We start from the raw sequence: 115,343 nt of genomic DNA, 5'->3' as shown, positions 1-115,343 counted from the left end.
CTCAGCGTGATCGGCGGCGCCGACCCGCAGCAGGCCGCCCAGCGGATGCAGGCCGACCTGGACAGCGGCAAGTTCAACTGACGCCGAGCGCACAGACCTGTGAACCGGGCGCGAAGCGACCGCGCCCGGACCGCGGTCCGATGAAAGGCTACCGATGCGACGCAAGCTGAAGGGCGAGGGGCGGACCGCTCTCCTCTTCCTCTCCCCGCTGTTCCTGGCCTACGCGGTCTACTACGCCTACAGCTGCTGGTTCCTGATCGGAGCCAGCTTCACCAAGGTGTCGATCAACTTCTCCAACGCCGTCGACGTCGGCTGGCGGAACTACCGGTTGCTGCTGGAAGACCACACCTTCCTGACGGCCATCCGCAACAACCTCCTCTTCGCGGCGGGCAGCATCGCAGTCTCGCTCACCCTGGCGTTCGTGATCGCCGTCATGCTGGCTTCCGGCATCGGCGGGCGCCGGCTGTACTACGCCGTCTTCCTCGTGCCGGCCCTGACTCCGATCGCGCTCATCGCGACTGTGTTCGGGCGGATGCTGCAGTACCAGGACGGCGCGCTCAACCAGGCGCTGCGCTCGATCGGCCTCGGCGGGCTGGCCCAGCACTGGCTGACCGAGCCGGGCTGGGCGTTCGCCTCGGTCATCGGGTTGTTCGCCTACCTGATCGGTCTGCCGATCATGTACTACACGGCGGACCTCGCCGCGATGCGCACCGACGTCCTGGAAGCGGCGGTCCTGGACGGCGCCGGACCGCTGCAGATGATGCGCACGGTCATCCACCCGATGATGCGCAGCACCCACATCACCGTGACGCTCGCCCTCCTCCTCGGCTCCTTCCGGGCGTTCGAGCTGGTGCTGCTCTCCACGGGTGGCGGTCCCGACGACACCACCGAGATCGTCGGCACCTACACCTACCGCTATGTCACCTCCGGCGGTTCCACGATCGGCTACGCCTCGGCGGCATCCGGGCTCGTCCTGATCGTGGCGCTGCTCGTGTCAGCGGTGCAGGCCCTGATCATCAGGACGAGGAAGGGGGGCTCCCGATGAGCGCGAACGGTGGCTTCGGGCTGCTCGTCCGCCGGCGCAGGGACCGGTACATCGCGCAGGCGATGCTCGTGGCGACCGCGCTGCTGTGGCTGGTCCCCGCCTGGTCGGCGCTGCGTGAGGCTCTCAAGGTCGGCGGATTCTCGAACTTCACCTCGCTGTTCAGCGATCCGCTGGGCGGCGTCCCGATCTGGCGCACCTACCTCAACAGCCTGCTCAACGGGGTCGTGCACACCGCGGTGGTGCTCTTCGTCTCGCTCCCGGCGGGATACGCCTTCGGCAAGCTGCGCTTCCGCGGCCGTGAGGCGCTGTACTACGGGACCATCCTGTTCCTGGCCATCCCCGGAACCGCGATCCTGGTACCGCTCTACCACGTGACCCAGCAACTGGACCTGTTCGACAGCCACCTGGGGGTCGGTCTGCCGGAGGCGGCGCTCACCGTCCCGTTCGGGGTCCTGCTGATGCGCAACCACGCGGAGAACGTGCCCGACACCCTGCTGGAGGCGGCGATCATGGACCGCGCCGGACACCTGCGGATCTTCACCCGGATCTTCGTCCCCATCGCCCGGCCCGCGATCGTCAACCTGACCGTGCTGTGCTTCATGTGGTCCCTGCAGGACTACCTCTGGCCGAGTGTCCTCAACACCGAGCCCGAAATGACCACCGCCGCCCAGGCCGTCTCCACCTTCCACAACGCCCTGTCGGCCTCCCCGGTCGACTCCGCGCGCTACAGCGCCAGCCTGGTCCTGCTCGCTGTCCCCGCCGTGCTGCTCGTCGTCCTCGGCCAGCGCTTCATCACGAACGGGCTCACCAGCGGCGCGACCAAGGACTGATTCCCGCAAGGCCCCCACGCTCCCACGGACTGGCCGTGGGCACCCCTGAAGATCACCCCCACCCAGGAGTCTTCATGCACCGTAGACGACGGCTGGCAGCCCTGGCCTGCCCGGTCGCTTTGATCATCGGCACGCTCGTCCCGGCGGCCCCGGCCGTGGCGGCCGATTCCTCGATCAGCTCCTCGCTGGTCCAGGTGCAGTTCGACCCGGCCACCGGCCTGCCAGCCCAGTACACCTTCCCCACCTGGTCGAACGCGTGGCTGCGCGGCAATGACATGAGCGGCAGCAGCGCCAACCAGCTGACGGCGGCTTCACGCAACAGCTCCAACAGCGAGTTCTCAGGGGCGAACTCGCTGCGGTTCAACCGCATCGAGACGCCGTCCTCGACCCAGGCGAAGGTCTTCTACGACGCGTACTGGAGCGACGGCGTCACCAGGACGGCGTCCTTGGCGATCCAGTACGACGTCTCCGGGGCCAACGTCGCCATCAGTCTGCAGGACGTCACGGAGACCTCCGGCTACCAGCTGATCTCGGTGAACCTCCCGAGCCTGCTGTCGGTTCGCCAGGAGGACGGCGGTTCGCCGTGGATCCTGGACGCCAACGGCGGCGGCCGGCTCAACCCGCTCGCCAACGCCGGCGTGGGCGACAAGCCCCGACTCGACACGTCCCCCGACGACTCCGCCCTGGGCACGGTCCCCTACTACCCGGTCGACGCCGTGGGCACGACCGGGGCCACGGGCTCACTGGAACTCAAGGGTTACCTGACCCAGACCTTCGCGTCGGTGTACACCAGCGGCTCCAACAAGCACTACACCGCGGGCGTCGGCGCCCAGTACCGCGTGCGCGGAGGATCCGCGACGCCGAACATACCGGTCAACCAGGCGCTGATCGCGCAGCTGACCTTCGCCGGCGACTACGACGCGAGCGGCTCGGTGGACTGGCTGGACCTCGCCAAGACCATGCGGGACCAGGCTCCGCCGATCCCCTCGCACTACTACGACGACAAGTTCGTCTACCAGGTGCTCGGCCAGACGGGCCGCCACGGGGTCACCACCACGTTCGACCAGGCACAGCGGCTCGCCGGGCGGATCTCGAACCTGATCGACGGCAACCCGCAGGTGATGCAGTTCGCCGGAGCCTACGAGGGTGGGCACGACACAGCCGAACCCAACTACACCCAGGTCAACAGCGCCCTCGGTGGCCCGGACGCTCTGAAGGCGCTGCGGGCCAACGCCGCCAACCTGTACGACACCAACGTCACCTTCGACGACAACTACGACGACATGTACAACGACCCGTGGAGCTGCAACGCCCAGGTCGCCAGCGCCTGCTTCAACTCCGCCGACGTCACCCGCACCATCGACAACCAGCTCCAGACCAACCATGCCTGGAACGGCACCGACGGCAGCTACATCGCCGGGATGAAGAAGTACGTCGACAGCGGTCGGGCCCTGGCCCGCGCCGACGGCACCATCACCACCTACGGCCTGCACGACGCCGCGCTCATCGACGCGATGTCGACCTGGGCCCTGCGCAACGACTGGGACCCCTCCCACCCCGCCAGCGCCGTCGACAACATCGTCGGCGGCAAGTTCAAGATCATCGACGAGTACGCCAAGTACGGCGTCGCGGTCAACAGCGAGGCCGCGCGGTACCCGTTCATCGGCAAGCTGACCATGGCCGTCGACGGGCCGGAAGGCGGCGGCTGGGTCGGTCCCCCCAGCACCGAGGTGCCTTTCATGGCCACGGTGCTCCGCCACAGCGTGATCTACGGCGGGAAGGACTACGGCAACCCGAGCATTCCGCGCATGACGCTGGACGTGGACCCCAAGGTCATGCTGGTGAACAACAACCGGTCCGCAGACTGGGTCACCCTCTCGGGGCGCACCGCCGGCGACAAGGACGTCGCGGACGCCTACTACCTGGTCTACCGGCCGTGGATGCTGCTGTCCAAGCTCGACATCGACACCTTCACCCGCAGCGCCGACCGGCAGTCGATCCACCAGACCCTCTCGGACCGCTCCGGCAACACCGCGACGATCGACATCAACTACCAGACCAACACGTTCTCGGCCGTGTACAACGGCAAGCAGATCATGAACGGGTACAGCGCGACGGTGCCGATGGACAGCACCCGGATCGCCTTCTACTCGCAGACCGCCAAGACGCTGACCTACCCGCTGCCGGCCGGTGCCGACCCCGCCAAGGTCCGAGCCTCCGCACTGTACGGCGACCACCGCGGTGACATCACCGCCACCGTCGACACGGGCACGATCAGCGTCAGCGTGCCGGCCGGCGTCCCGGTCATCGTCTACCTCGACCAGCAGACGCCCACGATGGTCAACGACGACTCCGCCGCTGTCAGCTACTCCGGCAGCGGATGGGCCGCCCACACCAACCGGGGCCTCGGTGACCACGGCAACGACGTGCATGCCACCTCGACCAGCGGCGACTCGGCGACCGTGGGCTTCACCGGCACCGGCATCGACCTGCTCACCGAGAAGAACAGCGACGAAGGCACCGCCGACATCTACCTGGACGGCCAGCTCGTCCAGAGCGTCAACGCCAACGCCTCCAGCCGGTCGGCGCAGGTGCCGCTCCACAGCGTCGCCGGGCTCACCTACGGCGCCCACACCTTGAAGGTGGTGAATACCAGCAGTTCGTACCTGCTGATCGACGCCTTCAAGGTCACCAGCAACATCCCGCCCACCCGGACCGTCAACGACAGCAACTCCGGTATCGCCTACAACGGAGCCGGCTGGCAGTACCACCGGTCCCGGACCTTCGGCGACCTGTCCGGTGACGTGCACGCCACGACCGCCAACGGCAGCTCGGCCTCGTTCACGTTCTTCGGTGCGGGCGTCGACGTCCTGTCGGAGAAGAACGCCGACCAGGGTGACATCACCGTCTCCGTCGACGGCGGCGCGCCGCAGACGGTCGGTACCTTCGCAGCGAGCCGATCGGCACAGCAGGCCGTCTTCTCGAGGCGCGGCTTGAGCTCGGGCCCCCACACCGTCACCCTCACCAAGCAGAGCGGCGAGTACATGCTGCTCGACGGCTTCACCACCGTCAACTGACCGCCTCCTGCTGCGCCGGTGCCGTCGGTGGTGCCACCAGTCCAAGGAAGGGATCACCACGTTGAGTGTTCTGAGGTATCGCCGGCCGGCCCGGGAGTGGACCGAGGCCCTGCCGATCGGCAACGGATACCAAGGAGCGATGCTGTTCGGCGGCGTCGACACCGAACGGCTGCAGATCAACGAAGGCACCGCCTGGTCGGGGAGCACAGCGAGCGAGCAGCTGCCGCCGATGGTCACCGCGGAGCAGGCCCGAGCAGCGGTGGACGCCGCACGGGTCGCGCTGCTGGAGGGAGCCTCCGAGGCCGCGGACGCGGCGGTCCGAAGGCTACAACACCGGCACGGCCAGGCCTTCCTGCCGTTCGTCGACCTGTCGCTGCGGGTCTCGCCCGCCGGATCGGACACCTGGCACAGCGAACCCGACTGCTACGAGCGCAGCCTCGATCTCGGCACGGCCACCCACGAAACGCGATGGCAGCGCGACGGGACCGAGGTGCGGCAGACCTCGTTCGCCGGCCATCCCGACCGCGTGCTGGTCCACCGGTTGCGGGCCGGGCGCCCGGTCGACGTAGTGGTCTCGCTCACCTCCCCGCTGCGGACACTGGGCGCCCCGCAGCCGGTCGGCAGCGGGACGCTGGCGATCCTGCTGCAACTTCCCAGCGACGTCCTGCCCGCCCATGACCAGGCGCGGGAGCCGATCTCCTGGGACAGCACACCGGGCGCCGCGCTGCGCGGGGCCGCGAGCGTCGCGCTGCTCCACGACGGCCAGGTGGTCGCGGGCCGGGACGGGACACACGCGACGCTGACCAACGTCACCGCTCTGGACCTGGTCATCGCCACCGCCACCACCTTCCAGCGCATGGGGTGTCCTCCTCACGGCGACGAGCACGACGCCCTGGCCCGCGCGAGCGCGCAGCTGGCCAGCGCGCTGGAGCGCGGCGTACCGGCGATCCGGGGACGCCAACTCGCCGATCATCGTGAGCTGTTCGGGCGCGTCAGCTGGGAGATGGACGCGCCGGAACCGGCCGAGGACTCGACCGGCGAGCGCCTGCTGGCGGCCAACGCCCACCCACGGGGAGCGCTGGCCGCCGACCCGCAGTTCGCGGTCCTGCTCTTCGACTACGGTCGCTACCTGCTGATCTCCTGCTCCCGGCGCGGCGGGACCCCCGCCAACCTGCAGGGCATCTGGAACGACTCGCTGCGTGCCGCCTGGAGTTCCGGCTTCACCACCAACATCAACCTGCAGATGAACTACTGGCCGGCCGAGGTCGCCAACCTCCCCGAGACCGTGCCACCCCTGATCGAGCTGGTCGAGACGCTGAGCCGCAACGGCCGGGAGACCGCTCGCCGGCTGTACGGGGCATCCGGATGGGTGGCCCACCACAACACCGACATCTGGGCCTACACCCAGCCGGTCGGCCAGGGCCGGCACGAACCGAAGTGGGCGTTCTGGCCGTTCGCCGGCCCTTGGCTGGTCCGGCACCTCCACGACCACCTCGCCTTCGGCGCCCGATCGGAGCCCGATCCGGAGCGGTTCGCGCGAAGCACCGTCTGGCCGGTCACCGCCTCGGCCGCGGAGTTCCTGCTCGACTGGCTCGTCGAGCAACCGGACGGCAGCCTCGGCACCGTGCCGTCGACCTCGCCCGAGAACGAATTCCTCCTCCCGGACGGTGGAGCGGCGGCGGTCGCGCGATCATCGACCATGGACCTGAGCCTGACGGCCGAGCTGTTCCAGAGCCTGCTCGACCTCGCCGAACGGCTCGGACAGGCCGACGACCGCCTGGTGGACCGGGCCCGATCCGCACTGGCCCGCATTCCGGCCGTGCGCATCGGCCGGGACGGAGGCATCGCCGAATGGCTCGACGACCTCGTCGCAGTCGATCCCCGGCACCGGCACCAGTCACACCTCTACCGGCTCTTCCCCGGCGCCGGGTTGGACGAGGGCCTGCGCGCGGCGGCCAGTCGCACACTGGACCGGCGCGGAGACGACTCGACCGGCTGGTCGCTGGCCTGGCGGCTCGCCCTGCGGGCGCGGCTGGGGGAGCCGGAGGCCGTCAGCCGCCTACTGGCGCTGCTCTTCCGCGACCTGGAGACCGACCGGGGCCCGTGGTCCGGGGGTCTGTACCCCAACCTGTTCGCCGCCCACCCGCCGTTCCAGATCGACGCCAACCTCGGCTACGTCGCGGCCGTCGCCGAGTGCTTCGTGCAGAGCCACGAAGGCCGCATCACCCTGTTGCCCGCCGTCCCCGCCGAGTTCGGCACCGGCCGGATACGAGGGTTGGTGGCCCGCCCGGGCGTCGAGGTCGACCTGGAGTGGAAGCAGGGCCCGGGCGGCCCCGAACTCCTCGCCGCCCGGCTGCGGGCACTGCACGAGCGGGCCTGTGGGGAGCACACCGTCGTCCACCGGGGGAGGCAGCTGAGCATCCGCCTCGGCCGGGAGTTCACCGAGCTGACCGGAGACCCGCTCGACCGGTAGGCAGCGCTGCCCCACCTGAACTGCGAAGGAGGCCGGGCCGGCCGCGGCGGTGAGGACGGTGCGGTCCCCGCCCGGGCACACGGTCAGCGGCGTGCGCGTCCGATCGTGGCGGCGTCGCCGACCACCACCAGGTCGAAGACACCCGTCACAGAGCCCGCAGAGCGAGCGGCGTGCGACGCCGGCGCTCATCAGAACCTCAGGTTCTCCGTGGCACCCTGAGCGCGTGCGTGTCGTACGGCTCGCACCGGAGGGCGGGCTCCGGCGCGGGGCCCGGCCCACAGGCTGCCGCCGGTGCCGGTGGCAACGCAGCCGACGCCACTGGGCGGACGGCCGTCCCACCGGTACCGGCTCGGACCGGGCGCCCCCTCCTGACCATTCGGACAGTGCGCGGAAGACGGGCAAGACCATGGCGGCGGATCAACGGCAGCAGCTCCAGCGCGGGAACTTCCTCCAGGAGGCCGCGGCACTTCAGCGTGCCAACGCCGGCGGCAGCCGGTACCTGGCACGGATCGCCTTCCCCTCCGCCGAGGACTCGGACGGAGTCCCCCTCGCACTGGTCACCACGGTGAGCCCGAAGGCGGGAGCGCCGGTGCTGCTGCCGACCACGGCGACCCGGCACGACCTTCATGTGGCCCTCGCCCGCGAAGGCGGATGGGCCGTCCCGGACCCGAGGCCGCTGACCCGGTTCCCGGTGACCGGGGAGGCGCCACCACTGCTGGTCTACGCCGACCTGCTCGAAGACATCGGCGACCTCCTGTTCACGCTCACCGGTTACCCCACCGATATCGGCCGTCCGGACGTGGTGGCCCGCCTGGATGCCGTCGGTCTCATCGGTGAGACCACCGCGGTGGTCGAAGTGTCCGCCCTCGGCGCGGTCCACCGGGTCAGCATCCCGCTGGACTCCGGAATCCCGCTGGTGGCCGTGCCGTTGGAGATCGCCGAGCACCTGCTGACGGTTCAGCCGTCCGCCGACGGGGCTCCCGCCGTCGAGTGGGAGTACCCCGTCGGCTGATGCTGACGGGACGAATGTCCCCCCGTTCAGGGCTGCACGACGGCGGCTGCGGCGAGGTCGGGTGGGGGACCGCGTGACGAGCGGTCCCCGGCGCGTCAGCCCGAGAAGTCCTGGGTCATCCAGACCCTTCCGGAGCCGTCCCGGACGATCGAGATGCCCACGTGACGGAACGAGCAGTCGAGGATGTTCCGGCGGTGTCCGTCGTCGGGCGCCTTCTCGGCGAGCATGGCGTCCGTCAGGCCGACGGCCATCCCGCCGATCGTTCCCGGTGTGTTGGCCACCGGTCCGCCGCTGCCGATGTTCTCGCCGGTCGCCGGCCCCCGGGCGCCGAGGTGTGGCTCGCCCGGGCAGGTGTGGTTCAGCCCGCAGCCGGAGAGCATCGCCCGGCTGTGTCCGTCGGCGCTCCGGTTCAGCGCGGTGGTGCGGTGCAGGGCCGGCAGGCCCTGATCGGCGCGTGCCCGGTTGATGACGGCGAGTACCTGTTCCTCGGCATCGGGTGCCCCGGCGGGGCCGCTTGCGGAGGACGCCGCTGAGGGGGTGGGCGTCGACGGAGCGGTCGACGCGGCGGCCGCGGACGCCTTCCGGGAAGGTGGCGCGGACGGGGTCGCCGACGCGGACGGGGTCGCCGACGCGGACGGAGTCGGCGACGTCGCGGGGGAGGGAACGGCGGCTGGTCTCGTGGGTGAGGGGGAGAGCTGCCCGTCGACCGCACCGGCTGCCACGGGGACGGACGGCGTGCCGGCCGGCGGCGTGGCGGTGGCATCCTCTGCCTGCGGGGAAGGAGAAGCGGAAGGGGCCGCTGCGGAGCGCGTCGTCGGATTCCCGGTCTCCGGCTTGAACACGGCCGCCGTGCCGCCTATCGCCGTGACGGCCACGACGGCCGCGGCGACCTTCGTCTTCCAGTGGTCGTGCCGGGCCTTCGGCTTCCGGTGGGAGGCCCGGCTGTGTGCCTGCGGCGGTCCGGCGGGGAAGCAGGGCAGGTTCGACGTCACCCTGCCGACCAGGCCGACGGGCAGGGGAACCAGCGCCAGCCCGGCCAGGAGCCCCTCGACGGGGACCAGGTCACTCGCGGTGTTCAGGCAGCGGTCGCAGCTCTGGGTGTGGCGGGCGATGCGTTTGCGCCAGAGCGGTCCGGGAACGCCGGGCCAGTCGGCCGTGACGGCCGTGAGATCCGGGCAGCGCGGGGTGGCGGCCAGCGCGCGGACGATGCCGCGCGCGGTGTCGAGCTGCTTCTTCATCCGGCCGATCCGCACGGTGACCACGTGCGCGCTCGCACCCGTCGCGGCGACGAGGTCGGCCCGGCTCAACTGGTCCGACTCGACCAGCCACCAGAGCGACAGCAGGTCGCGGTGGTCGTCGTCCAGCCAGGCGGCGGCCCGGGCGGTCTCCTGCCGCTGACCGGTCAGCCGCAGCTTCCAGACCGTCAGCTCGGCGAAGTCGGCGTGGGGATCGGGGAGGGTGTCGAAGACGTCCAGGGGGTGCGGTTCGGTCTGCCGGGGCCGGTGGTGGCTACGGACCTGGTTCATCGTGATGGCCACCAGCCAGGACCGGAAGGCCGCCGGATCGCGCAGGCCGGGAAGGCCGCGGACGACGTGGAGCATGACATCCTGCACTGTGTCGTCGACCTCGGGGTCCTGGGTCAGAGCCCGGCCGACGATGTTGTACACCAGGGGGAGGTAGGCGGCGACGAGCTCTTCGAGGGCCGCCTTGTCACCGTCCCGGGCTGCCGTCACCAGGGTCGCGTCGACATCCGTGACCATCCGATCAGACTCCAGACTTGCGGGTTTTCGTGGGTCTCTCGTACTGGAGACGGGCGGCGACTGCCGAAGTCACACAAACGAGCGCCTCCATCGGTCGAACTGCGGTGCGGTACGCGCAGCCTCCTGCCACGGCCCGACGTTCGAGTGGTGACCCGGCCCAGGACGTCGCTGCGCGGACACGGAAGGTCTCGGGGTCTGACGGTGTGAGGGGCAGGAACGGCAGCCGGACGGATGACAGCCGGCGTGATCGGGATCGGTCGAGCAGAGAGTCGCGGCTCGGCCTCGTCGCGTTTCCTGTCGTCGCCGAGCAGTTACCGAGCTCCGTCCGGTCAACCGGCTGTCCTTCTGGCGCGCAATAGTTAAATTACATTACCGGGCGAGGGCGGACAACGTCTGATGGTGCCGCTCACCTGCGGCCCCTGCCGTGTCAGCGTTCGTCGGAGGGGCCGATCGGCAGGACGGAGGTGGGAGCGGCGAGGGCCAGGGGCCGTCCGGCGCGGGTGAGGTGTCCGGACACCGGGTCGCGGTGGAAGGCGGTGAGTGTGTCGGAGCGCTGGTTGGCGCAGAAGAGGAGGTTCCCACCGGGGCAGAGGGCGATGTCGCGTGGCCAACTACCGCCGCTGGGAACGGCGGAGATCAGTTCCACGGTCGCCCCGTCGTCGTGGACGGCGTGGACGGCGATGCTGTCGTCGCCGCGGTTGGTGGTGTAGAGGAAGCGGCCGTCCTCGGACAGCCTCACCGCGGCGGCGTAGTTGGCGTGCGGGGCGCTCGGGTCCCGACGTGTCCGGGTCTCGGTGGTGGCCTCGATGCGGCCGGAGAGCGGGTCCCAGGCGCAGACGGTGAGTGTGGAGGAGAGCTCGTTGAGCAGGTAGACGTACCGGTTCGAGGAATGGAAGACGAGGTGACGGGGGCCGCGCCCGGGCGGTAGCTGGGCGCTCCGGTGCCCGGTGAGCAGGCCGGTGACGGGGGCGACGACGTAGACGTGGATCCGGTCGGTGCCGAGGTCGGTGCACAGCAGGAAGCGGCCGTCGGGCGAGGGGGCGGCCATGTGGGCGCGGGGCGCCGTGAGACGGCCGTCGGGGGTGGCCCGTCCGGGGTGGCGGATGGCCTGCACCGGCTCCCGGACGGCGATCGGGCCGTCGGCGGCGGTGGGGAGGACGGACAGGACACCGTCACCGTAATGGGCGGCGAAGACGTGCGACCCGCTGGGGTGGACGGCGAGATGGCAGGGGAGTGCACCGCCGCTGGCGGCGGTCGCGAGCGGGACGAGGCTGCCGCTGCGCGGGTCGATCCGGAAGGAGACGACCTGCCCGGCGTCGTGTTCGATGACGGCGTGGAGTATCCCGCGCGCGGGGTCGGCGGCCGTGTAGGACGGGTGGTCGATCGGCAGGACGCGGTGGTGGCGCAGGGCACCGGTGCCGTCGTAGCGAACGGTGTACAGGCCGGCGCCCGGGGTGCCGGCCGGGGCGGAGCTACCGACGGCCAGGTAGCTCCCGGTCGTCTCGGCGGGCCGGTTCGGCACAGCCTGCTCCCCGCTCACCATTCGGCGAACGAGCCGTCGGTGTGGCGCCACACGGGGTTGCGCCAGCGGTGTCCGCCGGCGGCCGCCTCGCGGACGGCCGTCTCGTCGATCTCGATGCCCAGGCCGGGTGCGGTCGGGCGGGAGACGAAGCCGTCGCGCTGGGTGAAGACGGCCGGGTCGAGGAGGTAGTCGAGCGATCCCGCGTCGGCGGTGGTGTAGCCGATGCCGAGATTCTGTTCCTGGATGAGGAAGTTGGGCGTGGCGAAGTCGATCTGGAGGCAGGCCGCCAGCGCGATCGGGCCGAGCGGGCAGTGCGGGGCGATCACGGCGTCGTGCGCCTCGGCCATCGCCGCGATGCGGCGGACCTCGGAGATGCCGCCGGCGTGGCTGAGGTCGGGTTGCAGGACGGCGACACCGGAGGTCAACACCTCGCGGAAGTCCCATCGGGAGTAGAGGCGTTCACCGAGCGCCACCGGGATGGAGGTGCCGGCGGCCACCGCGCCGATCGCGCTGCTGTGCTCCGGGAGCACCGGCTCCTCGACGAAGAGCGGGTAGTACTCCTCCAGGAGCGGCAGCATCCGGCGCGCCATCGCGGTCGAGGCGCGGCCGTGGAAGTCGATGGCCAGGTCGGCGTGGTCGCCGATCGCCTCTCGGACGGCCGCGGTGCGCCGGGCGAGGCGTTTGACGGCGGCGGGGCTGTCCAGCGGGAGCATCCGGTCCGTGCCGTTGAATTTCACGGCGTCGAGGCCGTCGGCCACCGCCGCCCGAGCGGAGGCGGCGAGTTCCGCGGGCTCGTCACCGTGGATCCAGGTGTACATCCGCACTCGGTCGCGGACCGGCCCGCCGAGCAGTTCGTGGACGGGGACGCCCAGGGCCTTGCCCTTGATGTCCCACAGGGCCTGGTCGATGCCGGCGACGGCGCTGCTGAGGACGGGGCCGCCGCGGTAGAAGCCGCCCTTGGTGAGGGTCTGCCAGATGTCCTCGATCCGCCCGGCGTCCATGCCGACGAGCAGGTCGGAGAGCTCGTCGACGGCGGCGGCGACGGTCTGCGCCCGGCCCTCGACAACCGGCTCGCCCCAGCCCACGTGTCCCTCGTCGGTCTCGATCCGCAGGAACAGCCAGCGCGGCCGGACGAGGAAGGTCTCGAGCTTGGCGATCTTCACGGGTCTCCTCGGGTGGGTGGGGTCCTCGCGACCGCGCCCGGAGTCATTGGGTGAGCCGGCGCAGTACGGAGGCCAGGTGGGGCGCTTCCTGGAGGACGAGCGCGGCGCCGCCGCGCGCGCCGGCCTGGGTGGACTCCTCGAAGTCGGCCTGGACCACGTCGGTGGTCGAGTTGACGGCCGGCATGGCGTACCGCCGGATGCCGGTCCGGACGGCGTCGACGACCACCTCGCCGGCGGCCGCGATGGGGCCGCCCACGATGATGCGACCGGGATCGAGGAGGTTGCACAGGTTCGCGAGGGTCCGGCCGACGACGACCATGGCATCGGACAGGACGCCCGCGGCGGCCCGGTCTCCGGACCTGACGGCGGCGACGACATCGGCGATGGTGGCGTCGTCGCCGAGGAGCGGGCGGAGCTGGCCGAGGATGGCGGGGGCGGCGGCCTTCTGGATCAGGCAGCCGCGGTTTCCGCACGGGCAGGGCGGACCGTCGAAGTCGACGGAGACGTGGCCGAGTTCGCCGGCTCCGCCGAGGGCGCCGCGGTGGAGCCTGCCGTCGACGATCAGGGCGGCGCCGATGCCGCTGGTCAGGTTGACGTAGAGCATGCTGGAGGCCCGGCGGCCGGCGCCCCAGAGGTATTCGGCCATGGCCTCCATGCGGGTGTTGTTGTCGACCATGACCGGTTGCCCGAACTGTCGCTCGAACAGGTCCCGGACGTTGAGGCCCGCCCAGGGCTGCCCCGGCAGCGAGGGCCCCACCGCCCCCGTGGCGGTGGTGACTTGTCCGGGCACGCCGATGCCCAGGCCGACCACGTCCTCGTGGCCGAGCCCTTGTGCGGCCAGCGCCCCGTGCAGCAGCTCGGCGGCGGCCCGGACGCGGTCGACGGCCGAGGCGTCGGCGGCGACCGGGACGTCCTGGCTCACCAGTTGGCGGTGCTCCAGGTCGCTGAGGTGCACGGCCACCCGGTCGAGGGTGAAGTCCAGTCCGGCGGCTACGCCCACGTTGCGGCTGATCGCCACCTGTTCCCGCACCCGGCCGTCCAAGCGGTCGGCCGCGGGCACCTCGACCTGAACCAGGACGCCGCGCTCGATCATCTCGTTGACGATCGTGGAGACCGTGGCGCGCGAGACGTCGATCTGACGGGCGATCTCGGCGCGGTGCATGGCGCCGTTCCTCAGCAGGAGCCTCAGGACACGTTCCTGGTTGGTCCGCCGAAGTGACTGAAGGGATCCACCTGTTGCGAGTGACACAGCCGCAGCGTGCCACGGGCCCCAATCTTCGTCAAGACTCCTGCCGAACACATGCCGAGGTTCTGAAGTGTGTTGAGAGTGTTGACACTTGAGGGTGAGTCGCGCCATAACTGTTGGACAGACGAGCGGGAGCTTCCCGGTCCCGTTCACGAAGGTGGGCGCCGATGTTGCCTCGGAATCCCGTGCTTCTTGTCACGGGGGGTCATGGAACCCTCGGGTCGGTCCTGTTGCCGGCGCTGCGCGAATCGTTCTCCCTGAGGGTGGCCGACCGGGTCGGGCCGCGGCGGCCGGGACCGGACGAGATTCTGGTCGGCGACCTGGCCGATCCGGGCTTCGCGGACACGGCCGTCGACGGTGCCGACGCGATCCTGCACCTCGCGGCGGACGCGAGCCCGCGGAGCCCGTGGCCGCGAGTGGCGGCGAACATCGGCATGACCCACAACGTCCTGGCCGCCGCGGCCCGGCACACCGTGCGCCGGATCGTGCTGGCCTCCTCCAATCACGCGGCCGGACTGAATCACCGCCGCGGCACACGTCCCGTCGACCCGGGAGCCGCCGCGGCACCCTGCTGCCCCTACGGCGCCACCAAGCTCGCCGAGGAGGCGCTGGGCGGCCTCCACGCGCTGGACCACGACGCGATCGTCGTCAGCCTGCGCTTCGGCCTGGTCGGTTGGCCGCTCGTGGAGCGCGACTACAACGCGATGTGGCTGTCCGACCGGGACGCCCGAGCACTGGTCCGGGCGGCTCTGCGTGCCTCCGAGTCGGGTGTCCACTTCGGTGTCTCCGGGTACGCGGAGCAGTTCTGGAGCCTGGACAGCGCACGTGCGGACCTTTGCTACGCCCCGGCGGACTGGCTGCCGGCCGATGCCCGCGAGCTGCCCTGGGCCACCGAGGCACCCTGCCGCATGGTCGACCGGGACCGCTGACGTCCGGCACCGCCGACCTCCCGTACCGCCGACCTGCTGCGCCGTTGCAGCTCCTGCACCGCTGATCTCCCGCACCGCGATGTGCCCGAACAAAGGACCTCCCCATGCCCGACCTCACCTCGAAGCTGTCCAGAGCGGGCGCGGCCGTCGCCGCCCTAGCCGCGCTCGCGACCGGGTGCGCGACCACCTCTTCCGGCGGCTCCGGTGGCGAGAGGTCCAAGAGCCTCAGGTACTGGTCGATGTGGACCCAGACCGAGCCGCAGGCCAAGACCCTGCAGAAGTCGATCGACACCTTCACCGCGAAGACCGGCATCCACGTGGACGTGCAGTGGCAGGGCCGCAAGGTCCTCGACAAGGTCGGCCCGGCGCTGCTGGCCGGCGACGCGCCCGACCTCGTCGACCAGGGCTTCGACCGGCTGCTCCCGGCGCTGGCCGCGAACGGCAAGGCCCAGGACCTGACCCCGGTCCTGAGCATGGACACCGGCGAGGGCCGCAAGGTCAGCGATGTCATCCCCGCCAAGTTCCTGGACGTGCTGCCCAAGGGCAAGGACGGCACGCCCTGGATGATCCCCTACGAGTCGGTGTCCGTCTCGCTCTTCTACAACGGCAAGGACCCGCTGGTCGTCCAGCCGCCCAAGACCTGGGACGACCTGCTGGCCATCTGCCAGGCCGCCAAGGCCGCCGGCAAGGCCTGCGTCGGCACCGACGGTGACCAGGGCTGGGCCACCCAGTACTGGTTCGACTACCTGCTCAACCGCAACGGCGGTTCGGTCGCGGCGCTCGCCGCCGACAAGACCGGTGCGGCCTTCAGCGACCCCGCTGTGCTGAAGTCGGCTCAGCAGGTCGCGGAGCTGGTCAAGAACGGCTACCTGGCCAAGGGCTACGACGCGACCAAGTACCCCGAGCAGCAGGGGCACTGGGTCAGCGGCGATTCCGTCTTCTTCCTGATGGGCAGCTGGCTGCCGAGCGAGACGCAGTCCCTCAAGCCGGCGGGCTTCGAGTACAAGTCGGTGGCCTTCCCGACCACCGGCGACCCGAGCAAGAACGCCGTCGACTTCCTGCCCTTCGGTTTCAGTGTCCCCAAGGGCGCCAAGAACGCCGAATCGGCCGAGAAGTTCATCGCCTTCTTCCTGCAGAAGGACCAGCTGGCCGTCGTCTCCACCGATGCCGAGAACATCACCCCTCGCGTTGACATACCGGCCCCCGCCGAGCTCGCCGACGTCGCCCAGCAGCTCAACGGCCAGCCCAGCAGGCTGCCCGACGACAACGCCGACGCCGACTGGCAGGACAAGATCCTGGTCGCCCAGTACAACGACCTGTGGCTCGGTAAGACGGATGCGGCCGGCTTCGCCGCTCACGCCGCCAAGGCCAGCGCGGACTACTGGAAGGCCAAGGGCTGAGCGCGATGACCACCGCTACACAGGCCCACCGCACGCGCGGGCGGCGCGCGGGCCGGCGGCCCGAGGGAAGCCCCATGGAGCGGGCCCAGCGCCGGACGTTCTGGCCCTTCCTCCTGCCCGCCCTGGTCGTCTTCACGCTCTTCTTCGTGGCCCCGATCGTCTTCAGCCTCTGGCTGGGCTTCCAGAGTTGGGACGGAGTCGGCCCTGCGAGCGGGCGCGGGCTGAAGAACTACACCAACCTGCTGCACGACCCGCTGTTCACCACCTCGCTGAGGAACACCGCGCTCATCCTCGTGGTCGGCGGCGCGCTGATCTTCGTGATCAGCTTCGCCATCACCGTGCTGCTGCGCGAGATGCGGGACCAGAAGCTCGTTCGCTACGTCCTGTTCTTCCCCGTGCTGGTCAACCCGCTGGTGTTCGGCGTCATGACCGGACTGCTGTTCCGGCCCACCGGCATCGTCAACGCGCTCCTCGGCGACCTCGGGGTCGGCGACCCGCCGAAGTGGCTGGCCCAGGAGAACCTGATGACGATGATCGTCGCCGTCACCGTGTGGGCCGGCACCGGCTACTACACCACCATCCTGATGTCCGGAGTCGAGCAGATCCCCAGCACCTACTACGAGGCCGCCGAACTCGACGGCGCGGGCGCCTGGGGCCGCTTCCGCCACGTCACCCTGCCACTGTCCTGGGACGTCGTCACGGTCTGCGCCCTGTTGTGGACCATCTCCAGCGTCAAGGTCTTCGAGCTCGTCCTCGTCTTCGGCGGCAGCACCGGCGGCACACCACCCAACAACACCTACACCACCGCGCTGTACGTCTACGAGAGCGCATTCTCCGCCCGCACCACCCGCGACTTCGGGGTCTCCTCCGCAGCCGCCCTGGTCAGCCTGGTCCTCATCGCCGCCGTCGCCGTCCTGTTGCGCCGGATGATGCGCCGCGACGCAATCCAGCTCTCCTAGGGCCCGTCCGGCGGATCTTGCCGGGCCCTAGCCGTACCGCACCCGAAGGAACCACGATGACCGTCACGACACGACCCCCGGACTCCGACCGACGGTCCGGACCCGCCTGGTCGGCGGGCCGCCGCCCGACCCCGGCGCTGCGGCCGCGTCACATCGGCGCTGCCGTGATCCGGGCGCTGTGCGCGGTGAACATCCTGCTGCTGGTATGGATGATCATCACCTCCCTGCGCGACACGAAGGACATCTTCGACCACCCCGTCGGCCTGCCGACCCATCCCGGGTGGGGCAACTACCTCCGGGCTTGGCAGACCGGCGGCTTCGGCGCCGCACTGGTCAACTCCCTGATCGTTTCGGTCGGTTCCGCCGTCATCGCAGTGGCGGTCGCGGCGCCCGCCGCCTACGCGCTGGCTCGCACCAAGCGTCGGGTGGGGAGCCCCGTCACCATGCTGTTCGCCCTCGGCCTCGGCGTCCCCGCCCAGTTGATCATCATCCCGGTGTACGTGGCCTTCGCCAAGACCCAGAACCTCACCCACCTCAAGCTCCTCGACAGCATGCAGGGCCTGATCACCGTCTACGTCGGACTGGCCATGCCCTTCACCGTCTTCCTCCTCACCGGCTACTTCCGCTCCCTGCCGGTCGAGGTCGAGGAGGCCGCCTGCCTGGACGGCGCCGGAGCACTGCGCAGCTTCGTCCAGATCGTGCTGCCCATGGCCCGCACCGGCCTGATCACCGCGTTCACCATGCAGGTGCTCAGCGCCTGGAACGAGACGATGTTCTCGCTGGTGATGCTCACCAGCGACGGGAACAGGACGCTGCCGGTCGCGCTGCTGTCGTTCATCGACCAGCAGCAGTTCCAGGGCACCGACTGGGGCGGCATGTTCGCCGGTGTCGTCATCATCATGTTGCCGGTCCTGATCCTGTTCGTCGTCCTCGGCCAGCGCCTGATCGCCGGCATGACCGCGGGGGTGAGCAAGTGACCACCCGCGCCGCCGACGGCCACAGCCGGCTCACCACCGAGCTGCGGATCCACCGGCTGGTCGCCATCCTCCGTGCGGACAGCGGATCCGGCCTCCGCACGGCGATCGACGCCCTCGTCGACGCCGGCATCCGCTGCCTGGAGGTCACCCTGCCCACCCCCGGCAGCCTGCGGGCCGTCGCCGGCGCCCGAACCCGGTACGGCGACGACATCACCATCGGTGTGGGCACCGTTCTCGACATCGCGGACGCCAACCGCGCGGCCGACGCGGGCGCCCGGTTCGTCGTCAGCCCCAACGTGCAGCCGCAGGTCATCGAGACCGCCCGGGAACTCGGCCTGGGCGCCCTGCCCGGCGTCTTCACCCCCACCGAGGCACTCGACGCCATGGCAGCCGGCGCGACCGCCGCCAAGCTCTTTCCCGCCTCGGCCCTGGGACCGTCGTTCGCCACCGCCCTGCACGCCCCGCTGCCCGAACTGCCGCTGGTGCCGGTCGGGGGCATCGGCCTCACGGACGTCCAGCCGTGGCTCCGGGCCGGTGCGCTCGCCGTCGGTGTCGGTTCCCCCCTGCTGGGCGACGCCCTCGACGGAGGCGACATCGATGCCCTGCGCAGGCGCGCCGCCGAGTTCGTCACGGCCGCACTGGGAGGGGCGGGCCATGGCTGAGCTGGTGACCATCGGGGAGACCATGGCCGCGCTCAGCCCCAACCGCATCGGACCGCTGCGCCACGCCGGCACACTGGAACTGTCCATCGCAGGCGCCGAGTCCACCGTGGCCATCGGGGCCAGCCGGCTCGGCCGCACCGCCGCGTGGGTCGGGCGGCTCGGCGCGGACGAGTTCGGGCAGCTGGTCCGGATGACCCTGCGTGGTGAGGGCGTCGACGTGCATGCCGCCGTGGACCCCGCCGCCCCGACCGGATTGATGATCAAGGAGAGGCGAACCGCCGACCGGCGACGGGTCCACTACTACCGCGCCCACTCGGCCGGATCCCGGCTCGGCCCCGACGACATCCCGCACCGCCTGATCGAGCGGGCGGCCGTGCTGCACACCACGGCGATCACGCTCGCACTGTCCGGCAGCGCCGGCGCTACCGTGCACGACGCCGTCCACCGCGCCCGGGCCGCCGGCGTGACGGTGTCGTTCGACGCCAACCACCGGGCGAAGCTGTGGCAGCTGCCGGAGTACCGACAGGCCGTCACCGTCCTGATGCCCCAGCTGGATCTGCTCTTCGCCAGCCTGGACGAGGCACAGAGCCTACTTCGGACCGACAACACCGATCCGGCCGAGCTCGCGGGCATGTTGCTGGATCGCGGCCCGCGCACCGTCGTCATCACGCTCGGGGCGAGGGGCGCGCTCTCGGCGGGCCCGTCGGGTGTCGTGCGCACCGATGCGGTCCGGGTCAGCGAGACCGATCCGGTCGGCGCCGGGGACTCGTTCGTCGCGGGCTACCTCTGCGCCGTCCTCGCCGGTCGGGACGAGCGCGGCCGCCTCGGTCTGGCCGCCCAGGTGGCCGCGTACTCCGTATCGGCCCAGGGCGATTGGGAGGGGCTGCCCACAGCCGACGAACTGGCCCAGACCCCAGCGGCCACGGACGTCAGCCGCTGACCCAGGACCCCGTCGTCGCGGCACTCCGCCCCGATCGCCGTGAGGACGGGCGCACCACCCGATCGGCTCTCATCCAACCCCCACGTGGAACGAGGTCCCTTCCATGCGTCCGATCAGGCTCGTCCGACTCATCCGCCCAACGGCCGCGCTGGCCGCAGCCGGCTGCGTCGCAGGGCTCACGCTGGCCGTCACCGCCCCCACCGCCGCCGCGGCCACCGGCACCGGCCCGGTCACCGGCCTGGCCGGCAAGTGCCTCACCGACGCCGGCGGGTCCACCGCCGACGGCAACCCGATCACCCTGTCCGGCTGTGACGGCTCAGCCTCGCAGATCTGGAAGCTGGCCACCGACGGCAGCGTCCGGGTCCTCGGCAAGTGCCTCGACGTCACCGGCGCCAACACCGCGCCCGGCACCCCGCTGCAGCTGTACTCCTGCAATGGCACCGGCGCCCAGCGCTGGGGCGTCGCCGTGGACGGCACCCTGGTCAACGCCAAGTCCGGCAACTGCCTGGACGTCGGTGGCGGTTCCGCCGCGGACGGCGCCCGAACCGTCATCGCCACCTGTACCCCGGGCAGCGCGGGCCAGCAGTGGCAGCCGCCCGCGACCGACTGCCCCGCCCCCACAGACCCTGGCCCCCAGCGCTCCACCGCCGGCGTCGCCACCGGCCTCCTGCCGCAGGCCGCCGGCGGCCTCGCCCCGCTCAGCTGGTCCGCCACCGGCCTGCCGGCCGGACTGAGCATCAACTACTCCACCGGCACCATCGTCGGCACCCCCACGGGCAGCGGCTCCTCCACCGTCACCCTCACCGCGACCGACAGCCGGGGCAGCACCGGCAGCACCACCTTCGGCTGGACGGTCAACGCAGCGGACACCGCCGCGAGTTGGTACCTGGACTGCTCCGCAGCCACCAACGGCTCCGGCACCGAGGACGCCCCGTGGAACAGTCTGGGTACGGCGAACGCCCGTACCTTCCAGCCCGGTGACGCGCTGCTGCTCAAGGCCGGAGCCACCTGCAACGGCCAACTCGCCCCCCAGGGCAACGGCAGCGCCACCGCACCGATCACCATCGGCTCCTATGGCGGCAGCGCGCGCCCGACCGTCGCCGGCGGCGGCCTCAGTGGGGCCACCGGTGCGGCCGTCCTGCTGCACAACCAGTCCTACTGGATCGTCCAGGGTCTGGAGGTCACCAACAACGCCGCCACCGAGGCGTGGCGCTCGGGCATCAACGTCGTCGTCGACGACCTCGCCGAACACGACGGCATCACCATCCGCGACAACCTCGTCCACGACGTCATGGGCAGCTCCGACCGGGGCGCCGACCACAAGGGTTTCTACCTCTCCCACGGCGTCGGCGCCGACCTGCCCGTCAACGGCGGCTTCGTCAAGGGCCTGACCATCGCCGACAACTACGTCCGCGACAGCCACGTCAACGGCATCGGCCTCTACGGCAACCAGGACAACGGCGGCGACAACAACAACGCCGTCCACAACCGGTTCGTCCACATCACCGGCAACACCATCGAGCGCAACACCAGCGACGGCATCGTCATCTGCGTCTCCGACTCGCCGCTCGTCGAGTACAACGTCTCCGACCTCGCCGGCACCAACGCCGTCAACCCCCAGAACATCGCCGGCATCTGGGGCTGGGCCGACGACAGCCCCACCTTCCAGCACAACGAGGTGTCCAATCTGGTCGTCCATACCAATGACAGCGAGGCGTGGGACTGCGACGGCTACATGACGGGCGTGTGCAGCTACCAGCACAACTACGACCACAACAACTACGGCGGGATCCTGCTCAACTGCCTGGCCTGCGGCGGCGGCTACAACGCGTCGATCGTGTTCCGGGACAACGTGTCGGTGGACGACTGCCGGATCGTCAGCAACGGTGGCAGCAGCGCCATCAGCTTCCTGTTCGCCAACAACACCATCGACTGCGGCGGCAAGCACTCCGACATCGGACTGCTGGCGGACACCACCGTCGCCAACAACGTCTTCGCGGGTGCGGCAGCCGGCTCCACCCTGCCCACCGGGCCGGCCTACCAGCACAACACCTACACCGGGTTCGCCGCACCCAGCAGCGACCCCGCCCCCTCCACCGTCGACCCCCGGTTCACCGCGCCCGGTAGCGCCGACTACGGCATCAACTCCGTCGGCGGCTACCAACTGGGCGTCGACTCGCCCGCGTACCGGAGCGGCATCGCCCTGAGCGGCGCGAGCGCGACCGACTACTGGGGCAACGCCACCAGCGCCGCCACCCCCAACCGCGGTGCCTACGGCGGCCCCGCCCTCGGAGCCGCCACCTGCACCGACGACAGTTCCGCGGCCATCGGCTACTCCGGCGGCTGGGATTCCTCCGGCAGTGCGGGCTGCGGCAGCGGCCTGGACCACTGGAGCAACTCCACCGGCGCCACGGCCGACTTCACCTTCACCGGCACCGAGTTGACCTACTACGGATCGCAGACCCCCGACAACGGCATCGCCGCCCTGAGCATCGACGGCGCCCCGGCGGTCGACGTCAACCTCTACGCCCCCGTCAAGCGGCTCGGCCTCCCGCTCTACACCAGCCCCGTCCTCGCCGCGGGCACCCACCGGGTGACCGTCACGGTCAGCGGGCGCAAGGACCCGCGGTCCACGGGCGGCTACGTCAGCCTGGATGCCTTCGCCGTGCGGTAAGGCGCGGCCGGGGCTGTCAGCCCGGCTGGGCCACGGCGATCGGCCGCCGTGGCCCAGCCGGGGATTCGGCATGCTTGCTTTCGAGAGGTTCTGTTAATTCCTTGCAGAATGCAGCAATGGAGACAGATCTTGAATGCAAGGAAAGGAGTCGCCGGGCTCGATGCCATGCCGCTCGTCGTGGGTTCTGGGGGGTGGGCCGAGTCCTTCCAGAAGTATTGACAGTACTTCAGGGCAGGTGTTGTATCTGGTATCGCGTTGATTAGTTGAAGCCAAGGCCCTGCCTGCTCGACCGCCCGGGTCTCCCCAGCCCAGCCATCCCCCCACCGAGCTGCCGGCCCGTGGCGACGGCGCGTCTCGACTTCAGCGTCCGCGGTTCGATCTTCCGCATGCCCTGGAGGCTCCCCCATGCGCAGAAGCACCGCTCCTCCCGGACTCGGCCGCGTGGCCGTGGTCCTGACAGCCCTGGCCGGCTCGCTGCTCGCGACCTACTCCGTCGCTCCGACCGCATCGGCGGTCTCGACCGCCTGTCCGTGGGTGGGTTCGAACGATCCGATCCCGCAACGCGTGGACCAGCTACTCTCGCACATGTCGCTCGATCAGAAGATCCAGCTGCTGACCGGGAAGAGTACCTCCTACGCCGGCTTCACGCCCGCGATCGGCTCGCTGTGCATCCCCGTGATGAACCTGGAGGACGGCCCGGCCGGTGTGGCGGACGGCATGGGGAACGTCACCCAACTCCCGGCCCCCGTAGGTGCCGCCGCGACCTGGGACACCGCGGCCGAGCAGGCCTACGGGCAGGTCACCGGTTCGGAGCAGGTCGCCAAGGGCTCGACGGTCGACCTGGGGCCGACGATCAACATCGTGCGGGATCCGCGCTGGGGCCGCGCGTTCGAGTCGATCGGTGAGGATCCGTACCTCAACGGGCAGATGGGGGCGGTGAACATCCGCGGTGTGCAGTCCACCGGGATGATGGCGCAGGTCAAGCATGTCGCGGCGTACAACCAGGAGACCGGCCGCGGAACGACTGCGGACAACGTGATCGCCGGCGACAGGACCCTGCAGGAGATCTACCTGCCGGCCTTCCAGACGGCGATGCAGCAGGCCGCGCCGTCCTCGGCGATGTGCTCCTACAACATGATCAACGGCAGCTACGCCTGTGAGAACAAGCAGATCCTCGACACGGTGCTGCGCAAGCAGTTCGGCTTCACCGGGTTCATCACCTCCGACTGGGGCGCCACCCACTCCACCGTGCCCACGGTGGACGCCACCATGGACCAGGAGATGCCGGGGGACAGCACGGTCTGGGGCAACACCTCCCACTTCTACGGCGCCGCGCTGAAGTCGGCCGTGACGTCGGGTCAGGTGAGCCAGTCGCTGATCGACGCGTCCGCCTCGCGGATCCTCACCCAGATGTTCGGCTTCGGCCTCTTCGACAAGCCGTCAACCGGCTCCGCGACCCAGCCGGCGACCTCGGCCGATCACCGGGCCACTGGCGAGCACATCGCCGAGGAGGGGACGGTGCTGCTGAAGAACTCCGGCAACGTCCTGCCGCTCGGTTCCTCGGACACGTCCATCGCCGTCATCGGCTCGGACGCCTCGACCGGTGCGATGACCGCTGGGGGCGGCAGCGCCGGCGTCGGCTCCAGCGGGCCGGTCACGACTCCGCTGCAGGGGATCGAGGCGGCCGCGCCGACGGGGACCACCGTGGGCTACGACGACGGCAGCAACGCCGCCTCGGCCGCGGTACTCGCGGCCAAGTCCAGCGTCGCGGTGGTCTTCGTCGGCAACCCCGGGGGCGAGACCTGGGACCTGGGCGGCATCGACCTGTCCGGGTCGGACAACGCGTTGATCTCGGCGGTGGCGGCGGCCAACCCGAACACCGTCGTGGTGCTCAACACCGGCTCGGCGGTCACCATGCCGTGGGTCAACTCGGTCAAGGGCGTGCTGGAGGCCTGGTACCCCGGCCAGAGCGACGGCACCGCGATCGCCCACATCCTGTTCGGAACGACGAACCCGTCCGGGCACCTCCCGGTCACGTTCCCGGTCGACCAGTCCCAGCTGCCCGCGCGGACGGCCGCGCAGTGGCCGGGCAGCAGCGGACAGGTGCAGTACTCCGAGGGCGTCGAGGTCGGCTACCGCTGGTACGACAGCAAGGGCATCCAGCCGCTCTTCCCGTTCGGCTACGGCCTGTCGTACACCAGCTTCGCGTTCAGCGACGTGCACGTCAGCGCGCTGCCGCGGGGTGGTGCGGCCACGGTGACCGCGACCGTGACGAACACCGGCAGCCGGCAGGGTGCGGACGTCGCCCAGCTGTACGTGAGCTCCCCGGCCGCGTCGGGGCAGCCGCCGCGCTCGCTGCAGGGCTTCGCCCGGGTGGACCTGCAGCCGGGGCAGAGCCAGCAGGTCACCTTCCCGCTGACCGAGCAGAACCTGCACCACTGGGACGGGACCACCGGTGGTTGGGCCACCAGCACCGGTGACTACACCCTCGCGGTCGGCGACGCCGACTCCGCCCAGGCGCTCACCGCGACCACCACGCTGACCGTCGCCGCGGACCAACTCGGGCAGCCCCTGACCGTCACCGGCCCCGGCCCGCAGGAGGGCCCGGCCGGCACCGCCGTCACCTTCCAGGCGGCGGCGAACGACACCAGCGCCGGCCAGAGCCCGGCCTTCTCCGCCACCGGCCTGCCCACCGGCCTCTCGATCTCGTCCGCCGGCCGGATCACCGGCACCCCCACCACCCCCGGCACCTACACCACCACGCTCACCGCGACCGACGCCAACGGTGCCCAGGACCGGACCACCTTCGTCTGGACCATCGTCCCGTCCTCCGCCGGCATCGCCACCACCCCGATCGTCGGCTACCAGGGCCTGTGCATGGACGTCTCCGGGGCCTCGAACACCGACGGGACAGCAGTCCAGGGCTACACCTGCAACGGCACCAACGCGCAGCAGTGGTACCAGGGTTCGGACGGGACCGTGCAGACCATGGGCAAGTGCCTGGAGGCGACCGGCGGCGGCACCGCGGCCGGTACGCAGGTGGACCTGTCCACCTGCGACGGCGGCCCCGGCCAACAGTGGCAGCAGTACACCGGCTCCGCGCTCCGGAACCCCGCCTCCGGCCGGTGCGTGGACGCCGGGAGCGGCGGCTCCGGCACCCGACTGCGGATCGCCGACTGCACCGGCGCCGCCGACCAGGTCTGGGCCTCGGCCGCGGCCCGCACCGGCACCGTGACCGGCTACGGCTCCCTGTGCCTGGACGTGCGGGGCGCGAACAGCACCGACCGCACCCCGGTGCAGCTCTACGGCTGCACCAGCGGCAACACCGCCCAGCAGTGGACCGTCGGCCCCGACGGGACGGTGCGGGCGCTCGGCAAGTGCCTGGACGTGACGGGCGCCGGCACCGCGAACGGCACCAAGGTCCAGCTCTACACCTGCAACCGCACCGGCGCACAGAACTGGCAGCCCCGCGCCGACGGCAGCCTGGTCAACCCGAACTCCGGCAAGTGCCTCGACGACACCGGCTCCGGCCCCGCCGGTACTCAGCTGGAGCTCTGGGACTGCTGGGGCGGCGCCAACCAGAAGTGGAAGCTGCCCGTCTGATCTGATCCAGCGCCACCGGTCCTCCTGGGGCCGGTCCTCCTGCGGCCGGTCCGGACTCCGAGCCGGCCGGCCCGACCCGCCCGCTTCCCCACCAGCTCTCCTCCCTGGAGCCGTCATGGCGACCCAAAGAGCACACCGCAGCGTCCTGCCCCTGGTGCTCGTCCTCCTGCTCGGCGCACTCACCGGTCTGGCCTGGCCGACCGCGGCGCGAGCCGCCACCACGACCTCGATCACGATCGACGGCACCCAGCCGGGCAGCACCTTCGACGGCGTCGGCGCGATCTCCGGCGGCGGCGGCAACACCCGGCTGCTGATCGACTACCCGGAGCCGCAGCGCAGCCAGCTGCTGGACTACCTCTTCAAACCCGGCTACGGCGCCAGCCTGCAGATCCTCAAGATCGAGATCGGCGGCGACACCAACTCCACCGACGGTGCCGAGGCCAGCCACGAGCACACCGAGGGCGCGGTTGACTGCGACCAGGGCTACGAGTGGTGGCTCGCCGAGCAGGCCAAGGCCCGCAACCCCGACATCAAGCTCTACGGCCTCGCCTGGGGCGCACCCGGCTGGGTCGGCGGCGGCAGCAACACCTTCTACACCACCAAGGCGATCACCTACCTGATGGACTGGATGGGCTGCGCCGCCCAGCACGACCTCGCCATCGACTACCTCGGCGGCTGGAACGAGCGCGGCTACGATGCGAGTTGGTACAAGAACCTGAAATCCACCCTGGTCGCCCGCGGCTACGGGGCCACCAAGGTGGTCGCGTCCGACGACAACTGGTCGGTGGCCGACGCGATGGCCGGCGACCCGGCGTTCAAGAGCGCGGTGGACATCGTCGGCGTCCACTACCCCTGCGGCTACCTCGGCAGCTACACCTCCTGCCCGAGCACCGCGAACGCCCAGGGCCTCGGAAAGCCCCTGTGGGCCAGTGAGAACGGCTCGGAGGACGCCAACGACGGAGCCGGGCCGGTGGCACGGGCGATCAACCGCGACTACATCGACGGCCGGATGACCAGCTACCTCAACTGGCCGGTCATCGCCGCCCTGTACCCGAACCTGTTCTTCTCCACCGACGGCATGTCGATCGCCAACCAGCCCTGGTCCGGCAACTACAGCATCGGCAGGACGACCTGGGTCACCGCGCACACCACGCAGTTCACCCGGCCCGGGTGGCACTACATCGACTCGGCCGACGGGTACCTCGGCGGCGACCGTACCAACGGCAGCTACGTGACGCTGAGGTCGACCGACAGCACCGACTACAGCACGGTGCTCGAGACGATGGACGCCAAGGCCGCGCAGACCGCGAGCCTCACGGTCGCCGGCGGGCTCTCCACCGGCACGGTCCACGTCTGGGCCACCAACGTCAACTCCACCAACCCCGCGGACCACTTCGTGCGCCAGGCCGACATCACTCCGACGGGCGGCCGCTACAGCCTGACCCTGCAGCCGGGCTACGTCTACACCGTGACCACCACCGACACCGTTCCGGGGACCACGGCCGCCCAGGGCAAGGGCACCGCGAACCCGCCGGCCGCGGCACCGCTCGCGCTGCCGTACAGCGACGACTTCAGCGGCCCGACCGACAGCACCTCGCCCAAGTACTTCACCGACATGAACGGCGCCTTCGCCAAGGTCCCCTGCGCCGCGGGCCAACCCGGCACCTGCCTGCAGCAGATGGCCACCAGCACCCCGGTGCGGTGGGACAACGAGCCCTACTATGCCCCCTACACCATCATGGGCGACGGCAGCTGGAGCAACTACACCGTCTCCTCGAAGGTGCTGCTGCAGCAGCAGGGCAGCGTCGAGCTGCTCGGCCGTGTCGGCCAGCAGGGCCGCAACGACAACGGCCTGAACGCCTACCACCTTCGAGTCTCCGACACCGGCGCCTGGTCGATCCAGCGCAGCGACCTCAGCTGGAACTTCACCACCCTCGCCCAGGGCACCGCCGCCGCGCTCGGCACCGGCAACTGGCACACCGTCGCCCTCACCATGCAGGGCGACACCCTCACCGCCGCGATCGACGGCGCGACGGTCGGCTCCATCAGCGACAGCACCTTCTCCAGCGGCCTGGCCGGTCTCGGCGTGGTGGGCTACCAGAGCGACCAGTTCGCGCAGTTCGCCCTGACCCCGGGAACCAACCCCACCGGGTACGGCAGCAACCTCGGCTTCGAGTCCGGCGACTGCACGCACTGGAACTGCTACGGCGGAGCCGCCGTGGTGGCCGGCAACGCGCACTCCGGCAACGACAGCGTCCAGCTGCCGCCGAACTCGGGGGCGAACCAGACCATCACCGGACTGACCCCGAACACCACCTACGACCTGACCGGCTGGGCGAAGAGCGGCACGGCCGGCCAGTGCGTCTACCTCGGCGTCAAGGACTTCGGCGGCACCGAGACCCGCAGCTGCCTCTCCGACACCTCCTACACCCAGTGGGTGGTCCAGTTCACCACCGGCGCGAGCAGCACCAGCGCCACGATCTACGAGTGGAGCCCGCCAGGCAACACCGCCACCGGCTGGGGCGACGACCTGTCCCTCAGCACCCACCCCGTGACCGGCGCACTGGTCCTGGCCGCCTCTAACAGTTGCCTGGACGTGCCGGCCCAGACCAAGACCCCCGGCACCCAGGTCGAGATCTGGACCTGCAACGGCGGCACCAACCAGACCTGGACCCACACCGCTGCCAACACCCTGACGGTCTACTCCGGAACCGATCAGCGGTGCCTCGACGACCTCAAATTCAACCCGGCTCCCGGCGCACCGGTCGGCATCTGGAGCTGCAACAACGGCGCCAACCAGCAGTGGCACCTCAACCCGGACGCCACCGTCACCACACCCGCCGCCCCGGGCCTGTGTCTCGGCGCACCCGCCGGCCAGACCGCCGCCGGCACGTTGCTCAGCCTCCAGGCCTGCAGCGCAGGCTCCACTTCACAGAGGTGGAGCCTGCGCTGACCTGAGCTGGTCGGGCCCGGGCAGCCGGCCCGGGCCCGACCGGCACCAACCCAGGACCTCGGACGTACCTCCACACGCCGGGACCTGGACGGCGGGCCGTGAGGCCGCCAACTCTCCTGGAATCCGCGGCGTGCCGGAGCGGCATGCAGAAAGAGGAACCGATGTCCCGGACCCCATCGGCGAGCCGCTGGCGCTCCCGCATCATTCCTATGATCACCCTCTGCCTGGCAGGCGCGGGCCTGGGGCTGGCGCCGGCCACCACGGCATCGGCGGCGGGCCCGGGTTCGACGGCCTGGAGCGACGGCGGGTTCTCCGTCGACACTCCCGATGTCGTGCGCCGGTCGGACATCGTCCTGGGGGCGGCGAACACCAGCGCGTCCCAGTTCGTGCCGCTGGGCAACGGGACGCTGGGCGCGGCGGTATGGGCGGCCAACGGGTTCACCGCGCAGCTCAACCGGTCCGACACCTTTCCCGCCCGCAAGTCCCCCGGTCAGGTCGTCATCCCCGGGCTGTCGCGGCTGACCGGTGCCGCGGACTTCAGCGGGTATCTCGACGTCTACGACGGGATGCTGCACGAGTCCGGCGGCGGGATGACCCTCACCGCCTACCTGCGGGCCGACACCGCCGAGCTGGTCGTCGACGTCACCGGAGCCGATCCGGACAGCACGCAGACCGCGCAGGTCAAGCTCTGGAGCGGCCGTTCGCCGTCCGCGTCGGCCTCGGGCGGCACGGCGGCGCTGGCCGAGACCTGGGTGGACGACCGGGGCCAGGGTGCGTCCGGTCAGACCTTCGGATCGCTGGCCGGGGCGAGTGCGGGCGGGCGCAACGTGGTGGCCTCGAACCCCGACCCGCTGACCGTGCAGGTGGTCTTCAATCCGAACGCCGACGGCACCTTCCGCGTCGTCGTCGCCGCGCCTTCCTGGACCGGCGGTGATGCGCTCGGCACCGTGAACTCCGTCATCGACGCCGACACCACCCAGCCGAGTTCGGCGCTGAGCGCGGCCCACCTGACGTGGTGGCACGACTACTGGGGCTCGGCCGGTCTCATCAAGATCTCCTCCTCGGACGGTTCCGGCGAGTACGTCGAGAACCTGCGCACCCTCTACCTCTACGACGCCGCTGCCGAGCGCGGCGGGTCGACCCCGGGGTCGCATGCCGGCGTCGCGGACCTGTTCGACTTCGCCGGTGACCGCCAGGACTGGGACCCGGCCGCGTACTGGCTGTGGAACCTGCGGATGCAGGTCCAGGCCAACCTGTCCGCCGGTGAAGCAAGCCTCAACGACCCGTTCCTCGACCTCTACGCGAGCAACGTCGACAACATCTCCGCCTGGACAGCGTCGAAGGTGCCCGGCACGGCAGGGCTCTGTGTCCCGGAGACGATGCGGTTCAACGGCAACGGCTACTACAGCGGTGGCGAGAGCGGCGCGTCCTGCGACGTGGCGATCACGCCGACCTGGAACTCCCTGACCTTCTCCAGCGGCGCCGAAGCCGCCCTGTGGGCATGGCAGGAGTATCTCGCGACCGACAACCTGTCGCTCCTGCAGACCAACTACCCGCTGATCAGCGGTGCCGCGAGGTTCCTGCTCTCGGTCGCGACCAGCGGCTCGGACGGACTGCTGCACACGCAGGCCAACGCCCACGAGACCCAGTGGAACGTCACGGATCCCGTCACGGACATCGCCGCGATGCGGGCTCTGTTCCCGGTCGCGGTGCAGGCCGCGCAGACCCTGGGCACCGACGCCGAGCTGGTCGGCCGGCTGAACGCCGCGATCCCCCGGATTCCGCCGCTGCCCCGCACCGACACCGCCACCCAGTCCCACGTGCTGGCGCCCTCCGCCGACGCCGGCGGCAACGACATGATCGCCCTGTCGGGGCAGCCCACCGCTCCCCGGCACAACGTCGAGAACCTCGGCCTGGAAGCCGTGTGGCCGTACAACCTGATCGGCGACAACTCCCAGGACACCGCGCTGGCCAAGCGCACCTACACCTCACGCAGCTACGTCAACGCCAACGACTGGTCCAACGATTCGCTGCACGCCGCCCGGCTCGGCCTCGCGAGCGAGGTCAAGAACGACCTGCTCGCCGCCACCCGGTCCTTTCAGAAGTTCCCCTCCGGCCTGGCGCTCCTCACCGGCGGCGCTCCCTACGATCAGCAGCCCTACGTCGAGCAGTCCGGCGTCGTCGCCGCCGCCGTGAGCGAGGCACTCGTCCAGGACTATGACGGCCTGCTGCGCATCGCCCCGGCCTGGCCGACGGACTGGACCGGCGAGGGCACGGTCCACGTCCAGCACAACACCAAGGTCGACGTCCAGGTCAGCGGCGGCACACCCACCACCGTCGCCATCGAGGCCGGCGCCGACCGGACCATGCAGGTACGCAGCCCCTGGCCCGGTCAGCCGGTCCAGGTCGTCGACGGTTCGAGCGGCGCGGTCGTCGTCGGGTCCACCACGGCCCAGACGCTCTCGGTTCCGGTCACATCCGGTCACTCCTACCTCGTGGAACAGACGTCCGCCCCCACGACCGGGCTGGCCTTCGCGCAGATCAGTGGAAGCCCCGCGACCGTGGCCACGCACCTCGGCCCCGTCCAGATCGGCCTGGACGGAACGGACGGCGCCGCTGCCGCCCCGGCGAGCAGATTCAGTGCCGTTCACGCGTACCAGAAGTGACGAAGTGTCAGTCGAAGCACCGGAAGTCGTTCCACCGCAGCGGTGGTGGACCGGGGCGAAGTTTCCGCAGTCCTTCACGAGGAAGGTCGCGTTTCAATGGACGATCACGGTTTCCCGGCAGAACACGGACGGTCCCGGCCTGGAGCGCGGCGCCCCAGGCCGACCCGGGGCCGCACAGCCGGCGCCGTACTGTTGGTCGGTTGCCTGATCGGAGGGACGGCGGCGCTGCCGGTTTCCTCCTCCGCGGTGGCGGCGACCACCGTCGGCAGCGCGGACGCTTGGGTGCTGAGCACCACCAACACCTCGTCCAACTACGCTCCGGCCTTCATCGGCAACGGCTACCTCGCCACCCGGGTGCCCGCGGCCGGCGAGGGGTACAGCGGCTCGCCCATCGCCACGCAGTCGGAACTCGCCGGCTTCTACGCCGCGCCGAACGGCCAGTACGAGCGGCGGGCGAGCCTCCCGAGCTGGACCACGCTCGGCTTCGGCCGCGACGACGGCAACGGCGGCGTCTACGGAGTGCGGGGCAGCCGAGCGTGCTCGTTCGGCCAGCTGTGCCTGGCGGAGTATGGGCAGATCTCCGGCGGCGCCTTCGTCGAGACCTCGCACCGTGGTTCGACCGTAGGCGGCTACCTGGCCGGGTTGAACACCAACAACACACCCACGGTCGGCGGCACGGACCGGTTCTCGGTCCAGAACGCCCCGGCGGGAGCCGCGACGCTCGCGGTGCGCTACTCGAACGGGAGCGGCAGCCCGCAGACGATCCACCTCTCGGTGAACGGGGAGTCGCAGCAGCTGACCGTGCCCACCACGGCCGACTGGGACAGCTGGGCGGTTCTGACCGTGCCGGTGACGCTGAGCGCGGGGACGGATGCCGTCGCGATCACCGTCGCCCAGGGGGACACGGCGAAGGTGAACGTCGACTACGTCACGGCCTATCCGACCGGCGCACAGCCCCCGGCCGCCTCCACTTCCACGGGGATCACCAGCAACTACCAGCAGTCGCTGGACCTTCGGGCCGGACTGCTGACCACCTCGTTCGACTGGACCTCGCCCGCAGGCGACACGACCAGCTACAGCTACCAGGTGAACGCCAACCGGGCCGACGCCCACCTGGGCACCGTGACCCTGACGGCCGTGCCGCACTGGAGCGGCACCGCCACCGCCGTGGACGAGTTCGACGGCCAGGGGCTCGGCAACGCGTCCGCCGGCGGTGCGAACGTCGACGGGAGCGGCGCCGCACTCTGGGAGAACGTGGTGTCGGACGGGAACCTGGTGACCGCCGCGCTGGAGTCCGTGCTGCGGGTCGACGATGCCACGGTGCCCACGGCGGCGTTCGGCACCGCTGGTCAGAGCGCGAGCTTCCCGGTCACCGCCGGCCAGAGCTATCAGATCACCAAGTACGTCGGGGTGGCCTCCAGCGTCGACACCGACCGGTCGCTGACTGCGGCGACCCCGCAGCAGGCTGCCGCCGCCGCGGCGTCCACCGCCGCGGCCGGGGGCTATCAGCAGGCTTTGGACGCCAACAACAGCGCCTGGTCGGACCTGTGGCAGTCGGCGATCTCGGTGCCCGGCGACTCCCCGATGACCGCGCGGATTCACGCGGCCATGTTCTACCTGCTGGCCAGCATGCGGTCCGACGTCACGTGGAGCACCAGCCCGGGCGGGCTCTCCTCGGACGGCTACAACGGCCATGTCTTCTGGGACATGGAGACCTGGATGTACCCGGCGCTGCTGCCCCAGTACCCCGAGCTCGCGCAGTCCGCGAACGCCTACCGGCAGAAGCTGCTGCCCGCGGCCGAGGCCAACGCCGCCTCGCTGTCCACCGCGACCCAGCCGATCAAGGGCGCCAAGTACCCCTGGGAGAGCGCCCTGACCGGCAAGGACGCCACCCCACCGTGGTGGAATGGGGTGGAGACCCAGATCCACATCAACTCGGACATTGCGTTGGCACAGTGGCAGTACTACGAGGCGACCGGCGACACCGCGTGGCTGCGGGACAAGGCCTGGCCGGTGCTGAGGGACATCGCCGACTACTGGGCCTCCCGGGCTGTGTCCGACGGCGCCGGAGGGTACGACATCAACGGCGTGATGCCCCCGGACGAGTACGTGAACAACGTCAACAACAGCGCGTACACCAACGCCGGCGCGCAGGGGGCGCTTCGGATCGCGGTCCAGGCCGCCGGCGTCCTGGGGCTCTCCGCCGATCCGGCCTGGAGCACGGTCGCCAGCGGGCTGAGACTCCCGGTGGACACCACCCGCAACATCCACCCGGAGTACCAGGGCTACGACGGCAGGACCGTGAAGCAGGCCGACGTGACGATGCTCCAGTACCCCTGGGCGGTGCCGATGCCGGCCCCGCTGGCGCAGAACGACCTCGACTACTACAGCCGGCGCACCGACCGCCAGGCCCCGGCGATGTCCGACTCGATCGCCACCATCGACGCGGCTGCTCTGGGATCGCCGGGCTGCACGGCCTACAACCATCTGCTCGACAGTTCCGACCCGTTCGTGGGCGCGCCGTTCGAGCAGTTCCACGAGCAGCACTCGGGTGGGACGTTCACGTTCACCACGGCGGAGGGTGGCTACCTGCAGGAGTTCCTCTACGGGTTCACGGGCCTGCGGTGGGGGACCGACGCGGTCACCATCGACCCGTTCCTGCCCTCGCAGTTGCCGGGTGACGACGTGACCGGCGTGAAGTGGCACGGCAGCACGATCGACATCGCGGTCGGTCAGCAGAGCACCACGGTGACGGTGCGGTCCGGATCGTCGCTCGCGGTGCGCGACCGCAGCGGCGCGGTGCACCAGGTCGCCGCCGGCTCCTCGTTGCAGCTGCCGACCCGGCACCCCGCCCCGACCACGGGCCCCACCGACTGCGGCGGCCGGACCCCGTCCGGCCCGATCGCCGGTGCGGCCAGCGCCCGTTGCGTCGACCTCCCGGGCGGCAACAACGCCGACGGGACCCAGGTGCGGCTCTACGACTGCAACACCAGCAGCGCGCAGACCTGGACGCTGCCGGGCGACACCACCGTGCGGGCGGTGGGAAAGTGCCTGGACGTGCGGGGCGGATCCAACACCAACGGGACACCGGTGCAGATCTACCGCTGCAACGGCTCACCCGCCCAGCAATGGACGTACGATCCCGGAACCGGCGCGCTCAAGGCCGTGGGCAAGTGCCTCGACGCCACCGGCGCCGGGACTGCCAGCGGAACACAGCTCGAACTGTGGGACTGCTGGGGCGGAACCAACCAGCGGTGGAACATTCCGTCGGTGGGCTGATCACCTCCTGAACCAGATCGAGGCCTGAGACGCCCATGGCCATACATCGGATGAAGTGGTCAGCACGCGCTCCCCTTGGAGGTCGCCCGAAGACCCAGGTTCGCCGAACTTAACCGCCTGGCAACAGAGTCTTGACGTTGTGGGCCTTGCGCGCCCAGGATTCAGCCACGCGCCACATCCTGTCACACATCGGATGTCTCTCTCAGGTGCAGCTGCAGATGTCACCCCACCCGAAGTCTGGCAACTCCCCAGCGCAAGGAGCCGCAGCATGCCCCACCCCCACCCTCAGCAGTTCGCCCGGCGACGGCGGTCCGGACGCCTGCTCGCCTTGGCCGCCTCGGCCGCCCTCACGGCGGTCGCCCTCGCTCCGGCCCCGTCCACCGCGGCGGCCGCCCCGGCTCCCGCGGATTCGGGGGCGGTGAACCTCTACGTCGCCACCGACGGCAACGACGCCAACGCGGGCACGTCGGAGACGCAGGCGTTCCTGACACCTGCCCGCGCCCAGGCCGCGGCCAGGGCCGCGAGCGCGGCCGGCAGCGCCGTCCACGTCTGGGTTCGTGGCGGCACGTACCACCTGGCGGCCACCCTGACGTTCACGGCGGCCGACTCCGGTAGCGCGTCGGCTCCGGTCACGTACTCCGCCTACCCTGGCGAGAAAGTGGTCCTCAGCGGTGGCCGCGAGGTGCAGTCGGCCTGGTCGACGTACGCGGGAAACACCCTGGTCACCGACGTCGGCACCGGTCTGGACATGGACGGGCTGTTCCTGAACGGGAAGCGGCAGGTCCTCGCCCGCTATCCGAACTTCGACGCCAACGCGGCCGTCCTCGACAGCACCACCACGATGTCCACCGTCGACAGCAGGGCACAGAACTGGCAGAACCCCACCACCGGCTTCATCCGGGCACTGCACAACGGGCACTGGGGAGGCAACGACTACCGGATCACCGGCCGTACGTCCTCCGGGCTCCAGCTGGAGTGGGTGGGCGACAACAACCGCGGAAGCGGCAAGGACGACAACACGGTCGTGGTGGAGAACGTCCTCGAGGAGCTCGACGCTCCGGGTGAGTGGTTCTACGACAAGGCAGCCGGGAAGCTGTACTTCCAGCCGCCCGCCGGAACCGATCTGAACACCGCCGTGGTCGAGACCGCCGAGCTCAACGAGCTGGTGCGGGTCGAGGGCGCGTCCGCCACTCAGCCGGTCCACGACCTCGACTTCGCGGGCTTCACCTACACCGGGACCCACCGCACCCTTTTCAACACGCCCTACGCGGGCCTGCAGCTGGGCGACTGGGCCATCGCCCGGGCCGGCGCGATCCACACCAAGAACACCGAGCGGATCACCGTCTCCGACTCCGCCTTCGACGAGGTGGGCGGCAACGGCGTCTTCCTCGACGGCTACAACAAGGGCGACGTGATCACCCGCAACCGGTTCACCGGGTCGGGCGCCAGCGACGTGCAGGTCGTGGGTTCCCGCAATGCCGTGCGCGATCCCTCCACGTGGTCGTCGATGGTGAACCCGCCCACCGATCTCAGCCCCGGACCCAAGAGCGAGGACTATCCGCGCGACGTCGCGGTCAGCTACAACAGCATGGCCGACATGGGCCGCTTCGAGAAGCAGAGTGCCGGCGTCAACATCTCCATGAGCAGTCGGGTCACCGTCTCCCACAACACGATCCACGGCAGTCCGCGCTCGGGCGTGAACGTCAACGACGGCACGTGGGGCGGCCACCTCATCGAGTACAACGACATCTTCGACTGCGTGAAGGAGACCTCGGACCACGGGCCGATCAACGCCTGGGGCCGCGACCGCTACTGGCCCGTCGCCGGGCCCGACATCAATCCGGACGCCGGTTCCGACGCGTACCAGAAGCGGATCTCCCAGCTCGACGTCGTCGAGCCGATCACCATCAGCAACAACAGGATCTGGCACAACCGTGAGTGGGCCATCGACCTCGACGACGGCTCCACCAACTACGTCCTCAGGAACAACCTGCTGCTGAACGCCGGCATCAAGCTCCGGGACGGCTTCAACCGCACCGTCGCCAACAACATCCTGGTGAACGGAACCATCTACGAGCAGATCACCCACCGCGATGTCGGTGACGTGATCAAGAACAACATCACCCTGTCCGGCAAGCCGTACGAGAACTACCAGAGCGATCCGGTCACCGCGAAGTACACCGTCGACAACAACCTGTTCTGGAACAACGGCCGGCCGGTCACCGGCCTCGACGGGACCTGGGCGTCCAACGGAATGGATGCCCACTCCGCCACCGCCGACCCGCTCTTCACCCACGGCTCGCCCTGGACCGACCCCGCCATGAAGGACTACACCGTCGCCGCGGGCTCCCCGGCCCGGGCGCTCGGCTTCACCGACTTCCCGATGGACCGGTTCGGTACCGGCAACGCCGGCGAGCCCACCCCGCCCGCCGTCACCTGGCCCGGTGCGCCCGTCGTACCGACCATCAAGGACCAGAAGGAGCCCTTCCTGGGCGCCACGGCCAAGGACATCGCCGGCAACGCGGACCAGTCCGCCACCGGCCTCCCGGACCAGAACGGCTTCCTCCTGACCGCCGTGCCCACCGACTCGCCCGCCTACGCCCAGGGCCTGCGCGGCAACGACGTGATCCGCAGGATCAACGGCACCGTGGTCACCGACCGCAACAGCTTCTGGACCGTCTACAACAGGATCGCCCCCGGAAGCACGGCCACCCTCGACGTGTGGCGCAACCAGCAGGGCGGAACCGCCGTGACGGTCACCAAGCCGGTCACCGCCCAGACCTACAACGACACCGCCGGGGTGACCTACTCCGGCACCGGCTGGAGCTGGCACTACGCGGCCATCGGCGGGGCGAACTCCCTGATGGACGACATCTGGGCCACCGACAAGATCGGTGACTCCTTCAGCTACACCTTCAACGGCACCGGTGTCGAGTTCATCACCGAGACCAACACCGACGAGGGCCAGATCGAAATCTCGATCGACGGTGTCGTCCGGAAGACCGTCGATGCCTACAGCGGCAGCCGCAAGTACCAACAGACCGTCTACTCCGTCGGTGGCCTGACCCCGGGCCAGCACACGATCACCGGGGTGATGAAGACCGGCGGCTACATGATCGTCGACGGATTCAGGATCCCCTCGACGCCCCAGACGCTCAATGACAGCGCCCCGGGCCTCACCTCCATCCCCTGATCCACCGGGCACTTCGCCCCGCCGATCCGACGTGTCCACCTCCGCCGCGCTCGCGAACCCGCCGCGTCCCGGGCCGTTGGCGCCGACGGTGCGGTGACGATGAACGCGTGTGCCTCGTGCGCGGGGTGGCGGCGGGATCAGCCGAGGGCTGAGCCCGCCGCGCCCAGGGTGCCGCGCAGCCACTGCTCGACTCCGCCGATGTGGACCGTGGTCCAGGCCTGTGCGAGGTCGGGTCGACGTGCGGCGATGGCGTCGAGGATCGCCCGGTGCTGCTGGCGGGTGCGTTCGACGGCGCCCTCCTCCGTCAGGCCGCGCCAGATCCGGGCCCGCGCGGTCGGCCCGGAGAGGCCGTCGAGCAGTGAGCCGAGCACCGCGTTTCCGGAGCCGGCCGCGAGCCTGCGGTGGAATTCCAGGTCGTTCTCGATCAACTCGTCGAGCGAGGCGTCGTCGCTCAGGCTCGCCAGCACGGCGCCGAGCCCTGCGATGTCCTCGTCCGACATCGCGCGCGCGGCCATGGCCGCGGCCGCCGGTTCCAGGATGCGGCGGACCTCCAGGAACTCCAGCACCGTGTCGTCCTGGTGGAAGTCGACGACGAAGCCCAGGGCGTCGAGGAGCAGATTGGGTGCCAGGCTCGTGACGTACGTGCCGTCGCCCTGGCGGACGTCGAGCACCCTGATCAGCGAGAGCGCCTTGACCGCCTCCCGCAGGGAGTTGCGCGAGAGGCCGAGCCGCTCGGCGAGGTCGGCCTCCTTCGGGAGCCTCGAGCCTGGGCTCAGCTCCCCACTGACGATCATGGATTTGATCTTCTCGATCGCCTCGTCGGTGACTGGCACTGCTAAGCCCCTCCAATGGTCCGATGTCTACAAGAATAGACCCGCCCCGTTCGACGGGGCGGGTCGGTGGCTGCTCACAGGCCGTAGACGCGGATCGCGTTGTCACGGAACACCGCCGGCTTCTCGGCGGCGGTCAGCTCCTCCGTGAGGCGGTCGGCGATCCGCACGACCTCCGAGTAGTCGGCTTCCAGGGTGCACACCGGCCAGTCGGAGCCGAAGAGGAGCCGCTGCGGGCCGAAGGCGTCCAGGGCGGTGTCGGCGTACGGCTTCAGATCCTCGGTCCGCCAGCGCCCCGGGGCTGCTTCGGTGACCAGGCCGGAGAGCTTGCAGACGGTGTTCGGGAGGGCGGCGAGGCGGCGCAGGTCCGCGGCCCACGGGGCGGCCGCGCCGGTGGCGATCGGAGGTTTGCCGAGATGGTCGAGGACGAAGGTCAGACCGGTGAGGCCGGCGGCAGCGAGCGCGGCAGCCGGCAGCTGGTGCGGCTTGAGCACGAGGTCGTAGACGAGGCCGGCGGCGGCGACGGCGAGCAGGCCGCGATGCACGTCCGGGCGGAGCAGCCAGTGGGGGTCGGGCTCCTCCTGGACCTGGTGGCGGATGCCGACCAGCCTGTCGCCGCCCGGGAGTTCACGCAGCGCGGAGATAGCGTCGGCGACGTCCGGGGCGGTGAGGTCGGTCCAGCCGATGACCCCGGCAACCAGGCCGCTGCCGGCGGCGAGGGCGAGCAGTTCGGGGGTCTCCTCGGGGACGCAGACGGTCTGTACGACGACGGTGCCGACCACGCCGGCCGCGCGGGCCTCGGCAGCGAGGTCGTCCGCGGTGAAGGAGCGGGCGAGCGGAGCGAGGGTCTCGCCGGTGATCCAGGGCTGCGGGCGCGCCGCCAGGTCCCAGACGTGGTGGTGCGCGTCGATGATCTGCGGGGACGTCACAGCTGCCACACCACCGGGAGCCCGGCCTCGGCGCCGGTCTGGGAGTAGTCGTGGACGACGTCGAGGAGTTCGGCCATCCTCGCCTGCCAGGCGATGTTGACCGGGAGGTGTTCGAGCTCGGCGAGCAGGCGGGCGTAGTCCTCGCACTCGACGAGGTGGAACAGCTCGCAGCCGCTGCGCCAGATGCTCCAGGACGTGACACCGGCTGCCCGGATAGCCGTGGTGAGCTCGGCCGGAACCTCGTGGTGGGCGGCCTCGTACTCCTCGATCCGGTCCTCGCGGACGCGAGTGTGCAGGGCGATCCTCATGGCTGCTCCGGTGTGGGGAGGTCGACGATGATGACGTCCAGGGTGCGGGGACCGTGGACTCCCTCCACCCGGTCGAGTTCGATGTCGCTGGTGGCGGACGGTCCCGAGATGAACGTCAGGGGGAGGGTCGGGTCCAGACGCGCGAGGGCGTCGGGGACGTCCTCGGCGATCTGCTCGGCGCGGATGACGCACAGGTGGTAGTCCGGGACGAGGCTGAGGGCACGGCGGCCCTGGCCGGGGCCGGTGTCGAGGACGATCGTCCCGGTGACGGCGATCCCGACGGCGGCGAGTGTGATCGCGCCGTCCAGCGCGTCGAGGGCAGGTACGTCGAGCGGTTCCCGGTGCCACTCCCAGCTGCCGCTCGGCAGCAAGTCGATGGGGAAGCCGTCCGGCAGGGCCAGGCGCAGGGCGCCGCGCCGGGTGAGGGCGACGGCGATGGCGCCTGGCAAGCCCGCCTGGTCGGTGCGGGTGACGGTGGCGCGGTAGTCGGCGACCCGCTCGGCGAACATGGCGGCGGTGTCCTGACCGGGCTCGGCGTGGCTGCGACGGTAGTTCCGTGGGACGGGCACGGAGTCCGGCTTCTCGTCGGCCGGGACGTCGGCGAGGGAGGTGCGGATGCGGCCGAGGATGGCATCGCGGCTGCTCATCGGTCACCTTCCTTGTTCTTACGCCACCAGGTGCGGAAGGACTCGGCGGGCGGGGCCGGGGTGTCGCGGGTGTCGGACCAGCCGTGCAGCGGGCCGGGCAGGCGGCGGATGCGGCCGCGCCGGGCGAGCGCGCGGCCGCCGAGCGACCCGGCCTTCTGGGCGGCGGAGAGCAGCAGAGGGGAGTCGAGCACGGAGGCGGCGGCCTTCATCGCCACCGCCTCGGCGGTGGGCAGGCGTTTCCCGGCCTGCATGGCCTCGACGGCTTCGGCCCTCAGGTGGGCCAGCAGCTCAGGGATGTTGATCTTGACCGGGCAGGCGTCGTAGCAGGCCCCGCACAGGGTGGAGGCGAACGGCAGGGAGGCCGCCTGCTCGACTCCGACCAGTTGTGGAGTGAGGACGGCGCCGATCGGTCCGGGGTAGACGGAGCCGTAGGCGTGGCCTCCGGTGCGCTCGAAGACGGGACAGACGTTGAGGCAGGCCGAGCAGCGGATGCAGGCGAGGGCCTGGCGGCCGACGGTGTCGGCGAGGGTGTCGGTGCGGCCGTTGTCGAGCAGCACCAGGTGGAACTCCTGGGGGCCGTCGTCGTCGGTGGTGCCGGTCCAGGTGGAGGTGTAGGGGTTCATCCGCTCGCCGGTGGAGGAGCGGGGCAGCAGTTGGAGGAAGACCTCCAGGTCGGACCAGGTGGGGATGACCTTCTCGATGCCCATGACGGTGATCAGTGTCTCGGGCAGGGTGAGGCACATCCGGCCGTTGCCCTCGGACTCCACGACGACGACCGTACCGGTGTCGGCGACGGCGAAGTTGGCACCGGAGACGGCCACCTTGGCGGTGAGGAACTTGCTCCGCAGGTGCAGGCGGGCGGCCTCGGCGAGTTCACGCGGGTCGTCGCCGAGGTTCTCGGGGGCAGGCCGCCCCCAGTGGCCCATCTCGGCGGTGAACAGGTCGCGGATCTCGGTGCGGTTCCTGTGGATCGCGGGGACGAGGATGTGCGAGGGGCGGTCGTCGCCCAACTGCACGATCAGCTCGGCGAGATCGGTCTCGTACGCTGCTATCCCGGCTTCGGCGAGGTGTTCGTTGAGCCCGATCTCCTGGGTCGCCATGGACTTGACCTTCACCACCTCCCGCTCGCCGGTGGCACGAACGAGTCCGGTGACGATGCGGTTGGCCTCGGCGGCGTCGGCGGCCCAGTGTACGGTGCCGCCCGCCGCCGTGACGGAACGCTCCAACTGCAGGAGGTACCAGTCGAGATGGCGCGAGGTGCGGGTCTTGATCGCGGCGGCCGACGTCCGTAGGTCCTCCCAGTCGTCGAGCTCCGTGGTGACGGTGAGGCGCTTGTCGCGGATGGTGCCGGTGGCCCGCTTCAGGTTGGCGCGCAGCTGGGTGTTCTTGAGCGCGCTGCGGGCCGCGTCGGGGAAGGCGGGGGAGCCGAGCCACACGACGCCGCGGTCGGCGGAGTTGCTCATCGCAGGGTTCCTTCGGTGGTGGCGAGGATCTCGGCCAGGTGCACGGTGCGCACCGGACTGCCTTGGCGGGAGAGCCCGCCGCCGATGTGCATCAGGCAGGAGTTGTCGGCCGCGCACAGGACCTCGGCCCCGGTCTCCAGGACGCCTGCGGCCTTGTCGGCGAGCATGGCGCCGGACGTCTCGGCGTTCTTGACGGCGAAGGTGCCGCCGAAGCCGCAGCAGGAGTCGGCGGCCGGGAGGTCGACCAGGTCGATGTCCCTGACCGCGCGCAGCAGGCGGTCGGGGCGGTCGCCGAGGCGAAGGCCGCGCAGGGAGTGGCAGGTGGGGTGGTAGGCGACGCGGTGCGGGAAGCGGGCGCCGACATCCGTGACGCCGAGCACGTCGGTCAGGAACTCGGTGAACTCGTGGACCCGGGCGCGGCCGACCGACGATCCTTGTTCCGACCTCTCCTGCCGCTGGCGCGGCCGCGTCGGAAGCGTCATGGGCAGCAGCGCTCTTGGCGGTCCGTCAGCCATCGATGAGGTCGAACTCCTCTGCGGGGCCGACGGAGGTGCTGCCGGCGATCAGCGGCGAGGTACCGCCGTTGGGTGCGGTCACGTACCTGCCGTTGGCGTGGGCGCGCAGGCTGACGCTGCCGTCTGGGTTGACGCTCAGATCGAACTCCTCCCAGGCGTTGACGGCGGACCGGTTGGCGACGAGTGCGGCGGCGCCGGCGTTCTCGGCGGTGACGAACTTGCCGTTGGCGTGGGCGCGCAGGCCGACGCTCCCGTCGCCGTTGCCGATCAGGTCGAAGGTCTCCCAGGAGCCGATGGCCGTGCGATTGGCGATCAGCGGCGAGGCGCCCGCGTCGTCCGCCGTCACGATCCGGTTGTCGGCGTGGGCGCGCAGGCTGACCACGCGGTTGCTGACGTCGGCCGCGAAGACGTGCAGCGCGGGCGTCGTGCAGGTCAGCGGGAGCGCGCTCCCGGGGGGCAGGGTGACGGACGAGAGGGTCTTGCCGGAGGCCAGCGGAACGGTCACCGAGAAGATCTTGCTGGTGACGTTCTGACGGGTGCTCCCCGGGCCGTTGCGGTACGCCGAGCTGACTGCCACCGAGGTCCCGGACGGCGGCGTGGCGGCCAGCCAGTCCGGTGCGGTGAGCGTGTAGTCCTGGGTCGTGCCGTCGGTGTAGGTGAGGTGCCCGGTGCCGGTGGCCTGGCCGCAGCCGGCGGCGAGGAGGAAGCCGACGGATCCGGTGCCGCTCAGGTGGAACGTCTGGCCCTGGGCGACGGTGTTCTCGGGGGAGCCGGGGGACACGTCCGGGAAGGTGAACGCCATTCCGGAGGAGGTGATCCGCGCGCCGGGACCGGCTCCGGCGCCGGCCAGGGCGGTGCGGGAGTAGCTGTAGCCCGCGCCGTCGAAGCCGGCGGCCGCGGTGCCGGCGTCGTCGCTGGTACCGACGTTGTCGAACGTGGCCGCGAGTCCGGTGGCCCGCTTGTGGAGACCGACCTCGGCGATGGCGGCGTTGGCGCGGGAGTCGGTGATGCGCAGCCGGACCCGGCTGGTGGTGACCGGGGCGGGGAGGCGGATGAGCTTGCGGTTGCCGACGGTGGTGTCGGCGGCGACCTGGGCCCAGCCGTCGCCGTTCCAGGTGTCGACGGCGAACGACTTGACCCGCATGCCGATGGTGAGGTCCTCCCGCACCGAGACGGTGTCGAAGGTCCGTGCGGAGGGCAGCGTCAGCACCAGGCCGCCGGTGGAGCCGGTGGGCTGCCAGGAGGAGTCCGGGTTTCCGTCGAGCGCCGCTGTCGCGGGGTGCCCTGCGGTGTTCGCCGTGCCGCTGTCGTCGCTCGCGCTCGCGTCGGCGGCCAGACTGGTGGCGAAGGTGCCCGTGAGGTTTGTGTGGAAGGCGTTCAGCGCGTCGACCGCGGACTGGTCGAAGACCCCTTGCCGGTTGGGCGGCACGTCCAGCAGCAGGTTGCAGTTGCGGCCGACCGAGTCGTAGTAGATGTTCTCCAGGTCCGCTTCGGAGCGCCAGGTGTCCCCGGGCTGCCAGAACCAGTTGTGCTTGGCCGACAGCGTCGCGTCGCACTCGGCGGGCGTCCAGCGCAGCAGGTTCCACGCACTGGTCCCGTCGGCCCCGCGTCTGCTCAGGACGGTGTCGCTGCCCAGGTCTGCGGCGCCGTTGCCGTCGGGCACGGCCAGCATGCGGTCGGCGGCGGTCGCCGGATCGCCGGTGTACGGCAGTACCGACCACTCCGACTGCCGGGCGGAGCCGTTCTCGTTGCCGACCCAGCGCGCGTCCGGCCCGCCGTCCTGGAAGATGACCGCGTTCGGCTGCAGGGTGCGGATCATCGTGATCCAGTTGCCGAAGTCGTAGGGCTGCGGCTTCTGGGCCTCGGGCGGCGTGGCGCCGTCCAGCCAGACCTCGTCGAGCTCGCCGTACCTGGTCAGCAGCTCGTAGAGCGTGTTCTCGTAGTAGGTGTTGTAGTCGTCCGAGGTGAAGGCGAACGTGCGCCCCTCGACGACCTCCGACGGATCCGACGGGATGCTGACCGCCTTGGGCGTGCTGCCGTTGCCGTACCGGCCACCGGCGGTGACCGCCTCGTGGATGTCGGCGGGCGACAGGTAGATCCCGGCCTTCAGGCCGGCCTTGTGCGCCGAGTCGGTGAAACTCTTGACGACGTCGCCCTGGCCACCCTGCCAGGAGCTCGACGTCACGCCGAAGTCGGAGGACTTGGAGGGGAACAGCAGGAAGCCGTCGTGGTGCTTGGCGGTGAGGACGGCCTCCTTGAACCCGGCGTTCTTCAGCGTGTTGACCCACTGGTCGGTGTCCAGCCCGGTGGGCTGGAAGACGTTCGGATCCTCGGTGCCGGTGCCCCATTCCCTGCCGGTGTAGGTGTTGACACCGAAGTGGACGAAGGCGGTCTGTTCCATGCGCTGCCAGGCCAGCTGGCGCGCGGACGGGACGACGTTCGAGGCGTTCGCGACGATCGCCCCGCCCGTGTCGTTCGGTGCCACGGCGACGACCGGGGTGGGGGTCGCGGCGTCGGCGGCACCCGCGGACGTCAGAAGCGTTACGGCGCTGAGGGCGATGACGGCTCTCGATCTTGCACGGAGGACACCCATGGACGGCTCCTGCTGATGGGGGTGGGTGGGGAGGTGATGGTGCCTCAACTACTGGTCGGGCTGTGCGGGGGAGGGGGGAGGGAGGGGCCGTCCGCCGGGACGGCCCCTCCGTCGGTAAGGCACACTCGGCCGAACTAGTGGCGACGGTGCCGCACCTGGCGTCGGCGGCGCAGGACGAGCACCGCACCCGCACCGAGGAAAGCGGTACCGATCAGCGTCGGGACCAGGACGCTCCCGCCCGTGGCGGCGAGCTGCGAGCCCTTTTCGGAAGGCGACGCGGAGTGACTTGCCGCCTTGACCGGCGGCTTCGTCGCGTTCAGGACCTCTGGCGCGTCACCGAATTCGGAGCTCTTCGCGCTCGGCGTCGGACGGGGGGTGGTGGTGACCGGGTTGGTCGCGGCATCCGCGCTCCGGCTCGCCCCGGCCGTGGCGGTCGCGGTGGTCGCGGTGGTCGCGGTGGTCGCGGTGGTCGCGGTGCCGGGCTGGGCGCCCTGGTGGGCGAGATCGATGGTGACGTCGATGCCGTCGGGGGTCATCTTGTCGTAGGTCAGCGAGATGTGGTGGGTGAGGTCGGTCATTGGAGCGGTGCCCGTGAAGGAACCGAACATCTTGTTCTTGTCCTCCGTGGTGTTACGGAGGTTGACCGCGGCCGAGTAGTTCCCCTTGTCGACACGGAAGACGAAGACGCCCGGATTCTCGATATCCGTGTCCAGGCTGTTCGGGGCAACGGCGCGGTAGTCGAGGACGAGCCGGTCGCCGTCGGTGCCGAAGGGTATGTCGACGGCCCGGGTGCCACCGGCAGCCGCCGGGGCGTGGAGCGGGGTGAGGTGGACCGTCGTGCTCGTCTTGGGCGAGACGATCCGGTCGGGCGACAACCAGTGCCTGCCGATGAGTTCGGGCGCGGACAGCCCCTTGTGGCTGCCACCCCCACCCATGGGGGTGATGTGGCTGGTCCCGTCGCCGGAGCAGCCGGTGAACTGTCCGACCGGGCACAGCTCGCGCCCTTCGTGGGCGAAGCCCATGTTGTGCCCGAACTCGTGGAGGGCGGCGGTGGTGTCGTCGCCGTTGATCGCCCCCTCCTGGAACCAGGTGGTCGGCCCCGGCTGCGAGCCCAGACCCCACCAACCGCACGCGTTGTCGCCGGGCATGACGATCGACATGTGGTCGTACTTGACGTCGGCCGGCATGGCCTTGGCGGCCAGGTCGGCGATCTTGCCGGGATCGCACTTGGACTTGTCGACGTCGATGTCGAACGGTCCGAAGACGCCGTCGCCCTGCGCGGGCACCACGGCCAGGCGCTGGCCGGAGTTCGCGGCGTAGTACGCGGCGACGGAGTCCTTGGCCTTGAAGAGCTGTTGAACAGCCTTTTCGTGCACCACCTTGGCGTCGGACAGCGAGGCGTTGCGGAAGTTCACCAGGACCACCGCGTGGCGGTCCGTCTTCTCCGGCCCCGGCTCGGCCGCGGCGGGAACGGCGAACGGGGCTCCGACGAGAGCCGTCGCGGCGGTGGCGGCCGCCAGGGCGACCGCCCGGCGGCCGAGTGGCCGCCGACCGGAGCGGGTGGGAAGGAGATCTGTGCGTGCCATGCGCGCATTCCTTAACTCCTTGGGCGCACGACCTCGCGTCGTGCGTCCCGAGGATTGGTTGACAACAGGTCCTCGTGACAGCTACGGCCCGGGGGTCCGGTCGTGCCGTCACACGGAGGCACCGGGGTACCCGCCGCAGCCGCACCCGTGGCGGGTGCAGCGCGTGGGTGGGGCCGGTGATGCTCCTCCGTCCTGGGAGACGGGCAGCGACGGTCCAAGTCACAGAAACTCGCTCGACGGGAATCGAGACCTGTCGTCGGGGTCGAGCAGGGGCACGGTAGGCCACGGCCGGAGGGGTCCGGAGGTGTGTGGCCTCACCAGAACCTCATCTTCCTTCGGACAAGCTGACCGGACATCAGGTCTGCGCCGGCCCCCGCGGGGAGCTCGCAGGATCGGGCGTTCGGGGTGTGACCGTCTACGAGGGGAATTCCCGTGTCATCTCCAATGATTTCCAGGGCCGCCGCCGCACTGCTGGCCGGCATGGCAAACGCAGGTGCCTTCGTCGTCGAGGCCTGGCTGCGCATGACCTCCCGGAGGCAGAGGTCATGAGCAAGCGTGGGGGCGCGGACCAGCGGATCCCCGTACTGTCCGGACGCCACGAACTGACGGTCCACTCCCTGGCGAGGTGCGCGGAGTCCTTCACCGTGAGCTACTCGATCACCGCGACACTGCCCGACGATCTCGGCTCCGTCCCTTCCTCCGCCCGCCCGGCGTTCATGTGGCTGGAGGCCGTCGATGATCTCGGCAACCGCTACGGCGACTTCGGCGGCGCTCGCGGGCTCAGTCCGGACGGTCGTCGGACCGACGGGAGCATCTCGGGACAGCCGGGTCTGCCGCCGGAGGCGGTATCGATGGCCGTGCGCTTCACGTTCATGGTCGGCGCCGATGAAGTCGCGTACGACCTGACGTTCCCGCTCGCGGCAGTGGGCTGAGAGGGGGAGGCGTCGGCAACGCGATCCTCACCGCGCTGTTCGATGTTGCCGATCCGTTATCAAGCTCCGCCCTCCAGGCCATTGCCCTCCCGGTCGTGGAATAGTTAAATTCTATTACTAGGAGGTGAGGGCTGATCGGGGACGGTACACAGCCGCTCATCTCAAGGCGCCCGCCGCCCTCGTCCTGAAGGGGGTGGCGGGTGTCGCCTGCTCGGCGTCGATGTTTCTGAACTCGGCTGTCGAGTGACCGGGTTGGTCCCCAGCTCGTTGGCCGCGAGTGCGCGCCCCCGAGCGTGCGCGCCCCCGAGCGTGTGCGCCTCCGTGGTCCGGGATGAGGGACGCGGACGTTCGCCCCGTCCTCCGAATCGACGACGAGGTCTCGGTTGTCCATTACTCCTTCCGTACTCCAACTGCCGGGCCGGCCTGGCCCGCTACCGTTCGGCGCCCGCGACCGCGCGGTCCACGGCCGTGGGGCTGAGGACGTGTTCGATGACCATGACGGATGCGCCGATGACGCCTGCGCGGTCGCCGAGTTCGCGTCCCCGGATTGCCAGGTGCTGGGTGGCGAGGGGGAGGGATCGGCGGTAGATGACTTCGCGGACACCGGCCAGCAGGTGCTCGCCGGCGTCGGCGAGGTCGCCGCCGATGATGATCACGCCAGGGTTGAAGAAGTTCACCAGGGTCGCCAGGACGTCGCCGATGTCCCGGCCGGCCTGGCGGATCAGCTGGACGGCGGTCGGGTTCCCGGCGCGCACCAGCTTGACCACGTCACGACCGTCGGCGGCGTCCGCGCCCTCGGCCCGCAGTCGGGCGGCGAGGGCCGCGCCACCGGCGACGGCCTCCAGGCAGCCCAGGTTGCCGCAGCGGCAGAACTGGTCGGCAGCGGAAGCCACCCGGATGTGGCCGATGTCGCCGGCGGCTCCCTGTGCCCCTCGGTGGAGGCGGTGCTCGGTGATGATGCCGCTGCCGATCCCAGTGCCGACCTTCACGAAGAGCAGGTGCGCGACCTCGGGGCTGGCCGCCCAGTGCTCCCCGAGCGCCATGATGTTGACGTCGTTGTCGACCAGGACGGGGGCGCCGATTCGCGGGCCGAGCCGGCCGGGTACGTCGAAGCCGTCCCAGCCGGGCATGATCGGCGGGTTGACCGGCCGTCCGGTGGTGTGTTCGACCGGTCCGGGGAGGCCGATGCCGACGCCGCAGACATCGGCGAGGGTGTGCCCGGACTCGGCCAGCAGGCTCGTGAACTCCTCGATCAGCCAACCCAGTACGTGCTCCGGCCCGTCGGTGATCGGCATGTCCTGGCTGCGCTCGGCCAGGACGTGGGTGGTCATGTCGGTGAGCGCGATCCGTGCGTGGGTGGCTCCGAGGTCGGCAGCGAGCACGATCCTCGCTCCGGCGTTGAAGGCGAACGCCACCGCGGGCCGACCGCCCGAGGAGATCGCGTCGTCGGCCGGCACGATCCACTGCTGGTCCAGGAGGGCGTCGAGTCGCTGCGACACGGTGGACCGGGCCAGGCCGGTGAGCTGCATCAACTCGGCGCGGGTGCGGGCCTGGCCGTCGCGCAGGATCGCGAGGAGGGCGCCCGCGCCTGCCGCTTCAGTGGTCAACTTCGCGTCTCCTTCACGTCGCACCTGTCGTCTGTCGGCCGTGTCAGCCGTACTTAATCATAACGGGAACCGCACTTATGCTTGACGTCCGTCATAAGTCGTTCCTACGCTCTGAAACATGCTCGACATACGACGACAGTCGGCGGAAGTCAGAACAGGCATCGTTGGAACTGGCTTCATCGGCCGGATCCATGCCCGGGCCGTCCGACAAGCCGGTGCCCGGCTGGTGGGGATCGCAGGAGTAACCATGGACAGCGCCGTCGACGGTGCCCGAAGCCTCGGTGCGGAGAAGGCCTTCGAGTCGGCAGAGGAACTGATCGAGTCCGGCCTCGTCGACGTCCTGCACGTCTGCACGCCCAACCACCTGCATGCCCCCGTCGCGCTGAAGGCGCTGGACGCCGGCCTGGCCGTGGTCTGCGAGAAGCCACTGGCGACGGACGCGCCGACGGCCGCTCTGATGGCGGCCCGCGCCCGGGACACGGGAACGGTCGCCGCCGTCCCCTTCGTCTACCGCTTCCACCCGATGGTTCGCGAGGCCAGGGCGCTCCTCACCGAGCTCGGCCGGGTCAGCCTTGTCCAGGGCAGCTACTTGCAGGACTGGCTGCTGAAATCGACCGACGACAACTGGCGGGTGGACCCACACCGGGGCGGGCCCGGCCGGACCATCGGCGACATCGGCTCCCACTGGTTCGACCTGGTCGAGTTCGTGACGAGGGACCAGGTCACCAGGGTCTGCGCGCAGACCTCCGTGGTCGTCGCCGACCGGGTGACCACCGGTCCGGTCCTCACCGAGGACCTCGCCACCGTCCAGTTCACCACCGCCTCCGGCGCGCTCGGCTCGGTCGCCGTCAGCCAGGTCGCCCCTGGCCGCAAGAACCGGCTCTTCCTGGAGATCTCCGCCACCGACGGCAGCCTCGCCTTCGACCAGGAGAACCCCGAACACCTGTGGCTCGGCGGACGCACCGGCTCCCGGGCCCTGGTGCGCGACCCCATGACCCTCTCGCCAGCCGCCAAGCCGTACTCCCCGCTCCCGGCCGGCCACCCCCAGGGATTCCACGACTGCTTCGACGCGTTCGTCGCCGACACCTACGCCGCGATCGGGGGCGTGCGACGCGAGGGCCTGCCGACCTTCGAGGACGGAGAGCGTGCCGCCCGCATCACCGACGCCGTCCTGCAGTCCGTCCGCGACGGCGGGTGGGTCGAATGCTGAAGATGACCGGCATCGGTAAGAGCTTCCCCGGCGCCCGGGTGCTGACCGATGTCGACCTGGACGTGGCGGCAGGCGAAGTGCACGCCCTCATCGGGGAGAACGGCGCCGGCAAGTCCACACTCATGAAGATCCTCGCCGGCGTGCACACCCCCGACGAGGGCACGATCGAGCTCGACGGTCGGGCCATGGCCTTCAAACACCCGCTGGACGCCCAGCGCGCCGGCGTCGCGATCATCTACCAGGAGCTCACACTCCTGCCCGAGCGGACCGTTGCCGAGAACGTCTTCCTCGGCCGCGAGCCGGTGCGCCGCGGCCTGGTCGACCGGGCCGCCATGGAGACGACCACCGCCCGCCTGCTGGACGAACTCGGCGAGGACTCCTTAGGCCCGCGAGACCTCGTGCGCCGCCTCTCGGTGGCGCAGCAGCAGGTCGTCGAGATCGTCAAAGCCCTCTCGGTGGACGCCCGGATCGTCGTCATGGACGAGCCCACCGCGGCGCTCGCCGAGCACGAGGTCGAGCTGCTGTACCGCCTGGTCCGCGGGCTGAGCCAGCGCGGCATCGCCGTCCTCTACATCTCTCACCGGCTGCGAGAGATCTTCGAACTCGCCGACCGCGTCACCGTCCTCAAGGACGGTGCCAAGGTCACCACCCGACCGATCTCCGCACTCACCACCGCCGAACTCGTCCGCCTGATGGTCGGTCGCGAACTGACGGACTACTACCCGCCCCGCGCCACCCGCCCCGTCGGAGACGTCCTGCTCTCGGTGTACGGCGGCGGCAACGACAAGCTCGACGGCATCGACCTCGAACTGCGCGGCGGGGAGATCGTGGGCCTCGCCGGACTCCAGGGTGCCGGCCGCACCGAACTGGCCAAGGCCCTGTTCGGCGCCGAGCCGTTCACCCGCGGCGAGATGACCCCGAGCCGCCCCGCGTCGGTCCAGGAGGGCATCGCCGCGGGCATCGGACTGGTCACCGAGGACCGCAAGTCCGAGGGTCTGGTCCTGCACCAGTCGGTGCGCGACAACGCACTCCTGGTCGCGCGCACCGGTCGGGCCGGCAACCGTGCCTCGGTGCTGGACGTGCTGCAGCGCGTACGTCTCGCGCCGCCCAGTCCCGAGAAGGAAGTGCGCCACCTCTCCGGCGGCAACCAGCAGAAGGTGGTCCTCGCCAAGTGGCTGACCGTCGCGCCGAACGTCCTGCTCTTCGACGAGCCCACCCGCGGCGTCGACGTCGGCGCGAAGGCGGCCATCCACGAGCTCGTACGGGAACTCGCCGAGGACGGCATGGCCGTCCTGATGATCTCCTCCGAGCTGCCCGAACTCATCGGCATGAGTGACCGCGTGGTCGTCCTGCGGGAAGGACGGATCGCCGGCCACCTGCCCGCAGGCTCCTCGGAGGAAGCCGTGATGCGCCTGGCGGCCGGGTCATGACCCAGCAGCTCGGAACCCTTCCATCGAAGAGACCCGTGCTGCGGGGACTCGCCGCCGACAGCCCCGCCCGGCCCGTCTTCCTGGCCCTGGGCGTCCTGCTCCTGGTCGGCTGGATCCTCTTCACCATCGACGGCGGTCAGTTCTTCAGCCAGACGAACATCGTCGGCATCCAGCAGCGATCGGCCGCACTCGGCATCGTCGCCGTCGGACAGACCCTGGCGATCCTGGCCGGCTCGCTGGACCTGTCCGTGACCTACCTCATCAGCCTGTGCTCGCTCGTCGCCGCCGAGACCATGGCCGACTACGGCGTGGTCCCGGCGATCGCCGCCGTCCTGGGCGTCAGCGCCCTGACCGGGCTCGTCAACGGACTGGTCATCACCCGGCTCAAGGTCCATGCGTTCATCGCCACCCTCGGCGTCTCGCTCATCATCAAGGGCATCCTGGAGAACCGGTACGCCGGGCCCGCGGGCAGCGTCCCGGAATCCTTCCAGCACCTCGGCTACGACCGGATCGGTCCCGTGCCGGTCTCGGCCCTGCTGTGGCTGGCGATCGCGGCTGCGGCCTGGTTCCTGCTGCGCCGCACCACTCTCGGCTACCGGATCTACGCGGTCGGTGGCGACCCCGAGGTCGCCCGGCTGTCGGGCGTGCGGACCGACCGGGTCATCCTCGCCACCCACGTGCTCTGTTCGCTGGCCGCGGGCGCCGCCGGTCTGCTGCTCGCCGCCCGCCTCGGCGCCGGTGCACCCACCGTCGGCACCGACGGCGGCTACGACCTGGAGTCCATCGCCGCCGTCGTGCTCGGCGGCACCGCTCTCGCCGGCGGGAAGGGCGGGGTCGCGGGCACCGTCGGGGGAGTCGCGCTGCTCGCCGTCCTCGACAGCATCTTCAACCAGCTGGAGATCAACTCCTTCGCCAAGGACGTGGTCCGCGGCGTCGTCCTCGTCGCCGCCCTGGCGATCTACGCCCGGAGGAGGCTCGCCCGATGAGACGCAACCTGCCCATCTTCGGCGTCCTGGCCGTCCTGCTCGTCGCGATCGCCGTCGCCAACCCCTCGTTCTTCGAACCCCAGAGCTTCCTGGCCTTCGTCAAGCGGGCCGCTCCGCTGGCGATCCTCGCCGCCGGCCAGTACTTCGTCATCGTCTCCGGCGAGTTCGACCTGTCCGTCGGCTCGCTCGTCACCGCCGAGGTCGTGATCGCCGCCCGGTTGATCGACGGCGACTCGGGGGCGACCTGGCCGGTGATCGCGCTGCTGCTCGCCATCGGTGCGCTGGTCGGCGCGGTCAACGGACTGGTGACCACGCGGCTGCGGGTGCCGTCGTTCATCGTGACGCTCGGCACGATGCTGATCCTGTCGGGCGCGGTCTTCCTGTGGACGGACGGAGCCCCGCGCGGTGCTCTGCCCCAGGAGTTCCGCCAGTTCGGGCGCGGCAGCCTCGGACCGGTGCCGTGGTCGGTGCTCATCCTCGCCGCAGCGGTGGCCGCCGTGGTCGCCCTGATGCGTGCCGACTTCGGACGCACCCTCGTCGCCACCGGCGACAACCCGCTCGCCGCCGGGCTGTCCGGTGTGCGCGTCCACCGCGTCAAGACGCTGGCGTTCGTCCTCTCCGGACTGTCCGCCGCCGTCTGCGCAATCCTGCTCGGCGGGTTCGCCGGCGTCTCCGCCAAGGTCGGACAGGGCCTGGAGTTCAAGGCGATCACCGCCGTCGTGGTCGGTGGCGTGGTGCTCGGCGGAGGCCGCGGCTCGGTCGTGGCCGCCATTGCCGGCGCCTTCACCCTGCAGTCCCTCTTCACCCTCCTCAACCTGCACGGCATCTCCGGGGCCATGGAGTTCACCGTCCAGGGGCTCATCCTCATCGCCGCGGTCGCCCTCGGGACCGTTCAGCTTCCGCGGCGCGGCAGCCGCTCCACCTCCACCGCGTAAGGGACCACCATGCTCCTCACCCACAGACGTGCTCTCGGCGCCGCCGCATTCGCCGTGCTGCTCCCGCTGACGGCCTGTTCCTCGGACAAGATCGGGAGCGACGGTGCGTCCGCGTCCACCAATGCCCTGAAGAAGACCGGTGACCAGTCGAAGTTCTTCGTCCAGGAGGACTACGACGCCCAGCTCGCGATGCGTACCAAGACGCCGACCGGCCCGGCCGACAAGCCGTGGGAGCAGGCCATCGACCCGCAGCCGGTCGACACCTCGACGTACAGGAAGGCCGGCCCGTACCACCTGTGCTTCTCCAACGCCGCGACCAACAACCCGTGGCGGCAGGTCGGCTGGAAGTCCATGCAGGCCGAGGCCAAGAGCCACCCGGAGATCGCCGACCTCACCGTCCTGGACGCCGAGGGCAAGGACGACAAGCAGATCTCCGACATCGCGGAACTCCAGGCCAAGGGCTGCGACGCACTCATCGTCTCGCCCAACACGACCGCCACCCTCACCCCGGCCGTCAAGGCCGCCTGCGGGAAGGTACCGGTCATCGTCTTCGACCGGGGCGCCCAGACCGACTGCCCGGTCACCTTCATCAAGCCGATCGGCGGCTACGCCTTCGGTGCCGCCGGTGCCGAGTTCCTCACCCAGAAGGTCAAGCCCGGCGGGAAGGTCCTCGCCCTGCGCATCCTGCCCGGCGTGGACGTCCTGGAGACCCGCTGGTCGGCCGCGAAGGTCGCCTTCGACAAGAGCAAGCTGGACGTGGTCGGTGTGGAGTTCACCGACGGCGACGCCGCCAAGACCAAGAGCATCGTCTCGAACTACATCCAGCGCTACGGCAAGATCGACGGCGTCTGGATGGACGCCGGCGCCACCGCCGTCGCCGCCGTCGAGGCGTTCGAGGACGCCGGCCGGCCCGTCCCGCCGATCAACGGCGAGGACCAGCAGGACTTCCTGCAGAAGTGGAAGGACGCGAAGCTGACGGCGGTGGCCCCCACCTACCCGACCTACCAGTGGCGCACCCCGGTGATCGCCGCGCTGAAGATCCTCAACGGGGAGAGCGTGCCGAAGGTCTGGAACCTCCCGCAGCCGACCATCACCCAGGACAGCCTCGTCACCTACCTCAAGCCCGGCATGCCCCCGCTGCACTACGCCCTGTGCGGATGCGAGACGCTGCCCGGCTACCCGCAGGCCTGGGGTGGCAAGTAGATGCGCGAGATCGGTGTCAACACCTGGGTCTGGACCTCTCCGCTGACGGACGAGACGCTGGCCGAACTCGTCCCGCACGTCGCCACCTTGGGATTCGACGTGATCGAACTCCCGGTGGAGCAGCCGGGCCAGTGGGATGCCCACCGCGCCGCCGAGCTGCTCCGCACGTACGGGCTCGGTGCCTCGGTCGTACTCGTCATGCCCCCGGACCGGGAACTCGTCGCCGCCTCACCCGAGACCGTCCACGCCACCCAGGACTACCTGCGGCACTGCGTGGACGTCGCGGGCATCGTCGGCGCTCCGGCGATCAGCGGCCCCGCCTACGCGTCGGTCGGTCGGACCTGGCACCTGGACGCCGACCAACGCCATTCCGTCTACGCCGAGTTGCGGGAGAACCTGAAGCCCGTCGTGGACTACGCGGCCGAGCGCTCGGTGCGGATCGGCGTCGAACCGCTCAACCGCTACGAGACCAGCCTGATCAACACCGTCGATCAGGCACTGGAGGCCCTCCCCGAAGGATGCGGCCTCGCCCTCGACACCTACCACCTCAACATCGAAGAGAGGAGCCCGGCCCAGGCCGTCCGGGCGGCCGGTGAACGGCTCGTCCACCTCCAGGTCTGCGGCACCGACCGCGGCGCCCCGGGCGCCGACCACTTCGACTGGCGAGCCTTCACCGAAGCCGTCGACCTCGTCGGCTACGGCGGCCCGCTGGTCATCGAGTCCTTCACCCCCGACAACACGACGATCGCCACCGCGGCCTCCATCTGGCGTCCCCTGGCCCCCAGCCCGGACGCCCTCGCCGCGGACGGCCTGGAGTTCCTGCGCACCCTCTGAGCACTGACCAACCCCCACGTTCCTCCACCCACCACTGGAGAACCACAGTGCAACGATCGAGACTGAAGCGCGGCCTTGCCGCGCTCGGCGCGTCCGTCCTCGGAGTCGCGCTCCTGCAGATGCCGACCGCCCACGCGGCGGAGCCGGCGTTCAAGGTGCTGCTGTTCACCAAGACCGCCCCCGGCTCCTACCGGCACGACTCCATCGACGCCGGTGTCCGCATGTTCCAGCAGCTCGGCGCCGACAACAACTTCCAGGTCGACCGGAGCGAGGACGCCACCGTCTTCAACACGGCGAACCTCGACAACTACAGCGCAGTCGTCATGTTCCAGACCTCCGGCATGGTCTGGGACACCGACGACGAGCGCCAGGCCGTCCAGGACTACGTGCACAGCGGCCACGGCATCGTCGCGGTCCACAACACCACGGACATGAAGATCCAGGGGCAGTTCCCCTGGTGGGACCAGGCCCTGATGGGCGGCGCCCACATGACCGAGCACTCCGCCGGCGTCCTGAACGGCGCCGCCAAGGTCGCGGACAAGGTCCACCCGTCCACCAAGGGGCTGCCGGACCGCTGGACGCGCGCCGAGGAGTGGTACAACTTCGACAAGGACCAGCGCGGCGACGTGCACGTCCTGGTCACCGCGGACGAGACGACCTACGACGCCGGCCCCAAGAAGATGGGCCCCGACCACCCGATCTCCTGGTGCCGCAACGCCGAGGGCGGCAAAGTCTGGGCCACCGCCATGGGCCACGAGGCGTCCGCCTACTCCGAGCCACTGTTCAAGCAGCACCTGCTGGGCGGCATCAAGTGGGCCGCGGGCGCCGCGACCGGCGACTGCAGCGGCACCGTCACCAAGAACTTCCAGAAGGTCACCCTCGACGGTCATGCGGTCCAGCCGATGCAACTGGACGTCGCGCCGAACGGCGACGTCTTCTACGCCTCCCGCTCCGGCGAGCTGAACGTCATCCAGACCCGTGACGGCGTGCCGGAGACCCACCTCTCGGGCAAGCTGGACGTCTACGACGGCGGTGAGGCCGGCCTGGTCGGCGTGGCGCTCGACCCGGACTTCGCCACCAACCGGTGGATCTACCTCTACCACTCGCCGCACAGCCCCCAGGTGAACCGGCTCTCCCGCTTCACCGTCAACGCGGACGGCACGCTGGACCTCGGCAGCGAGAAGCAACTCCTCGACGTGCCGGTCGGCCGTGACAACGAGCCCGGCCACACCGGCGGCAACGTCGTCTTCGGCCCCGGCGGAAACCTGTACCTGTCGACCGGCGACGACACCAACCCGTTCGAGTCCGACCTCTACACCCCGATCGACGAGCGGCCGGGCCGGGAGAGGTTCGACGCGCAGCGCTCCGCCGCCAACACCAACGACCTGCGCGGCAAGATCCTGCGCATCCACCCCGAGGCCGACGGCAGCTACACGATTCCTTCGGGCAACCTGTTCGCGCCCGGCACCGCGAAGACCCGGCCCGAGATCTACGTGATGGGTCTGCGCAACGCGTTCCGATTCTCGGTGGACAAGGAGACCGGGTGGCTCTCGGTCGGCGAGTACGGGCCCGATGCGTGGGTGCCGGACCCGAACCGCGGTCCCGAGGGGCACGTCATGTGGGACCTGATCAAGGAGCCCGGCAACTACGGTTGGCCGTACTGCGCGGGCAACAACTACCCGTACAACAAGTACGACTTCGCCACCGGTACCTCGGGCCCGAAGTTCGACTGCGCGAAGCCGGTCAACAACTCGCCCAACAACACCGGGCTGACCGACCTGCCGCCGGCCAAGCCCGGGACGGTCTGGTACACCTACAACCCCTCCAAGGAGTTCCCGGAGATCGACAACGGGCAGGGCGCGGCCCCGATGGGCGGCCCGTTCTACCACTACGACCCGGCGAACCCCTCGGACCGCAAGTTCCCCGAGTACTACGACGAGACGCCGTTCTTCTACGAGTGGAGCCGCAACTTCGTCAAGGAGATGAAGCTCGACTCCGCCGGCGACCTCCTGAAGATCAACTCCTTCGCCGCGGACACCAAGCCGCACGGGATGATCGACATGAAGTTCGGCCCGGACGGCGCGATGTACATCGCCGAGTGGGGCAACGGATTCGGCCACAACAACGACGACGCGGGCATCTACCGGATCGACCACGTCTCCGGCAAGCGGGCACCGCAGGCGAAGGCGAGCGCCACCCCCGACTCCGGGCAGCCGCCGCTGGCCGTCGCGTTCTCCTCGGCGGGATCCGTCGACCCCGACGGCGAACCGCTCGGCTACCTGTGGGACTTCGGCGACGGCTCGACGTCCACCGACGCGAATCCCACGCACACGTACACCGCCAAGGGCACCTTCAAGGCCCGGCTGACGGTCACCAACGCGAGCGGTACGTCGGCCGCGGTCAGTGTGCCCGTCTCCGTCGGCGTGAGCCGTCCGACGGTCAGCTTCACCGACCCGCCGGACGGCGGCTTCTTCGCCTGGGGTGACAGCATCGGCTACACGGTCAAGGTGACCGACCCCGACGGAGGCCCCGTCGACTGCTCCAAGGTGAAGGTGTCCCCGGCGCTCGGCCACGACCACAGCCACACCCACGAGACCGCCCAGTACACCGGCTGCTCCGGAACGTTCACGACCAACCCGACCGGACACGGCGAGTTCGCCGACATCTATGTCGTCCTCACCGCCGACTACATCAGCTCGAACGGACTCTCCGGCACCACCAGCATCACGCTGCAGCCGAAACGCAAGCAGGCCGTGCACTACTCCGGCCACTCCGGTACCGAGATCGTTCCGGCGGCCGGGGCCGAGGGCGGCAGGGTCGTCGGCAAGATCAACAACGGCGACTGGATATCGTTCGAGCCGACGAACCTGACCGGGATCGACACCGTGTCCGCACGGGTGTCCTCGCCGGCCGACGGCTGCACGATTGAACTCCACGCCGATGAGCCGGGCGGGCGGCTCGTCTCCACGATCCCGGTCCCGGCGACCGGCGGGTGGGACAGCTTCGCGGCCACGGTGCCCGTCAAGGTTGCCGACCCCGGCGGCACCCACACCCTGTACGCGGTGTTCCGGACCACGGGGGCGTCCTCGTTCGACGTGAACTCCTTCACCTTCGGTGGTAAGGGCGTCGCCGTGGCCGGGCCACAGGCCGGCGGCACCCACGCCGTGACGAACGCGGGCAGTGGCAAGGCCGTCGACGTGAAGTACCGGTCCACGGCGGACGGCGCGCCGGTCATCCAGTACACGCCCAACGGCGGCACCAACCAGCAGTGGAAGCTGAACGACGCCGGGAACGGCGCGTTCACACTGGTGGCCGCGGTCACCGGAAAGTGCCTGGAGGTGCCGGCTGACAAGGCCGCGCTGGATGGTGCTCCGCTCCAGCAGTGGGGGTGCCGGGGCAGCGACAACCAGAAGTGGAAGGCGGAGTCCGTCGGCCCGGACGTCTACCGGCTGCTGTCGGCGGGCGGCAAGTGCCTGGACGTGCCAGGAAACTCCGGCGCGAACGAGGTCCAGCTAGACCAGTACGCCTGCAACGGCACCCCTGCCCAGCAGTGGAAGTTCGCCAAGCTCAGCTGACGAGACCCCCGGCGCCCACCGACCGTGGGCGCCGGGCCCTCTCCCGGATCCGCTCCCGAGGAGTCCGCATGTTCCGCCTCAGAACGCTCCTGCCCGCGCTGTGCCTGGGCGTCGCGCTCACCCTCACCGCCCCCTCGGGCTCGTCCGCGGCGGAAGCCGCCCGACCCGCCTTCAAGGTGCTCGTCTTCTCCAAGACCAGCGGCTGGCGGCACGACTCGATCCCCGTCGCCGTCCAGGCCCTCAAGGACCTGGGCGCGGCGAACGGTTTCACGGTCGACGCCACCGAGGACGACACCGTGTTCACCCCGGCGAACCTCGCCAACTACCAGGCCGTCGTCTTCGCCCTGACCACGGGTGACGTCCTCAATGCCACCGAGAAAGCCGCCTTCGAGGGCTACATTCGCGCCGGCGGCGGCTACGCGGGCATCCACTCGGCCTCCGACACCGAGTACACCTGGCCCTTCTACGGCCAGGTCGTCGGCGCCTACTTCAAGAGCCATCCCGAGCAGCAGCAGGCCCGGGTGGCCATCGAGGACCGGGCCAACCCCAGCACCGCCCACCTGCCCTCCACCTGGAGCAGATGGGACGAGTGGTACAACTTCCGCACGAACCCCAGGGGCTCCGTCCACGTCCTCGCCTCCCTCGACGAGTCCAGCTACGACCCGGGCTCCGACCGGATGGGCGATCACCCGATCACCTGGTGCGCGCAGGTCCAGGGCGGCCGGTCCTGGTACACCGGGATGGGCCACACCGACGAGTCCTACGCCGACCCTGCCTTCCGTGCCATGCTCCTCGGCGGGATCCGCCTGGCGGCGGGCGTCGACCAGGCCGACTGCAGTCCGACGGGGCCGGTGGGCGCCGGTACGTTCACGGTGACGAATGCGGCCAGCGGTGAGGCCGTTGACGCGACGTCCGCATCGGTGGAGGATGGCGCCGCGGTCGTCCAGAACGCGCCGAACGGCAGCGCCTCTCAGCGGTGGCAGCTGAGCGATGCCGGGAACGGCGCATTCACGCTGACGGCGGCCGGCGGCAAGTGCCTCGATGTGCCGGGTGACAAGGTCGTCACGGACGGCGCTCTTCTCCAGCAGTGGTCCTGCTGGGGTGGCGACAACCAGAGCTGGAGGGTGGAGCCCTCCGGCTCGGGCACGTACCGGCTCGTGTCGGTGGCCGGCGGCAAGTGCCTGGACGTGCCGGGCGCCACCACCGCGGACGGGGTCCAGCTGGACCAGGCCGCCTGCGACAACTCCACCGGCCAGCAGTGGAAGCTCACCCGGGTCCACTGACCTCGCCCAGCCCCCGGCGCCCGACCGCCCCCCGGCGGGCGCCGGGCCCACCCCTCCACGCACCCTCAGCACAGCGGAAGTGGATCCCCGATGACACGCCCGATCACCCTCTTCACCGGACAATGGACGGACCTCCCGTTCGAGGAGGTCTGCCGGCTCGCCGCCCGCTGGGGCTACGACGGCCTCGAAATCGCCTGCGGCGGTGACCACTTCGAGGTCGACCGCGCTCTCGCCGATCCCGCGTACGTGCGCGCCAAGTGGGACGTGCTCAAGCAGCACGGTCTCGGCGTCTGGGCGATCTCCAACCACCTGGTCGGCCAGGCCGTCTGCGACCACCCGATCGACGAGCGGCATCGTGCGATCCTGCCCGCGCGGCTGTGGGACGCCGACCCGGAACAGGTCCGCCGGAACGCCGCACGGGAGATGGCGGACACCGCCAGGGCCGCCGGGCTGCTCGGCGTCAACACGGTCGTCGGGTTCACCGGCTCCTCGATCTGGCACACCGTGGCGATGTTCCCGCCCGTCACCTTCGCCATGATGGACGCGGGCTACCGCGACTTCGCCGACCGATGGAACCCCATCCTCGACGTCTTCGAGGAACAGGGTGTCCGCTTCGCACTGGAGGTCCACCCCAGCGAGATCGCCTACGACTACTGGACCACCCACCGCGCCCTCGAAGCCATCGGGCACCGGCCCTCGTTCGGGCTGAACTGGGATCCGTCGCACATGATCTGGCAGGACCTCGATCCCGCCGGCTTCATCCTGGAGTTCGCCGAGCGGATCTACCACGTCGACTGCAAGGACACCCGGGTGCGCGTCGGCGACGGCCGCCGCGGCCGGCTCTCCTCGCACCTGCCCTGGGGCGACCCGCGCCGTGGCTGGGACTTCGTGACCACCGGCCGCGGCGACGTCCGCTGGGAGGACTGCTTCCGCGCGCTGAACACGATCGACTACGGCGGCCCGGTCTCCATCGAATGGGAGGACGCCGGCATGGACCGCCAGGACGGGGCCGCCGAAGCCGTCGCCTTCATCCGCCGCCTCACCGCCATCAGGCCTCCGGCCGCCGCCTTCGACGCCGTGTTCACCTCGACCGCCGGTATGGAGGGATGAGATGAAGTACACCCCTGGGCGGGGAGCCGGGCCGGTCGGCGTCTGGTTCATCGGGGCGCGGGGCTCGGTGGCCACGACCGCGATCGTCGGCGCCGCCGCCGTCGGCGCGGGCCTGGTGCCGCCGACCGGGATGGTGAGCGAACTCCCCGAGTTCGCCGGCGCAGGTCTGGCCCCGGTCGGCCGGCTGGTTTTCGGAGGCCACGACGTGGTCCCTACCCCCCTGCCCAAGCGGGCCGATCAGCTCGCCGACGGGGGAGTGTTCTCCCGGGCGCTGCTGAGCCCCGTGGCGCGCGTGCTCCGGATCGCCGACCAGGAAGTCCGGGTGGGGACCGCCCGGGTGTCGGGCGACGAGCCCCAGGCGACCGTAGCGGCCGCACTGGCCCAGGACATGGTGTCCTTCCGGGAACGGAACCGGCTCAGCCAGGTCGTGGTCGTCAACCTCTCCTCGACGGAACCACCGGTACCTCTTCGTCGCGCGTATCACAGTGCCGCAGCGCTGGAACAGGCCCTGGCCACCGTCCCCGACGTCCTGCCACCGAGCTCGCTGTACGCCTACGCGGCGCTGAAGGCCGACTGCGGCTACGTGGACTTCACCCCGTCCCCGGGCATCCGGATCCCGGCGCTGCGCCAGCTCGCCCACCGGCGGCGGCTGCCCTACGCGGGCAGCGACGGCAAGACGGGGGAGACCCTGGTGCGCGGCGCCCTCGGCCCGATGTTCGCCCACCGGGCGCTGCGGGTGCGGTCCTGGTCGGGCACGAACCTGCTGGGCGGGGGAGACGGCGCCACCCTGGCGGAACCGGAAGCGGCCGCCAGCAAGGACGCGTCCAAGCGCAGTGGTCTGACCGCCATGCTGGGAGACCGGATCGAGGGCCGGACCCACATCGACTACGTGCCCAGCATGGGTGAGCAGAAGACGGCCTGGGACCACATCGGCTTCGAGGGCTTCCTCGGCACCCCGATGACGATGCAGTTCACCTGGCAGGGTGTCGACTCGGCACTGGCCGCGCCGCTCGTCCTGGACCTGGCCCGGTTCCTCGCGCGAGCCCGGGAACTGGGCTCCACCGGACCGCAGGAACAGCTCGCCTTCTTCTTCAAGGACCCCGTCAGGGCCGAGAGGACGGACGGCGACCACCGGCTCGTCACACAGTTCGAGACGCTGTGCGCCTGGTACCGGGGCGGCCGGTCGTGACCGGCCTGCGCGTGCTGGCGGAGCTGGTCCGGGCCCCGGCGGCGCTGACCGTCCTGGGCGACACCCTCACGGGCGGCGCCGCCGCGGGCCGGAACCACGGCCTGCGGACGGTGCGACTCGCGGCGGCGTCCACGTGCCTCTACTGGGCCGGCATGGCGCTGAACGACTACGCCGACCGCCACGTCGACGCCGGGGAACGGCCCGACCGCCCAGTCCCGTCCGGCCGGATCGGCGCCCGGACCGCGCTCGCCACCGCCTCCGTCCTCACCGGGGCGGGCCTGGCTCTGGCCGCCGACCGCAGCACCCTGCCGATCGCCGTGCCCCTCGCGGCCACCGTCTGGGCCTACGACCTGCATCTGAAGAACACCCCCTTCGGACCGGCCGCGATGGCCACGGCCCGGGGGCTCGACGTGCTCATGGGGGCGGGGACGGCGCGCTGGCGGCACGCCGTCCCCCCGGCGGCCGTCATCGCCGGCCACACGTACGCGGTCACGATGGTGAGCCGCCGGGAGGCGTACGGTGCGACCGCCTCCCTCCCCGCCGGGGCGCTGGCCGCCACCACGGCCCTGGGCCTGGGCGCCGCCGGTCTGTGCTCGCCCGGCGCGGCCCCCGCACACCGGGCGACGTCCACGGTCCTGCTCGGCGGCTATCTGCTGGCGGCCGGTGCCTCGCAGCTGGCCGCCACCGTCCGCCCCGACGCCGCGCACCTGAGGCGGGCGGTCGGTGCCGGGATCCACGCCATGATCCCGCTGCAGGCGGCACTGATCGCGCGCACCGGATCCGTGCGCGCCGCACTCTCGCTGCTGGCCGCCTACCCGTTGGCCAGAGGCCTGTCCAGGAAGGTCTCCCCGACATGACCGTGCTGCGGTTCGGCTACGGCACCAACGGTCTGGCCGACCACCGGCTGGACGAGGCGTTGGAGCTGGTCGCGGGTCTGGGCTACACGGGAGTCGCCCTCACCCTGGACCACGGCCACCTCGACCCGTACGGGCCCGACCTGGACCGGCAGCTGAAGCGCGTCCGGAGGAGGGCCACGGCGCTCGGGCTGGGCGTCGTGGTGGAGACCGGAGCCCGTTTCCTGCTCGACCCCTGGCGCAAGCACACGCCCACCCTGCTGGACGCGGATCCGGCCGGCCGGACCCGGAGGCTGGACCTGCTGCAGCGGGGCCTGCGAATCGCGGCCGAGCTGGAAGCCGAGGCGCTCTCCTTCTGGAGCGGCACCCCGGAAGCCGGGATGAGCCACGAGCACGCCTACCAGTTCCTCCTCGACGGCTGCGCGACCCTGGTGGAGGGCGCGTGGGACCTCGGAGTCCGGCTGGGCTTCGAGCCCGAGCCCGGAATGCTGGTGTCCGACCTGGCCGGATACGAGCGTCTCCGCGGAGCCCTCGACTGCCCCGAGGTCTTCGGCCTCACCCTCGACATCGGACACTGCCAGTGCCTGGAACCCCTCACACCGGCCGAGTGTGTGCGACGGGCGGCCCCATGGCTCGTCAACGTCCAGATCGAGGACATGCGCCGGGGCGTCCACGAACACCTGGAGTTCGGCGACGGAGAGATCGACTTCCCACCCGTGCTGGCCGCCCTGTCCGAGGTCGGCTACCGCGGGCTCGTCGCCGTCGAGCTGCCGCGGCACGGGCACAGCGGCCCACGGACCGCCCTGCGCTCGCTGACCGCCCTGCGCGCCGCGTCCGCGGACCCGTGGACCGTCGACGCGATCCAGCAGGTGCGCTCCGACCCCGCCGCGCTGGCCAAGCTGTTCCCGATCGCCGCGCGCAGCACCGGCGGAGAGCAGGGCGAGGCGGTCCGCAGTCAGCTGGTGCTGGCACGCCCGACGGCAGGCGCCGAACTGGCGACGACCCTCGACGAGCTGTACCGGGACGGGGACACCACCGAACGCCTTGCGGTCCTGCGCACCCTCCCGCTGCTCGACCAGACCGGCCGCATCGGCCCGGACGCGCTCCCGCTGACCGCCGACGCGCTGCGCACCAACGACGTCCGCCTCGTCACGGCGGCCATGGGCCCGTACGCCGCTCGGTACCTCGACCAGAGCGCATGGCGCCAGGGCGTGCTCAAGTGCGTCTTCATGGGCATCCCCCTCGACACCGTGGCGGGACTCGCTCGCCGAACCGACCCCGAACTCCTCCGCATGTTCCGGGCCTTCGCCGCCGAACGCGCCGCAGCCGGTCGGCCCGTCCCCCACGACCTGCGGACGCTGCTCGACCTCCACCCCACGGGAGAACGCCATGCACATCTTTGACCCCCACATCCACATGACCTCGCGCACCACCGACGACTACCGTGCGATGCGGGCCGCCGGCGTCCGCGCGCTCGTCGAACCCTCCTTCTGGCTCGGCCAGCCGCGCACCTCGCCCGCCAGCTTCCGCGACTACTTTGACGCCCTGGTCGGCTGGGAGCCCTACCGCGCCGCCCAGTACGGCATCCAGCACTTCTGCACCATCGCGCTCAACCCCAAGGAGGCCAACGACCCTCGCTGCACACCGGTCCTCGACGATCTGCCCCGCTATCTGCTCAAGGACCGCGTCGTCGCCGTCGGCGAGATCGGCCTCGACTCGATGACCGACGCCGAGGAACACGCCTTCACCACGCAGCTCGCCCTCGCCCGCGAGCACGCCCTTCCCGCCCTGGTCCACACCCCTCACCGGGACAAGGCCGTCGGCACCGTCCGCACGCTCGAACTCGTCCGCGCCGACGGCATCGAACCCACCATGGTGGCCATCGACCACCTCAACGAAGTCACCGCACCGCTGGTCGCCGACTCCGGCTGCTGGATGGGCTTCTCCATCTATCCCGACACCAAGATGGACCCGGACCGCATGGTGCGCATCCTCCAAGAACACGGCACCGACCGCATCCTGGTCAACTCGGCCGCCGACTGGGGCCACAGCGACCCGCTGCTCACCCGTGCCACCGCGAACGCCATGCTTGCGGCCGGCTTCGTCGAGGACGACGTCGAACGAGTGCTGTGGCGCAACCCGGTCGAGTTCTACGGACAGAGCGGCCGCCTCGACCTCGACCTCGACCCCGATCGGCCGGCGGACGACGAGGTCTTCGCCGGGAACTCCGTGCGCAGGGGCGGCAGCTGATGCGACTGCACCACCGGAGCGGCGACATCGTGCACCTCGGCTACTGCACCAACGTCCACCCGGCCGAGGACCTGGAAGGCATCCTCGGACAGCTCGACACCTTCGCCGTCCCGGTGCGCGAGCGCCTCGGAGCGCCCACCCTCGGCATCGGGCTCTGGCTCGCCCACCGCGTGGCCTCCGAGCTTGCCTCCGACCCGCGCGCCGTCCGGCGGCTGCGCGCCGAACTCTCCGCCCGCGGGCTGGAAGTCGTGACGCTCAACGGGTTCCCCTACCAGGGGTTCCACCAACCGGTGGTCAAGCACGCGGTGTACCGACCCGACTGGTCCTCGCCCCACCGCCTGCACTACACCTGGGACCTGGCCCGGGTACTGGCGCTGCTCCTGCCGGACGATGTGGTCGAGGGCACCATCTCGACCCTCCCGTTCGGCTGGAGCGACGGTTGGACCCCGGAGCACCACGCCCTGGCGCACCGCCACCTCGACCTCCTCGGCCAGGAGCTCACCGACATCTTCCTGGAGACCGGACGCACCATCCGGATCGCCTTCGAGCCGGAACCCGGATGCCTGATCGAGACGACCGGCCAGGCCGTCCACCACCTCTCCTGCTTCGACCCGGACTACTTCGGCCTCTGCCTCGACATCTGCCACCTGGCGGTCGCCTTCGAGGACCCGGAGACGGCCGTGGCCGAGCTGGACCGGGCAGGCATCGGCGTGCTGAAGGCACAGGTCTCCTGCGCCCTCCACGCGGGCACACCGACCGACCCCGCCACCCGCAGTGCCCTGGCGGCGTTCGACGAGCCGAGGTTCCTGCACCAGACCCGGCAGGCCGGCCGGGCGGGGGCCGGGGCGGACGACCTGTCGGACGCGCTCGCCGGGGCCACGGCACTGAGCGGCGAGCGTCCGTGGCGCACGCACTTCCACATCCCGGTGCACGCGGACCCCGCACCCCCGCTGGCCACCACCCGCCCGGTGCTCCAGCGGGCGCTCGCAGCCATGCTCGCCGGCGAGCGGGCCCGGACCCGTCACCTCGACGTCGAGACCTACACCTGGTCCGTGCTCCCCGAACCCCCGCGGACCAGTGCCGATCTCGTCGAAGGGATCGCCGCCGAACTCGACTGGACCCGCCGGGAACTGGCCCGGCTCGGTCTGACCGCATCCCCGTCGATGCAGAGCAGGAGGACGTGATGAGCGTCGTGGTCCTGGACGTCGTCGGGCTCACCCCGCGCGCGCTCGCCGACATGCCGCGTCTGCGGGCCGTCGCCGAGAGCGGATTCAGCGCGGAGCTGGACACCGTGCTGCCGGCGGTCACGTGTTCGGTCCAGTCCACCTTCCTGACCGGGGAGCTGCCCGCCGGGCACGGCATCGTCGGTAACGGCTGGTACGACCGTGACATGGGCGAGATCGCGTTCTGGCGACAACACAACCGGCTCGTCCAGGGGGAGAAGGTCTGGCAGGCGGCCCGGCGCACCAACCCCGGCCTGAAGGTGGCCAACATCTGCTGGTGGTACGCCATGGGTGCCGACGTGGACATCACCGTCACCCCACGACCGGTCTACCACTACGACGGCCGCAAGTCCCCGGACTGCTACACCGTTCCGGCGTCGCTGCGCGAGACGCTCACCGCTGAACTCGGCCGCTTCCCGCTGTTCGACTACTGGGGGCCCAAGGCCGGCATCGCCTCGTCCCGATGGATCATCGAGGCCGCCCGGCGGATCATCGACCGGGACGACCCGGATCTGACGCTCGTCTACGTGCCCCACTTCGACTACGACCTCCAGCGCCACGGCCCGAACTCGCCGCAGGCCCGGACCGCTGCGCGTGAACTCGACGCCCTCCTCGGCCCGTTCCTCGAACGGCTCCGCGCCCGAGGAGCCACGGTCGTCGCGCTCAGCGAGTACGGCATCACCGAGGTACGGCGCCCCGTCGACGTCAACCGGGTGCTACGCCGGGAGGGCCTGCTGAACGTCCACACCCAGCAGGGCATGGAGTACCTCGACCCGTGGACGTCCCGCGCCTTCGCCACGCCCGACCACCAGGTGGCGCACGTGTACGTGGCCGATCCCGCCGATCTGGAGCGGGTGCGAGGGCTGCTGCTGAAGACCGACGGCGTGGACCAGGTCCTGGACCGGGGCGGCCAAGCGGAGTTCGGCCTCGACCACGCCCGCGGCGGTGAACTCCTCGCGATCGCCTCCGCCGACAGCTGGTTCACCTACTACTACTGGCTGGACGACGACCGCGCCCCGGACTTCGCTCACGGCGTGGAGATCCACCGCAAGCCGGGTTACGACCCGGCCGAGCTCTTCTTCGACCCCGGCGATCCCCTGGTCATGGCGCGCGCCGCGATGTCGCTGGCCAAGCTGCGGCTCGGCATCCGCAGTACCATATCGGTGGTGCCCATCGACCCGTCCTGCGTCCGCGGTAGCCACGGCCGCCTCCCGGACGACCCGCAGGACGCCCCAGTCCTGCTGTGCTCCAACCGCGAGCACGCCCGCGACCGCTTCCACGCCACCGACGTGAAGCAGTTCCTGCTCTCGTGCCTGGCGGTCGACCACTGAGGACCCGCGCAGGCGCAGCCGAGCAGCGCGCCCGTCTTGGCCTCGGCCATGGCCAGGCACGCTTCCGGGCTCGCCTCCTCCAGGCTCTCGAACGCGAGGTCGGCGTGCTGGCCTTCGCACAGCTCGGCGACGCACGCGGCTCTTCTCACCCGGGCCAGGCTCGCCGAGAAGCATCTGCGCCTCGGTCATCTGGCCGCGGCCGTCCACCGCTGGGCGATCTTCCTGGACGGCGCCCCGGATCGGGAAGCCAGGCGCATCGGCTTGGCGCTCCGGTCCATGCTCCAGCACCTCCGCCCCCACCGGCGCTACGGCCCCGCGGCTGCCCTGCAACTCCCGGGAAGGGAAGGCCCGGTGTGTGCCGTGGGCTCGTTGTGCGGAACGAGCGGCATACACCGGGCCGGTTGGTGGGTCAGGCCATCCGCCGTCGGATGCCGACCAGGGAGGAGCCGCGTCTGACACGCTCTCTCCGCAGATGGGTGCTGCGGGTTACCGCGGCGCCGCCCCGCTACTTCGTAACGAAGATTAACTATCGCTGGGCGTGAGGGCAACCACTTTCTCTGCGTGATCAAGATGCCCCGATCGTGACCCGTGTCGCGAACGTGGCGGAACGGAGGTGGAAGACGAGGTGGCGGGGTCGCGGGCAGGGACGGTTCATCAGATCCTCAGGATTCCCGTGGCACTGTGAGTGACTGGCCGGGGTGCGGTGGCAAGCCCCTGGCGACATCCAAGGGCAAGGAGCGGCGCGTGCCATCGCCTGTAGTGCTGGGCTTCGACATCAGCGGGACCCGGATCGCTGTCGCCGCAACCGACACGGGCGGCGTCAGGCTCGGGTCGGACATCGTGCCGACGCACACTGAGCGGAGCCCCGCAAGCTGCCTGGCCCGGGCCGTGGGGGCCACGAGGGTCCTCCTGGAGCGGGTGGCGCCGGGCAGAGCGACGATCGGCGTCGGAGTCTCGATGCTCGGCGTCCCGGGGGATCGCGGGGGCATGCTCTCACCGACCGATCAAGGCTGGAGCGGCTCGGCCGTGGGCCGCGAGCTCACGTCTGCGTTCGGGGGCGCCCGGGTCCGGGTCGCCACCGACGTCATGGCCGCCGCCCGGGTCGAGGCCGAGTACGGTTCCCTGGCCGGCGCCGACCCGGCGATCTACCTGAACCTGGGCACCGGCCTGGCCGTCGCCATCGTGGTCGGTGGCGAGGTCATCATCGGCCGCAACAACACCGCCGGTGGGATCGGCCACAACCTGCGCCACATCGCCGATGTCGGGCAGCCGGCCGACGACCGGATCCTGCTCGAGGAGGTCGTCAGCGGCGAGGCACTCCTGAAACACGCCCTCACGGTGGTTCCAGGCCTGGACAGCGCGCCTCACGTCCTCACCGACGCTGCCCGAAACCCACAATTGGCCGTTCTTCTGGAGGAGTTCACCGCCGAGCTGGCTTTCCACCTCACGAACCTGGCCATTGCGGTCGACCCGGAGCGCATCGCCGTCGGCGGCAGCATGGCGCGGGCCTGGGACGTCCTGTACCCGCCGCTGAACAGGGCTCTCGTTGCCGCCGTGCCCCACCCGCCGGACCTCGTCCCGGCCGACTTCCCCCTCAACACACCATTCCTGGGTGCCCTGGCGCTCGGGCAGGCGGCGGCGCGCGACGCGCTGGCGGATGCCGCACACGCGTGAGGCGGCATCGCGCCGATCGCAGACCGCGGGGACGCAGCACCGGCCCAGGGGGACAAGCCGTGCGGGCGTGGCGTCGACAACGGAGCCACCTCGGGCGTCCAGGCACTGGCCCAGCGCGCGCACGGTGGTGTCGTCCGGCAGCGTCCCCGGACGGAGGCCGCCGTAACGGCGCTCTCCACTCGTGCGCAGTCCGGCACTGCCGGTGCCGATCGCGGCGAACGGAGCGGTGGGCACGGTGGCGCCGTCGACCCGCCGCACCGAGTTCGGTGCGGCGGTCACCGCCATCCCGTCCGACACGACGTTCCCCGGCAGTGTGGCGTTCGCCCCGTCGAGGGTCGCGCCGTCGGTGCCACCGAAGTCGACGCCGATGACGGTGTGGTCGAGGCTGCTGTCGACGGCAGCCGGTGCGGCGTCGTGGTGTGCGTGGGAGAGCATCGGAGTGTCTGTCGGCATCGGAGCGTTTCTCGTGTGCGGGGCCCGGTCGCCGGCTGGAGCCGTCCGGTCGGCCCCCGCCGCCGGAAAGCGGAGGGAAACACTGGCCCGTTCGGTCGGCTGCTGTAAAGTTAAAGTCCTTTATTCTCGCAGGTCGAGACCGGCACGCATCACGATCGGGAGACTCCTCAGTGGCTCGGCCCTGGAGGCGCGGGCGTTGCGGCTCCGCCGCGGTCATCGGGGCGTCGGCAGGCAGTCGAGTTCGGGGGCGCGCCGGCCTCGCAGAGGTAGCCGCGGTCGGCGCTGTCGGTGCTGAGGTAGCGGCCGGAACAGTGCTCGGTACCGTGCGCGGCGCAGAATGCGAGCGCCTCGTAACCGCCTGTGAAGTCGCCGGGGGCGCGGACGATCCACTGCCCTGGGGTCAACGAGGCCCATTTGTCGCCGTCGAGGAGGGTGGCACCGGGCACCTGCTGCTGGATCGCGGTGAGCTCCTCGTCCCGTTCGTCGGCGTCCGTCGTGTGCGGGATTTCGGTCAACTGGGCGATCCAGCCACCCGCCTGACCTGCGACGAAGGAAGGGCCGGTGTCGGCGGCGCGGTTCCCGCTGCCCAACAGGGTGAACGTGGTGGCCGCGACCACCGCGGTGCCCGCGACGATGGCGAGTATGAGCAGCAGACGGCGGCGCTCGTGGCGGGACGTGGGAGCGCTGCGGGCGGGGGAACGGTCGGCGGGGAGATGCCCGACGGACCGCGCCATCAAGGTTGGCGTCTGCACCAGCGTGGGTGTGTTCAGGGGTGTCCGGGCGGGCGCGCGAGGGAGTACGACCGTGTTCGCCTCGCTCTGAGTTGCCTTCCTCCCGGGTTCGGCGGCAGCGCCGAGCAGCGCGGCGAGCCTGGCCGGGGAAGGACGCTCCTCCGGCTGCCGCGAGAGCAGGGCATCGATCACCGCTGAGAGTGGGCCGGCCTTCGACGGCGAAGGGACCGGCTGCTCGCAGACCGCCAACAGCGTCTGCCACACCGTGTCGTGCTTCAAGGGATGCTCGCCCTCGACGCACACGTAGAGCAGCATGCCGAGCGACCACAGGTCGGACGCGGGGCCGACCAAGCCGTCATTGATGCGTTCGGGCGCCATGTACTCGGGTGAGCCGATGATGTCGCCGGGTTCGGTGAGGGTGTGCGAATCCGTGAGAGAGGCTATGCCGAAGTCGGTCAGCACGGCGGAGCCGTCCGGGCGGATCAGCACGTTCCCCGGCTTGACGTCCCGGTGCAGGACACCGGCCGCGTGGGCGGATTGCAGGGCGGCGAGCACGTCCAGACCGATGCGCGCGGCCCGGGTGGGGGTGAGCGGTCCGTCCCGAAGGACCTCGTGCAGGGATCGGCCCTCGACTGCTTCCATCACCACCCAGAGGTGGGGCGGCTGGTCGAGGACCTCGTGGACGGCGACGACGTTCGCGTGATCGATCCTGGCAAGGGCCCGCGCCTCCCGCAGGACCCGATGCCTCATGGCGGCGGATCGGCGCGCGTCGTCGGTGGCCGAGCGAATCTCCTTCAGCGCGACCTCGCGTTCCAGAACGAGGTCACGCGCCAGCCACACCGTACCCATGGCGCCGGCGCCGAGTCGTGCCAGCAGCTCGAAGCGCTCAGCCACGATGTCGCCGATAGAGTATTCGCGTATCGGGGTCATGAAACCTGTTTCCTCGCCGTGTGCCTTTCCCGACGGGAGATCCGGCGGCGCACGGTTCGTGCTCGTTGGGTGCTGATTCGGGGACCGGAGCAGTCTGGCTGAGGGAACCTGAGGATTCGGTGAGCCTCCTCCCGTCGCGGGCGGGGTGGGAGCGTCAGCGCTTCTGGACGGGGACACGCAGGAGGAACCTGGTCCCGCCCCGGCTGCTGGTGGCGACGGTGAGCGAACCACCGTGGGCGTGGGCGACCCAGGCGGCGATCGACAGGCCGAGGCCGCTGGAGCCCTTTCCGCTGCGGAACCGCTCGAAGAGGGACTCGGCCTGCTCGGGGGGAATTCCGGGACCGGCGTCGTCCACCGCGACGGTGCCGTCCGACGCGACGGTGATCTCGATGTCGGCCGGTTGTCCCGGGGCGTGGCCGTGGGCGAGCGCGTTGCCCAGGAGGTTGGCGACGGCGCGGCGCAGCAGCCCGGCGTCGGCGAGCACGACCACCGCCTCGGTCCGGACGGTCACCCGGTGCCCGTCCGTCGGGGTGTCGGCGACGACGGTGTCGACGAGCTGGTCGAGCCGCAGCGGCTCCCGGTCCAGCCGAACGGCACCGGCCCGCAGCCGGGCGCGGGTCAGCAGGTCGTCGACCAGCTCGCTCATCCGGGTGGACTGGCGCAGCGTGCGGCGCATGACCTCGGTGCTGTCGGCCTCCCCGCGCAGCCCTGTCTCGGCGAGCACGCGCAACGAGGCGACGGGGGTGCGCAGATCGTGCGCGGCGTCCGCGAAGAACGCCTCCTGCTGGTCGAGTGCCGCGAGCGCCGGCCGCACGGCCCGTCCGGCGAGCCAGTGGCTTGCCGCGGCCGAGGCGGCCACCAGGACCGCGCAGGCGATGCTGAGGAGCAGGGCCAGCCGTTCGTGGTCGTCCAAGTTGCCCGAGATGTCGATCGCGGCGACCGCGACGGCACCGGAGCCGTCGGTGCCCGAAACGGCGAGAGGTTGGGCGTACAGGCGAAGGCGGTGGCCGTTCGCTGTGGTCGTGGTGCTCACGGCGGCGTCCTTCTCGCGTCCGGCCTCGGCGGCGACGGCCCGCAGGGCTGTGGCGGGGACGACCAGGCAGGGCCGGTGCGGAGCGGCGACCGGGGAGACCTGGTCGCCGGAGCCTGCGAACAGGGTCACCGGGGGGCAGTCGTACTCGCCTTCCTTCGGGTCGGGGTATTCGAGGTCGCCATCCTCGTCGTAGTGCAGGTTTGCGGCGAACTCGCTCGTCCGGAGCCGGAGTTCGGTTTCGACCTGGGCGCGCCAGGACGTGTTGTCCCCCTGCACGGCGATGATCGCCATCCCGACCAGACCGAGAGCACTGACGAGGCCGAAGAGCATGGCGATGCGGCGCCGTAGTCGCCGGATCCGGCCCTTCGGTGTCGGCGGGGTGCGTCGGCGCGGGCGGCGGATCCGGTCGACCGGGGCCGGACGTCTCACGCCTGCGACTCCAAGCGGTAGCCGATCCCGCGCACGGTGTGGATCAGCGGCGGATCACCCAGCTTGCGGCGGAGCTGGGAGACCAGGACCTCGACCACGTTCGAGTTGGGCTCGGTCTGCTCGTCCCAGCAGCGTTCGATGAGTTCGGCGCGGCGGACCGCCTCGCCGGGCCGGGCGGCGAGCGTCTCCAGGAGGGCGAACTCCTTGATCGTGAGGGTCAGGCGGACACCGTCGCGGTACACCGTGCGGCTGGCCGTGTCGATCTCCAGGCCGCCGCAGCGGACCACCGGCGGGCGTGTGACGGCGGTGCGTCGGCACAGGTTGCGGACCCGGGCCACCAGTTCCGGCACGGCGAAGGGTTTGACCAGATAGTCGTCGCCGCCGGTGGTGAAGCCCTCGACCCGGTCGGCGACGGTGTCGCGTGCGGTGAGGAACAGCACAGGCAGGGTCCGGCCTTCCGACCTCATTCGGCGCACGTAGTCCGCGGAATCACCGGCAGGCAGCATCCGGTCGAACACGACACAGTCGTAGGCGGTGATGAACAACGCCTCGTCGGCCTCGGGGAGGTCGGCAGCCTCATCCACCGCCAGGCCGTTGCCGCGCAGCGCGGCCGTTACCGCGAACCGCAGGTCCTCGTCATCCTCGACCACCAGTACTCGCATATCGGCCAGGATAGTGACGCCCGATGGCGGAGTCGCGGGCATGCGATTACCGGCGCTGCCGATGACGGGCGGCGTGCCTTCGGCGGACGCGCGCCGCGCGGGCGGACGTGCCGGAGTCGGCCGCTTCTGCGAGGTGGCGCCATGGAGGCCTGTGATCTGAGTGCTCCCTCACTGTTCGACGGGACTCCGGGAGTCAGACGTTTCGACCTCTGCCGAAGAGGGCCGTGCACCTCCCCCGTGCCCGGGGGGATTCGACACCTGGGAGGTGCACAGCCGGTCGCCGGTTCGCGGCCGCCGCCACGGCAACGGACCGGCGTTGTCGACGGCTGCCTCCTCCCTCCAAGGGAACCGGGAAGGGGGCACCGCCGACGTGGAGGATCATCGCAGCGGGAACCTGAGGATTCGATGAGCTTCGGTACGGCCTCCGGTCGCCGATTCGATCGTTGCCACCCGGTTGGGGTGACTTTCCCCGGCAGCGGCGAGCTGCGATCCGGTGGTGCCCCATCACCCCGGCCTGTCGGCAGACCGCCTTCGGGGAATCCGCGCTCGGGCTCACCATCGTCCTGACCGCGGCCCCCGCTGCCAGGAGCGTCGCCAGCACGACCGCCAGCAAGCAGGCCCGTTGGAGAAGTGATCCGGCGTGCGCTGGTAGCCGGTGCCAGTGCTGGACGACCTGCCGCCGGGCGGCGACCAAGGCGAGTACGCAGTGCTTCCGTACCGCCCGGACCCGGTAGGACTTCACGGGCCGAGTGCTCAGAAGGCGGGCCTTCCGGTCGTTCCGTATGGACTCCTGCATGGCTCTGCTCCGTCCTGCGTCCACCGTCGGTGCGTGGCGACAGCCTGGCTGGGAGCGGCTGAGGATTTGGTGAACGTCGACCGGGCCGGACGGTCACTGTCACGGTCGTGATGTCGATGTGGCACTCGGCGGGCGGGCCGAGCGGGTTCAGGACCGTACGGGCTCGCGTGGCTGTGGCACCGTGGGGTCACCCCGTGGTGCGGCACGAGAGCCTCGCATGTGTGAAATTGATCGAAGATGCGTAATAGTTGCGAGACCCTGCTCGTAAATGATTCCTTGAGTCATAGATACTGCACATCTGATCAGCATGCTTCACCGTGCCCAGGAGGCCGTCATGAGTCATGTCCAGCAGGAGATCGCCAGCCAGCCCGAGTGCTGGCGTCGGGCGTCGGAGGCCGGTGTCGCCGGACTGCCCCGGGCCGGAGAGCGCGTGGCGGTGATCGGCTGCGGTACCTCGCTCTACGTTGCCCAGGCCTACGCCTCGCTGCGTGAGACGGCCGGGCTGGGGGAGACCGATGCCTTCGCGGCTTCCGAGTACCCCGCCGCCCGCCGTTACGACCGGCTCCTCGCGATCACCCGCTCCGGCACCACCACCGAGGTGCTCGACGCCCTCACCCGCGCCCAAGACCTGCCGACCGTCGCCATCACGGGTGACCTCGCCACCCCGGTCAGCGCCGTCGCGCAGTCCGTGGTGGACCTGGAGTTCGCGGACGAGAAGTCGGTGGTGCAGACCCGGTTCGCCACCACGGTGCTCGCCCTCCTCCGCAGCCACCTCGGCCTCGCCCCCGCCGACCTGTCGGCGCAGGCGCAGCGGGCACTGACCGAGCCGCTGCCCGAGGGCGCCACCGAGGTCAAGCAGATCACCTTCCTCGGGGCCGGCTGGACAATCGGCCTTGCGAACGAGGCCGCGCTCAAGCTTCGTGAAGCATCGGGCAGTTGGGCCGAGGCCTACCCGGCGATGGAATACCGGCACGGCCCGATCAGCATCACCGGGCCGGAGAGCCTGGTCTGGTTCTTCGGCGATCCCCCGGCCGGACTGGTGGACGAGGTGCTCGCGACCGGGGCTCGGGTGTCGGCCACCTCCCTGGACCCGATGGCCGATCTGATCCGTGCGCAGCGCCTCGCCGTCGAACGTGCCGAACTGGACGGCCTGGACCCCGACCGGCCGCGCAACCTCACCCGCTCGATCGTGCTGGACCAGACGTGACTGAAGCGAGCGGCGGCAGAGCCGCGGTGATCACGGTCGAGGTCGGGGGAACGTACATCACCTGCGGCGTGACGGCGGAGGACGGCTCGCAGCGGCACACCGAGCGCCGGCCGACCAGGGCCGGCCGCGGCCCGGACGCGGTGCTGGAGACCGTCCTCGACTGCGCCGCCGACCTCGCCGAACGGTTCCGACCGGCCGCTGCCGGAATCACCGTCCCGGGCGTCGTCGACGAGAGGGCGGGCATGGCGGTGTTCGCCGAAGACCTCGGCTGGTACCAAGTCCCCGTCCGACAGAGGGTCTCCGAGCACCTGGGCATCCCGGTCGCTGTCGGCCACGACGTCCGAGCGGCCGGCCTCGCGGAGGCCCGGGCCGGTGCAGGCGGCGGCTGTCGCTACTTCCTGTACGTCGCGACCGGCACCGGAATCGCCGCCACCATGATGCTGGGCGGGCAGGCGCTGACCCGAAGCGGCGGCGGAGCCGGCGAACTCGGCCACATCGTTCTCCGCCCGGGCGGCGAAACCTGTCCGTGCGGCGGCCGTGGCTGCCTGGAGGCTTACGCCTCGGCCACCGGGATCGCCCGTCGCTACACGAACGCCACCGGCGAGAGCGGCATCACCGCCATGGCCGTGCAGGAGCGGGCCGCCGGCGGAGACCAGGTGGCGGCCGAGATCTGGCGCGAGGCCATCGAGACCTTCGCCGACGTCCTGGCCATCGTCGTCGGTCTGCTCGACCCCGAGCGGGTGGTGATCGGCGGACCACCCGCCCTGGCCGGCGAACACCACGTCGCCCTGCTGCGGGCAGCGGTGGCCGAGCGTCTGCGTCACCGGGCGGGCCCCGCGATCATCCCCGCCGAACTCGGTGGCGACGCCGGCCGTCGCGGAGCGGCGATGCTCGCCCAGGACCTACTGCGGCGGGAGGCGCTGTCGTGATCCTGTGTCCCACCCGCACCCACGGTGTGCCGGCCGTGGTGTATGCGGACGGACCGGCCCTGCACGCGGCGCTGACCGAGAGGCCGGCGCTGGTCAAGCCCAACGCGGACGAACTCGCGGCCGTGACGGGGGCTGCGGGATCCCGTCCTCGCCGCCCACACCCTGCGCACCGGGCGCGCGACGGCGGTGGTCGCCTCGGTAGGGCCCGACGGCCTCGTCGTCGTCGAGCCGATCGTCCGGCCGGACGTCCGCTCGGCGAGCTACTAGCCGGTCGGTCCGGCGACGGCGACGGGCTCACCGGCAGTGGCTCCAGTCCGTCACAGGCCGTTCACGATGCGCCACGCGACGCGCTTGCGGCCGGTGCGCCCGGCGGACAGGTGGAGTGCGTCCTCGACCAGTCTGACCTGTCCGCGAACGGCCTTCGCCCAGGCCTGCTCGCGGATGTACGCCTCGATGGTCTCGGTGTCGTCGGCGCGCCGCGGCGCTCCGAGTAGGGCCGTTCGCAGGGCCTTCAGGCCCGCCTGCATGACGAGGATCTCGGCATCCAGGTGGAGCCGGACCATGCAGGCCAGTTCCAGCGGATTGCGGTGGAACACCTGCTCGTGACGCCATCGCGCCGGAGCCAGGTCGAACAGCCAGTCTGTTGCGGACCGTTCGAACTCCGCCGATCCGGGCCGATGGACCGAACCGGGCCATCGAATCGACGACGGACGCACCGGTCTGGGCGCGGGATCTGCACCGGAAGCCGGGATGTTGGTCATGGTTCATCACCCTGATTCCATGGAACATGGAGCCCCGACCCGCTCGGCGGCGCCGACCCTGGTAGCGGACGCGAGCAGGAGGACTGCCGATCGTTCGCACATCTTCGGGTACCGCGTGGCCGGAACACTTCGGGTGCGACGAGTCTCAGGCGCGCGACCGGCCCTGTCAAGGCTGCCCACGGGCGCCGGCGGAAGCCGTCTCGGGGCCCTCGCCCAGCACGGCGACTCATCCGTGCCTGACGGGCTTCCTCGGTCTCCTCTGGCCGGCCATCGTCCGGCCCGGCGGATGGGCGCGGGGTTGGAACGGGGTAGCGGCCCCGCTCCGGCCCATGGCCCGGCTCAGTCGAGGCCGAGTACCGCGAGGGCGGTGGTCCAGTCGGTGGCGATGGCGTGCTGAGCGGGGTCCAGGTCCACCCGGTGGTTGCAGACCGCGCGGTAGAGCTTGTACTCGACCTTGTCCTTGTCGGCGGCGGTGAGGCCGTCGGGGCCGGTGGCGTAGCGCGGCTGGGGCCAGAGGTTGTGGGGGTCGGTCGGGTGGCCGCCGAGGGAGAGCGGGATGTGGTGGTCCTCCTCGTAGTCCGCGGTGTCGGTGTCCTCGTAGCCGTATTCGCCGATCTGCTGGACCTTCAGGCGGTTGGTGTAGCTCGTGGGCGGGCGGATCGACTTGCTGTAGCCGGGGACGCAGATGGTGTCGTCGATGGTGTCCTGGCTGACGTCCGGGTTGGTGACGCCCGGGGTGCAGGACGGGTCGGGCAGCGGGAGGAACGCCTGCGAACACGTCGCGGCGAGGGCGGTGTGGGTGGCCGGGGCGGCGTGGGCGGTGCCGCCGGCCGCGAGCGCGGCGACAGCGAGCGCGAGGGCGGCCGCCGAGGCGGCGAGACGCTGGGGGTGAGGCATGGGCAAGGGCTCCCTGATGCTGGCTCGGTCCGGATCGCCGAGCGATGCCTTCATGACATCATCGATGAATCTATGCGAGTAGAGCGACCACGGTGAACAACGGGCGAAGCGTCAAGTCCGGTCGGTCGACGGATCTTTGCTTGACGTGCTCGCGGTGCGTGGCCTCCGCCTCGGACATCGACGATCCATCGAAGGCGGTGGCGTGATGTTCATCAAGACCTCAGGTCCTTCACGGAATCCATGAGCGATCGTCAGAGTGGCAAAGGCGGCAACTCGTGCTCCATCCAGGATTTCTGACGTTTCGTCATATCGCATATCCCTGGTAGTTCACGCCGGTCTTCGCCGCTACGCTCACTTCGACCAACGAGAGCAGTGTGGTGGGGACGCGGACGAACGGGATTCTTGACCTGGCCGCCGAGTCCGGAGAAGAACGCGACGATGCCGTTGGCCGCGCCGAGCAGCAGGGCGGCGCCCGCGCTCACGAGCACGCCCTTCTTGCCGTTGGTTGGCCTCCGCCTGGTGCCCGCCCGAGTAGTGGCCCCAGGCCCGCACCCCGGCGCTGACGGCCAGGGCTCCGACGACCGCGATGATGCCGAAGAGGTTCAGCGAGCCCATGACCTGCTTGAGGACCGAAAGGCCGGGCAGGCCGCCCTCGTTCGGGGTGATGCCCGGGTCGTAGGCGAGCTGGACGACCGTGTCCGCGAGATACATGGCGGGTGCCGCCCAGGTATCCGGTGAGGTCGACCAGGCCGGACGGCTCAGCGACCTTGGCGCCGGTACGAAGGGCGCCGTCCTGTTCCAGCGCGGGGTGTCAGACCTGGCCCGGTAGGGCCCGGATGGCCTTGCGGACCTGTTCGGTGACGGCGTGCCCGACGGAGAAGGTCGTCTGGATCCCGCGCTGTCGCAGGGCACGCAGGTGGGCCAGGAAGGCTTTCGCGCTGCCCGCGCTGTCGGCGCGGATGAGGACCGGGGTGCCGTGTCGGTGGGCGTCGGGAATCTGCGCGAGGGCTTGATCGAGGACGGTGATGTGGTCGGCTCCGGCGTTGCCCGGTCGCAGTGGTAGCCGAAGCCGCGTTCGTAGGTGGCGGCGGACTGTTCCTTCTCGGAGTGGCAGGTGACCAGGGCTGCGTCGATGTCCAGGACCAGGCCCGGTAGTTCACGTCCTGCGGCGTGTGATGCGGGCATGGGGTGTCCGGTCTCGTCCGCTTGCGGCCAGGCGACCTCGTGGGTCCTGGCCCTGGCTGCCCGCAGTGCGTTCAGGGCTGCGGTGTCGATGCCGGCCAGCACTCGCCAGGCGGTCGGAGTGGGGGCGAAGGGGCCGAACACGTCGCGCTGGTCGCGCAGCACGGCCAGGTCCCGGATCGCCTCGCCTCCGTCGGCGAGCATCACCGCCAGGTCCATCGCGACGGGGCCGGGATCGTGCCCGGTCCCGCGAGGCCGCATCCGGTGCAGAGCGCGCTGAAGGCGCTGGTCAGCGAGGTGGCGTCGGCCAGATCCGCCAGCAGACGCGAGCCGGCGTGGTTGACCACCCCGTGCCCGTCGGCGCTGGTGACGAGCTTGGGGCGTGACCGGGTGGCCTGCACGCAGAAAGTGCCTTCCTGCTGGTACGACTGGGACCTTAGACAAGCCTCATCGTTGCAGCTCGGAAGGCACTTTCGCTTTTTCGATCATGATCCGGACACCACCCCGGACGAAACGCGCAGGCTAGGGCAGGGCCCATTTCTGGGTGGTGCCGCCGTTACAGTCTCAGATGGCCATTTTGGTGCCGTTGGTTGTGCCTGCGGCGTTGGCTCACTTGCCGGCCACGCCAGGAGCGATCGGGCCGGTGTGCGGGCCGCTGCCCGGGCAGGAGGCGTCGTCGGGGGCGGAATACTGGTGGGCACCGATGTCGGGGGCGCAGACGGTGGGGACGTGGTTGCGCCAATAGTCGCGGCCGCCGTTGTCGGTGATGACGAGGCCGGCGCCGATGGCGGGGGAGCCGGCAGTGAGTTGGTATCCGGCCACGGTGCCGAGGCCGGTGCCGCCGCTGCCGGGCGATGCCAGCTGCGGGTTCGCGATGATCTGCCCGGGCGGTACGTTGCTCGTGTTACTACCGCTCAAGATGTTGTTACTGAAGCGAACGTTGTCGGAATCGTATCCGCCATTGCCGTTGTTGATGATGATGTTGTTGGCCACCGTGACGTGGCTTTCGGGGGTCGCCGACAGGACCTTGGCGCTGGAGCCTGAGGGCACGTAGATGGTGTTGTTGTAGAACCAGCCGGCGTTTGCACCGTATCCGCGCAACACCTGGCTCACCTTGGTGTTCGCGTCGGAGTTTCCATCGTTCTGGCTGACGTTGTAGCGGAAGATGGCGTTGGTCGTGGCGCTGGTGGCGGCGCCGGTTTCGCTGCAGCGGCCGCAGAACATCGCCATGCCCCCGGCGTTGTCGTGGCTGTAGTTGTACTGGTACAAGGTGCCATCGGTGCCGTAGTCGGCGTCCCAGGCCATACCGTCGCCGTTGTCCCCCAGCTTGTGGGTCTTGTAGGCCTCGTTGTACTGGAAGGTGACGTGATCGGCGTTCCACACCCACATCGCGGCGGTGTCCTTCAACGGGCGTGTGGAGGTGTCGTAGCTGACGTTGTACTGGGCCCGCCCGTTCTCAGTGTGCTGCATGACGATGCCGTCGCCGCCGATGTCGTGCACGGTGTTGTTCTGCACGACGAACCCGGTCCACGGGTAATAGTTGTATACCTGGTTCGCGCAGACGTCTTCCCAGCCCATCGACGCCCGGCACTTCCAGGTGGTGGACATGTTGATACCGGAGCCGACGGTGTAGATGTTGTTCCCGTCGACGACGACGTCGTTGAACTTGGTCTTGACCGAGTCGCCCAGCACTTCGAACAGGATGCCGTAGCTGGCTCCCAGAGCCTCGCCGCCGCCACTGTTGACGTCGTGCACGGTCAGGTTGGTCAGCCGGTAGTGGTTCCCGATGCCGTAGTCCTTCAGGACAATGCGGACTCCGTGGCGACCCTCGACACTGGCGTCATGGTTCGTGACCTCCAGATTCCGGATCTCCCAGTACTGCTGATTGAACAGCACGACCCCGTCCTCTGCGCCGCCGCCGGCGATCACCGGCTTGGCACCGGTCCCGTAGGCGTCGACGACGATCGGCGCTCCGGAAGCGCCGGACCCCTGGGGCGCAAGCGTGCCGGCGCAGCTGGTGCCGCGGGCGAACAGGATCTGGTCGCCGGGGCCGAATGCCGTGGCGTTCACCGAGTCGAGCGTGTTCCACGGACTGGTCTGGGAGCCATTGCCGTTGTCGGACCGCGAACAGTCCACGTAGTACGCCGAGTTCGCAGCCGGCGCCGGATCCGCGGCCCCCGCCGGGGCTGCCGCTGCCAGGGGCAGGTACCCGACGGCGATGGCCACGGCGACGGCGAGCCTCATCGGGAGTCTGCGCCATCGGGCACCGGTTGGATGTTGGTGTGACACGTGCTGCTCCTTTCAGCAGGGGTACAGCGAGGCCACGCCCGCGCGGGCGAGGTGGCCGGGTGGATGATGTGCCGCCGGACGTGCGGCGGAATGATCGGTCGACCGGCCTGGGGTGGGCCCCGTCGGCGAGAAGGCAGGCGACGGCTGGTCAGCCGGGGAGTCTGCCGGTGATGATCTGTGCGACCTGCACGGTGGGAACGTAGGTACTCCAGCGCTTGATCACGGCTCCGGTCGCATCGAGAAGGACCACGGCCGGGGTGCCGGTCACGTCGTCCCGCTGGGCGAGCGTTCGCTCGGGATCGACCGTCAGCCGAATGTCTCCGAGCTGCCGGTCGTAGGAGGTGTTGGCGAGGCGCCGTTGCTTGCCCCGCTCCCATCGGCGATCCGGGTCGTCGGACTCTTGCCGCCGTATCGGGTTTGCAGCTTGGTGAGGTCGACGGCTTGGCCGCGCCAGGTCGTGGCGGCGGTGTCCGGCCGCGTGGCCGGGAACGCCATCCGCTGCAGGCTGCCGGTAGTCGGGCCGCGATCCGGCACATCGGCTCGCGACGGGCGCCGCTGCGGGGGTCCGGACTGGCAACCACCGGGTTCGAACACGCCGTCGCCATCGCTGTGGCCCCCGACGCGACGGCCCGTCTCATCGGAGTACCGGTCTACGGATGACAAAGCGTTGATGCGGCCCGTGCCACTCCTCCACCGGTCTGCGGCGCCTTGCTTCCAGGCACCGCGCCGACATCATGGATGGATGTCTTGTGCGCGGTACGGTCTCAAAACGTGGATCGATCCACAGCGGTCGACGTAACCGGGATGCTAGGCCGAGGTTCTCGGACACGTCAACGGTTCGACGACGGGGACTGCTGTTTCAGCCATCGGCCCATCATCCGGTGACGACCGCCATCGCCGTGTACCGGCAAGGCGCGACAGGTGTGGGGCTCCATTGCGTTGAGCCCGTGGCGATGCCTACGCTGACGCCAGCTTTGTGGCCGCACAAGGACGTGCTGTCGGACATCGCGACCACCGCCGACAACATGACCGCCCGCGATGACATCCCCGCGCCCGCGGAACTCGCCGCGGTCCAGAAGATCCTCCAGGCCAAACCCACCGCCCCGTGCTCGACAACGCGTCCAGCGACTACGGCGACGAGGTCCTCAGCCCCGCCGTCCTCGACGATCCTCGCGGTCGTGGTCGCCGGCTACATGCCGACCGGACGGCGCCCCGGCACCACCAACGCCCTCACCATGAGCCTCGCGATGGGACCGGGCGTCCCCGCACAGGTACTCCTGATCCCACTGTTCGTCGGCGTGTCCAAGGTGAACCTGGGCAACGACCTCGACGGGCTCGTCCTCATCCACGCCGACCTGGCCCTGCCCTTCACCGTCCACCTGCTCACCGTGTTCTTCACCGGGATCCCCCACGTCCTCGAAGAAGCCACCGCCATCGACGGGAGCCGGCGGCGTGCGCACCTTCGTCTCGATCGTGCTGCCCGTCATCCGCGGCGGGCCCATCACCGCCTTCCTCACCGTCATCGCCCCGCTCGTCGCCCTGCTTCTCCTGGCTCGGCACCCGGATCATCCAGCGCAAGACCGTCGGCATCGGCAAATGGTCCCGATCCGCCGTACCAGTCCCGCCACTGATGAGGAGGTCCCTTCCTTGAGCACGATGCAGGCCGGTATGTCGCGTGATGCCGGCGGGCTGCCGGTCCGCTGTCTTCTTGTTCTGTCGATGTTCCTCACGCTCGCCGGCTGTGCCTCCGATCCGCCGCACGACAAGCCCGACGACGACCAGGTTCCACACGGGAGGCCGGTCTTGCTGGCCTTTCTCGACCCGATGACAGGCCAGTCACGCAGCCAGGTCACGGTGCTGCGCAGCATGGGCACCCAGTTCGGCGAGCGCGTGGCCGTGGCGATCGTGGACGTCACCGGCAAAGCCGACCCCAATCTTCGCCACGACTGGAACCTCGACTCGGCGCGAGTCACCGTCCTGGTACCGAAACATCCGGCCGATATGGCCCGCTCCTACAACGCGTCCACGCCGCCCACCACCTTGCTGATCGCCGCGGACGGTCGTGTGCTGCACCGCTGGTCCGCCACTGTCGCCCACGCCCAGGACATCGCCCCGTTCCTGCAGTCCCTCTCCAACCCCACTCCGCTGAAATCGAAATGAATCGAAAGTCGTCGACCGTCGGCCTGTCTGGGTGGACTATCCGCAGAAGGAGCTGATCGCCCGGCTCCTGGTGGACACATGCGAGGTCTGCGGAGCCACCGGTGATGTCCAGGTGCATCACGTTCGGACTCTCGCCGATCTCGCCCGTGCCGGATGGCCGCCGTCCGACTGGGCGCGCGTCATGCTCAACCGGCGGCGCAAGACCCTTGTGGCCTGCACCGCTTGCCATGACCGCATCCACGAAGCACCCATGGCCAGATCGCACACGCTGTAGTCACTGGAGAGCCGGATGACCGGGAAACCGTCGTGTCCGGTTCGGCGGGAGGCCGCGCGGAAGAGGACCTGCCACGAGCAGGCACCTCGCCGCGCGGCCGACCCAACCGCATGGCCCCACCAGTTCAAGCGCCTCCGCACCCGCTACGAGCGCCGAGCCAACCTCCACCAAGGACTCCGCGAACTCGCCGCCAGCACCATGTGCCTCCGCCGACTCCAGAGATCATTCTGAATGATCAGTAAGGGACGGCTCGGCTACTCATCGAAATCTCATGCGCGCGGTGCGACGATCGAGGCACGTCAACTGGTGAAGAGGAGAAGCGAGTTGTCCCGACATGTTGCGCGTCCGGCGCTGATTGCCACAGCCATGGCCGCCGTCCTCGTCCTCACCGCGCCTTCGGCACTGGCAGCCGCAACGGCCGACCCGGCTCCGGGGGACGACAGCGCGGTCTCGGTCTCGGTCTCGGTCTTCGGCGACGGCACACTGACGGAGGGCCAGGAACTCACTGTTGCGGACCTGACCAACAGTCACGCGGTCAATGCGGACCTGGTCCGGGCGTACGCCCAGGGCGCCCCGCCGGCGGAGCCCGAGCCGCCGATCGAGGACCCGGCGCCGCAGCCGGACCCCGAGGACGGAGCGGCCGTGGTCGCGGGGACGGCAACGGCAGCGGTTCAGGCGGCCGGTGACCCCCGTTACGCCCTGGTCGCCAGCTGGACCTCCAGCGATCATCGCACCGTCAACCTCCGCAAGGGGAACGGCAGCGGCTGGGGGTACGACAAGATCGTGCGGAAGCACAACCTCAACGTCGCCGCGATCCGGGCGACCACCCGCTATCCGGCGCCCGGGTTCCCGGTCAAGCAGGCCGAACCAGACAGCTGGAACTACGTCACCAAGGTGAACCACGTGCGGTGCTCCGGCTGGTTCCTTTGGCGCACCTGCAAGGTGGTCGAGAGCCGGGACGTGCAGGTGACGGTGAACTACGGAAACGTGAAGGGCGTGATCACCGCGTACTGCCTCGGGATTGACGGCCGTTGCCCGGACTGGGTGAAGAACGCGGCCAACAGTTGACCCGCGGTGCCGCCCTGGCCGCACGATGGCCGGGGCGGCACCGCGGTCTCCCAGCCACCCGTGTGTTTCAGAATCGAGGCGGACTCTTGGTGTCACACGAGCAGCACCTGCGGCGCGGCTACTTCCTGCGCGAGGCCGGCGCACTCCAGCGGACCAACGCCGACGGCCCCCGACGCCTCGCGCATATCGCCTTCCCCACACCGGACGGTGCCGAAGTCACCACAGGCGGCCGTACCGTGGCCTTGCCCACCACCAGCACGCGAGACGAACTACACGCCGCCCTGGGGCCCGGCGCAGGCTGGGCGCCGCCCGCACCGGAGGCGCTGACCGCGCCGCCCGCCACTGCGCCACCGCTGCTGGTCTACGCCGACCTGCTGACCGACCTGGGCGAGCACCTCTTCCTCCTCTCCAACCACCCCGCCGACGTCGGCCGCCCCGACCTGGCCGAAGCCCGCCTCGAAGACGTCCGCCTAACCGTTGACACCACCGCCGAGGTCGAACTGACGGTCCGTGGGGTAACCCACCGGGTGCGCGTCGCCCTCGACTCTGGCGTGCCCCTGGACGTGGTCCCGCTCCTCATCGCGGAGCACCTGCTGGCGGACGAGAGCGCCACGGAATGGCAGCTCCCCCCGTTAGTCTCCGTGTTTCGGTTCGCGTCGGCTGATCTGGGGTGATCCCTGCGTCGGAGGTTGCGGGGCTGCCGTCGGATGTTGGGCATGCCGATGGCCCGGCGCGATGGCCGGGTGCTCTTTGGTCCTCGGGTCGTGGTGGTCAGGGGTTGCTTCGGCTGTCAGGTGGCCGGTCGGGGGCAGTGCCACCAGGCGGCTGAACGCCGCGGTCAGTTCGTGGCGCCAGGGCCAGGTGGGGGCGATCCGCAGGCGTAGGCGGCGGGCTTCGCGCGTGATCCGGGCGGCAACGTGCAGGAGGCGGTAGCGGAGCTTCTTGGGCTCGGCGGTGGCCAACTCGGCGTCCGGCAAAAGGGTTCGTGCCCAGGCCAGCGGGTCGATCGCGGTCAGGGGCAGTTCCTGAATCTCCGCCAGGCCGACGTCATCCCAGCGTTGCCGGGCATGCGCCCGTCACCGATGCGCGGCTCGGCCAAGCGGCCTGAGATCCCTGAAACTCGCCTGCACGCGCCTGAGGGTGAACAGCGGTCATGACCCAGAACGCCTCGACGACCTTGTGGTCGAACGTCCCCATGCGGCGGTTGCCGAAGGCGGGGAGGAGGTGGTTCCTCAGGAGGGAATCGAGGTTCCGCAGCGAAGTGGGGCTCAGGTCGCGCTGGCCTTTGAGCCACTCGGCGACATAGTCGGAGAAGTGCATCACCCCGTACTTCTGGATGCGCTCGGCCTTGCGCTGGCTCTGCGGGGAGTTCTTCCGCGCGTGGTAGACCTCGGCGAGGCGGGTCTTGGCCTTGTCCTGAGTGGCGAAGCCGGACTCCTCCGTCTGGCGCCCGGCCGCGTTGCGGTACCTGATCTTGTACTCGTGCGGGCACTTGCTCCATCGGGACTCGAGGTGCTCGCACGCCGCCCGTATCCGCAGGTCCCGCGCCTCGGGGCCGGTCCGCGCGCTGTGGCACGATGCCCGCAGGCCGGTCAGCAGGGACGGCCCGCGCCACGCCGCAGGCATCGAGCGGCGGGCGGCGCCCGTGCACGCAGAGAGGGACCCGCCATGTCCGAGACCATCCCCAGCCCCGCCCGGCCCGCCGGGGAGCTCGTCTTCCGCCCCGCCACCCTCGCCGACGTACCGGCCCTGGTCGAGCTGGTCGAGTCCGCCTACCGCGGCGACGCCAGCCGGGCCGGCTGGACCACCGAGGCGGACCTGCTGGAGGGGCGGCGCACCGACGTCGAGGGCGTCGCCGAGGTCATCGGCCGCGCCGACGGGGTCCTGCTGGTGGCCGAGCGCGACGGCGAGCTGGTCGCCTGCTGCCAGCTCGAGCACCGCGGGGACCGCGCCTACTTCGGCATGTTCTCGGTGCGCCCCGGGCTGCAGGGCGGCGGACTCGGCCGGGCGGTGCTCGCCGAGGCCGAGCGGCTGGCCGGCCGGGAGTGGGGCGTCGACGAGCTGGAGATGACCGTGATCGAGCAGCGCTCCGACCTGATCGCCTGGTACGAGCGGCGCGGCTTCCGCCGGACCGGGGTCTACACCCCGTTCCCGTACGGCGACGAGCGCTTCGGCGTCCCGCTGCGCCCCGACCTGCGGTTCGAGAAGCTGACGAAGGTGCTGAAGGAGGCGTGATCGACGGGGTGCGGGCGGGCGGGCGGTGCTCGGGGCCGGATCCATGATCGCTTGACGGTCCGTCGGTACGTGATAGCACGTCAAGTCACTGACCAGGGCCGATGCGGAGATGTCACACCTCGTTCATGATTGGTCTAGGCCAATGTGAGAGGCTGAGGGCGAACGGCCACGTTCCGTCCCATGCCCAGGGGGGCCATTTCCGCATGCCCGTACTCCATGGCACCGCCATGCCCGCACCCGACACCGGTTCGCGCCGGATGCCCGAGGACCCGGTCCTCCGCCTCCCCAGCCCGCCCGACGACGAGGAGCTCTACTGGTACTTCGGCCCGCAGCGCCGCTGGGTGCTGCTCTGCGCCACCCTCTCCTACGCGGGAGCCACCGCCACCCTCGGCCTGTTCGCCCTCAGCCGGCCGCTGCTCTGGCCCTTCCTCGTGCTCACCGTGCTCAACGCGGCCACCTGGCTGCTCTCGCTCACCGACGGCCAGCGCGCCCGCCGCTTCACCCGCGACTCGCACGACCTGCTGATGCGCGCCTGGCGGCCCGCCCGCCACCCGAGCGTCGACCTGCTGCTGCCGACCGCCGGCGAACCGCTGGCCGTCCTGGAGAACGCCTACCGCCACACGGCCGCCGTCCGGTGGCCCGGCGAGCTGACCGTCCTGGTCCTCGACGACGCCGCCCGCCCCGAGGTGCGCGAACTCGCCGAGTCCTACGGCTTCCAGTACCGCGCCCGCCCCGACCGCGGCCGGTTCAAGAAGGCCGGCAACCTCAACCACGGCCTGGCCGAGGGCAGCGGCGAGGTCATCGCCGTCCTCGACGCCGACTTCTGCCCCCGCCCCGACTTCCTGCACCACCTGGTGCCCTACCTCGACAACCCCGAGGTCGGCATCGTGCAGAGCCCGCAGTGCTTCGACACGGACGCCGACATGTCCTGGCTCGAACGCGCCGCGGGAGCCACCCAGGAGATCTTCTACCGCTGGATCCAGCCCTCCCGGGACGCGCAGGACGGCACCGTCTGCTGCGGCACCAACGCCCTCTACCGCCGCGCCGCACTCATGCGCGTCGGCGGCTTCGCCGAGATCGACCACAGCGAGGACCTCTACACCGGCCTCTCGCTCGCCCGCGCCGGGTGGACCACCCGGTACGTGCCCGCCCTGGTCGCCAAGGGCATGTCGCCCACCGGCCTGCCCGCGTTCATCAGCCAGCAGTACCGCTGGTGCCTCGGCTCCCTGGCGCTCGTCCGCGACCCGGACTTCCGCCGCGGATCGGGAAGGCCTGACCGGCGGACCCTGTCCCGCTCCGCCCGACTCTGCTTCTGGAACGGCATCCTCGGCTACGTCACCAGTGCGGTGAACGTCTTCGCCGTCCCGCTGCCCGCCCTGATCATGCTGTTCTTCGCCCCCGGCGAGATCGAGCCCTGGCAGGTGCTGCCGTTCCTGCCGCCGATCTGGGTCTCGCTCGTCCTGCTGCCCGCGATGTCGCGCACCCGCTGGCGCTTCGAGGTCACCCGGGTCCAACTCCTCGGCGGGCTCTGCCACGTGGTCGCCATCGCGCACGCGCTGCGCCGCCGCAGTGCCGACTGGGTGCCCACCGGCGCCGTGTCGGGCGGCAGTTCGCTCGCCCGGACGGTCGCCCGGATCGGGGTCGGCTGGCTGGGGTTCGTCGTCCTCGCGGGCGTCGCCGGACTCGTCCGCGCCATCGCGCTGTACGGCTGGCGGCCGTACTGGGCGCTCACCGCGCTGCTCGCGCTCACCGCGTACACCATGATCCCGCTGGTCCGGTCGCTCTGGCCGCTCCTGCGCGGCGGCAACGGAGCCGCCGTGGGCGAGGTCGCCCCGCCCGTACGACGCCGGTCCGACCTGGGCTTCGGCCGCGCGGAGGCCGTCGCCGTCACCGCCGTGCTGCTGCTCTGCGGTCTGCTGGCGTCCGGCTGGGCCGATCCGCTGATCTTCTGAACCCTAGTTCCCAGATGGTGAGTTGGCGGATCGTCAACTCAGCTGGATCCTCCCTCGTTTCCTTGCGCGTCGCCCCACCGGCGCGGACTCCGCCGCCCGGCCGCCCCATCGGCCCGGCGGCCCCGACCACCGCTGCCAGCCCCTGCAAGGAGCACCGCCGTGTCAACGGCCGTACCACCATCGTCGTCGCCGTCCTCATCCGCCGCCTCATCCGCCGCCTCTTCTGTCGCCTCCGCCGACCGCTCCGCTCCGTCCGAACTGCTGCCCGGTGTCGTCCGGGTGGACCGGCAGGCCGCGCCCGAGCGGCGCCCCGCCGCGGACGCCGTCGCGCCGTCGCAGGCCGGCCGTCGCTCCGCCTTCCGTCCCGACATCGAAGGACTGCGCGGCGTCGCCGTCCTCGCCGTCCTCGCCTACCACGCCGCCGTTCCCGGCCTCGCCGGCGGCTACGTCGGCGTCGACGTCTTCTTCGTCATCTCCGGATTCCTCATCACCGGCCTGCTGCTCGGCCGCCCGATCGGCCTGTGGGACTTCGCCGCCCGCCGGGCCCGCCGCATCCTGCCCGCCGCCGCCACCGTCCTGGTCGCCACCGCGGCCGCCGGCGGCGCGCTGCTCGACCCGCTGCGCGGCACCGACCTCGCCCGCGACCTGATCGCCGCCGCCGGGCAGTTCGCGAACTGGCGCTTCGTCGGCCAGCAGACCGACTACCTGGCCGCCGGACGCGACCCGAGCCCGCTCCAGCACTTCTGGTCGCTCGGCGTGGAGAACCAGTTCTACCTGCTCTGGGGCGTCCTGCTGCTCGGCCTCGCCCGCTACCTGCACGGCCGCCGCCGCACCATCGCGATCACGGTCGCCACCACGGCCGTCGGCGCGGTCTCGCTCCTGCTGTGCGTCCGGTGGACGGCGACCTCGGCGCCGCTCGCCTACTTCTCCACCGCCAGCCGGCTCTGGGAGTTCGCGGCCGGCGCGTGCGCGGCGCTGCTGGGCGGCGCCCTGGCCGGCCGCGATCTGGCCGGCCGCGATCTGGCCGGCCGCGCACCGGGCGCCCGCGAGCGGGGGCGCGGGACGGCCTGGACGCTGCGGGCGCTCGGCTGGGGCGGCGCCGCGGCCGTCCTCGGATCGGTCCTGTCCTACGACCGCGACACCCCCTTTCCCGGCACCGCCGCGCTGCTGCCCGTCCTCGGCACCGCCGCCGTCCTGCTCGCCGGGCCCGCCCACCGCGCGCTCGGCGCCACCGACGTCGGACGCCTCCTCGCCACCCGTCCGCTGCGCGCCGCCGGGCGCCTCTCGTACGCCTGGTACCTCTGGCACTGGCCGGTGCTGACCATCGCCCAGGCCCGGTACGGCGCCCTGCCCTGGACCACCCTGGCCGCGCTCGCCGCCGCCAGCGCGCTGCCCGCCTGGCTCACCATGCGGCTCGTCGAGCAGCCGCTGCGGTACGGCAGCAGCCCGGCGCCGCGCCGGGGCCTCGCGGTCGGCGCCAGCGCCCTCGTCATTCCGCTGATCGCGGCTCTCACCCTCGGCGGCGGCACCGTCCGGGCCCTCGGTGGCACCGCCGACGCACCCGTCGCCGCTCCGGCCGGTGCCCCGTCCGGCCCCGCGCTGCTCGCCCCCGGTGCCCGGGTGCTCGGTCTGACCCCCTCGCTGGCCCGCGCCCGGGAGGACTTCCCGCCCGGCAAGGGCTGCGAGATCGCGCTCAACGCCGACAGCAGTCCGCGCTGCCTGTTCGGCGCCGAGGACAGCCCCGACCGGATCGTGCTGATCGGCGACTCGCACGCCGGCCAGTGGATATCGGCCGCACTCGCGATGGCCGAGCAACGGCACTGGGCCCTGGAGGTCCTGGTCAAGCCCGGCTGCCCGCTCGCCACCCTGACCGTGCGCAACAACGTCCTCGGTCGCACCTTCGAGGAGTGCGACCGCTGGCGCGAGAACTCGCTGACCCGGCTCACCTCCGGGCCCAGGCCGCGCCTCGTCCTGATGGCCGGGCTCAACCGCTACGGCAGCCAGGAGGAACGCGTCCAGGGCTGGACCCGCACCCTCGACCGCCTCGCCGCGCTCGGGTCCCCGCTCGCCTACCTCGGCGACACCCCGATGCCCGGCAAGGACATCCCGACCTGCCTCGCCGCCTCCGACGGTCGCTCGGACGCCTGCTTCTTCCCGCGCGACACCGCCTTCGAACCGGACCCGATGCTCGACGGCGGCCTCGCCGCGCGCTACGGCGTCCGCACCCTCGATCTCGGCCCGCTGCTGTGCCCGGGCAGCGGTCCGGACTGCCCGGCGGTGCTGGAGGGCGTGGTGCTGTACCGCGACACCGGCCACATCACCGACACCCTGGCCCGGGTGCTGGCGCGGCGCCTGGACAAGGGGCTCCTGGAGGCGGCCGGGTAGGGCCGGCCCGCTGTCTCGGCCGCCGTCCCGCCGCTCCGCCGCCTCGTCGGTCCGGGGTGGCGGAGCGGCGGTCGGGGCGGCCGTCTCAGCCGTAGATGCTGCGGCAGAGGCGGGCCTGCTCCGAGCCCGCGGGCCAGCGGCCGATGCGTTCGGCCTGGTCGCAGATGCCGCCCGGGCCGAGGCTCGCGCCGGGCGCCTGGGCAGCTGGGGCGGCGCCGGGCGTGGCCGGGGCGGGGGTGCCCCGGGTCGACGGGGTGGGGTGCGGGGTGTGGCCGGGCTTCGCGCGCGGGGGCGCCGCGTGCTGCGCGTCGGCCGACTCGTCCTCGCCCGGCGCGGTGGCCGGTGCGGCCGGGGCCGGTCCGGCGCCCTCCGGGGTGGGTGGCGGCAGCGGGGACGGCGCGGGAGTGGTGGCCGGCGGGGAGAACGCGGGCCGTCCCGCCGGGTCGGAGGGCGAGTCGGAGGCGGAGGGCGAGGTGTGCGGCAGCGTCACCACGTCCAGCTCGTCGCCCGACCCCGGCCCGCACGTCGCCAGGACCGCGGCGACTACGGCGACCGTCCCGACGGCTGCGGCGGCCCACACCTTCCGGGACCGCCGTCGGACCGGCGCCGGCGCCGGAACAGGGGCCGGCGGGTGACCGGCTGGTACCGGGGGTGGCTGCCACGCGTCCTGCGGCCACTGCCATTGTCCTCCGGTGGGCTGCCCAGTCATGTTCCCGTCCTTCCAGCGCCGAACCCCCGCCGAATCCCCCGCCGTACCTTTACCTGTGCTCAACGAGCGCGCCGACTCCGGGACATGACCCGGAAGAGGGTTCTGGACGGGCGCCGATTGCCACCGCGCCACATGCTTGGGGGCATGGAGACCAACAGCACGTCCAAGCCCCTGGTCGAGGTGGCCGACTTCCGGACCGACAGCCGCTACCGCCTGGTCCACTTCGAGGGCCACGGCTGGGAGCCGCTCGCCCCCGAGGAGTTCGAGCCCCGGATCCACCAGCTCTTTCCCGACCTCGACCCGCGCGATCCGATCCGCGTCCATTGGGCCGACCGCCCCTGGGAGTGGCCCGCCTGGCACCCCGGTGAGGCGTGAGTCGCCGTTCGTTACGCTGTCCGGGTGAGTGTGGATCATTTCTGGCGCCGCCTGCCCGGTCCGGCCGTCGACACCTGCTCGCCGAAGGAACTCGGCGAGCTCGTGCCCGACCGGCAGGACGTCCGGTACGACCAGCTGGCCGCCGCAGGCCTCCTGCTCGGCGTGCGGAGCACCGCCCGGCTGATGGAACTCGCGCTCACCGAGAACGGCCTGCACCCCGACCCGGCCGCGCGGCTGCCCGTGTACGGCGGCGAGCGCCGCGAGCCCGACGCCGCGCAGACCGACCCGCTGGTGCTGCGCCCCGAGCAGGTCGCGGCCGCCTTCACCTTCCTGCGCGACTCGGCGCTCGGTGAACTCGTCCGCCAGCAGGACACCGTGCTGGCCCGTACGGTCGCGCACCTCGGGTACTCGACGCCGTGGTCCGAGTCCTGGGCGGCGCGGGTGGTCGCCGACCTGCGGGAGCTGCGCGACTTCTTCGGCGACGCGGCCGCGGCCGGTGACGCGGTGGTCGTCCGGGAGGCGGAGTGAACGCGGGGGCGGAGGGGCTGCGAGGGGTGGAAGGTCTGCGAGGCGTGGAAGGGTTGCGCGGGGTGGAAGGGGCGGAAGGGTTGAACGGGCTTTCGAGCACGGCCGGTTACAGCGAGGCGGCGGAGGAGCTCGCCGCCCAGTACGAGAGCGTGACGTTCGCCGAGGTCCACGGGGACCTGCTGCACTGCTACCCCGGGCCGCCCGCCGCCGTCCTCGACGTGGGCGCCGGCACCGGGCGGGACGCGGCCGCGCTCGCCGCCCTCGGCCACCCGGTCGTGGCCGCCGAGCCGACCGCCGAACTCCGTGCCGTCGGCGAGCGGTTGCACGCCGGCTCCGGCGTCCGGTGGGTCGCCGACGCACTGCCGGGGCTGCCGCAGCTGAGCGCCGGGGCCGAACGCTTCGACCTCGTCCTGGTGACGGCGGTCTGGATGCATCTCGCCCCCGCCGAGCAGCCGTTGGCGATGGACGCCATCGGCTGGCTGCTCGCCCCGGGCGGCCGCCTCGCCCTGACACTGCGCCACGGCCCCGTCCCGCCGGGCCGCCGGATGTTCGACATCCGGCCCGAGGAGACCGTCGCGCTCGCCGCCGCCCGGGGCCTGCACCTGCTCCACCGCACCGCGCGCGCCGACCTCCACGGCCGCGCCGACGTCCACTGGACGGGCCTGGTCCTCGAGCGCGCTCCGTGCTGATCGGCGGAGCAGGTCGAGCAGATCGAGTGGTTGTCGGCGGTGGACCGGCCGGTGATCACGGTCCTGCGCCACTCCCGTGGCGGCCCGCGCCGACAAGCGGGGCGCAGCGCGTCGACTACCGGTCGTCCGACCACCCCGCGGTGGTCCGGGCCCGCTCCTCCCACTGCCGCACGCCCGGGCCGCTCGGATCCCGGCGGCGGCAGAAATCCTCCAGCCAAGCGCATGTGGCGAGCATGGAGCGGCGGCGCTCCGGCCAGGGCGGGACCGGTCGGTCGTAGGCGCGGAACAGGTGGTCGAGGGCGTCCAGGTGGTCGGGGTGGTGCATGCGTACGATCCACTCGCACCAGGCGAGGTCCTCCACCGGGTCGCCGAGGTGGGCGAACTCCCAGTCCAGGACGGCCGTGATCTCGAAGGTGACCGGGTCGAGCAGGAGGTTGTTGGGGCCGAAGTCGCCGTGCACCAGCACCGCACCGGCCGTGGCCGGTCCGTTGGCGAGCACGCCCGGGTCGAGCTCCTGCAGTCGGCGCAGGACCCGTCCGCAGGTGGCGAGCACCTGGGGCCCGTGCCCGGCGTCCAGCAAGTCCTGGGCGGCTACCCCGGGTAGGTGCCCGAGGGTGAGTTCATCCCCCTGCGCGGCGAGCACCGGCGGCACCGGCAGCACGCCCTGAAGGTGCGCCAGCAGTTGCCGCTCGCGCGCCAGCCGGGCCTCCCGGCCCGGGCCGTGGTAGCGCTTCACCACGACACTGCCGTCGCCCGTGGTGTGGTTGGTGTAGCCGTGCCGCATGGGATGCATGCGCTGATCATCGTTGAGCCGGGGCGGGTGGAGCCAGCGAATACCCGGCGCGCTTGGGTCAGTTCACGTCGACGTGGTCGAAGAGTTCGAGCATCTGCGTGAGGACGTGCACGCAGGCGGTCAGGTCGGCGTCGGTCAGGTCGCCGCCGACCTGGCGGAGCAGATCGTGCTCGCGATCGGTCGCCGCGGTGACGACGGCCCGGCCGTGGTCGGTCAGCCGGATCAGCGAGGACCTCTGGTGGGCGGGGTTCGGGGTGATCTCGACCAGCTCCAGGGCCGCCGCGTCGTTGACCATGCGCTGTACGAACTGCCGGCTCAGCGCCTGGGCGCGGCCCATCTGCGGGACGGTCATCGGCCCGTGCTCCACGAGCAGGAGCAGCACGGCGCGCACACCGACGGACAGCCCCTCGACGGGCGCCGCCAGCTCCACCTTGCGGAGCACGCGCCGGTAGAGCGGGCCGACCAGGTCGAACACCTCCATCAGCCGGCGGGCGAGGACGTCGGGCGGGAGCGGTGCGTCAGTATCGGTCACTCGCCCATCATGACACCCTGGTTGCCAATTCCCGAAGAGGATGGCAACTTGGTTGTCATGACTGACACCTCTGACGCCTTCTCCTTCGAATTCGACGATGGTCGCAGCCACCTGGTCTACCGTGACGCCGGGTCCGGACAGCCGCTGGTCCTGCTGCACGGTGGCTTCGTGGACCACCGCATGTGGGACGACCAGATCGCCGTCCTCACGCGGGACTACCGGGTGATCGCGCCGGACGCCCGGGGCCACGGCGGGTCCTCCAACGCGACCGGGCCGTTCCGGCACACCGACGACCTTGCCGCTCTGCTGCGCCACCTCGACACCGGCCCCGCGCTCGTCGTCGGGCTGTCGATGGGCGGTGCCATCGCCGTCGACACCGCGCTCGAACACCCGGACCTGGTCAGGGCGTTGGTCACCAGCGGGGTCGGCACCAGCGAGCCGGTGTTCCAGGACCCGTGGATCGGCGAGATCCGGGACGAGGAGATGCGTACGCTGGCCGCGGGCGACATCGACGGCTGGATCGCGGCGTTCACCCGGCTCTCGACCGGCCCGAGCCGCACCCTCGACGAGATCGACCCGGACGTCGTGCGCAGGCTGCGGGAGATGACCCGGCGGACCATCGCCAAGCACACCCCCGACGAACCCGATCACCAGGTGCCCGTCACCGACACCTGGGAGCGGGCGGCGAAGATCACGGTCCCGGTGCTGGCCATCAATGGCGGCCTCGACTCGGAGGACCACATCGGCGCGGCCGAACGGCTGGTGGGCATCGTCGCCGACGGCCGGGCGACGACGGTCGAGGGCACCGGGCACTACCCCAACATGGAACGGCCGGAGGTCTTCAACGGGATCCTCGGGGACTTCCTCCGGACCGTGTCGGCCGCCCGGGCGGACTGACCTGGCGTCAGTTCGGAGCGGGCCCGGTGGGCGGTGGCCGGTGGTCCCCGGCCATCGGCCACCGCTCCCGGGGGCGGCGCACGGGAAGTCGGCCTGCTCGACTTCCTGTGCGGGGGCTCACCGGGGTGGGGCGCCGAAGTCCTCGGTGACCAGCCGGGCGGCCCAGTGCCGGAGGGCCGGGATGAGGGGCGGGTGGGTGAGGCCGGCGGCGGTGGCGAGGCGGTCGGCGGAGGCGGTGTCGTAACGGTCCTCGGAGAGGAACGTGAGGGTCTCCGGGTCGGCGCCGGTGAGGGCGCGGGGGAGCCGGCGGACCAGGCCGACGGGGATCAGGCCGCGGGGCGGGCGAACGCCGAGGTGGGCGGCGAGCAGGGCGATCAGGTCGGCGAGGACCGGGGTGGACGGGTCCAGAACGGTGTGAGCCTGGACGGGCGCCCGGTCGTGCTCGGGGACGGCGGCGAGGAACCGGGTCAGGTGGTCGACGGTGACGACGGGCAGGAAGGCGCGGCGGGTGCCCGGCAGCAGGGGGAGGCGGCCGCGGTGGAGTTGGCGGACGAGCTGGGCCAGGCCGAGGTACTGGCCGGCCTCGCCGGTCCGCGAGTGGCCGATCACGCTGCTGGGGTTGACGGTGGTGAGCGGGACCCCGAGGCGGGGTGCGGTGACGCGGACGGCGGCGTCGCCGAGCTGCTTGGACGCCTCGTACGCGCCGAGGCGTGCGTAGAGGGCTGTGGTGGCGCGGGGGTCGAACGGGTACTGCGGCCGCGGGTCGCGGCCGACGCGGTAGCCGGAGAGGTGCACCAGGCGGCGCAGCCGGGGCCGGGTGGCGGACCACCGCAGGGCGTGCAGGGCGCCGTGGACGTTGGCGGGTTCGGCCTGGGCGGGGGTGAGGCCGAACCGGTAGCGGGCCGCGAGGTTGTGGACGTCGCGGACCTCGGCGAGCCGGGCGTCGTCCTCGGGGGAGAAGCCGAGGCCGGGGCGGGTGAGGTCGGCGGCGACGGTGGTGAGCGCGGTGTCGTCGGCCCCGTGGGCGCGCAGCCAGTGGCGGAGGTCGGTGTCGCGGCCGGTGTCTCGACCGGTGCCGCGGACGGCGGCGGCCACGGGCTCGCCGCGGGTGAGGAGTTCGAGGACGAGCCAGCGGCCGAGGAAGCCGGTGGCGCCGAGGACGAGGGTGCTGGGCGGTGGCGCGAGGGCCGGCATGCGGCGCTCCTTAATCTGTAGACCGGTCTGCATATTTTTTGGGCGCAAGGACGCCCCTGGGAGTGAGGGGAGAGGGCCGAGCCGCGCACCGGACGGCGGCGGCTCCACCTCGTCAGGACCCGCGCGGTGCGACGGCCTACGCGGTGCGGGCGGCGGCCGGCTTCGTGCCCAGCAGGTGGCGGACGGCGTGCTGGGCGTGGTCCAGCGGCTCGCGGCTGCGCCGGACCGACGCGAGCAGGACCGCGCCCTCCATCAGGGCGAGCGCCTGTCCGGCGGCCGTCGCGGCCTCGGCCGGCCGGAAGCCCTCGGTCTCCAGCCGGTCGGCCAGCACGCGCTGCCAGCTCTCGTACACCTCCGCGCAGACGGCGCGCAGCGGCTCGTTGGTGCCGGCCACCTCCAGGGCGACGGTCGCGATCGGGCAACCCTTGGTGTAGTCGGACCGCGCCAGCCGCTCGGCGAACACCTCGGTGAGCCGCTCGGTGAGCGCTCCGCTGTCGGCGCCCTCGGCGGCCAGCGAGGCGAGCAGGTCCCCGACCTCCTGGCCGGCCTGGGTGAGGGCGGCGGCGACCAGCTGGTCCTTGCCCTCGGGGAAGTGGAAGTAGAGCGAGCCGCGCGGTGCGCCGGCCTCGGCCACGATCTGGTTGAGGCCGGTCCCGAAGTAGCCCTGCGCCTCGATCAGCGTCCGGGTGCCGGCGATCAGCCGGGCCCGGGTCTCCTCACCCTTGACTCCCATGCGGAAACAATAGACCGGTCTGCATATTCCTGTCGACGGGACGTAGCGTCGGCGTCGGTCTCAGCACCTCAGCTCGGGCGGGAAGCCGGTCCAGCGCAGTTCGTCGGGCAGGTGGCGCATGTCGTTGTGGAGCATGACGGCCGACGGCCGACCGGGCGCGTAGCGGATGACGGTCAGTGCCGCGTTGCCGGAGTTCAGGCCGAGCCAGCGCCAGGACGGGGCGTCCAGCGCGTGCCGGACCAGCCAGCCGATCAGGAAGGCGTGCGTGACGACCAGTTCGTGCCGGTCCTCGCCGCCCGGCACCGGCCCGGTGAACCGCCGGACGGCCCGACGCGCCAGCTCCGCGCCGCGGGTGCGTTCCTCCGCCGTGGGCTGCGCGAGGAAGTCCAGCAGGTAGTCGGCGCTGTCGGCGGGCAGTTCGTGCCGCTCCGGGACGTACGGGAGGTAGTCGCCGGCCTCCTCGCAGACCGTCGGGCTCACGTGGTCCGGCTGCCCACTGGCCGCCCGCCCGGCGGTCAGTTGCTCGGCGATCAGCCGCGCGCTCTGCGCGGCCCGGGGCAGCGGCCCGTGGTGCACCGCCGAGATCGGGCGGTCCGCCAGCCGCCGTCCGAGCAGGACGGCCTGCCGGCGCCCGTCGGCCGTGAGCCCGCTGCCGTCGGGGGCGGCCTCGCCGTGGCGGGTCAGGTAGAGGTAGCGGGTGGCGGACTCGGCCATGCTCCGGGACTCCTTCGTTCGGGTCTTCGTGCCCACGGGCCCACGGGCCCACGGGCCCACGGGCCCACGGGCCCCCGTGCTCTGGGTGGCGATCACGGGCTCGTCCCGGAGCGACGCCGTCGCGGCCCGGCCCGGTTCCGGATCAGCCCGCGTGGGCCTCGTCCAGCTGCGCCAGCTCCTCCGGTGCGAGGTGCAGCGCCCCGGCGGCGATGTTGTCCTCCAGGTGCGCCAGGTCGCCGGTGCCGGGGATGGCCAGGACGTGCGGGCCCCGGTGCAGGGTCCAGGCCAGCCGGACCTGGGCCGGGCTGACCCCGCGCGCCTGCGCCACCGCCCGGACCTGGGCGGGCTCGGTCTCGCCCGTGCCGGACTCCCGTCCGGCCCCGGCGATCGCGTAGAACGGGACGAAGGCGATGCCCTGTTCGCCGCAGAGCCGCAGGAGGGCGTCCTGCTCCGGCGAGGCGCCGATGCCGTACGGGTTCTGCACGCAGCGGACGGGGGCGATGGCCTGCGCCTCGGCGAGCTGGTGCGGGTGGATGTTGGAGACGCCGAGCTCGCGGATCAGCCCGGCCTGGCGCAACTCGGCCAGGGCGCCGAAGCGTTCGGCGATCGAGTCGGTGCCGACGATCCGCAGGTTCACCAGGTCGAGGTGATCGCGGCCGAGTTGGCGCAGGTTCTCCTCGACCTGGCCGCGCAGCTGCTCCGGGGTGCGGGCGTGCTCCACCCACGCACCGTCGAGCCCCCGGCCGGGGCCGACCTTGGTGGCGATCACCAGGTCGTCGGCGTACGGCGCGAGTGCCCGGTTGATCAGCTCGTTGGCGGAGCGCAGCGGGGAGAAGTAGAAGGCGGCGGTGTCGATGTGGTTGACGCCCAGCTCGACGGCGCGCCGCAGGACGCGGACGGCCTGCTCGCGGTCGCGCGGCACGGCGTGCGGGACGAGCGCCCGGCCGGTCTGCGGCAGGCGCATCGCGCCGAAGCCGATCCGGTGGACGGCGCGGTCACCGAGCGTCCAACTGCCGGAGGCGGCGGCGGTGACGGGGGAGGAGGCGTGTTCGGACGGGGCGGTGGTGTGGGAGGTCATGCCCGTCATGATCGCCACTGCACTACCCTGACCGCCAACGATTCGGACATGTGTGAATCCACGGGGGCGGAGTTGGCGGCGGAGCTGCTGTTCACGGCGGGCGACCTGGCGCGGATGCGCTTCGCGGTCTCGCCGATGTGGGAGGTGGGCCCGAGCCTGCGCCTGTTGCATTCGGGGCTCGCGCACGCCGTCCACCAGCCCTGGGTGGAACAGGTCCGGCCCCGGCTGGCCGCCGCCGGGCCGGCCCACGGCTGGCTGGCCGAACTCGTCCCACCCGCCGGCTACGTGCCCGACTTCGTCAACCCCGCCCCGGCCGGGTCCGCGCCCACCCTGGCGGGCGAACTGGCCGCGATCCGGGCCACCCCGGCCGAGCGGGTGCGCCGCGACCTCGACCGGATGCGGGACGGCCAGGGCCGGCTCGGCCCCCGGCTGCGCGCCCTGTACGCCGACCCGGCGGCCGGCCTGGCCCGGCTTACCGAGGCGATCGAGGCGTACTGGGATCTCGCGCTCGCGCCGTACTGGGCGCGGATCCGCGCCGTCCTGGACGCGGACGTGCTGCACCGGGCCCGTCAGGTCGCCGAGCACGGCGCGGCCCGGGCCCTGAACGACCTGCACGCCGAACTGTGCTGGACGGAGGACACCCTGCGGCTGCGCCGCCGGTCGCGCCCGCTGTCGCGCCGGGCGGCGGGGGCGGGCCTGCTGCTCATCCCGTCCGCCTTCACCGGCCCGGCGCTGTTCAGCCGGCTCGCCCCGCCGGACCCGCCGCAACTCGCCTACCCCGCCCGGGGGATCGGCACCCTCTGGGCCACCGGCGCCGCCCCGGCCACCGGCACGGCCGCGCTCGCCACGGTCCTCGGCCGCTCCCGGACCCTGCTGCTGACCGAGCTCGCCGCCCCGGCCTCCACCACCGAACTCGCCCACCGCACCGGGCTGTCGCCCTCGGCGGTCTCCCAGTACCTGACGGCGCTGCGGGACGCCCGGCTGGTCAGCGCCCACCGTGCCGGGCGCTCGGTGCTCTACGCCCGGACGGCCTCGGCGGAGGCCCTGCTGGCGCCGCTGATGCGGGCCTGACCGCCCACGGGGGTGCCCACGCGGCCTGGCTGCAGTCGGGCGCCGCTCGGTAGGCTGCCCGGCATGGACCGGGAGGGCATCGTCGAGGAGCCGCGGGGCTCGCTCACCGCGCTCGACGGTCGTCTCCTGCTCGACCCGGGCACCCGGATCGCCACCGTGGACGGCCGCGAGGTCCAACTCACCCGCCAGGACGCCCGGGTGCTGCGCGCCCTGATCGAGCTGGGCGAGGGGGTGCACGACCCGCTGGACATCATCGAGCGGGTCTGGGGCTGCTGGCCGGACCCGCGCGAGTTGCGGGTGCCGATGGCCGTCCTGACTTTCAAGCTCGGCGAGCCGTCGTGGATCCGACGGACCGAGGACGGCTACGGCCTGCGCGCCCCGGAGCGCCCGTAGGGCTGGTCTGACGATTCCCGCTGTCATTCCGCGGCAGTGACGACTGTCACGCCCGGTTCATGATCGTCCGCACTGGCGCGGGATCCGGCCGGATCGGGATGATGAGCCAGGTCAACGGGGCGGGGAGCCCCGGGCATGTGCGAACGGGGGATCGGCGATGTCGCCGCATGAGATCGGGTTGTACGCGAGCGCGGCCGCAGTGGTCGGCTCGGGGCTGCGGTTGCTGGTGCTGGCCGTCGGACCGGCCGGCGGCTCCGCAGCCGCCGGCCGGCCGGGGGAGGTGCTGGCCGTCGTCCGCGCCGCCCTGGCACGGCGGCCCTGGGCCACGGTCACGCTGTTCGCCGTGATGGCGGTGATGGCCGTCCTGCAGTACGCGGTGCCCGCCGTGGTCGACGATCTGATGCGGCAGCCGGGTGCGCTGTCCGACGGGCAGTGGTGGCGGGCCGGTACCGCGCTGCTGGTGCAGTCCTCGGGCCTCGTGCAGATCGCGATGAACCTGCCGGCCCTGCTCGTGGTCGGTGCCGTCGCCGAGTCGGTCCTCGGGTGGTGGCGGACCCTGGCGGTCTTCCTCGTCAGCGGCGTCCTCGCGCATGTGGTGAGCCTGGCCGGCTGGTCGCCGCGCGGCGGCGGCGACTCCGTGGCGGTCTGCGGTCTGCTCGGCGCCCTGGCCGTCACCTGCCTGCTGCGCGGGGACCTCCGAGGCCCCGCGTTCAGGGCCAACTGGTTCGTGCTGCTCGTCCCGGCGGCCGCTCTGCTGCTGTGCGCGATGGAGAACAACCACGGCGCCGGCCTGTTGGCGGGCTGCCTGCTCGGCCTGGCGCTTGCCCCGGGGACCTTCGGGACGAGGACCGGCCGCCCGCGGCCCGTCACGCCCTGACCGTTCGTCTCCCGGCTGCCGGGCGTCGAGGGGGGTCTGCGAGAGTGCGGGTATGACACTTCGGACACTTCGCTGCGCCGTCCTCGACGACTTCCAGGGCGTCGCCACCAGCATCGTCGACTGGTCCCCGGTCGCCGACCGGGTGGCGGTGACGGCCTTCCGCGACCACCTCGACTCGGAGGACGAACTCGCCGCCGCGCTGGTCGACTTCGACATCGTGGTGACCCTGCGCGAGCGGGTGCCGTTCCCGGCCTCGTTGTTCGCCCGGCTGCCGAGGCTCCGGCTGCTGGTCGCCTCCGGCATGCGGAACTCGGTGATCGACTACGCGGCCGCCGAGGCGCACGGCGTGACCGTCTGCGGGACGGCCAGCTCCGCCACCCCGCCGGTCGAGCTGACCTGGGCGCTGCTGCTCGGCCTGGCCCGCGGCATCGTGCCGGAGAGCACGGCGGTGCGCGAGGGCGGCCCCTGGCAGAGCACCGTCGGCGCCGATCTGCACGGCCGGGTGCTCGGGCTGCTGGGACTGGGGAAGATCGGCAGCCTGGTCGCCCGGGTCGGACTGGCCTTCGGCATGGACGTGGTGGCCTGGAGCCGGAACCTCACGGACGAGCGGGCCGCCGAGGTCGGCGTGCGTCGGGCGGCCACCAAGGAGGAACTGCTGAGCGGCAGCGACTTCGTCTCGATCCACCTCGCGCTGGGCGAGCGCACCCGGGGACTGCTCGGCCCGGCCGAACTCGCCCTGATGAAGCCCGAGGCCTACCTGGTGAACACCTCCCGGGCGGCGATCGTCGACCAGGACGCGCTGCTGGCCGCGCTCACCGCAGGCCGGATCGCGGGCGCCGCCGTGGACGTCTTCGACGTCGAGCCGCTGCCCGCCGACCACCCGCTGCGCACCGCGCCCCGGCTGCTGGCCACTCCGCACCTGGGGTACGTGTCGCGGGACAACTACCGCCGCTACTACGGCGAGGCGGTGGAGGACATCGCGGCCTTCCTGGCCGGCGAGCCGATCCGCCGGCTGGGCTGACACCCGTGGCGGCGTCCGCCCGCCGTGCGTGCCCCGGCCGCATACTGGCCGCGTGACGAGCGCAGACGGTGGACGGGGTACGGGTCGGCGCGGTGTGCTGAGGGCGGGTGCGGCCGCGCTGCTGCTGGGTGCGGCGGGTTGTGCGGGCGGCGCCGGGAAGCCGGTGGCGTCGGCGAGTTCGGGCACCCGGCAGACCCCGACGGGGACGTCCGGGGAGACGCCACCGCCGACGCCGACGGCATCCCCCTTGCCGCAGCCCCCGCTCTGGCGGCCCGGCCCGTCCGAGGTGCAGCCCGACGTCAAGCGCCGCGCCGTCGAGCTGGTCGCCGCGCTCGGCGCCTGGCCGCCCGGCGGGCAGGGCGCGGAGGCGGCCCGGGCCAGGGTGGCGGCGCTCGGCCTGCCGCCCGCGCTGGCGGACCGGGCCGGGCCGCTGGCCCCGGCGGTGTCCGAGGCGAGCCTGGAGGTGATCGACGCCCAGTACGGCGGGATCCTCGCGGACTCGGCGAGCGTGCTGGTGGTCTGCCGGCAGTGGACCCGCGGGTCCGACGGCTCGATCGCGGAGGGCGGCACGACGGTGGACGTCCGGCTGAGCCGGGCCGAGCCGCGCTGGACCGTCACCGGCCTGAACCCGGGAGACCCGGGGCCGGCCGCCGCCACGCCCTCCCCGTGGGTGGCGCAGGTGCTGGCCCAGCCGAGGATCGAGCTGCCGCCCGAGGCGGCCGCCGACCTGCGCAGCGGCAGCGTGCACGACAGCGTGTTGCAGGCGATGCTCCGGCTGGCCGGCCCGTACACGCTCTCGGTGAGCGTGGTGCGGACCGGCCATCCGTTGGACGTCTTCGGCACGACCCGGCCCAGCGACCATCCGCGGGGCCGGGCCTTCGACGTCTGGCGGATCGACGGCCGGGCGGTGGTGGACCCGGCGACGCCCCGGCCGTTGGTCGAGTCCTTCATGCGGGACGCGGCCGCCGCCGGTTCGTACAACGTGGGCGGGCCGGTGGCGATCCCGGGCGTCGGCAATCAGTTCTTCACCGACGACACCCACCACGACCACGTCCACATCGGGTTCACCGCCTGACGGTGCGTCAGTTGACGTTGACGCCGCTCCAGGCCGCCGCGACGGCCTTGTACTCGGTGCTGTTGAGGCCGTAGAGGTCCTTGGCGGCACTGAGGGAGGCGGTGCGGGCGCCCTTGTAGTTCGTGGTGGAGGTCATGTAGACGGTCAGCGCGCGGTACCAGATCTTGGCGATCTTCTGGTTGCCGATGCCGGTCACCGTGGAGTTGTTGCAGGTGGGGCTGTTGTAGGTGTAGCCGTTGATGGTCTTGCTGCCGCTGCCCTCGCTGGCCAGGTAGAACCAGTGGTTGCCGACGCCCGAGGAGTTGTGCACGTCGAGCTTGCCGACCGAGCTGCTCCAGCAGTCCGCCGACCGGCCGTCCAGGGAGGGCTTGTCGAAGCGGCGCAGCCACGGCGGGGTGGACTGGTCGCTGAAGAGGTAGTCGCCGGTGTCGACCGGGTTGTTGGCGTACCACTCGACCATGGTGCCGAAGATGTCGCTGGTGGACTCGTTGAGGCCGCCGGACTCGCCGCTGTAGCGCAGGTTGGCGGTGGCGCTGGTGACGCCGTGGGTCATCTCGTGGCCCATGGTGTCGAGGTCGACCTGCTCCGGGTCGGTGTTGCCGTCGCCGTCGCCGGTCATCATGCAGAAGCAGCTGTCCGACCACTGGGCGTTGTCCCAGTTGGTGCCGACGTGGACGAAGACGGTGGCGCCCTTGCCGTCGTTCTTGATGCCGTTCCGGCCGAAGGTGTTCTTGTAGTAGTCGAACGTCCAGGCGGTGTTGGCGTGGGCGTCGACGGCGGCGGTGGAGCGGTCGGTGGAGAACTTCTTCCCGTCGCCCCAGACGTTGGTGGCGCTGGTGAACGGGGTGCCGGAGGTCGCCTTGAGCGCGCTCGCCGCGACGTTGTTGGCGTCCTTGGTGACGTGGCCGCGGACCGGGTCCTTGAGGGTGTAGCCGCCGTTCTGGGCGGTGGTGTCGATCGTGATGTCGCCGGTGTACTCGGAGTGGCCGGTGCCGGCGGCCTGGTGCTCGGCGTCGTAGGTCTCGATCTGCTCGCCGGTGGTGGCGTCCGTGACGACCACCTTGCCGGCCGGCTGGCCGTGCTCGCCGCTTCCCTCGACGGTCGTCCGCCAGGCGAGCCGGGGCGTGCCGTCGGCGGCCCAGACGACCAGCTCGGGCGTGCTGGTGGCGTCCTGGACGCCCGGCGCGGCCGCGATCGCGTTGGCGGCGCCGGCCTGCGCGGGCACCTTCGGGACGGTGGACGCGACGGCGGCGTCGTGGGCGGCCGCGCGGGAGGAGTCCTTGAGCCGGCCGCGGGCGTCCTGGTGGACGACCAGGTCGCCGCCGACCACCGGGAGGCCCTGGTAGGTGCGGTCGAAGCGGACGTGCTGGGTGCCGTCGGCGTCGAGGACGACGTCCTTGACCACGAGGTCCTGGCCGGCGCCGAAGCCGAACACCCCGGCGTTGCGGGTGACGTTGGCGCGGGCCTGGGCTATCGCGGCCTCGCGCGTGCCGGTGGCGGCGGAGGCCGTACCGGTGGGGACGACGACGCTGACGAGCGCGGCGACGACCGCGATGGCTCCGACCGCGAGGGGGCGGCGGGAGGAGGAGGTGGGGCTCACTCTGACTCCAGTCGGGGTAGCTGCAGGGAAAAGAGCTGGGACTGAGATTGATGGCGATCAGTCAGGTGGAGCTAGAGGAAAGGTCATATCTTTGCCAAGTTGTGTCCTGTTCAAATCAAAAATGATCAGAAACTGGCAACCCGTCATGCTCCGACGCTTCCGGCCCGCCTCTCCGCCGGTTTCCCCGCTCGCTTCCCCGTCCGTCGGCATCGGTTCTCCCCCCGACCCCGCTGACGCCTCCGATCGTCCCCTCAACTCCCGCCGCACAGCAGGGTGCTGGGCAGTCCACTCCTCGGACGGCCCGGCCCGGTGCGGAGCGGTGGTTGTACTCTGCACGCGGACGGTCGGCGCCGGCCCGTCCGGTACGGCGCCACGCCCTGCACCCTGTCCGGCGCCCCATTCCGGAGGTCCGCCCCCATGAGCTCGTCCGTCCCGTCCTTCGACGGCCCGCTGCTGCGCACCCAGGGCGTCGACGTCGTGCGCGACGGCCGCCACCTGCTGCGCGGGATCACCCTCGCCATCGAGCCGGGCGAGCACTGGGCGCTGCTCGGACCCAACGGGGCGGGCAAGTCCACCCTGCTCGCCCTGCTGGGCGCGGTCTCCCACCCCACCCGGGGCGAGGTGGACGTGCTCGGCCGCCGGCTCGGCCGGGTGGACATCCGCGAGCTGCGCGCCCACCTCGGGCACGTCAACCCCCGGCACCCGCTGCGCTCGCCGCTGACGGTGCGCGAGGTGGTGCTGACGGGGCACACCAACACCATCGAGCCGGAGCTGCACCGCAAGCCCGGCCCCGAGGTGCTGGATCGGGCGGAGCAGCTGATCGAGACGCTCGGCATGACCGCGATCGCCGAGTCCCCGTGGACCACCCTGTCGCAGGGCGAGCGCGGCCGGGCCCTGATCGCCCGCGCGCTGATGCCGAGCCCCCGGCTGCTGCTGCTCGACGAGCCCGCGACCGGGCTGGACCTGACGGCCCGCGAGCTGCTGCTGGACAGCCTGGACCTGCTGCGCCACCAGCATCCGGAGCTGGCCAGCGTGCTGGTCACCCATCACCTGGAGGAGCTGCCGGAGAGCACCACCCACGCCCTGCTGCTGCGGGACGGCGGGTGCGTGGCGGCCGGGCCGGTGGCCGAGGTGATGACCACCGAGCTGATCAGCGTGACCTTCGGCCACCCGATCCGGATCAGCCGCCACGAGGGCCGGTGGACGGCCCGCGCGGCCGCCCGTCGGGCGCCCGGGCGCTGACGGGCCCCGATCGGGCCGGCGGTCTCCAGGGGCCGCTGCGGCCGGGCGGTTCGCTTCCGGTTGGGGGGCGGGTGTAGACGTAAAAGACTTTTTACGTAAGGTATGCCTTAGCTAAGGCGGGGTCGTCGTTCGTCTCCCCACCGGCGCTCAGTCCTGCCCTGGCACTCCCATGCCCTTTTCCGTTGGAGCCCGCATGTCCGCCCGCCGCCGTTCCACCGCAGCCGCGCTGCTCACCCTCGCCGTGGCGACCGCCACCCTGGCCGGCTGCGCGGAGAAGAAGGACGACAAGGCGGGCGGCTCGGACGCGGTCAAGATCAACGCCACCGACACCGCCTGCGAGGTCTCCAAGACCAGCTTCCCGGCCGGCCACGTCGTCCTGGACATCGGCAACAAGGGCTCGAAGACCACCGAGGTCTACGTCTACGCCGCCGGCGACAAGATCGTCACCGAGCGCGAGAACATCGGACCCGGCACCAAGGCCACCATCAACGCCGAGATCAAGGCCGGTTCGTACGAGATCGCCTGCAAGCCCGGCATGGTCGGCGACGGCATCCGCCAGAAGATCACCGTGACCGGCGAGGGCGGCAGCTCCGCCGCCGCCGACCCGCGCCTGGCCGCCGCCGTCGACGCGTACCGCACGTACGCCCAGCAGCAGGCCGACGCCACCATCCCGGCCGTCGAGGCCTTCGCCGCCGCGATCAAGGCCGGCGACGTGGAGAAGGCCAAGTCGCTGTACGCGCCGTCGCGCACCGGCTGGGAGCGCACCGAGCCGGTCGCCGAGAGCTTCGGCGACGTCGACCCCAAGACCGACACCCGCGAGGACAAGCTGGAGGCCGGCCAGCAGTGGACCGGCTGGCACAAGCTGGAGAAGTCGCTCTGGGCCGACGCCAAGATCGGTGACGACGAGAAGAAGCTCGCCGACCAGCTGGTCAACGACCTCAAGGACTGGCAGAAGAAGATCCCCGAGGCCGAGATCACCGCGACCAGCATGGCCAACGGCGCCAAGGAACTGCTGGACGAGGTCGCCACCAACAAGATCACCGGCGAGGAGGACCGCTACAGCCACACCGACCTGGCCGACTTCCAGGCCAACGTCGAGGGTGCGCAGAAGGCCTACGAGCTGCTGAAGCCGGTCGCCGCCGAGAAGGACCCGGAGCTGGCCAGGACGCTGGACTCCGAGTTCACCGCCATCCAGGCCCTGCTCGCCAAGTACAAGCAGGCCGACGGCACCTTCACCTCCTACGACAAGGTCACCGAGGCCGAGCGCAAGACCTTCTCCGACGCCGTCAACTCGCTGGGCGAGCCGCTGTCGAAGCTGGCCGCCGCCGTCGTCGTCAAGTAGCGCCCCAGGGCCGGACAGGCCCTGGTTCCACCCCGAGCACCATCCCCACCCCACCGACGCCGTGGCGGCCCGAAGCGGCCGCCACGGCATCGGCGAGTCAGCACAGAGAAGGATCCGCCGCCGATGGACGCCGAGAACGCCCAGGCCGTCGAGAACGCCCAGGCCGTCGACACCGCGCAGCAGCCCGGGACGCCGAGTGCGTCCGGGGGCGCCGTCAGCCGACGGGCCGTGATCGGCTGGGCCGGCGCGGGCGTCGCGCTCGGCGCCGCCGTCGTCGGCTCGGTCGCCGCGGCCACCCGGCAGGACGACGCCGACCCGGTACCGGCCGCCCAGACCGGCGCGGACGTGCCCTTCTACGGCGAGAACCAGTCCGGCATAGCCACCCCGGTCCAGGACCGCCTGCACTTCGCCGCCTTCGACGTCTCCGAGAACGCCACCCGCGAGTCGCTGGTCAAGATGCTCAAGGAGTGGACCAAGGCCGCCGCCGCGATGACCGGCGGCCGCGAGGTCGGCACCGGCGCCGCCAACGGCCTGCCCGAGGCGCCGCCGGACGACACCGGCGAGGCCCTCGGCCTGCCCGCCTCCCGGCTCACGCTCACCATCGGCTTCGGCCCCACCCTGTTCGAGAAGGCCGGCCCGGACGGTCAGCCCGTCGACCGCTTCGGCCTCCGGGCCAAGCGCCCCGAGGCCCTGATCGACCTGCCGAACTTCAAGGGCGACAAGCTCGACCCGCTGCGCAGCGGCGGCGACATCTGCGTCCAGGCCTGCGCCGACGACCCGCAGGTCGCCGTGCACGCGATCCGCAACCTGGCCCGGATCGGCATGGGCACCGTCAACATCCGCTGGTCCCAGCTCGGCTTCGGCAAGACCTCCTCCACCACCCCGGACGCCCAGACCCCGCGCAACCTGATGGGTTTCAAGGACGGCACCCACAACATCGCGGGCACCGACGCCGCCGGGCTGGCCGAGCACGTCTGGGCCGCCCCCGGCGACGGCCCCGAGTGGATGACCGGCGGCTCCTACCTGGTCGCCCGGCGGATCCGGATGCACGTCGAGACCTGGGACCGCGCCTCGCTCAAGGACCAGGAGGACACCTTCGGCCGCACCAAGGGCGAGGGCGCCCCGTACGGCAAGGCCAAGGAGCACGACGCGCCGGACCTCAAGGCGATGCCCGCCGACTCGCACGTCGCCCTGGCCCACCCGGACGCCAACAACGGCCTGATGATCCTGCGCCGCGGCTTCTCCTTCACCGACGGCACCGACGGTCTCGGCCGCCTGGACGCCGGCCTGTTCTTCCTCGCCTACCAGCGGGACACCCGCAAGGCCTTCGTGCCGCTCCAGCAGCGGCTCGCGGCCAGCGACAAGCTCAACGAGTACATCCAGCACGTCGGCTCCGCCCACTTCGCCTGTCCGGCGGGCGTCCGCAAGCCGGGGGAGTGGTGGGGCCAGGCCCTGTTCGGCTGACGCCCCGACCGCATTTCCCCCCGTACCACCTCGACCCCCCAGGAGCCCGCGTGTTCGGCAACTACCTGATCGGCCTGCGCGAAGGCCTCGAAGCCAGCCTGGTCGTCTGCATCCTGATCGCCTACCTGGTCAAGACCGGCCGCACGGACAAGCTGCCGCCGGTCTGGATCGGCGTCGCCTCGGCCGTCGTGCTCAGCATGGTCTTCGGCGCCGTGCTCCAGTTCGGCTCCTCGCAGCTCACCTTCGAGGCCCAGGAGGCGCTGGGCGGCTCGCTGTCGATCATCTCGGTCGGGCTGGTCACCTGGATGGTGTTCTGGATGCGCCGCACCGCCCGGCACCTGAAGACCGAGCTGCACGGCAAGCTGGACGCGGCCATCGCCATGGGCACCACGGCCCTGGTGGTCACCGCCTTCCTGGCGGTCGGCCGCGAGGGCCTGGAGACCGCGCTGTTCATCTGGTCGGCGGTGCAGGCCACCAACGACGGCTACAACCCGCTGATCGGCGCCGCGCTCGGCCTGCTCACCTCGGTGGTGCTCGGCTGGCTGTTCTACCGCGGCGCGCTGAAGATCAACCTGGCCAAGTTCTTCACCTGGACCGGCGCGATGCTGGTGGTCGTCGCGGCCGGCGTGCTCGCCTACGGCGTGCACGACCTGCAGGAGGCCGGCTGGCTGCCCGGGCTGCACAGCGTGGCCTTCGACATCAGCAGCACCATCCCCAAGGACAGCTGGTACGGCACCCTGCTCAAGGGAGTGTTCAACTTCCAGCCGGACCCGACCGTGCTGCAGCTGGTGGTCTGGCTGCTCTACCTGCTGCCGACCCTCGCCGTCTTCTTCGGCCTGCTCGGCCGCAAGGTGAAGCCCCTCGCGCCCAAGCCGGCCGCCTGACCGGCCCGTTCGGCCTCCGCACCGCCCCGCCCGGCACCCGCCGGACGGGGCGGTGTCGTATGCGGACGCATCCTTGCACGCACCACCGACGGTCCGTCCCGCAGCGGGACCGGACACGCGCGGGGCCCCGGACGATCGCCGATCGTCCGGGGCCCCAGGCGTATTCCGGGTGGGACTACTCGCTCTTGATCGCGCCCAGGATGTCCATCCGGGCGGCCCGGTGGGCCGGCCAGAGGGCGGCCAGCAGGCCGATCACCGCGGCCGCGACCAGGAAGCCGACGATCTGCAGCGGCGGCACCACGGTGGTCATGTTCTTGAACGAGTCCGCGATCGCGTGGTTGCCCGCCCAGGCCACCAGGACCCCGAGCCCGACCCCGACCACGCCGCCGAACAGCGCGATCAGCAGCGACTCCAGCCGGACCATCCGGCGGATGCCGACCCGGTCCAGGCCGATCGCCCGCAGCATGCCGATCTCCCGGCGCCGCTCGAACACCGACATCGCCATGGTGTTGACCACACCGAGCACCGCGACCACCACGGACATGCCGAGCAGCCCGTACATGACGTTCAGGACGTCGGTGACCATCCGGCGGGTCTCCGCCTTGATGTCCTTCTCGCCCTTGACCGCGATCAGCGGGTTGCCGCCGGTCGCGTCGCGCAGCGCCTGCTTCAGCTTCTCGTCCGCGCCGTTGGCGCCCTTCACCAGGACCTTCTGCAGGCCGGAGCCGGGCAGCGCGTGCGGGCCGACCACGGCGTCCGGGGCGACGATGCCCGCCAGCGCGGTGTTGGCCTCCAGCACGGCGCCGATGGTGAGCGAGCCCTTGGTGTCGTCCGGGTAGGTGACGGCGAGGGTGTCGCCGACCTGGTAGCCGTTGCGCTCGGCGGTGCCCGAACTCACCATCAGCCGGCCCTGCCTGAGGGCGTCCGCGGAACCGTCCTTGACCTTGATGGTGGCCAGCTGGTCGATGGCCGCGGCGTCGACCGCCGTCAGCCACTCGTGGTCGGAGCCGTCCGGGCCGGTCGCCACCGGTACGCTGCGCATCACGCTCGTCGCGCTGACGCCGGGCGCCTTGGCGAGCTGGCCGGCGACCTCGGGGGAGAGCATCGAGAAGTTCTGCATGGCGACCGTGTAGTCGGCCTTGAGGTCGCTCGTGGTCGCCTCGTCGACGGCCTTGTTCACCGAGGCGCCGACCACGGTCAGCGCGGTGATCAGGGTGACGCCGATGGTCAGCGCCGAGGCGGTGGCCGCCGTCCGGCGCGGGTTGCGGATTGCGTTCTCCTGGGCCAGCTTGCCGGGCGTGCCGTACAGCCGGCGGAGCAGCGGGGCGAACACGGCGATCAGCGGCCGGGACAGCAGCGGGGTGAGCACGAACACGCCGATCATCAGCGCGCCCGCGCCGAGGCCGACCAGCTTGGCCTCCTTGCCGCCCGCACCCGCCGCCAGCGCGCCCGCGCCGGCCAGGCCGAACAGCAGGCCGATCGTGTTGCGGACCAGCAGGCTCTTCTGGGTGGCGGGCTGCTCGGTGGAGCTCATCGCGGCCACCGGGGCGATCCGGGAGGCCTTGCGGGCGGGCAGCCAGGCGGCCAGCACCGTCACCAGCACGCCGACCAGGAGCGAGGCGATGATCGTGGAGGGGCTGATCACCAGCGGGCCGTCCGGCAGGTTGGCGTCCATCGGGCCGTTCAACAGCGACTGCAGCCCGGCCGCGATGCCGATGCCGGCGAGCAGACCGGCCACCGAGGCGGTCAGGCCGAGCAGCAGTGCCTCGATCAGCACCGAGCGGGTGATCTGCTTGCGGCTGGCGCCGACGGCGCGCAGCAGGGCGAGTTCCTTGGTGCGCTGGGCGACCAGCATGGTGAAGGTGTTGGCGATGATGAAGATCCCGACGAACAGCGCGATCGCGGCGAAGCCCAGCAGCACCGTGCTCATGACCTTGGTGCCCTCGGCGATCATCCTGTCCTGCTCGGCGGCGAGCTCGCGGCCGGTCCTGGCCTCGATGTCACCGCCCTGCGGGAGGGCCTGCCGGACGGCGGCGAGCAGGGCGGTGTCGTCGGCGCCCGGCTTGCCCTTGACGTCCAGCTCGGCGAAGCGGCCCGGGCTCAGGTAGAGCTGCTGGGCGGTGGCGGTGTCGAAGGCCGCGAGCGAACCGCCGGAGATCACGCGCGGGTCGTTGGTGTGCAGGGTACCGGTGAGCTTGAGCTCCATCACCGGGCCGTTGACGGCCACCCGGACGGTGTCGCCGACCCGGAAGCCGCCCTTCTCGGCGGTCTTGGCGTCCAGCGCCACCTCGCCCGAGGCGCGCGGGCCGCGCCCCTCGACCAGCGGGTAGCGCGCGTCGGTGCCGTCGGAGCCCGGCACGTAGTTGGTGCCGGTGGTGGAGAAGCCGTCGCCGATCAGCGCGCCCTTCTTGTCGGCGATGCCGGCGAAGCCGCTGACCACGCCGCGTGCCTCGGCGGCGCCGGGCAGCGCCGCGACCGTCTTGCGGGTCTCCTCGGTCAGGGCCGGGCCGGCGGCGGTCCTGCCGCCGTGGTCGTAGCCCCGGCTGACGGCGTTGCGGTCGCTGACCGTGACGGCGATGTCGGTGTAGCTCTTGGAGTTCTGGGACCTGAGCGCGTTGCCGAAGGTGTCGGTGTAGACCATGGTCCCGGCGACGAAGGCGGTGCCGAGCATGACGGCGAGTGCCGTCATCAGCAGGCGGCCCTTGTGGGCCAGCACGTTGCGCAGTGCGGTGCGATACATGGGGTGTCCTGGGGTGGCGTAGGGGCGGCGGCTGGGCTGGCGGGCCCTGGCTGGTCGTGGCTCTAGCTGGTGCGGCCCTTGGCGTCGAAGCGGCGCATGCGGTCCAGGACGGTGTCGGCGGTGGGGTGGTGGAGTTCGTCGACGATGCGGCCGTCGGCG

87 protein-coding genes and 8 pseudogenes (1 of these 95 running past the window's edge) are annotated in these 115,343 nt (G+C 71.2%); 61 read left to right on the top strand and 34 right to left on the bottom strand.

All coding sequences use genetic code 11. From position 1 onward, the window contains the following. From ACIO5E_RS22480 to ACIO5E_RS22455, 6 genes are all read left to right on the top strand, one after another. On the top strand, positions 1 to 81 hold the final stretch of the coding sequence (locus tag ACIO5E_RS22480) for an ABC transporter substrate-binding protein (protein WP_400670552.1). It extends 1,248 nt beyond the left edge of the window; 81 of the gene's 1,329 nt are visible here — the last part of the coding sequence; the start codon falls outside the window, past its left edge; it ends in the stop codon at positions 79 to 81. Between the two features lie 73 nt (positions 82 to 154). After that, the gene (locus tag ACIO5E_RS22475) at positions 155 to 1,045 is read left to right on the top strand and encodes a carbohydrate ABC transporter permease (RefSeq protein ID WP_400670549.1); all 891 of its coding nucleotides are present in this window, start codon (positions 155 to 157) and stop codon (positions 1,043 to 1,045) included. Further along, entirely contained in the window at positions 1,042 to 1,875 is an 834-nt protein-coding gene (locus ACIO5E_RS22470) for a carbohydrate ABC transporter permease (RefSeq protein ID WP_400670546.1), read from the top strand. The genes ACIO5E_RS22475 and ACIO5E_RS22470 overlap by 4 nt, the downstream gene beginning before the upstream one ends. A 74-nt stretch (positions 1,876 to 1,949) precedes the next feature. Continuing rightward, positions 1,950 to 4,952, top strand: a complete 3,003-nt coding sequence (locus ACIO5E_RS22465; protein WP_400670544.1) for a DUF5696 domain-containing protein — start codon at positions 1,950 to 1,952, stop codon at positions 4,950 to 4,952. Positions 4,953 to 5,013: 61 nt separating this feature from the next. After that, positions 5,014 to 7,425 (top strand): glycosyl hydrolase family 95 catalytic domain-containing protein, encoded by a 2,412-nt coding sequence (locus ACIO5E_RS22460; RefSeq protein WP_400670541.1) that lies wholly within the window; start codon positions 5,014 to 5,016, stop codon positions 7,423 to 7,425. A 406-nt stretch (positions 7,426 to 7,831) separates the two neighbouring features. Next, positions 7,832 to 8,437 carry a hypothetical protein gene (locus tag ACIO5E_RS22455; RefSeq protein WP_400670539.1) on the top strand — a complete coding sequence of 202 codons (606 nt, stop codon included), beginning with the start codon at positions 7,832 to 7,834 and terminating at the stop codon, positions 8,435 to 8,437. A 95-nt stretch (positions 8,438 to 8,532) separates the two neighbouring features. Here ACIO5E_RS22455 and ACIO5E_RS22450 read toward each other — a convergent pair whose 3' ends face one another. The 4 genes and pseudogenes from ACIO5E_RS22450 to ACIO5E_RS22435 all read right to left on the bottom strand — a co-directional run bounded on the left by ACIO5E_RS22450 (position 8,533) and on the right by ACIO5E_RS22435 (position 14,239). Continuing rightward, on the bottom strand, positions 8,533 to 10,197 hold the full coding sequence (locus tag ACIO5E_RS22450; RefSeq protein ID WP_400670536.1) for a sigma-70 family RNA polymerase sigma factor: 1,665 nt from the start codon (positions 10,195 to 10,197) through the stop codon (positions 8,533 to 8,535). Positions 10,198 to 10,624: 427 nt separating this feature from the next. Continuing rightward, entirely contained in the window at positions 10,625 to 11,719 is a 1,095-nt protein-coding gene (locus tag ACIO5E_RS22445; RefSeq protein WP_400670533.1) for a lactonase family protein, read from the bottom strand. A gap of 14 nt (positions 11,720 to 11,733) precedes the next feature. Beyond that, positions 11,734 to 12,891 (bottom strand): annotated as a pseudogene (gene dgoD / locus ACIO5E_RS22440) (galactonate dehydratase); the annotation flags it as partial. A gap of 34 nt (positions 12,892 to 12,925) precedes the next feature. Next, positions 12,926 to 14,239: an ROK family protein gene (locus tag ACIO5E_RS22435; protein WP_400670530.1), complete on the bottom strand. Its 1,314-nt coding sequence runs from the start codon at positions 14,237 to 14,239 to the stop codon at positions 12,926 to 12,928. A 56-nt stretch (positions 14,240 to 14,295) separates the two neighbouring features. Here ACIO5E_RS22435 and ACIO5E_RS22430 point away from each other — a divergent pair, with 56 nt between their 5' ends. The 12 genes from ACIO5E_RS22430 (at position 14,296) to ACIO5E_RS22375 (ending at position 38,363) form a co-directional block, all read left to right on the top strand. Then, positions 14,296 to 15,057 (top strand): NAD-dependent epimerase/dehydratase family protein, encoded by a 762-nt coding sequence (locus tag ACIO5E_RS22430; protein ID WP_400670527.1) that lies wholly within the window; start codon positions 14,296 to 14,298, stop codon positions 15,055 to 15,057. Positions 15,058 to 15,161: 104 nt separating this feature from the next. Continuing rightward, a complete protein-coding gene (locus ACIO5E_RS22425; RefSeq protein WP_400670524.1) occupies positions 15,162 to 16,457 on the top strand; it encodes an extracellular solute-binding protein in 1,296 nt (431 codons plus the stop codon). Between the two features lie 74 nt (positions 16,458 to 16,531). Further along, on the top strand, positions 16,532 to 17,416 hold the full coding sequence (locus ACIO5E_RS22420) for a carbohydrate ABC transporter permease (protein ID WP_400670521.1): 885 nt from the start codon (positions 16,532 to 16,534) through the stop codon (positions 17,414 to 17,416). Positions 17,417 to 17,472: 56 nt separating this feature from the next. Beyond that, the gene (locus ACIO5E_RS22415; protein ID WP_400670518.1) at positions 17,473 to 18,393 is read left to right on the top strand and encodes a carbohydrate ABC transporter permease; all 921 of its coding nucleotides are present in this window, start codon (positions 17,473 to 17,475) and stop codon (positions 18,391 to 18,393) included. Then, entirely contained in the window at positions 18,390 to 19,055 is a 666-nt protein-coding gene (locus tag ACIO5E_RS22410) for a bifunctional 4-hydroxy-2-oxoglutarate aldolase/2-dehydro-3-deoxy-phosphogluconate aldolase (protein WP_400670515.1), read from the top strand. Before ACIO5E_RS22415 ends, ACIO5E_RS22410 begins: the two co-directional genes overlap by 4 nt. Further along, entirely contained in the window at positions 19,048 to 19,995 is a 948-nt protein-coding gene (locus ACIO5E_RS22405) for a sugar kinase (RefSeq protein ID WP_400670512.1), read from the top strand. The genes ACIO5E_RS22410 and ACIO5E_RS22405 overlap by 8 nt, the downstream gene beginning before the upstream one ends. Before the next feature lie 103 nt (positions 19,996 to 20,098). Next, positions 20,099 to 22,669, top strand: a complete 2,571-nt coding sequence (locus tag ACIO5E_RS22400; protein ID WP_400670509.1) for a ricin-type beta-trefoil lectin domain protein — start codon at positions 20,099 to 20,101, stop codon at positions 22,667 to 22,669. 405 nt (positions 22,670 to 23,074) lie between these two features. Further along, the gene (locus ACIO5E_RS22395; RefSeq protein WP_400670506.1) at positions 23,075 to 26,272 is read left to right on the top strand and encodes a glycoside hydrolase family 3 C-terminal domain-containing protein; all 3,198 of its coding nucleotides are present in this window, start codon (positions 23,075 to 23,077) and stop codon (positions 26,270 to 26,272) included. Between the two features lie 115 nt (positions 26,273 to 26,387). After that, positions 26,388 to 29,225, top strand: a complete 2,838-nt coding sequence (locus ACIO5E_RS22390) for a ricin-type beta-trefoil lectin domain protein (protein ID WP_400670503.1) — start codon at positions 26,388 to 26,390, stop codon at positions 29,223 to 29,225. Positions 29,226 to 29,434: 209 nt separating this feature from the next. Further along, positions 29,435 to 31,891, top strand: coding sequence for a glycosyl hydrolase family 95 catalytic domain-containing protein (locus tag ACIO5E_RS22385; protein WP_400670501.1), 2,457 nt, complete (start codon positions 29,435 to 29,437; stop codon positions 31,889 to 31,891). Between the two features lie 246 nt (positions 31,892 to 32,137). Then, positions 32,138 to 35,170, top strand: coding sequence for a ricin-type beta-trefoil lectin domain protein (locus tag ACIO5E_RS22380; RefSeq protein WP_400670499.1), 3,033 nt, complete (start codon positions 32,138 to 32,140; stop codon positions 35,168 to 35,170). A gap of 268 nt (positions 35,171 to 35,438) precedes the next feature. After that, complete coding sequence (locus tag ACIO5E_RS22375; protein WP_400670497.1) at positions 35,439 to 38,363, top strand: right-handed parallel beta-helix repeat-containing protein; 2,925 nt, start codon at positions 35,439 to 35,441, stop codon at positions 38,361 to 38,363. A 137-nt stretch (positions 38,364 to 38,500) separates the two neighbouring features. On the opposite strand, the gene ACIO5E_RS22370 is transcribed toward ACIO5E_RS22375, so the two are convergent. The 8 genes and pseudogenes from ACIO5E_RS22370 to ACIO5E_RS22335 all read right to left on the bottom strand — a co-directional run bounded on the left by ACIO5E_RS22370 (position 38,501) and on the right by ACIO5E_RS22335 (position 47,234). Continuing rightward, positions 38,501 to 39,196 (bottom strand): FadR/GntR family transcriptional regulator, encoded by a 696-nt coding sequence (locus tag ACIO5E_RS22370; RefSeq protein ID WP_400670495.1) that lies wholly within the window; start codon positions 39,194 to 39,196, stop codon positions 38,501 to 38,503. 74 nt (positions 39,197 to 39,270) lie between these two features. Continuing rightward, a complete protein-coding gene (locus tag ACIO5E_RS22365; RefSeq protein ID WP_400670493.1) occupies positions 39,271 to 40,122 on the bottom strand; it encodes an amidohydrolase family protein in 852 nt (283 codons plus the stop codon). Further along, complete coding sequence (locus ACIO5E_RS22360; RefSeq protein ID WP_400670491.1) at positions 40,119 to 40,430, bottom strand: L-rhamnose mutarotase; 312 nt, start codon at positions 40,428 to 40,430, stop codon at positions 40,119 to 40,121. The genes ACIO5E_RS22365 and ACIO5E_RS22360 overlap by 4 nt, the downstream gene beginning before the upstream one ends. Next, on the bottom strand, positions 40,427 to 41,077 hold the full coding sequence (locus ACIO5E_RS22355) for a lactate utilization protein C (RefSeq protein ID WP_400670489.1): 651 nt from the start codon (positions 41,075 to 41,077) through the stop codon (positions 40,427 to 40,429). The genes ACIO5E_RS22360 and ACIO5E_RS22355 overlap by 4 nt, the downstream gene beginning before the upstream one ends. After that, positions 41,074 to 42,540, bottom strand: a complete 1,467-nt coding sequence (locus ACIO5E_RS22350; protein ID WP_400670487.1) for a LutB/LldF family L-lactate oxidation iron-sulfur protein — start codon at positions 42,538 to 42,540, stop codon at positions 41,074 to 41,076. The genes ACIO5E_RS22355 and ACIO5E_RS22350 overlap by 4 nt, the downstream gene beginning before the upstream one ends. Then, positions 42,537 to 42,944: pseudogene (locus tag ACIO5E_RS22345) on the bottom strand (heterodisulfide reductase-related iron-sulfur binding cluster); the annotation flags it as partial. The pseudogene ACIO5E_RS22345 and the gene ACIO5E_RS22350, both read right to left, overlap by 4 nt. A gap of 103 nt (positions 42,945 to 43,047) precedes the next feature. Next, positions 43,048 to 45,540: an alpha-L-fucosidase gene (locus tag ACIO5E_RS22340; protein WP_400670486.1), complete on the bottom strand. Its 2,493-nt coding sequence runs from the start codon at positions 45,538 to 45,540 to the stop codon at positions 43,048 to 43,050. 242 nt (positions 45,541 to 45,782) lie between these two features. Beyond that, entirely contained in the window at positions 45,783 to 47,234 is a 1,452-nt protein-coding gene (locus ACIO5E_RS22335) for an LPXTG cell wall anchor domain-containing protein (protein ID WP_400670483.1), read from the bottom strand. Between the two features lie 644 nt (positions 47,235 to 47,878). Between ACIO5E_RS22335 and ACIO5E_RS22330 the strand changes: the two genes are divergently transcribed. Further along, entirely contained in the window at positions 47,879 to 48,166 is a 288-nt protein-coding gene (locus ACIO5E_RS22330; protein ID WP_400670481.1) for a hypothetical protein, read from the top strand. A gap of 431 nt (positions 48,167 to 48,597) precedes the next feature. Here the strand turns inward: ACIO5E_RS22330 and ACIO5E_RS22325 are convergent, their stop codons facing one another. Continuing rightward, on the bottom strand, positions 48,598 to 49,773 hold the full coding sequence (locus ACIO5E_RS22325) for an ROK family protein (RefSeq protein ID WP_400670479.1): 1,176 nt from the start codon (positions 49,771 to 49,773) through the stop codon (positions 48,598 to 48,600). Positions 49,774 to 49,891: 118 nt separating this feature from the next. Between ACIO5E_RS22325 and ACIO5E_RS22320 the strand changes: the two genes are divergently transcribed. From ACIO5E_RS22320 to ACIO5E_RS22240, 17 genes and pseudogenes are all read left to right on the top strand, one after another. After that, positions 49,892 to 50,983 (top strand): Gfo/Idh/MocA family protein, encoded by a 1,092-nt coding sequence (locus ACIO5E_RS22320; protein ID WP_400670477.1) that lies wholly within the window; start codon positions 49,892 to 49,894, stop codon positions 50,981 to 50,983. Continuing rightward, entirely contained in the window at positions 50,977 to 52,413 is a 1,437-nt protein-coding gene (locus ACIO5E_RS22315) for a sugar ABC transporter ATP-binding protein (RefSeq protein ID WP_400670475.1), read from the top strand. The genes ACIO5E_RS22320 and ACIO5E_RS22315 overlap by 7 nt, the downstream gene beginning before the upstream one ends. Beyond that, entirely contained in the window at positions 52,410 to 53,399 is a 990-nt protein-coding gene (locus ACIO5E_RS22310) for an ABC transporter permease (protein WP_400670473.1), read from the top strand. Before ACIO5E_RS22315 ends, ACIO5E_RS22310 begins: the two co-directional genes overlap by 4 nt. Then, positions 53,396 to 54,334 (top strand): ABC transporter permease, encoded by a 939-nt coding sequence (locus tag ACIO5E_RS22305; protein ID WP_400670471.1) that lies wholly within the window; start codon positions 53,396 to 53,398, stop codon positions 54,332 to 54,334. Before ACIO5E_RS22310 ends, ACIO5E_RS22305 begins: the two co-directional genes overlap by 4 nt. Positions 54,335 to 54,343: 9 nt before the next feature. Continuing rightward, entirely contained in the window at positions 54,344 to 55,537 is a 1,194-nt protein-coding gene (locus ACIO5E_RS22300; protein ID WP_400670468.1) for a substrate-binding domain-containing protein, read from the top strand. Further along, a complete protein-coding gene (locus ACIO5E_RS22295) occupies positions 55,538 to 56,371 on the top strand; it encodes a sugar phosphate isomerase/epimerase family protein (RefSeq protein WP_400670467.1) in 834 nt (277 codons plus the stop codon). A 119-nt stretch (positions 56,372 to 56,490) separates the two neighbouring features. Continuing rightward, a complete protein-coding gene (locus ACIO5E_RS22290; RefSeq protein WP_400671043.1) occupies positions 56,491 to 59,946 on the top strand; it encodes a ThuA domain-containing protein in 3,456 nt (1,151 codons plus the stop codon). A gap of 68 nt (positions 59,947 to 60,014) precedes the next feature. Beyond that, positions 60,015 to 61,229 carry a ThuA domain-containing protein gene (locus ACIO5E_RS22285; RefSeq protein ID WP_400670465.1) on the top strand — a complete coding sequence of 405 codons (1,215 nt, stop codon included), beginning with the start codon at positions 60,015 to 60,017 and terminating at the stop codon, positions 61,227 to 61,229. 90 nt (positions 61,230 to 61,319) lie between these two features. After that, complete coding sequence (locus ACIO5E_RS22280) at positions 61,320 to 62,339, top strand: sugar phosphate isomerase/epimerase family protein (protein ID WP_400670463.1); 1,020 nt, start codon at positions 61,320 to 61,322, stop codon at positions 62,337 to 62,339. Between the two features lies 1 nt (position 62,340). After that, entirely contained in the window at positions 62,341 to 63,528 is a 1,188-nt protein-coding gene (locus tag ACIO5E_RS22275) for an inositol-3-phosphate synthase (protein ID WP_400670461.1), read from the top strand. Beyond that, entirely contained in the window at positions 63,525 to 64,385 is an 861-nt protein-coding gene (locus tag ACIO5E_RS22270) for an SCO3242 family prenyltransferase (RefSeq protein ID WP_400670459.1), read from the top strand. Before ACIO5E_RS22275 ends, ACIO5E_RS22270 begins: the two co-directional genes overlap by 4 nt. Further along, positions 64,382 to 65,221, top strand: a pseudogene (locus tag ACIO5E_RS22265) (sugar phosphate isomerase/epimerase family protein); the annotation flags it as partial. The gene ACIO5E_RS22270 and the pseudogene ACIO5E_RS22265, both read left to right, overlap by 4 nt. 30 nt (positions 65,222 to 65,251) lie before the next feature. After that, a complete protein-coding gene (locus ACIO5E_RS22260) occupies positions 65,252 to 65,785 on the top strand; it encodes an EboA domain-containing protein (RefSeq protein ID WP_400671040.1) in 534 nt (177 codons plus the stop codon). Next, a complete protein-coding gene (locus ACIO5E_RS22255; protein WP_400670457.1) occupies positions 65,772 to 66,632 on the top strand; it encodes a TatD family hydrolase in 861 nt (286 codons plus the stop codon). Before ACIO5E_RS22260 ends, ACIO5E_RS22255 begins: the two co-directional genes overlap by 14 nt. Next, complete coding sequence (eboE, locus tag ACIO5E_RS22250; protein WP_400670455.1) at positions 66,632 to 67,816, top strand: metabolite traffic protein EboE; 1,185 nt, start codon at positions 66,632 to 66,634, stop codon at positions 67,814 to 67,816. The genes ACIO5E_RS22255 and eboE overlap by 1 nt, the downstream gene beginning before the upstream one ends. After that, positions 67,816 to 69,186: an alkaline phosphatase family protein gene (locus ACIO5E_RS22245; protein ID WP_400670453.1), complete on the top strand. Its 1,371-nt coding sequence runs from the start codon at positions 67,816 to 67,818 to the stop codon at positions 69,184 to 69,186. Before eboE ends, ACIO5E_RS22245 begins: the two co-directional genes overlap by 1 nt. Positions 69,187 to 69,774: 588 nt before the next feature. After that, positions 69,775 to 70,860 (top strand): ROK family protein, encoded by a 1,086-nt coding sequence (locus ACIO5E_RS22240; RefSeq protein WP_400670451.1) that lies wholly within the window; start codon positions 69,775 to 69,777, stop codon positions 70,858 to 70,860. A gap of 620 nt (positions 70,861 to 71,480) precedes the next feature. On the opposite strand, the gene ACIO5E_RS22235 is transcribed toward ACIO5E_RS22240, so the two are convergent. The 3 genes from ACIO5E_RS22235 to ACIO5E_RS22225 form a co-directional block, all read right to left on the bottom strand. Then, positions 71,481 to 72,974 carry a serine/threonine-protein kinase gene (locus ACIO5E_RS22235; protein ID WP_400670450.1) on the bottom strand — a complete coding sequence of 498 codons (1,494 nt, stop codon included), beginning with the start codon at positions 72,972 to 72,974 and terminating at the stop codon, positions 71,481 to 71,483. A gap of 154 nt (positions 72,975 to 73,128) precedes the next feature. Beyond that, positions 73,129 to 74,436 (bottom strand): sensor histidine kinase, encoded by a 1,308-nt coding sequence (locus tag ACIO5E_RS22230; RefSeq protein ID WP_400670448.1) that lies wholly within the window; start codon positions 74,434 to 74,436, stop codon positions 73,129 to 73,131. Further along, positions 74,433 to 75,098 (bottom strand): response regulator transcription factor, encoded by a 666-nt coding sequence (locus ACIO5E_RS22225; RefSeq protein ID WP_400670445.1) that lies wholly within the window; start codon positions 75,096 to 75,098, stop codon positions 74,433 to 74,435. The genes ACIO5E_RS22230 and ACIO5E_RS22225 overlap by 4 nt, the downstream gene beginning before the upstream one ends. A 1,130-nt stretch (positions 75,099 to 76,228) precedes the next feature. Here ACIO5E_RS22225 and ACIO5E_RS22220 point away from each other — a divergent pair. After that, a complete protein-coding gene (locus ACIO5E_RS22220) occupies positions 76,229 to 77,101 on the top strand; it encodes an SIS domain-containing protein (RefSeq protein ID WP_400670443.1) in 873 nt (290 codons plus the stop codon). Further along, positions 77,098 to 78,030 carry an ROK family protein gene (locus ACIO5E_RS22215; RefSeq protein ID WP_400670441.1) on the top strand — a complete coding sequence of 311 codons (933 nt, stop codon included), beginning with the start codon at positions 77,098 to 77,100 and terminating at the stop codon, positions 78,028 to 78,030. Before ACIO5E_RS22220 ends, ACIO5E_RS22215 begins: the two co-directional genes overlap by 4 nt. A gap of 317 nt (positions 78,031 to 78,347) precedes the next feature. Here the strand turns inward: ACIO5E_RS22215 and ACIO5E_RS22210 are convergent, their stop codons facing one another. The 4 genes and pseudogenes from ACIO5E_RS22210 to ACIO5E_RS22195 form a co-directional block, all read right to left on the bottom strand. Further along, entirely contained in the window at positions 78,348 to 78,791 is a 444-nt protein-coding gene (locus tag ACIO5E_RS22210) for a hypothetical protein (protein WP_400670439.1), read from the bottom strand. Positions 78,792 to 79,130: 339 nt separating this feature from the next. Continuing rightward, positions 79,131 to 79,688, bottom strand: coding sequence for a hypothetical protein (locus ACIO5E_RS22205; protein WP_400670437.1), 558 nt, complete (start codon positions 79,686 to 79,688; stop codon positions 79,131 to 79,133). A gap of 304 nt (positions 79,689 to 79,992) precedes the next feature. Beyond that, on the bottom strand, positions 79,993 to 80,052 hold the full coding sequence (locus ACIO5E_RS22200) for a hypothetical protein (RefSeq protein WP_400671038.1): 60 nt from the start codon (positions 80,050 to 80,052) through the stop codon (positions 79,993 to 79,995). A 40-nt stretch (positions 80,053 to 80,092) separates the two neighbouring features. Then, positions 80,093 to 80,399 (bottom strand): annotated as a pseudogene (locus ACIO5E_RS22195) (DUF6112 family protein); the annotation flags it as partial. On the opposite strand from ACIO5E_RS22195, the gene ACIO5E_RS22190 reads away from it, so the two are divergent. Then, complete coding sequence (locus ACIO5E_RS22190; protein WP_400671069.1) at positions 80,383 to 80,517, top strand: hypothetical protein; 135 nt, start codon at positions 80,383 to 80,385, stop codon at positions 80,515 to 80,517. The pseudogene ACIO5E_RS22195 and the gene ACIO5E_RS22190 overlap by 17 nt on opposite strands. Here ACIO5E_RS22190 and ACIO5E_RS22185 read toward each other — a convergent pair. Further along, positions 80,503 to 81,271, bottom strand: a pseudogene (locus tag ACIO5E_RS22185) (transposase); the annotation flags it as partial. The gene ACIO5E_RS22190 and the pseudogene ACIO5E_RS22185 overlap by 15 nt on opposite strands. A 208-nt stretch (positions 81,272 to 81,479) precedes the next feature. Next, positions 81,480 to 83,114: a hypothetical protein gene (locus tag ACIO5E_RS22180; protein ID WP_400670434.1), complete on the bottom strand. Its 1,635-nt coding sequence runs from the start codon at positions 83,112 to 83,114 to the stop codon at positions 81,480 to 81,482. Positions 83,115 to 84,040: 926 nt separating this feature from the next. Between ACIO5E_RS22180 and ACIO5E_RS22175 the strand changes: the two genes are divergently transcribed. The 6 genes and pseudogenes from ACIO5E_RS22175 (at position 84,041) to ACIO5E_RS22150 (ending at position 87,335) form a co-directional block, all read left to right on the top strand. Further along, positions 84,041 to 84,790: a hypothetical protein gene (locus tag ACIO5E_RS22175; protein WP_400670432.1), complete on the top strand. Its 750-nt coding sequence runs from the start codon at positions 84,041 to 84,043 to the stop codon at positions 84,788 to 84,790. Between the two features lie 16 nt (positions 84,791 to 84,806). Continuing rightward, a complete protein-coding gene (locus ACIO5E_RS22170; protein ID WP_400670430.1) occupies positions 84,807 to 85,319 on the top strand; it encodes a hypothetical protein in 513 nt (170 codons plus the stop codon). A gap of 31 nt (positions 85,320 to 85,350) precedes the next feature. After that, positions 85,351 to 85,593, top strand: a complete 243-nt coding sequence (locus ACIO5E_RS22165) for a hypothetical protein (protein ID WP_400670428.1) — start codon at positions 85,351 to 85,353, stop codon at positions 85,591 to 85,593. A 108-nt stretch (positions 85,594 to 85,701) separates the two neighbouring features. Beyond that, positions 85,702 to 85,824 (top strand): annotated as a pseudogene (locus ACIO5E_RS22160) (IS5/IS1182 family transposase); the annotation flags it as partial. Continuing rightward, complete coding sequence (locus ACIO5E_RS22155) at positions 85,825 to 86,661, top strand: hypothetical protein (protein WP_400670425.1); 837 nt, start codon at positions 85,825 to 85,827, stop codon at positions 86,659 to 86,661. Positions 86,662 to 86,750: 89 nt separating this feature from the next. Continuing rightward, positions 86,751 to 87,335, top strand: coding sequence for a hypothetical protein (locus ACIO5E_RS22150; protein ID WP_400670423.1), 585 nt, complete (start codon positions 86,751 to 86,753; stop codon positions 87,333 to 87,335). A gap of 123 nt (positions 87,336 to 87,458) precedes the next feature. On the opposite strand, the pseudogene ACIO5E_RS22145 reads toward ACIO5E_RS22150, so the two are convergent. Then, positions 87,459 to 87,686, bottom strand: a pseudogene (locus tag ACIO5E_RS22145) (transposase); the annotation flags it as partial. Between the two features lie 22 nt (positions 87,687 to 87,708). Further along, a complete protein-coding gene (locus ACIO5E_RS22140) occupies positions 87,709 to 88,287 on the bottom strand; it encodes a hypothetical protein (RefSeq protein ID WP_400670421.1) in 579 nt (192 codons plus the stop codon). A 42-nt stretch (positions 88,288 to 88,329) separates the two neighbouring features. Here ACIO5E_RS22140 and ACIO5E_RS22135 point away from each other — a divergent pair, with 42 nt between their 5' ends. The 3 genes from ACIO5E_RS22135 (at position 88,330) to ACIO5E_RS22125 (ending at position 93,233) form a co-directional block, all read left to right on the top strand. Next, positions 88,330 to 88,896 carry a GNAT family N-acetyltransferase gene (locus tag ACIO5E_RS22135; protein WP_400670419.1) on the top strand — a complete coding sequence of 189 codons (567 nt, stop codon included), beginning with the start codon at positions 88,330 to 88,332 and terminating at the stop codon, positions 88,894 to 88,896. Positions 88,897 to 89,099: 203 nt separating this feature from the next. Beyond that, complete coding sequence (locus tag ACIO5E_RS22130) at positions 89,100 to 90,848, top strand: glycosyltransferase family 2 protein (protein ID WP_400670416.1); 1,749 nt, start codon at positions 89,100 to 89,102, stop codon at positions 90,846 to 90,848. A 159-nt stretch (positions 90,849 to 91,007) separates the two neighbouring features. Then, positions 91,008 to 93,233, top strand: a complete 2,226-nt coding sequence (locus ACIO5E_RS22125) for an acyltransferase family protein (RefSeq protein ID WP_400670414.1) — start codon at positions 91,008 to 91,010, stop codon at positions 93,231 to 93,233. Between the two features lie 85 nt (positions 93,234 to 93,318). Here ACIO5E_RS22125 and ACIO5E_RS22120 read toward each other — a convergent pair whose 3' ends face one another. Then, positions 93,319 to 93,813 (bottom strand): hypothetical protein, encoded by a 495-nt coding sequence (locus ACIO5E_RS22120; protein ID WP_400670412.1) that lies wholly within the window; start codon positions 93,811 to 93,813, stop codon positions 93,319 to 93,321. Positions 93,814 to 94,086: 273 nt separating this feature from the next. On the opposite strand from ACIO5E_RS22120, the gene ACIO5E_RS22115 reads away from it, so the two are divergent. From ACIO5E_RS22115 to ACIO5E_RS22105, 3 genes are all read left to right on the top strand, one after another. Continuing rightward, a complete protein-coding gene (locus ACIO5E_RS22115; protein WP_280683386.1) occupies positions 94,087 to 94,317 on the top strand; it encodes a hypothetical protein in 231 nt (76 codons plus the stop codon). 24 nt (positions 94,318 to 94,341) lie between these two features. Next, positions 94,342 to 94,845 carry a hypothetical protein gene (locus ACIO5E_RS22110; protein ID WP_400670409.1) on the top strand — a complete coding sequence of 168 codons (504 nt, stop codon included), beginning with the start codon at positions 94,342 to 94,344 and terminating at the stop codon, positions 94,843 to 94,845. Positions 94,846 to 94,925: 80 nt separating this feature from the next. Next, positions 94,926 to 95,534, top strand: a complete 609-nt coding sequence (locus tag ACIO5E_RS22105) for a class I SAM-dependent methyltransferase (RefSeq protein WP_400670408.1) — start codon at positions 94,926 to 94,928, stop codon at positions 95,532 to 95,534. Between the two features lie 115 nt (positions 95,535 to 95,649). Here ACIO5E_RS22105 and ACIO5E_RS22100 read toward each other — a convergent pair whose 3' ends face one another. Both ACIO5E_RS22100 and ACIO5E_RS22095 read right to left on the bottom strand, forming a co-directional pair. Next, a complete protein-coding gene (locus ACIO5E_RS22100) occupies positions 95,650 to 96,327 on the bottom strand; it encodes a phosphotransferase family protein (protein ID WP_400670405.1) in 678 nt (225 codons plus the stop codon). Positions 96,328 to 96,385: 58 nt separating this feature from the next. Beyond that, positions 96,386 to 96,859: a MarR family winged helix-turn-helix transcriptional regulator gene (locus ACIO5E_RS22095; protein WP_400670403.1), complete on the bottom strand. Its 474-nt coding sequence runs from the start codon at positions 96,857 to 96,859 to the stop codon at positions 96,386 to 96,388. 57 nt (positions 96,860 to 96,916) lie between these two features. Here ACIO5E_RS22095 and ACIO5E_RS22090 point away from each other — a divergent pair, with 57 nt between their 5' ends. Further along, positions 96,917 to 97,756 carry an alpha/beta fold hydrolase gene (locus ACIO5E_RS22090; RefSeq protein ID WP_400670401.1) on the top strand — a complete coding sequence of 280 codons (840 nt, stop codon included), beginning with the start codon at positions 96,917 to 96,919 and terminating at the stop codon, positions 97,754 to 97,756. Between the two features lie 117 nt (positions 97,757 to 97,873). Here the strand turns inward: ACIO5E_RS22090 and ACIO5E_RS22085 are convergent, their stop codons facing one another. The 4 genes from ACIO5E_RS22085 to ACIO5E_RS22070 form a co-directional block, all read right to left on the bottom strand. Then, complete coding sequence (locus ACIO5E_RS22085; protein WP_400670399.1) at positions 97,874 to 98,950, bottom strand: SDR family oxidoreductase; 1,077 nt, start codon at positions 98,948 to 98,950, stop codon at positions 97,874 to 97,876. 136 nt (positions 98,951 to 99,086) lie between these two features. Beyond that, a complete protein-coding gene (locus tag ACIO5E_RS22080) occupies positions 99,087 to 99,683 on the bottom strand; it encodes a TetR/AcrR family transcriptional regulator (protein WP_400670396.1) in 597 nt (198 codons plus the stop codon). Positions 99,684 to 99,743: 60 nt separating this feature from the next. After that, positions 99,744 to 100,397: a histidine phosphatase family protein gene (locus ACIO5E_RS22075; protein WP_400670394.1), complete on the bottom strand. Its 654-nt coding sequence runs from the start codon at positions 100,395 to 100,397 to the stop codon at positions 99,744 to 99,746. 142 nt (positions 100,398 to 100,539) lie between these two features. Continuing rightward, complete coding sequence (locus tag ACIO5E_RS22070; RefSeq protein WP_400670393.1) at positions 100,540 to 101,475, bottom strand: aldo/keto reductase; 936 nt, start codon at positions 101,473 to 101,475, stop codon at positions 100,540 to 100,542. A gap of 48 nt (positions 101,476 to 101,523) precedes the next feature. On the opposite strand from ACIO5E_RS22070, the gene ACIO5E_RS22065 reads away from it, so the two are divergent. The 5 genes from ACIO5E_RS22065 to ACIO5E_RS22045 all read left to right on the top strand — a co-directional run bounded on the left by ACIO5E_RS22065 (position 101,524) and on the right by ACIO5E_RS22045 (position 105,912). Further along, positions 101,524 to 102,546 carry a DUF5937 family protein gene (locus ACIO5E_RS22065; RefSeq protein ID WP_400670390.1) on the top strand — a complete coding sequence of 341 codons (1,023 nt, stop codon included), beginning with the start codon at positions 101,524 to 101,526 and terminating at the stop codon, positions 102,544 to 102,546. A 63-nt stretch (positions 102,547 to 102,609) separates the two neighbouring features. Next, complete coding sequence (locus tag ACIO5E_RS22060) at positions 102,610 to 102,939, top strand: hypothetical protein (protein WP_400670388.1); 330 nt, start codon at positions 102,610 to 102,612, stop codon at positions 102,937 to 102,939. Between the two features lie 157 nt (positions 102,940 to 103,096). After that, positions 103,097 to 103,816, top strand: coding sequence for a rhomboid family intramembrane serine protease (locus ACIO5E_RS22055; RefSeq protein ID WP_400670385.1), 720 nt, complete (start codon positions 103,097 to 103,099; stop codon positions 103,814 to 103,816). A 52-nt stretch (positions 103,817 to 103,868) separates the two neighbouring features. Continuing rightward, on the top strand, positions 103,869 to 104,837 hold the full coding sequence (locus ACIO5E_RS22050) for a D-2-hydroxyacid dehydrogenase family protein (protein ID WP_400670383.1): 969 nt from the start codon (positions 103,869 to 103,871) through the stop codon (positions 104,835 to 104,837). 52 nt (positions 104,838 to 104,889) lie between these two features. Next, the gene (locus ACIO5E_RS22045) at positions 104,890 to 105,912 is read left to right on the top strand and encodes a hypothetical protein (protein ID WP_400670380.1); all 1,023 of its coding nucleotides are present in this window, start codon (positions 104,890 to 104,892) and stop codon (positions 105,910 to 105,912) included. 7 nt (positions 105,913 to 105,919) lie between these two features. Here the strand turns inward: ACIO5E_RS22045 and ACIO5E_RS22040 are convergent, their stop codons facing one another. Beyond that, a complete protein-coding gene (locus ACIO5E_RS22040; RefSeq protein WP_400670377.1) occupies positions 105,920 to 107,512 on the bottom strand; it encodes a M4 family metallopeptidase in 1,593 nt (530 codons plus the stop codon). A 417-nt stretch (positions 107,513 to 107,929) separates the two neighbouring features. Here ACIO5E_RS22040 and ACIO5E_RS22035 point away from each other — a divergent pair, with 417 nt between their 5' ends. The 4 genes from ACIO5E_RS22035 to efeU all read left to right on the top strand — a co-directional run bounded on the left by ACIO5E_RS22035 (position 107,930) and on the right by efeU (position 112,444). Then, positions 107,930 to 108,754, top strand: a complete 825-nt coding sequence (locus ACIO5E_RS22035) for an ABC transporter ATP-binding protein (protein ID WP_400670375.1) — start codon at positions 107,930 to 107,932, stop codon at positions 108,752 to 108,754. A gap of 193 nt (positions 108,755 to 108,947) precedes the next feature. Then, entirely contained in the window at positions 108,948 to 110,096 is a 1,149-nt protein-coding gene (gene efeO, locus ACIO5E_RS22030) for an iron uptake system protein EfeO (RefSeq protein WP_400670373.1), read from the top strand. A gap of 123 nt (positions 110,097 to 110,219) precedes the next feature. Then, entirely contained in the window at positions 110,220 to 111,560 is a 1,341-nt protein-coding gene (efeB, locus tag ACIO5E_RS22025) for an iron uptake transporter deferrochelatase/peroxidase subunit (protein WP_400670371.1), read from the top strand. Positions 111,561 to 111,610: 50 nt separating this feature from the next. Further along, entirely contained in the window at positions 111,611 to 112,444 is an 834-nt protein-coding gene (gene efeU / locus ACIO5E_RS22020; protein WP_400670368.1) for an iron uptake transporter permease EfeU, read from the top strand. Positions 112,445 to 112,619: 175 nt separating this feature from the next. On the opposite strand, the gene ACIO5E_RS22015 is transcribed toward efeU, so the two are convergent. Together ACIO5E_RS22015 and ACIO5E_RS22010 are read right to left on the bottom strand one after the other, a co-directional pair. Next, a complete protein-coding gene (locus tag ACIO5E_RS22015; RefSeq protein ID WP_400670365.1) occupies positions 112,620 to 115,184 on the bottom strand; it encodes an ABC transporter permease in 2,565 nt (854 codons plus the stop codon). Between the two features lie 62 nt (positions 115,185 to 115,246). Then, positions 115,247 to 115,343: pseudogene (locus tag ACIO5E_RS22010) on the bottom strand (ABC transporter ATP-binding protein); the annotation flags it as partial.

The organism is Kitasatospora sp. NPDC087314, from assembly GCF_044744365.1.
Classification (GTDB): Bacteria; Actinomycetota; Actinomycetes; order Streptomycetales; family Streptomycetaceae; genus Kitasatospora.
This window is presented reverse-complemented; position numbering and strand designations above follow the sequence as displayed.

Bases quoted from the DNA above. Each gene is read 5' to 3' on its own strand.
- ACIO5E_RS22415 (WP_400670518.1), top strand. From the start codon at position 17,473: ATGACCGTCACGACACGACCCCCGGACTCCGACCGACGGTCCGGACCC.
- ACIO5E_RS22355 (WP_400670489.1), bottom strand. From the start codon at position 41,077: ATGAGCAGCCGCGATGCCATCCTCGGCCGCATCCGCACCTCCCTCGCC.
- efeB (WP_400670371.1), top strand. From the start codon at position 110,220: ATGGACGCCGAGAACGCCCAGGCCGTCGAGAACGCCCAGGCCGTCGAC.
- ACIO5E_RS22075 (WP_400670394.1), bottom strand. From the start codon at position 100,397: ATGGCCGAGTCCGCCACCCGCTACCTCTACCTGACCCGCCACGGCGAG.
- ACIO5E_RS22255 (WP_400670457.1), top strand. From the start codon at position 65,772: ATGCACATCTTTGACCCCCACATCCACATGACCTCGCGCACCACCGAC.
- ACIO5E_RS22015 (WP_400670365.1), bottom strand. From the start codon at position 115,184: ATGTATCGCACCGCACTGCGCAACGTGCTGGCCCACAAGGGCCGCCTG.
- ACIO5E_RS22305 (WP_400670471.1), top strand. From the start codon at position 53,396: ATGAGACGCAACCTGCCCATCTTCGGCGTCCTGGCCGTCCTGCTCGTC.
- ACIO5E_RS22080 (WP_400670396.1), bottom strand. From the start codon at position 99,683: ATGGGAGTCAAGGGTGAGGAGACCCGGGCCCGGCTGATCGCCGGCACC.
- ACIO5E_RS22360 (WP_400670491.1), bottom strand. From the start codon at position 40,430: ATGAGGATCGCCCTGCACACTCGCGTCCGCGAGGACCGGATCGAGGAG.
- ACIO5E_RS22405 (WP_400670512.1), top strand. From the start codon at position 19,048: ATGGCTGAGCTGGTGACCATCGGGGAGACCATGGCCGCGCTCAGCCCC.
- ACIO5E_RS22310 (WP_400670473.1), top strand. From the start codon at position 52,410: ATGACCCAGCAGCTCGGAACCCTTCCATCGAAGAGACCCGTGCTGCGG.
- ACIO5E_RS22055 (WP_400670385.1), top strand. From the start codon at position 103,097: ATGTCGCCGCATGAGATCGGGTTGTACGCGAGCGCGGCCGCAGTGGTC.
- ACIO5E_RS22425 (WP_400670524.1), top strand. From the start codon at position 15,162: ATGCCCGACCTCACCTCGAAGCTGTCCAGAGCGGGCGCGGCCGTCGCC.
- ACIO5E_RS22180 (WP_400670434.1), bottom strand. From the start codon at position 83,114: ATGAGGCTCGCCGTCGCCGTGGCCATCGCCGTCGGGTACCTGCCCCTG.
- ACIO5E_RS22315 (WP_400670475.1), top strand. From the start codon at position 50,977: ATGCTGAAGATGACCGGCATCGGTAAGAGCTTCCCCGGCGCCCGGGTG.
- ACIO5E_RS22225 (WP_400670445.1), bottom strand. From the start codon at position 75,098: ATGCGAGTACTGGTGGTCGAGGATGACGAGGACCTGCGGTTCGCGGTA.
- ACIO5E_RS22375 (WP_400670497.1), top strand. From the start codon at position 35,439: ATGCCCCACCCCCACCCTCAGCAGTTCGCCCGGCGACGGCGGTCCGGA.
- ACIO5E_RS22070 (WP_400670393.1), bottom strand. From the start codon at position 101,475: ATGACCTCCCACACCACCGCCCCGTCCGAACACGCCTCCTCCCCCGTC.
- ACIO5E_RS22115 (WP_280683386.1), top strand. From the start codon at position 94,087: ATGGAGACCAACAGCACGTCCAAGCCCCTGGTCGAGGTGGCCGACTTC.
- ACIO5E_RS22430 (WP_400670527.1), top strand. From the start codon at position 14,296: ATGTTGCCTCGGAATCCCGTGCTTCTTGTCACGGGGGGTCATGGAACC.
- ACIO5E_RS22065 (WP_400670390.1), top strand. From the start codon at position 101,524: ATGTGTGAATCCACGGGGGCGGAGTTGGCGGCGGAGCTGCTGTTCACG.
- ACIO5E_RS22385 (WP_400670501.1), top strand. From the start codon at position 29,435: ATGATCACCCTCTGCCTGGCAGGCGCGGGCCTGGGGCTGGCGCCGGCC.
- ACIO5E_RS22220 (WP_400670443.1), top strand. From the start codon at position 76,229: ATGAGTCATGTCCAGCAGGAGATCGCCAGCCAGCCCGAGTGCTGGCGT.
- ACIO5E_RS22395 (WP_400670506.1), top strand. From the start codon at position 23,075: ATGCGCAGAAGCACCGCTCCTCCCGGACTCGGCCGCGTGGCCGTGGTC.
- ACIO5E_RS22155 (WP_400670425.1), top strand. From the start codon at position 85,825: ATGATCAGTAAGGGACGGCTCGGCTACTCATCGAAATCTCATGCGCGC.
- ACIO5E_RS22295 (WP_400670467.1), top strand. From the start codon at position 55,538: ATGCGCGAGATCGGTGTCAACACCTGGGTCTGGACCTCTCCGCTGACG.
- ACIO5E_RS22465 (WP_400670544.1), top strand. From the start codon at position 1,950: ATGCACCGTAGACGACGGCTGGCAGCCCTGGCCTGCCCGGTCGCTTTG.
- ACIO5E_RS22085 (WP_400670399.1), bottom strand. From the start codon at position 98,950: ATGCCGGCCCTCGCGCCACCGCCCAGCACCCTCGTCCTCGGCGCCACC.
- ACIO5E_RS22285 (WP_400670465.1), top strand. From the start codon at position 60,015: ATGTTCCGCCTCAGAACGCTCCTGCCCGCGCTGTGCCTGGGCGTCGCG.
- ACIO5E_RS22420 (WP_400670521.1), top strand. From the start codon at position 16,532: ATGGAGCGGGCCCAGCGCCGGACGTTCTGGCCCTTCCTCCTGCCCGCC.
- ACIO5E_RS22450 (WP_400670536.1), bottom strand. From the start codon at position 10,197: ATGGTCACGGATGTCGACGCGACCCTGGTGACGGCAGCCCGGGACGGT.
- ACIO5E_RS22335 (WP_400670483.1), bottom strand. From the start codon at position 47,234: ATGGCACGCACAGATCTCCTTCCCACCCGCTCCGGTCGGCGGCCACTC.
- efeO (WP_400670373.1), top strand. From the start codon at position 108,948: ATGTCCGCCCGCCGCCGTTCCACCGCAGCCGCGCTGCTCACCCTCGCC.
- ACIO5E_RS22475 (WP_400670549.1), top strand. From the start codon at position 155: ATGCGACGCAAGCTGAAGGGCGAGGGGCGGACCGCTCTCCTCTTCCTC.
- ACIO5E_RS22245 (WP_400670453.1), top strand. From the start codon at position 67,816: ATGAGCGTCGTGGTCCTGGACGTCGTCGGGCTCACCCCGCGCGCGCTC.
- ACIO5E_RS22035 (WP_400670375.1), top strand. From the start codon at position 107,930: ATGAGCTCGTCCGTCCCGTCCTTCGACGGCCCGCTGCTGCGCACCCAG.
- ACIO5E_RS22050 (WP_400670383.1), top strand. From the start codon at position 103,869: ATGACACTTCGGACACTTCGCTGCGCCGTCCTCGACGACTTCCAGGGC.
- eboE (WP_400670455.1), top strand. From the start codon at position 66,632: ATGCGACTGCACCACCGGAGCGGCGACATCGTGCACCTCGGCTACTGC.
- ACIO5E_RS22135 (WP_400670419.1), top strand. From the start codon at position 88,330: ATGTCCGAGACCATCCCCAGCCCCGCCCGGCCCGCCGGGGAGCTCGTC.
- ACIO5E_RS22350 (WP_400670487.1), bottom strand. From the start codon at position 42,540: ATGAGCAACTCCGCCGACCGCGGCGTCGTGTGGCTCGGCTCCCCCGCC.
- ACIO5E_RS22235 (WP_400670450.1), bottom strand. From the start codon at position 72,974: ATGACCCCGATACGCGAATACTCTATCGGCGACATCGTGGCTGAGCGC.
- ACIO5E_RS22090 (WP_400670401.1), top strand. From the start codon at position 96,917: ATGACTGACACCTCTGACGCCTTCTCCTTCGAATTCGACGATGGTCGC.
- ACIO5E_RS22280 (WP_400670463.1), top strand. From the start codon at position 61,320: ATGACACGCCCGATCACCCTCTTCACCGGACAATGGACGGACCTCCCG.
- ACIO5E_RS22140 (WP_400670421.1), bottom strand. From the start codon at position 88,287: ATGCCTGCGGCGTGGCGCGGGCCGTCCCTGCTGACCGGCCTGCGGGCA.
- ACIO5E_RS22435 (WP_400670530.1), bottom strand. From the start codon at position 14,239: ATGGCGCGACTCACCCTCAAGTGTCAACACTCTCAACACACTTCAGAA.
- ACIO5E_RS22320 (WP_400670477.1), top strand. From the start codon at position 49,892: ATGCTCGACATACGACGACAGTCGGCGGAAGTCAGAACAGGCATCGTT.
- ACIO5E_RS22390 (WP_400670503.1), top strand. From the start codon at position 26,388: ATGGCGACCCAAAGAGCACACCGCAGCGTCCTGCCCCTGGTGCTCGTC.
- ACIO5E_RS22060 (WP_400670388.1), top strand. From the start codon at position 102,610: ATGGACCGGGAGGGCATCGTCGAGGAGCCGCGGGGCTCGCTCACCGCG.
- ACIO5E_RS22100 (WP_400670405.1), bottom strand. From the start codon at position 96,327: ATGCATCCCATGCGGCACGGCTACACCAACCACACCACGGGCGACGGC.
- ACIO5E_RS22130 (WP_400670416.1), top strand. From the start codon at position 89,100: ATGCCCGTACTCCATGGCACCGCCATGCCCGCACCCGACACCGGTTCG.
- ACIO5E_RS22210 (WP_400670439.1), bottom strand. From the start codon at position 78,791: ATGACCAACATCCCGGCTTCCGGTGCAGATCCCGCGCCCAGACCGGTG.
- ACIO5E_RS22275 (WP_400670461.1), top strand. From the start codon at position 62,341: ATGAAGTACACCCCTGGGCGGGGAGCCGGGCCGGTCGGCGTCTGGTTC.
- ACIO5E_RS22300 (WP_400670468.1), top strand. From the start codon at position 54,344: ATGCTCCTCACCCACAGACGTGCTCTCGGCGCCGCCGCATTCGCCGTG.
- ACIO5E_RS22455 (WP_400670539.1), top strand. From the start codon at position 7,832: ATGGCGGCGGATCAACGGCAGCAGCTCCAGCGCGGGAACTTCCTCCAG.
- ACIO5E_RS22470 (WP_400670546.1), top strand. From the start codon at position 1,042: ATGAGCGCGAACGGTGGCTTCGGGCTGCTCGTCCGCCGGCGCAGGGAC.
- ACIO5E_RS22205 (WP_400670437.1), bottom strand. From the start codon at position 79,688: ATGCCTCACCCCCAGCGTCTCGCCGCCTCGGCGGCCGCCCTCGCGCTC.
- ACIO5E_RS22290 (WP_400671043.1), top strand. From the start codon at position 56,491: ATGCCGACCGCCCACGCGGCGGAGCCGGCGTTCAAGGTGCTGCTGTTC.
- ACIO5E_RS22400 (WP_400670509.1), top strand. From the start codon at position 20,099: ATGCGTCCGATCAGGCTCGTCCGACTCATCCGCCCAACGGCCGCGCTG.